At 71.4% G+C, this 115,343-nt stretch carries 98 protein-coding genes, 1 tRNA gene and 1 pseudogene (2 of these 100 only partly in view); 48 read left to right on the forward strand and 52 right to left on the reverse strand.

The genetic code is table 11. The annotated features are described in order from the left end of the window. Nucleotides 1-1,142: the 5' portion of a glycosyltransferase family 4 protein gene (locus tag OHT01_RS27110; protein WP_328555719.1), read on the reverse strand. 10 nt of this gene lie to the left of the window's left edge; the window shows 1,142 of its 1,152 coding nt (coding positions 1-1,142); its start codon is at nt 1,140-1,142; the stop codon falls past the left edge of the window. A gap of 270 nt (nt 1,143-1,412) precedes the next feature. Continuing rightward, nucleotides 1,413-2,390 carry a DUF3068 domain-containing protein gene (locus OHT01_RS27115; RefSeq protein WP_328555720.1) on the reverse strand — a complete coding sequence of 326 codons (978 nt, stop codon included), beginning with the start codon at nt 2,388-2,390 and terminating at the stop codon, nt 1,413-1,415. Nucleotides 2,391-2,659: 269 nt separating this feature from the next. Between OHT01_RS27115 and OHT01_RS27120 the strand changes: the two genes are divergently transcribed. The 9 genes from OHT01_RS27120 to arfA all read left to right on the forward strand — a co-directional run bounded on the left by OHT01_RS27120 (nt 2,660) and on the right by arfA (nt 12,150). Continuing rightward, nucleotides 2,660-2,812 (forward strand): hypothetical protein, encoded by a 153-nt coding sequence (locus tag OHT01_RS27120; protein ID WP_328555721.1) that lies wholly within the window; start codon nt 2,660-2,662, stop codon nt 2,810-2,812. Nucleotides 2,813-3,087: 275 nt separating this feature from the next. Then, on the forward strand, nt 3,088-4,248 hold the full coding sequence (locus OHT01_RS27125; RefSeq protein WP_328558281.1) for a helix-turn-helix domain-containing protein: 1,161 nt from the start codon (nt 3,088-3,090) through the stop codon (nt 4,246-4,248). 249 nt (nt 4,249-4,497) lie between these two features. Beyond that, nucleotides 4,498-5,271: an IclR family transcriptional regulator gene (locus OHT01_RS27130; protein ID WP_328555722.1), complete on the forward strand. Its 774-nt coding sequence runs from the start codon at nt 4,498-4,500 to the stop codon at nt 5,269-5,271. Then, the gene (locus tag OHT01_RS27135) at nt 5,268-6,158 is read left to right on the forward strand and encodes an SMP-30/gluconolactonase/LRE family protein (protein WP_328555723.1); all 891 of its coding nucleotides are present in this window, start codon (nt 5,268-5,270) and stop codon (nt 6,156-6,158) included. The genes OHT01_RS27130 and OHT01_RS27135 overlap by 4 nt, the downstream gene beginning before the upstream one ends. A 185-nt stretch (nt 6,159-6,343) precedes the next feature. After that, nucleotides 6,344-7,702, forward strand: coding sequence for an extracellular solute-binding protein (locus OHT01_RS27140; protein ID WP_328555724.1), 1,359 nt, complete (start codon nt 6,344-6,346; stop codon nt 7,700-7,702). Beyond that, nucleotides 7,699-8,640 carry a carbohydrate ABC transporter permease gene (locus tag OHT01_RS27145; RefSeq protein ID WP_328555725.1) on the forward strand — a complete coding sequence of 314 codons (942 nt, stop codon included), beginning with the start codon at nt 7,699-7,701 and terminating at the stop codon, nt 8,638-8,640. The genes OHT01_RS27140 and OHT01_RS27145 overlap by 4 nt, the downstream gene beginning before the upstream one ends. Continuing rightward, nucleotides 8,637-9,515: a carbohydrate ABC transporter permease gene (locus OHT01_RS27150; protein ID WP_328555726.1), complete on the forward strand. Its 879-nt coding sequence runs from the start codon at nt 8,637-8,639 to the stop codon at nt 9,513-9,515. Before OHT01_RS27145 ends, OHT01_RS27150 begins: the two co-directional genes overlap by 4 nt. 18 nt (nt 9,516-9,533) lie before the next feature. Further along, complete coding sequence (locus OHT01_RS27155; RefSeq protein ID WP_328555727.1) at nt 9,534-10,502, forward strand: arabinan endo-1,5-alpha-L-arabinosidase; 969 nt, start codon at nt 9,534-9,536, stop codon at nt 10,500-10,502. 145 nt (nt 10,503-10,647) lie between these two features. After that, nucleotides 10,648-12,150 (forward strand): arabinosylfuranosidase ArfA, encoded by a 1,503-nt coding sequence (gene arfA, locus OHT01_RS27160; RefSeq protein WP_328555728.1) that lies wholly within the window; start codon nt 10,648-10,650, stop codon nt 12,148-12,150. On the opposite strand, the gene OHT01_RS27165 is transcribed toward arfA, so the two are convergent. From OHT01_RS27165 to OHT01_RS27210, 10 genes are all read right to left on the reverse strand, one after another. Beyond that, entirely contained in the window at nt 12,147-15,134 is a 2,988-nt protein-coding gene (locus OHT01_RS27165) for a beta-galactosidase (RefSeq protein ID WP_328555729.1), read from the reverse strand. The genes arfA and OHT01_RS27165 overlap by 4 nt on opposite strands. 206 nt (nt 15,135-15,340) lie before the next feature. Next, the gene (locus OHT01_RS27170) at nt 15,341-16,105 is read right to left on the reverse strand and encodes an intradiol ring-cleavage dioxygenase (protein ID WP_328555730.1); all 765 of its coding nucleotides are present in this window, start codon (nt 16,103-16,105) and stop codon (nt 15,341-15,343) included. A gap of 562 nt (nt 16,106-16,667) precedes the next feature. Continuing rightward, entirely contained in the window at nt 16,668-18,368 is a 1,701-nt protein-coding gene (locus OHT01_RS27175; protein WP_328555731.1) for a pyridoxal phosphate-dependent aminotransferase, read from the reverse strand. Nucleotides 18,369-18,598: 230 nt separating this feature from the next. Then, entirely contained in the window at nt 18,599-19,744 is a 1,146-nt protein-coding gene (locus tag OHT01_RS27180; protein ID WP_328555732.1) for an aldose epimerase family protein, read from the reverse strand. 52 nt (nt 19,745-19,796) lie between these two features. Next, the gene (gene mmsB, locus OHT01_RS27185) at nt 19,797-21,041 is read right to left on the reverse strand and encodes a multiple monosaccharide ABC transporter permease (protein ID WP_328555733.1); all 1,245 of its coding nucleotides are present in this window, start codon (nt 21,039-21,041) and stop codon (nt 19,797-19,799) included. Further along, nucleotides 21,038-22,588, reverse strand: coding sequence for a multiple monosaccharide ABC transporter ATP-binding protein (gene mmsA, locus OHT01_RS27190; RefSeq protein WP_328555734.1), 1,551 nt, complete (start codon nt 22,586-22,588; stop codon nt 21,038-21,040). Before mmsA ends, mmsB begins: the two co-directional genes overlap by 4 nt. Before the next feature lie 32 nt (nt 22,589-22,620). Next, nucleotides 22,621-23,733: a multiple monosaccharide ABC transporter substrate-binding protein gene (chvE, locus tag OHT01_RS27195; protein ID WP_443043444.1), complete on the reverse strand. Its 1,113-nt coding sequence runs from the start codon at nt 23,731-23,733 to the stop codon at nt 22,621-22,623. Nucleotides 23,734-23,874: 141 nt separating this feature from the next. Next, nucleotides 23,875-24,843, reverse strand: a complete 969-nt coding sequence (locus OHT01_RS27200; protein ID WP_328555735.1) for a hypothetical protein — start codon at nt 24,841-24,843, stop codon at nt 23,875-23,877. Nucleotides 24,844-24,961: 118 nt separating this feature from the next. Further along, nucleotides 24,962-25,966 (reverse strand): zinc-dependent alcohol dehydrogenase, encoded by a 1,005-nt coding sequence (locus OHT01_RS27205; RefSeq protein ID WP_328555736.1) that lies wholly within the window; start codon nt 25,964-25,966, stop codon nt 24,962-24,964. After that, nucleotides 25,963-27,120 (reverse strand): mandelate racemase/muconate lactonizing enzyme family protein, encoded by a 1,158-nt coding sequence (locus OHT01_RS27210; RefSeq protein ID WP_328555737.1) that lies wholly within the window; start codon nt 27,118-27,120, stop codon nt 25,963-25,965. The genes OHT01_RS27205 and OHT01_RS27210 overlap by 4 nt, the downstream gene beginning before the upstream one ends. Before the next feature lie 267 nt (nt 27,121-27,387). Here OHT01_RS27210 and OHT01_RS27215 point away from each other — a divergent pair, with 267 nt between their 5' ends. Beyond that, on the forward strand, nt 27,388-28,113 hold the full coding sequence (locus OHT01_RS27215) for an SCO2400 family protein (RefSeq protein ID WP_328555738.1): 726 nt from the start codon (nt 27,388-27,390) through the stop codon (nt 28,111-28,113). A gap of 334 nt (nt 28,114-28,447) precedes the next feature. Here OHT01_RS27215 and OHT01_RS27220 read toward each other — a convergent pair whose 3' ends face one another. Next, complete coding sequence (locus OHT01_RS27220; RefSeq protein ID WP_328555739.1) at nt 28,448-28,900, reverse strand: MarR family winged helix-turn-helix transcriptional regulator; 453 nt, start codon at nt 28,898-28,900, stop codon at nt 28,448-28,450. 110 nt (nt 28,901-29,010) lie between these two features. Between OHT01_RS27220 and OHT01_RS27225 the strand changes: the two genes are divergently transcribed. Continuing rightward, nucleotides 29,011-30,033: an NADP-dependent oxidoreductase gene (locus OHT01_RS27225; RefSeq protein WP_328555740.1), complete on the forward strand. Its 1,023-nt coding sequence runs from the start codon at nt 29,011-29,013 to the stop codon at nt 30,031-30,033. Between the two features lie 102 nt (nt 30,034-30,135). Here the strand turns inward: OHT01_RS27225 and OHT01_RS27230 are convergent, their stop codons facing one another. After that, the gene (locus OHT01_RS27230; RefSeq protein ID WP_328555741.1) at nt 30,136-32,820 is read right to left on the reverse strand and encodes a M14 family zinc carboxypeptidase; all 2,685 of its coding nucleotides are present in this window, start codon (nt 32,818-32,820) and stop codon (nt 30,136-30,138) included. Nucleotides 32,821-33,131: 311 nt separating this feature from the next. On the opposite strand from OHT01_RS27230, the gene OHT01_RS27235 reads away from it, so the two are divergent. Continuing rightward, nucleotides 33,132-33,995, forward strand: coding sequence for a hypothetical protein (locus OHT01_RS27235; RefSeq protein WP_328555742.1), 864 nt, complete (start codon nt 33,132-33,134; stop codon nt 33,993-33,995). A gap of 160 nt (nt 33,996-34,155) precedes the next feature. Then, nucleotides 34,156-34,974, forward strand: a complete 819-nt coding sequence (locus tag OHT01_RS27240; protein ID WP_328555743.1) for an EI24 domain-containing protein — start codon at nt 34,156-34,158, stop codon at nt 34,972-34,974. Between the two features lie 57 nt (nt 34,975-35,031). Here the strand turns inward: OHT01_RS27240 and OHT01_RS27245 are convergent, their stop codons facing one another. Both OHT01_RS27245 and OHT01_RS27250 read right to left on the reverse strand, forming a co-directional pair. Further along, nucleotides 35,032-36,381 (reverse strand): pyroglutamyl peptidase, encoded by a 1,350-nt coding sequence (locus tag OHT01_RS27245; RefSeq protein ID WP_328555744.1) that lies wholly within the window; start codon nt 36,379-36,381, stop codon nt 35,032-35,034. Between the two features lie 136 nt (nt 36,382-36,517). Continuing rightward, nucleotides 36,518-37,096 (reverse strand): TetR/AcrR family transcriptional regulator, encoded by a 579-nt coding sequence (locus tag OHT01_RS27250; RefSeq protein WP_328555745.1) that lies wholly within the window; start codon nt 37,094-37,096, stop codon nt 36,518-36,520. Between the two features lie 103 nt (nt 37,097-37,199). On the opposite strand from OHT01_RS27250, the gene OHT01_RS27255 reads away from it, so the two are divergent. Continuing rightward, nucleotides 37,200-39,680 (forward strand): glycoside hydrolase family 3 protein, encoded by a 2,481-nt coding sequence (locus tag OHT01_RS27255; protein WP_328555746.1) that lies wholly within the window; start codon nt 37,200-37,202, stop codon nt 39,678-39,680. A 67-nt stretch (nt 39,681-39,747) separates the two neighbouring features. On the opposite strand, the gene OHT01_RS27260 is transcribed toward OHT01_RS27255, so the two are convergent. After that, the gene (locus OHT01_RS27260; protein ID WP_328555747.1) at nt 39,748-40,722 is read right to left on the reverse strand and encodes an aldose epimerase family protein; all 975 of its coding nucleotides are present in this window, start codon (nt 40,720-40,722) and stop codon (nt 39,748-39,750) included. Nucleotides 40,723-40,732: 10 nt separating this feature from the next. Beyond that, a complete protein-coding gene (locus OHT01_RS27265) occupies nt 40,733-41,632 on the reverse strand; it encodes an SGNH/GDSL hydrolase family protein (RefSeq protein ID WP_328555748.1) in 900 nt (299 codons plus the stop codon). 308 nt (nt 41,633-41,940) lie between these two features. On the opposite strand from OHT01_RS27265, the gene OHT01_RS27270 reads away from it, so the two are divergent. Next, a complete protein-coding gene (locus OHT01_RS27270; protein WP_328555749.1) occupies nt 41,941-42,435 on the forward strand; it encodes a DUF3145 domain-containing protein in 495 nt (164 codons plus the stop codon). Nucleotides 42,436-42,557: 122 nt separating this feature from the next. Here OHT01_RS27270 and fabF read toward each other — a convergent pair whose 3' ends face one another. The 5 genes from fabF to OHT01_RS27295 form a co-directional block, all read right to left on the reverse strand. Beyond that, nucleotides 42,558-43,829 (reverse strand): beta-ketoacyl-ACP synthase II, encoded by a 1,272-nt coding sequence (gene fabF, locus OHT01_RS27275; RefSeq protein WP_328555750.1) that lies wholly within the window; start codon nt 43,827-43,829, stop codon nt 42,558-42,560. A gap of 127 nt (nt 43,830-43,956) precedes the next feature. Beyond that, a complete protein-coding gene (locus OHT01_RS27280) occupies nt 43,957-44,205 on the reverse strand; it encodes an acyl carrier protein (protein WP_261702511.1) in 249 nt (82 codons plus the stop codon). A gap of 75 nt (nt 44,206-44,280) precedes the next feature. Beyond that, complete coding sequence (locus tag OHT01_RS27285; RefSeq protein ID WP_328555751.1) at nt 44,281-45,312, reverse strand: ketoacyl-ACP synthase III; 1,032 nt, start codon at nt 45,310-45,312, stop codon at nt 44,281-44,283. A gap of 14 nt (nt 45,313-45,326) precedes the next feature. Continuing rightward, the gene (locus OHT01_RS27290; protein WP_328555752.1) at nt 45,327-46,244 is read right to left on the reverse strand and encodes an ACP S-malonyltransferase; all 918 of its coding nucleotides are present in this window, start codon (nt 46,242-46,244) and stop codon (nt 45,327-45,329) included. Between the two features lie 89 nt (nt 46,245-46,333). Next, entirely contained in the window at nt 46,334-47,539 is a 1,206-nt protein-coding gene (locus OHT01_RS27295; protein ID WP_328555753.1) for a PucR family transcriptional regulator, read from the reverse strand. Between the two features lie 94 nt (nt 47,540-47,633). On the opposite strand from OHT01_RS27295, the gene OHT01_RS27300 reads away from it, so the two are divergent. After that, nucleotides 47,634-48,290, forward strand: coding sequence for a pirin family protein (locus OHT01_RS27300; protein WP_328558283.1), 657 nt, complete (start codon nt 47,634-47,636; stop codon nt 48,288-48,290). 28 nt (nt 48,291-48,318) lie between these two features. On the opposite strand, the gene OHT01_RS27305 is transcribed toward OHT01_RS27300, so the two are convergent. Next, nucleotides 48,319-48,912, reverse strand: coding sequence for a TetR/AcrR family transcriptional regulator (locus OHT01_RS27305; RefSeq protein WP_405917225.1), 594 nt, complete (start codon nt 48,910-48,912; stop codon nt 48,319-48,321). A gap of 97 nt (nt 48,913-49,009) precedes the next feature. On the opposite strand from OHT01_RS27305, the gene OHT01_RS27310 reads away from it, so the two are divergent. Continuing rightward, nucleotides 49,010-49,831, forward strand: coding sequence for an NAD(P)H-binding protein (locus OHT01_RS27310; protein WP_328555754.1), 822 nt, complete (start codon nt 49,010-49,012; stop codon nt 49,829-49,831). Nucleotides 49,832-49,917: 86 nt separating this feature from the next. On the opposite strand, the gene OHT01_RS27315 is transcribed toward OHT01_RS27310, so the two are convergent. Beyond that, nucleotides 49,918-50,739: a serine hydrolase domain-containing protein gene (locus tag OHT01_RS27315; protein ID WP_328555755.1), complete on the reverse strand. Its 822-nt coding sequence runs from the start codon at nt 50,737-50,739 to the stop codon at nt 49,918-49,920. A 184-nt stretch (nt 50,740-50,923) separates the two neighbouring features. Here OHT01_RS27315 and OHT01_RS27320 point away from each other — a divergent pair, with 184 nt between their 5' ends. Continuing rightward, nucleotides 50,924-51,403 (forward strand): MerR family transcriptional regulator, encoded by a 480-nt coding sequence (locus OHT01_RS27320; protein WP_328555756.1) that lies wholly within the window; start codon nt 50,924-50,926, stop codon nt 51,401-51,403. 77 nt (nt 51,404-51,480) lie between these two features. On the opposite strand, the gene OHT01_RS27325 is transcribed toward OHT01_RS27320, so the two are convergent. The 3 genes from OHT01_RS27325 to OHT01_RS27335 all read right to left on the reverse strand — a co-directional run bounded on the left by OHT01_RS27325 (nt 51,481) and on the right by OHT01_RS27335 (nt 54,663). Beyond that, the gene (locus OHT01_RS27325) at nt 51,481-52,344 is read right to left on the reverse strand and encodes a DUF4429 domain-containing protein (RefSeq protein WP_328558285.1); all 864 of its coding nucleotides are present in this window, start codon (nt 52,342-52,344) and stop codon (nt 51,481-51,483) included. A 66-nt stretch (nt 52,345-52,410) separates the two neighbouring features. Further along, nucleotides 52,411-53,619, reverse strand: a complete 1,209-nt coding sequence (locus OHT01_RS27330) for an alpha/beta hydrolase (RefSeq protein WP_328555757.1) — start codon at nt 53,617-53,619, stop codon at nt 52,411-52,413. A 354-nt stretch (nt 53,620-53,973) separates the two neighbouring features. Further along, the gene (locus OHT01_RS27335) at nt 53,974-54,663 is read right to left on the reverse strand and encodes a TetR family transcriptional regulator (protein ID WP_328555758.1); all 690 of its coding nucleotides are present in this window, start codon (nt 54,661-54,663) and stop codon (nt 53,974-53,976) included. Nucleotides 54,664-54,784: 121 nt separating this feature from the next. Between OHT01_RS27335 and OHT01_RS27340 the strand changes: the two genes are divergently transcribed. Then, nucleotides 54,785-56,407, forward strand: a complete 1,623-nt coding sequence (locus OHT01_RS27340) for an MFS transporter (RefSeq protein WP_328555759.1) — start codon at nt 54,785-54,787, stop codon at nt 56,405-56,407. Between the two features lie 97 nt (nt 56,408-56,504). Then, on the forward strand, nt 56,505-56,807 hold the full coding sequence (locus OHT01_RS27345; protein WP_328558286.1) for a small hydrophobic protein: 303 nt from the start codon (nt 56,505-56,507) through the stop codon (nt 56,805-56,807). Between the two features lie 167 nt (nt 56,808-56,974). On the opposite strand, the gene OHT01_RS27350 is transcribed toward OHT01_RS27345, so the two are convergent. Together OHT01_RS27350 and aceE are read right to left on the reverse strand one after the other, a co-directional pair. Then, nucleotides 56,975-57,754, reverse strand: coding sequence for a potassium channel family protein (locus OHT01_RS27350; RefSeq protein ID WP_328555760.1), 780 nt, complete (start codon nt 57,752-57,754; stop codon nt 56,975-56,977). A gap of 77 nt (nt 57,755-57,831) precedes the next feature. Further along, nucleotides 57,832-60,579: a pyruvate dehydrogenase (acetyl-transferring), homodimeric type gene (gene aceE / locus OHT01_RS27355; protein ID WP_328555761.1), complete on the reverse strand. Its 2,748-nt coding sequence runs from the start codon at nt 60,577-60,579 to the stop codon at nt 57,832-57,834. A gap of 466 nt (nt 60,580-61,045) precedes the next feature. Here aceE and OHT01_RS27360 point away from each other — a divergent pair, with 466 nt between their 5' ends. From OHT01_RS27360 to OHT01_RS27385, 6 genes are all read left to right on the forward strand, one after another. Continuing rightward, on the forward strand, nt 61,046-61,474 hold the full coding sequence (locus tag OHT01_RS27360; RefSeq protein ID WP_037623441.1) for a DUF3052 domain-containing protein: 429 nt from the start codon (nt 61,046-61,048) through the stop codon (nt 61,472-61,474). A gap of 183 nt (nt 61,475-61,657) precedes the next feature. After that, entirely contained in the window at nt 61,658-62,116 is a 459-nt protein-coding gene (locus OHT01_RS27365) for a peroxiredoxin (protein ID WP_328555762.1), read from the forward strand. Between the two features lie 113 nt (nt 62,117-62,229). Further along, entirely contained in the window at nt 62,230-62,805 is a 576-nt protein-coding gene (locus tag OHT01_RS27370; protein WP_328555763.1) for a TerD family protein, read from the forward strand. A 103-nt stretch (nt 62,806-62,908) separates the two neighbouring features. Further along, complete coding sequence (locus OHT01_RS27375) at nt 62,909-63,484, forward strand: TerD family protein (protein WP_328555764.1); 576 nt, start codon at nt 62,909-62,911, stop codon at nt 63,482-63,484. Between the two features lie 135 nt (nt 63,485-63,619). Further along, nucleotides 63,620-64,768 carry a DUF475 domain-containing protein gene (locus tag OHT01_RS27380; RefSeq protein WP_328555765.1) on the forward strand — a complete coding sequence of 383 codons (1,149 nt, stop codon included), beginning with the start codon at nt 63,620-63,622 and terminating at the stop codon, nt 64,766-64,768. 96 nt (nt 64,769-64,864) lie between these two features. Beyond that, nucleotides 64,865-65,602, forward strand: coding sequence for a TerD family protein (locus OHT01_RS27385; protein WP_328555766.1), 738 nt, complete (start codon nt 64,865-64,867; stop codon nt 65,600-65,602). Nucleotides 65,603-65,666: 64 nt separating this feature from the next. On the opposite strand, the gene OHT01_RS27390 is transcribed toward OHT01_RS27385, so the two are convergent. Continuing rightward, nucleotides 65,667-66,578 (reverse strand): TerD family protein, encoded by a 912-nt coding sequence (locus OHT01_RS27390; protein ID WP_328555767.1) that lies wholly within the window; start codon nt 66,576-66,578, stop codon nt 65,667-65,669. A gap of 180 nt (nt 66,579-66,758) precedes the next feature. On the opposite strand from OHT01_RS27390, the gene OHT01_RS27395 reads away from it, so the two are divergent. From OHT01_RS27395 to OHT01_RS27405, 3 genes are read left to right on the forward strand one after another with little or no spacing between them, the layout of a single operon-like run. Further along, nucleotides 66,759-67,928 (forward strand): HpcH/HpaI aldolase/citrate lyase family protein, encoded by a 1,170-nt coding sequence (locus tag OHT01_RS27395; protein WP_328555768.1) that lies wholly within the window; start codon nt 66,759-66,761, stop codon nt 67,926-67,928. 44 nt (nt 67,929-67,972) lie between these two features. Then, nucleotides 67,973-70,474, forward strand: a complete 2,502-nt coding sequence (locus OHT01_RS27400) for a phosphoribosyltransferase (protein ID WP_328555769.1) — start codon at nt 67,973-67,975, stop codon at nt 70,472-70,474. Next, nucleotides 70,474-71,301, forward strand: a complete 828-nt coding sequence (locus tag OHT01_RS27405; protein ID WP_328555770.1) for an HAD family hydrolase — start codon at nt 70,474-70,476, stop codon at nt 71,299-71,301. Before OHT01_RS27400 ends, OHT01_RS27405 begins: the two co-directional genes overlap by 1 nt. 248 nt (nt 71,302-71,549) lie before the next feature. On the opposite strand, the gene OHT01_RS27410 is transcribed toward OHT01_RS27405, so the two are convergent. Beyond that, a complete protein-coding gene (locus tag OHT01_RS27410) occupies nt 71,550-71,777 on the reverse strand; it encodes an FmdB family zinc ribbon protein (protein WP_328555771.1) in 228 nt (75 codons plus the stop codon). 369 nt (nt 71,778-72,146) lie between these two features. Here OHT01_RS27410 and OHT01_RS27415 point away from each other — a divergent pair, with 369 nt between their 5' ends. The 3 genes from OHT01_RS27415 to OHT01_RS27425 all read left to right on the forward strand — a co-directional run bounded on the left by OHT01_RS27415 (nt 72,147) and on the right by OHT01_RS27425 (nt 76,886). Further along, nucleotides 72,147-74,180: a transglycosylase domain-containing protein gene (locus OHT01_RS27415; RefSeq protein ID WP_405917230.1), complete on the forward strand. Its 2,034-nt coding sequence runs from the start codon at nt 72,147-72,149 to the stop codon at nt 74,178-74,180. Between the two features lie 93 nt (nt 74,181-74,273). Continuing rightward, entirely contained in the window at nt 74,274-75,572 is a 1,299-nt protein-coding gene (locus tag OHT01_RS27420; protein ID WP_443043445.1) for a hypothetical protein, read from the forward strand. A 207-nt stretch (nt 75,573-75,779) separates the two neighbouring features. After that, nucleotides 75,780-76,886 carry an amidase domain-containing protein gene (locus tag OHT01_RS27425; protein ID WP_328555772.1) on the forward strand — a complete coding sequence of 369 codons (1,107 nt, stop codon included), beginning with the start codon at nt 75,780-75,782 and terminating at the stop codon, nt 76,884-76,886. A 200-nt stretch (nt 76,887-77,086) separates the two neighbouring features. Here OHT01_RS27425 and OHT01_RS27430 read toward each other — a convergent pair whose 3' ends face one another. Continuing rightward, nucleotides 77,087-78,583 carry a hypothetical protein gene (locus OHT01_RS27430; RefSeq protein WP_443043446.1) on the reverse strand — a complete coding sequence of 499 codons (1,497 nt, stop codon included), beginning with the start codon at nt 78,581-78,583 and terminating at the stop codon, nt 77,087-77,089. Nucleotides 78,584-78,658: 75 nt separating this feature from the next. After that, complete coding sequence (locus OHT01_RS27435; RefSeq protein WP_328555774.1) at nt 78,659-79,468, reverse strand: DUF4097 family beta strand repeat-containing protein; 810 nt, start codon at nt 79,466-79,468, stop codon at nt 78,659-78,661. A gap of 418 nt (nt 79,469-79,886) precedes the next feature. On the opposite strand from OHT01_RS27435, the gene OHT01_RS27440 reads away from it, so the two are divergent. The 3 genes from OHT01_RS27440 (at nt 79,887) to OHT01_RS27450 (ending at nt 81,482) form a co-directional block, all read left to right on the forward strand. Continuing rightward, a tRNA-Val gene (locus OHT01_RS27440) sits at nt 79,887-79,961 on the forward strand. Nucleotides 79,962-80,160: 199 nt separating this feature from the next. Continuing rightward, nucleotides 80,161-80,451, forward strand: coding sequence for a LysE family translocator (locus OHT01_RS27445; protein ID WP_328555775.1), 291 nt, complete (start codon nt 80,161-80,163; stop codon nt 80,449-80,451). Nucleotides 80,452-81,152: 701 nt separating this feature from the next. Beyond that, nucleotides 81,153-81,482, forward strand: coding sequence for a hypothetical protein (locus tag OHT01_RS27450; RefSeq protein ID WP_328555776.1), 330 nt, complete (start codon nt 81,153-81,155; stop codon nt 81,480-81,482). Between the two features lie 340 nt (nt 81,483-81,822). On the opposite strand, the gene OHT01_RS27455 is transcribed toward OHT01_RS27450, so the two are convergent. Beyond that, complete coding sequence (locus OHT01_RS27455; RefSeq protein WP_328555777.1) at nt 81,823-82,149, reverse strand: hypothetical protein; 327 nt, start codon at nt 82,147-82,149, stop codon at nt 81,823-81,825. A 450-nt stretch (nt 82,150-82,599) separates the two neighbouring features. On the opposite strand from OHT01_RS27455, the gene OHT01_RS27460 reads away from it, so the two are divergent. Genes OHT01_RS27460 through OHT01_RS27475 form a run of 4 tightly spaced genes read left to right on the forward strand, consistent with a single transcriptional unit; the run spans nt 82,600 to nt 86,043 of the window. Further along, the gene (locus OHT01_RS27460) at nt 82,600-83,064 is read left to right on the forward strand and encodes a MarR family winged helix-turn-helix transcriptional regulator (protein WP_328555778.1); all 465 of its coding nucleotides are present in this window, start codon (nt 82,600-82,602) and stop codon (nt 83,062-83,064) included. Then, the gene (locus OHT01_RS27465; protein ID WP_405917241.1) at nt 83,061-84,503 is read left to right on the forward strand and encodes an MFS transporter; all 1,443 of its coding nucleotides are present in this window, start codon (nt 83,061-83,063) and stop codon (nt 84,501-84,503) included. The genes OHT01_RS27460 and OHT01_RS27465 overlap by 4 nt, the downstream gene beginning before the upstream one ends. A 2-nt stretch (nt 84,504-84,505) precedes the next feature. Further along, nucleotides 84,506-85,093 carry a hydrolase gene (locus OHT01_RS27470; protein ID WP_328555779.1) on the forward strand — a complete coding sequence of 196 codons (588 nt, stop codon included), beginning with the start codon at nt 84,506-84,508 and terminating at the stop codon, nt 85,091-85,093. 38 nt (nt 85,094-85,131) lie between these two features. Further along, nucleotides 85,132-86,043 (forward strand): LysR family transcriptional regulator, encoded by a 912-nt coding sequence (locus OHT01_RS27475; RefSeq protein WP_328555780.1) that lies wholly within the window; start codon nt 85,132-85,134, stop codon nt 86,041-86,043. Between the two features lie 199 nt (nt 86,044-86,242). On the opposite strand, the gene OHT01_RS27480 is transcribed toward OHT01_RS27475, so the two are convergent. Together OHT01_RS27480 and OHT01_RS27485 are read right to left on the reverse strand one after the other, a co-directional pair. Further along, complete coding sequence (locus OHT01_RS27480; RefSeq protein ID WP_328555781.1) at nt 86,243-87,157, reverse strand: ketopantoate reductase family protein; 915 nt, start codon at nt 87,155-87,157, stop codon at nt 86,243-86,245. 143 nt (nt 87,158-87,300) lie between these two features. Beyond that, nucleotides 87,301-88,074 (reverse strand): MBL fold metallo-hydrolase, encoded by a 774-nt coding sequence (locus tag OHT01_RS27485; RefSeq protein ID WP_328555782.1) that lies wholly within the window; start codon nt 88,072-88,074, stop codon nt 87,301-87,303. 101 nt (nt 88,075-88,175) lie between these two features. Between OHT01_RS27485 and OHT01_RS27490 the strand changes: the two genes are divergently transcribed. Next, entirely contained in the window at nt 88,176-88,406 is a 231-nt protein-coding gene (locus OHT01_RS27490; RefSeq protein WP_328555783.1) for a DUF2277 domain-containing protein, read from the forward strand. A gap of 207 nt (nt 88,407-88,613) precedes the next feature. Here OHT01_RS27490 and OHT01_RS27495 read toward each other — a convergent pair whose 3' ends face one another. The 4 genes from OHT01_RS27495 to OHT01_RS27510 all read right to left on the reverse strand — a co-directional run bounded on the left by OHT01_RS27495 (nt 88,614) and on the right by OHT01_RS27510 (nt 92,794). Then, nucleotides 88,614-89,246, reverse strand: a complete 633-nt coding sequence (locus OHT01_RS27495; protein ID WP_328555784.1) for a DedA family protein — start codon at nt 89,244-89,246, stop codon at nt 88,614-88,616. A 328-nt stretch (nt 89,247-89,574) separates the two neighbouring features. After that, nucleotides 89,575-90,030 (reverse strand): DoxX family protein, encoded by a 456-nt coding sequence (locus tag OHT01_RS27500; protein ID WP_328555785.1) that lies wholly within the window; start codon nt 90,028-90,030, stop codon nt 89,575-89,577. Between the two features lie 303 nt (nt 90,031-90,333). Continuing rightward, complete coding sequence (locus OHT01_RS27505) at nt 90,334-92,004, reverse strand: alkaline phosphatase D family protein (RefSeq protein WP_328555786.1); 1,671 nt, start codon at nt 92,002-92,004, stop codon at nt 90,334-90,336. A gap of 145 nt (nt 92,005-92,149) precedes the next feature. Continuing rightward, on the reverse strand, nt 92,150-92,794 hold the full coding sequence (locus OHT01_RS27510; RefSeq protein WP_328555787.1) for an HNH endonuclease family protein: 645 nt from the start codon (nt 92,792-92,794) through the stop codon (nt 92,150-92,152). A gap of 570 nt (nt 92,795-93,364) precedes the next feature. Between OHT01_RS27510 and OHT01_RS27515 the strand changes: the two genes are divergently transcribed. Both OHT01_RS27515 and OHT01_RS27520 read left to right on the forward strand, forming a co-directional pair. After that, the gene (locus OHT01_RS27515; protein ID WP_328555788.1) at nt 93,365-93,946 is read left to right on the forward strand and encodes a TMEM165/GDT1 family protein; all 582 of its coding nucleotides are present in this window, start codon (nt 93,365-93,367) and stop codon (nt 93,944-93,946) included. Between the two features lie 701 nt (nt 93,947-94,647). Next, nucleotides 94,648-95,316: an HAD-IA family hydrolase gene (locus OHT01_RS27520; RefSeq protein ID WP_405917247.1), complete on the forward strand. Its 669-nt coding sequence runs from the start codon at nt 94,648-94,650 to the stop codon at nt 95,314-95,316. 292 nt (nt 95,317-95,608) lie between these two features. Here the strand turns inward: OHT01_RS27520 and OHT01_RS27525 are convergent, their stop codons facing one another. Next, nucleotides 95,609-96,937, reverse strand: a complete 1,329-nt coding sequence (locus OHT01_RS27525) for a peptidoglycan-binding protein (protein WP_328555790.1) — start codon at nt 96,935-96,937, stop codon at nt 95,609-95,611. 167 nt (nt 96,938-97,104) lie between these two features. Here OHT01_RS27525 and OHT01_RS27530 point away from each other — a divergent pair, with 167 nt between their 5' ends. Continuing rightward, nucleotides 97,105-99,279, forward strand: a complete 2,175-nt coding sequence (locus OHT01_RS27530) for an MDR family MFS transporter (protein ID WP_328555791.1) — start codon at nt 97,105-97,107, stop codon at nt 99,277-99,279. 3 nt (nt 99,280-99,282) lie between these two features. Here OHT01_RS27530 and OHT01_RS27535 read toward each other — a convergent pair whose 3' ends face one another. Continuing rightward, nucleotides 99,283-99,813, reverse strand: a complete 531-nt coding sequence (locus OHT01_RS27535) for a GNAT family N-acetyltransferase (RefSeq protein ID WP_405917249.1) — start codon at nt 99,811-99,813, stop codon at nt 99,283-99,285. Nucleotides 99,814-100,049: 236 nt separating this feature from the next. On the opposite strand from OHT01_RS27535, the pseudogene OHT01_RS27540 reads away from it, so the two are divergent. Together OHT01_RS27540 and OHT01_RS27545 are read left to right on the forward strand one after the other, a co-directional pair. Further along, nucleotides 100,050-100,616, forward strand: a pseudogene (locus tag OHT01_RS27540) (hypothetical protein); the annotation flags it as partial. Between the two features lie 335 nt (nt 100,617-100,951). Next, on the forward strand, nt 100,952-101,746 hold the full coding sequence (locus tag OHT01_RS27545) for a hypothetical protein (protein ID WP_328555793.1): 795 nt from the start codon (nt 100,952-100,954) through the stop codon (nt 101,744-101,746). Nucleotides 101,747-101,995: 249 nt separating this feature from the next. Here OHT01_RS27545 and OHT01_RS27550 read toward each other — a convergent pair whose 3' ends face one another. Further along, nucleotides 101,996-102,451 carry a J-domain-containing protein gene (locus OHT01_RS27550; RefSeq protein WP_328555794.1) on the reverse strand — a complete coding sequence of 152 codons (456 nt, stop codon included), beginning with the start codon at nt 102,449-102,451 and terminating at the stop codon, nt 101,996-101,998. 119 nt (nt 102,452-102,570) lie between these two features. On the opposite strand from OHT01_RS27550, the gene OHT01_RS27555 reads away from it, so the two are divergent. Continuing rightward, nucleotides 102,571-102,966 carry a hypothetical protein gene (locus tag OHT01_RS27555; RefSeq protein ID WP_328555795.1) on the forward strand — a complete coding sequence of 132 codons (396 nt, stop codon included), beginning with the start codon at nt 102,571-102,573 and terminating at the stop codon, nt 102,964-102,966. Nucleotides 102,967-103,082: 116 nt separating this feature from the next. On the opposite strand, the gene OHT01_RS27560 is transcribed toward OHT01_RS27555, so the two are convergent. Then, a complete protein-coding gene (locus OHT01_RS27560) occupies nt 103,083-103,754 on the reverse strand; it encodes an O-methyltransferase (protein WP_328555796.1) in 672 nt (223 codons plus the stop codon). Nucleotides 103,755-103,913: 159 nt separating this feature from the next. Then, the gene (gene proP / locus OHT01_RS27565) at nt 103,914-105,290 is read right to left on the reverse strand and encodes a glycine betaine/L-proline transporter ProP (protein WP_405918522.1); all 1,377 of its coding nucleotides are present in this window, start codon (nt 105,288-105,290) and stop codon (nt 103,914-103,916) included. A 486-nt stretch (nt 105,291-105,776) separates the two neighbouring features. Here proP and OHT01_RS27570 point away from each other — a divergent pair, with 486 nt between their 5' ends. Further along, a complete protein-coding gene (locus OHT01_RS27570) occupies nt 105,777-107,825 on the forward strand; it encodes a bifunctional glycosyltransferase 87/phosphatase PAP2 family protein (protein ID WP_328555797.1) in 2,049 nt (682 codons plus the stop codon). 100 nt (nt 107,826-107,925) lie between these two features. Here OHT01_RS27570 and OHT01_RS27575 read toward each other — a convergent pair whose 3' ends face one another. Next, nucleotides 107,926-109,170 carry a cytochrome P450 gene (locus OHT01_RS27575; protein ID WP_328555798.1) on the reverse strand — a complete coding sequence of 415 codons (1,245 nt, stop codon included), beginning with the start codon at nt 109,168-109,170 and terminating at the stop codon, nt 107,926-107,928. 341 nt (nt 109,171-109,511) lie between these two features. Between OHT01_RS27575 and OHT01_RS27580 the strand changes: the two genes are divergently transcribed. After that, complete coding sequence (locus OHT01_RS27580; RefSeq protein WP_328555799.1) at nt 109,512-110,681, forward strand: steroid 3-ketoacyl-CoA thiolase; 1,170 nt, start codon at nt 109,512-109,514, stop codon at nt 110,679-110,681. A 135-nt stretch (nt 110,682-110,816) separates the two neighbouring features. Here OHT01_RS27580 and OHT01_RS27585 read toward each other — a convergent pair whose 3' ends face one another. From OHT01_RS27585 to OHT01_RS27605, 5 genes are all read right to left on the reverse strand, one after another. Beyond that, nucleotides 110,817-111,503: a YoaK family protein gene (locus OHT01_RS27585; protein ID WP_328555800.1), complete on the reverse strand. Its 687-nt coding sequence runs from the start codon at nt 111,501-111,503 to the stop codon at nt 110,817-110,819. A 130-nt stretch (nt 111,504-111,633) separates the two neighbouring features. Then, complete coding sequence (locus tag OHT01_RS27590) at nt 111,634-112,053, reverse strand: transglycosylase SLT domain-containing protein (RefSeq protein ID WP_328555801.1); 420 nt, start codon at nt 112,051-112,053, stop codon at nt 111,634-111,636. Between the two features lie 378 nt (nt 112,054-112,431). Then, on the reverse strand, nt 112,432-113,280 hold the full coding sequence (locus tag OHT01_RS27595) for an ECF transporter S component (protein ID WP_328555802.1): 849 nt from the start codon (nt 113,278-113,280) through the stop codon (nt 112,432-112,434). Further along, nucleotides 113,277-115,109, reverse strand: a complete 1,833-nt coding sequence (locus tag OHT01_RS27600; RefSeq protein ID WP_328555803.1) for an ABC transporter ATP-binding protein — start codon at nt 115,107-115,109, stop codon at nt 113,277-113,279. The genes OHT01_RS27595 and OHT01_RS27600 overlap by 4 nt, the downstream gene beginning before the upstream one ends. Then, nucleotides 115,106-115,343, reverse strand: partial view of an energy-coupling factor transporter transmembrane component T gene (locus OHT01_RS27605; RefSeq protein ID WP_328555804.1) — the 3' end only. The gene runs 1,082 nt beyond the window's last position; 238 of the gene's 1,320 nt are visible here — the last part of the coding sequence; the start codon falls outside the window, past its right edge; its stop codon occupies nt 115,106-115,108. The genes OHT01_RS27600 and OHT01_RS27605 overlap by 4 nt, the downstream gene beginning before the upstream one ends.

Raw genomic sequence — 115,343 nt, forward strand, 5'->3', positions numbered from 1 at the left:
CAGTCCCTCACCGCCTCCACGGCCACCGCTTCGAACCGGCGGACCGTGTGGTTCCAGCGGTAGCGGGCCGCGTGGTCGCGGGCGGCCCGGCCCATCAGGGCGCGGTGCTGGCCGGACAGGGCCAGGGTGCACCAGGCCGCCGCGAAGGAGGACTCGCCACGGGCGAGCACCCCCGTCTCGCCGTCCACGACGGAGTCCCGCAGGCCGGGTACGTCGAAGGCGACGGCCGGGGTCTCGCGCGCGGCCGCCTCGGTGACCACGAGGCCCCAGCCCTCGACGGCGGACGGGTGCACCAGCAGCCAGGCGGCGCACAGCAGCCGGTGCTTCTCGGCCTCGGAGACATGGCCGGTGAACTCGACCCCGGAACCCGCGAGTTGTGCCAGGCGCTCACGCTCGGGACCGTCGCCGATGATGACCAGCCGGCCGCCGGTGACCGGGCGGACCCGCTCCCACAGCCGCAGCAGCAGATCGATCCGCTTGTACTCCACGAGCCGTCCCATCGCCACGAACAGGGGCTCGGGCGAGCGCGCGGACCGCGGCCCCGGCTCCTCGACCCCGTTGTGCACGACCCGGATGCGGTCCCGCTCGACCCCGATCGTGTGCAGGGCGTGCGCGGTCGACGGCGAGACGGCGACGAGCAGGTTCCCGCGCTGCGCACCGGCCAGCGCCCAGTGTTCGAGTCTTCGGCCGATCCGGGCGGCGGGCGCCAGCGGCCCGCCGAACCGCATCGGCCAGAGATCCGTGTGCACGTGGTTGACCAGGCAGAGCGTGGGACCGCGGTGCCACAGGGGTGCCAGATAGGGCAGCCCGTTGCAGACCTCGACGAGCAGGTCGCAGTCGCCGACGCGGCGGTGCAGGGCCGGCCGGGCGCGCAGGAAGTGGCCCAGGTCGCCGCCCGCCGAGACGACCCGGTAGTCGCGGAAGGACGCGGGGCCACCGCACAGCAGGGTGACCTGGTGGCCCCGGCGGGTCAGCCCCTCGGCCAGCCGGTCGACCAGGAGTTCGGAGCCGCCCGCCGCGGGATTGCCGAGATCGCGGCGGGCGAGGAAGACGATGCGGCGCGGGTGTGGGGGGAACGCCGGAGGGTACTGCGCGGGGCGCGGGGACGCGGTGCGCAGCGGGGACGGCACGTGCTGGGGCATGGGTGCTCCAACTCGTCTCGGGGTGCGGAACTCGATGTGGGGGGTGGGACGGGGCGCGGATCGGCGGTGATCGTGCGGCCCCGGGTGCTGTCGGGTGGGTGGAGCCGGGGGGACGCCCGGCGGTCGGGGTGCGGGTACTTGCCGGCGCGGGGCTGTGGGTGGGTTGTGGACGGGCTGTGTTCGGGTGGGGCTGGACAGTTTTCGCCGAGCCGTTCGCGTCGGCTACTCACCGGCGTGACAATTTCGGGGCTTTGTGGAGCTGACGGCACATCACATCGTGAAGGAAGTGGGGGACGATCCGGACGAACCGGGATCACGCCGCCCACGCACCATCAGAACGGCGCCGACCGCGACCAGGACGAACCCCGCCACAGCGGCACCGATCGGCAACGTCCGCCCCAGCAGACGTAGTTGGCCGCTCTCGGACTTCGCCTGTGCGACCTGGTCCCGCTGAGTCGCGGCCGTGAAGGCCAGCTTCGGACTGTCCAGCAGCACCGCCGCGTCCTTCTCGCCGCCCGGGGCGCGCAGCGTCCGGCGCGGGCCGACCTGCGCGTAGATCACCCGCCCGGTGCGCTGGTCCACGACGAGCTCGATGAGGTGGTTGGCGTACCACTCCTCGGCGAGCACCTGGGCGCGCTGCGGCTCCCCGACGATCGCGCCCGGCACCAGCCGGGTCCCGGTCCGGGTGGCGGGGACGGTTCCGGTGAACCGGTAGCCCTCGTATCCGCGGATCTTCCGGGTGCCCTCGTAGCGCAGGGTGACGGGCGCGCCCAGCGAGTCGTCCCACCAGCGGTACGCGCGTTTGCGCACGTCGAAGGGGAACTTCAGGTAGGCCTCGCCCTCGAAGTACGGGTGCTCCTGGCAGCAGTGCACCGGCTCGTTCGACCTGCGGTCGGTGACCCAGCGGCCCGGTGTGAACTCCAGGGCGTCGTGGGGGTCGGCCGCGGGCAGCGACCGGTCCGTGTCGACCGTCGTCGTCACGTCCCAGACGGCCTTCCCGCTGCGCTCGCTGTCGGCGACGTCACCGCGTACGACCTGGGTGACCGTGATGTTCTGGCCGGGCACGGTCTCGACCCGGCCGGCGTCGAAGACACTGCCGGTGCCGGTGTAGACGGCGGTCGTGTCGATGTCGATCGGGTTCACGGCGGCACGCGGCTCCACGTACCAGACGAGCATCGGGGCCAGCACGAGGAGAAACGTGCCGAGGCCTATGAGGATCAGGGAGAGGGGTGAGAACTTCCGGCGCATCCGGGCACTCCAGGGGCGTGAGAAGGCTCGACGCGCGGGTGGTATCCGGTGGTTCGAGGAGATACGGATGCGTCGACACCGAGGGAGAAAGTGCACGTGCGGTATGGGCCGGGAACCGTAGGCGCACTCTTGACGGAGTGTCAATGCATTGTCGAGACTGGGCACTTGCCGGGCGGGGTCGGTGTGGGCGGTGTCCGTGGGACCACTCGGCCGTGGCCGCGCGGGCTCCCGGGGTGGGGACGACCTCCGACAGAGAGGCTGACCCTGCGATGTCCAGACTGCTCGCCACCGCGCTCACCGTCGTCGTCGCCGCCGTACTCGCCGTGGGTGCCGCCCTCGGTATCGTGGCGGTGCTCGACGCGACCCCGGACCAGCCGAACACGCCGTTGATCACGTACCGGAACGCCGGTCAGGAGCGCTGACCGTGCCGAGCCGCAGAGGCGTACGGCCGACGCTGCCGGACGGGGGCGAGGCTTCCTCCCGGCCGGGCCGGGCCGGGCTCCCGGGGGCGCGCGGGGACCCCGGCGCGGCGGATTCCGGGCGAGCACGCCCTTCGGAGACGGGCCGCGGTCGCCCACCCGGTACCGGCCCGGGCGTCCCGGACCCCGACCGGACGGCACCGGGCCGCCCGGCGGCCGCCACCGCCCGCTCGGCCTGGCACGACGTACCCCGCCTCCAGGTACGGCAGTTCGCGACGATCGCCATGGCCGAGGCGCCGGTTCTCGCCGAGGAGATCCTGCGCGAGATCCGCCGCGAGTACCCCCACCTGCCCCTGGTCCTCGACGAGTCAGGCGAGCCCATGGCCCTGGTCGGCATCCGCCGCGCCATCGAGGTCTTCGTCCAGCACCTGGAGACGCCGGAGGGCCGCCCGCGCGTCCACCCCGAGGTCTTCCAGGAATTCGGCCGCGGCGAGGGCGTGCACGGCCGCACCCTCGACGCGCTCCAGGCGATCTACCGGCTGGGGGTCAGACTCGCCTGGCGGCGGCTCGCGGAGATCGGGCAGCGCGTCGACATCCCGCCCCCCGCGATGTACGAGCTCGTCGACGCGGGATACGAGTACCTGGACGGTCTCGTGGACCAGTCCGTACGCGGCTACGCCGAGGCCGCCGCCCGGCAGGCCGGGGAGCGGCTGCGTCTCCAGCGGCGCCTGATGGAACTGCTGCTCTCCGAGCAGCACTCCCGGGGCGACACCGAGGGGCTCGTCGAACGGGCCGCCCGGATCGGCTGGCCGCTGCCCGACCGGCTGGCCGTCGGAGTCCTGCTGCGCCCGGCCCGGGAAGCCGTCGCCCCCGCCGTCGCGCCGGGCGTGCTGCTCGACATGGAGTACGAGCGGCCGCGCATGGTCGTGCCCGAGCCGGCCGCCGCGGGCCGCCCCGAGCTGCTGCACCGGGCGCTGACCGGGTGGGCCGGGGCGATCGGGCCGCCGGTGCCGACGGCCGAAGCGGTGAAGTCGCTGCGCTGGGCGGAGGCCGCCGTAGCCCTCATGGAGCGGGGGCTGCTCCCCGCCGGGGAGGTCCTGCACTGCACCGAGCACACCGAGGCGCTGGTGCTGCTCCAGCCGGAGGAGCTGATCGACGATCTCGCCCTGCGCTGTCTGGAACCGCTCGCCCACTGCGGGCCCACCCACGGCCGGCGGCTCGCGACGACGCTGCTGGCCTGGCTGGAGACCCGGGGAGGCGCGCCCGAGGTCGCGGCCCGTCTCGGTGTCCACCCGCAGACCGTCCGTTACCGTCTCCGGCAGATCAGGGAACTGTGGGGCGACGAGATCGACGATCCCGACCGCCGGTTCGAGCTGGAGCTGGTGCTCCGCGCGCAACGCCTGCGCGGTGAACTCGGCGACCCCCGTCCCCGCCGCTGACCGGCCGCAGGCCTCGCCGCCGATCCCGCCCGTCCGGCCGTCGTGCCGGGTGCGAGGATCCAACCCGGAGGTCCCTCCCGCGGGCGGCTGTGGGGTCGGTCGCGGGTGCGCCGTGGGGTCCGTCACGGGACTTCCGGGCAGGGGCCACCCCCAAACCATTGCCCGCCCGAGGCCACTATGACTAGCCTGGCCTGCGTTCGTCATCCCGATCGTCTGTTGAAATTTCGAACAAAAGATAGGGGGCCGGTTGTGGGACGCCTCGTACCTGCCGTGACCCGAGCTCTGGACATACTGGAGCTCTTTCTCGACGGGGACGGCACTCTCTCCGCCCCCGACATCGTGCGCAGACTCCAGCTGCCGCGCACCACCGTGCACGAACTGGTCACCACGCTCGCCGCCCGCTCGTACATCGTGCAGGTGCCCGGTCAGCCGGGACGGTACCGGCTCGGGGTGCGCCCGTACCAGCTCGGCAGCCGCTACGCCGAGCAGCTCGACCTCGCGGCCGAGGGCCAGCAGGTCGCCCGCTCCGTCGCCGAGACCTGCGACGAGACCGTGCACGTGGCGATCCTCGAAGGCACGGACGTCATCTACATCGCGAAGGTCGACTCCACGCACGCGGTGCGCATGGTCTCGGCCGCCGGCCGCCGTCTTCCCGCGCACTGCACCTCCGTCGGCAAGATGCTGCTCGCCTCCCTCTCCGAACCGGAGCTGACCTCGCGCGTCCCCGACGACGCCGACCTCGTCGCGATGACTCCCAACAGCATCACCGAGCCGGACGCGCTGCGCGAGGCCCTCGCCGAGATCCGCAGCCGCGGGATCGCCGTCGAGAGCCGCGAGTCCAACCCGGACGTGAGCTGCGTCGCCGCCCCGGTGCGCGACCGGGCGGGACAGGTGGTCGCCGCGCTCTCCATCTCCGTACCGATGATCCGCTGGAGCGACGACCGCCGCGTCGAGCTGGAGCAGCTCGCGGCCAAGGGCGCCGCGGACCTGTCCGAGCGGCTCGGCCACCGGAACGTGCGATGACCGCCGTCGAGGTCGCCGTCCGGTCGGACGCGGCGCTCGGCGAGGGCCCGACCTGGGACACCCGGGCCCGGCGGCTCATCTGGGTCGACATCCTCCGTTCCCGGATCCACACCTACGACCCCGCCTCCGGCCGCCGTACGGTGATGACCACCGAGCAGCACGTCGGCGCGGCCAAGCCCCGCGCGGGCGGCGGCCTGGTGGTCAACCTCCGTGACGGCGTGGGCCTCTACGGGCCGGCGGGGTCCGGCGGATCCGCCGCCGGTGCGGCCGGAGCCGAGGGTTCCGCCGGGGCGTTCCGCTGGCTGCACCGGGAGCCCGTGCCCGGCCGACGGGCCAACGACGCGGCCGTGGCCCCCGACGGCTCCCTGTGGTGCGGCACCATGCGGTACGACGAGGCGCCGGGCGGGGGCACGCTCTCGCGGATCACCCCCGACGGCACGGTCCGCCCGGTCCTCGACGACGTGAGCGTCAGCAACGGCACCGGCTGGAGCCCCGACGGCCGCCGCGTCTACTACATCGACTCGCCGACCCGCCGCATCGACGTGTTCGACATCGGCGACGATCGACTCCCGGTCAACCGGCGCCCGTTCGCCACCGTGGAGGACGGCTTCCCCGACGGTCTGACGGTGGACGCCGACGGCTGCGTCTGGGTGGCCCTCTGGGACGGCGGAGCGGTCCGCCGCTACACGCCGGACGGCGCCCTCGACCGGGTCCTCGACCTGCCGGTCCGCCGCCCCACCGCCTGCGCGTTCGGCGGCGCCGACCTCACCGACCTCTACATCACCACGGCACGTACGGGCCTCACGGCACCGCACCCGATGTCCGGCTCCCTGCTCGTCGTCCCGGGCGCGGGCAAGGGCCTGCCCCAGCCGGCCTTCGCCGGGTAGCCCACACCCGCCGGTCCCGTCGCCGGTCACGCCACGAGTCCCCGTCAGGTGCCGGTCACCGGGCGGGGACTCGCGTTTCCACGCCACCGTTTTTGCGCAAACCATTGACGGGTAAGCGCTTCCTATCTACGGTCCCGTTCGAAGTTGCGATCGTCTGACGAAATTTCGAACAGTGGGGGCAAGGTATGGCACGACCTGGCCTGAACCGCAGGCAACTCCTCTCCGCGGTGGGCGGGCTGACGGTCGCGGGCAGTCTCGGCTTCGCCGCGCTCGGCACCGGCGCGGACGCACTCGCCTCCGGCGCGAGCACCCGGGTCCGTTACTGGAACCTGTTCACCGGAGGCGACGGGGCCAACATGGTCGCGATGGTGGACGCCTTCCGGAAGGAACATCCCGGCGTCGCGGTCAAGGACTCCACCCTCACCTGGGGCGACCCGTACTACACGAAGCTCGCGATGGCCGCCGCGGGCAACCGCGCGCCGGACCTCAGCGTGATGCACCAGGGCCGTGTCCCCGGCTTCGCGCCCGGCCGCCTCCTGGACCCCTGGGACATGGGCCTGCTCACCAAGTACGGCGTCCGGGAAGCCGACTTCAACCCCGTGCTCTGGAAACGCGGCATCGTCGACGGCAAGCTCTACGCCCTGCCCCTCGACATCCACGTCCAGCTCAGCTTCTACCGCAAGGACGTCTGCCGGAAGGCCGGCCTGCTCGACGCGGACGGGAGGCTGCCGACCGCGACCTCCACCGACGACTGGTTCGCCCTCCTCAAGGCGGCCAGGAAGCAGCTCAAGGACGGCCAGCAGACCCTCGGCCTGCACGCCTTCGACCAGAACTTCTCCTGGTGGTTCTTCGTCGCCTTCTACCAGCAGCTCGGCGGCGGCTACTTCGACGACGACCGCACCGACGTCACCTTCGACACCGACAAGGCCACCCAGGTCCTGGAATTCCTCCACCAGCACGTCGCCGACGGGTACACGGTCGTCGGCCAGACCGACGCCGAGGCGTTCCTCGCCGGATCACCGTTCGTCTGGGAGGGGAACTGGTCCGTTCCGTACTTCAGCGGCGAGAAGGTCGACTACGGAGCCCAGCCGCTGCCCCCGGTCTTCGGCACCCCGGCCACCCACGCCGAGTCGCACTCCTTCGTCCTGCCGCACCAGGCCGACCGCGGCGGAGCCGCCAACGAGGGCGCGCACCTGCTGGCCGCCTACATGGTCAAGCACGCCACCGCCTGGGCGGGCGGCGGTCATGTCCCCGCCTATCTGCCGACCTTCCAGGACCCGGCCTACCTCAAGCTGACCCCGCAGAACGAGTACTCCCGCCCGGCCATGGAACACCCGGCCACCGAACCGCGCATCTGGTTCGCCGGCTCCACCGGCACCCTCGCCAAGCGGATCGGCCCGGTCGTCGCCTCCTCCAACGTCGGCTCCGCGAAACCGGCCGCCGCCGCCCACCGGATGAAGTCCGTGCTGGAGGAACTGCTGGCCACGCGGAATCCGATGGACGGCCGCACCGCCGCCCAGGAGCTGAAGGGAACCGCGGCATGACCACCACCCTCGCCCCCGCCACCGGCCTGCGGCCCCGCACGGCCACCGCGACGGAGTCCGCCCGCGCCCGCTGGGGCCGCCGGTTCCAGCACGGCGGCTGGTTCGTCACCCCGTTCTTCGTGCTGTACGGGCTGTTCGTCGTCGTGCCCGTCGTCCGCGGCCTCTACCTCAGCCTCACCGACGCCAACATCTCCGGCGACCACACCCGCTTCATCGGCCTCGACAACTACCGTGAGGCGTTCCGCGACCACCTGGTGTGGAACTCGCTGTGGCACAGCGTCCAGTTCACCCTCTACGTCGTCCCGTGCATCGTCGTCGTGGCCCTGCTCATGGCACTGATCGCCCACCACATCACCCACCTCAAGTGGCTGTGGCGGCTGTGCTTCTTCGCGCCGTTCCTGCTCCCGTCGGCCGTGGTCGGCAACCTGTGGTGGTGGCTGTTCCAGCCCACCAACGGCATGGTCAACCACGTCCTGGGCATCGACACCCCCTGGCTCACCCAGAAGTCCACCGCCATGATCGCGGTCGTCGTCGCCACCCTCTGGTGGACGGTCGGCTTCTCCTTCCTGCTCTACCTGGCCGCGCTCCAGAACATCCCGCACCACCTCTACGAGGCGGCCGAACTGGACGGGGCGAACGCTCTCCAGCGGGTGCTGCACATCACCGTGCCGAACCTGCGCACCATCACGGGCCTGGTGCTCGCCCTCCAGGTCCTCGCCTCGCTCCAGGTCTTCGACCAGGCCGTCGTCATGTACCAGTTCGGCCCGGGGCCCGAGGAATCGACCCGGACCTTCGTCCAGTACACGCTCGAACAGGGCTTCACCAGCTACCGCGTGGGCTACGCCTCCGCGATCTCCTTCATCCTGTTCCTCATCATCGCGGCCGTCGCCCTCGGGCGGATGTGGCTGCTGCGGCTCCGCGAGGAGGACGCCCGATGACCACCGCCGCCCCGACGACCGCAGACCCGACTCCCGTACCGCGCAAGGCCCGCAGCACCTGGACGCCGGGACAGATCGCGCTGACCGCGGTCGCCGCCGCCCTGTCCCTCGTGTGGATGGCCCCGCTCGGCTGGGCGCTGTCGACCTCGCTGAAGACCCCCACCGAATCGGTGACCTCACCGCACTGGATCCCGCAGCACCTCACGGCGGCGTCCTGGAAGAGCGTCATCGAGGCCGGCAACATCCCCAACTGGTTCGTGAACTCCCTGGTGGTGTCGGTCTGCGTCACCTTCGTCGTGCTGCTCGTCGCGTCCCTCGCCGGATACGGCTTCGCCCGCACCGAGTTCCGCGGCAAGTCCGCCCTGATGGCCCTGACGATGGCGGGCCTGATGTTCTCCCCGGCCATCCTCGGCGTCCCCCTCTTCGCGACCGTCCAGTCGCTCGGCATGGTCGACACCTACTGGGGGATGATCCTGCCGCAGTGCGCCCCGGCGGCCATGGTCTACATCCTCTACAAGTTCTTCCAGTCGCTGCCCCGCGAGCTGGAGGAGGCCGCGTTCATCGACGGCGCGGGCCGCTGGCGGATCTTCTTCACCATCGTCCTCCCGCTCTCCAAGCCGTCCCTGTCCGCGGTCGGGATCTTCACCTTCATCGCCTCGTGGAACAACTTCCTGTGGCCGTACATGGTGACCAACAATCCCGACCTGATGACCATGCCGAACGGCATCGCCACCGTGCAGAACTCCTTCGGCATCATCTGGCCGCAGCTCATGGCGGGCGGCCTGATCGCGGGCCTCCCGCTGATCGTCGTGTTCGTCTTCTTCCAGAGCCAGATCGTGCGGGGTGTCGCCCACACCGGTCTGGCCGGCCAGTGACCGGACGAGGAGCCCCAGTTGACCGCACCCAGACTCGCCGCCCTGCTCGCCGCTGCGGTCGTCGCCCTGCTGCCGAGCACCGCACGGGCCGACGTCGGCTACCCCGACCCGCAGCCGATCACCGGACAGCAGATCATCCATGACCCCACCGTCATCCACCTCAAGTCCGGTGGATACGTGGCCTATTCGACCGGCGGGGTGATCGGCGCACGCCTCTCCCGTGACCGGGTCCAGTGGGACGACGCGGGCAACGCCTTCGCCTCTCCACCGAGTTGGTGGTACGAGTACAACTCCACCGGCGACGCCTGGGCCCCGGACATCTCCTACCGCGCCGGCCGCTACTGGCTCTACTACGCGGTCTCCTCCTGGGGCACCAACCACTCCGCGATCGGCTTCGCCACCTCCCCGAGCGGGCTGCCCGGCACCTGGACCGACCACGGCAAGGCCTTCACCTCGGACACCGCCGACACCTGGAACGCCATCGACCCGGCCGTGACCCGGGCCGACGGCAGACTCTGGATGACGTTCGGCTCGTACTGGACGGGCATCCGCATGGTCGAGCTGGACCCGTGGACCGGCAAGGCCCTGCCGGACGCCCCCGTCCACCACCTGGCGACCCGCCCGGACGCGCCGTACGCGGTGGAGGGTCCCTACGTGGTCCGGCACGGCCGCTACTACTACCTGTTCGCCTCGTACGACACGTGTTGCGCGGGCGTGAACTCCACGTACAAGATCAGGGTGGGCCGGTCGACGTCGGTGACCGGCCCGTACACGGACAGCACCGGAACGCCGATGCTCGACGGCGGCGGCGATCTCCTGCTGGCCGGACACGGCCGCTACATCGGCCCCGGCGGCGAGTCGGTCTTCAAGGACCGCGGCCAGGACTGGCTGGCGTACCACTACTACGACGCGGACGACAACGGCACGCCCAAGCTGGGCCTGAACAGGCTGAGTTGGAAGAGGGGCGGCTGGCCCGTCGTCACCTGACGCACCCGCGCGCGCCCCACGAACCCCGAACCGGCCCCCGGCAGGGCCGGCCGCCCCGAGCCCCGGCCCCCGAGCCACCCGGGCTCCCGAGCCGCCCCGCCCCGCAAGCCACCCCCCAGCCCCAAGGCGCCCCCGAAAGGACACCATGCGCACCGCCCGCTTCGCCCTCGACCCCGCCTTCACCATCGGCGAGGTCAACCCCCGTCTCTTCGGCTCCTTCGTCGAGCACCTCGGCCGCTGCGTCTACACCGGCATCTTCGAACCGGACCATCCCGCCGCGGACGCCGAGGGCCTGCGCACGGACGTGCTGGAGCTGGTCCGCGAGCTCGGCGTCACGGCCGTCCGCTACCCCGGCGGCAACTTCGTCTCCGGCTACAACTGGGAGGACTCGGTGGGCCCCGCCGAGGAGCGGCCGCGCCGTCTCGACCTCGCCTGGCGCTCCACCGAGTCCAACCGGTTCGGGCTCGGCGAGTACATCGGCTTCCTGAAGAAGATCGGCCCGGAGGCCGAGCCGATGATGGCCGTCAACCTCGGCACGCGCGGGGTCGCCGAGGCCCTGGAGCTCCAGGAGTACGCCAACCACCCCTCGGGGACGGCCCGTTCCGACCTGCGGATCGCGCACGGCGACAAGGACCCGTTCGGCATCAGGCTCTGGTGCCTCGGCAACGAGATGGACGGCCCCTGGCAGACCGGCCACAAGACCGCCGAGGAATACGGCCGGCTCGCCGCCGAGACCGCCCGCGCGATGCGGCAGATCGAGCCGGACCTCGAACTCGTCGCCTGCGGTTCCTCCGGACAGGGGATGCCGACCTTCGCCGCATGGGAGGCGACCGTCCTCGCCGAGACGTACGACCTCGTCGACCACATCTCCCTGCACGCCTACTACGAGGAGACCGACGGCGACCGGGACTCCTTCCTCGCGTCCGCCGTCGACACCGAGTCGTTCATCGAGAACGTGGTGGCCACCTGCGACCACGTGGGCGCCCGCCTGAAGTCCACGAAGCGGATCAACCTCTCCTTCGACGAGTGGAACGTCTGGTACCAGAGCCGGCCCAACCCGCACCCCGTCGAGGACTGGCAGGAGGCCCCGCGCCTGCTGGAGGACGTCTACACCGTCACGGACGCGGTCGTGTTCGGCTCGCTGCTCATCGCGCTGCTGCGGCACGCGGACCGGGTGACCGTCGCCTGCCTGGCCCAGCTCGTCAACGTCATCGCGCCGATCATGACCGAACCGGGCGGTCCGGCCTGGCGGCAGACGACGTTCCACCCGTTCGCGCAGGCCTCGGCGCACGGGCGCGGGCAGGTCCTCGACGTCCGGGTGGACTCGCCGACGTACGCCACGCGCAAGTACGGCGAGGCGGACCTGCTGCACGCCACCGCGGTGCGCGCCGAGGACGGCTCGGTGACCGTCTTCGCCGTCAACCGCAGCCGGACCGAGCCGCTGCCGCTCGAAGTCGCGCTGAACCGGCTGGGGTTGACGACGGTCGCCGAGCACAGCGCGCTCGCCGACGCCGACCCGGACGCCGCCAACACCCTGCACGACCAGGAGCGGGTGACCCCGCACCCGGTCGAGGGGACCACGCTCCGGGACGGCACGCTGAACGCCGTCCTGGAGCCGCTGTCCTGGAACATGATCCGGCTGGTCTAGGGCGTGACGGTCGTGGGGCCGGGGGAGGCCACCGGGCTCACCGGTACTCCTCCGGCCGCGCTGCCCAGCAGCGTCAGTTCCACCCGCCCGGGGCCGGCGGACGTGGTCCCGTCGGACAGCACCGCCAGGGCGAGTGTGTTGGGCCCCCGTGTGCGCAGCACCCCGTTGGGGAGGACGAAGGTGTGCTGGGGTCCTACGTCGTTGATGTACTGGCCCATGTTCCAGCCGTTCAGGAAGATCTGGACGCGATAGGCGCGCGCCGGATCGTCGGTGAGGGTGAGCCCGATCGACGCGTCCACACCGGTGTCGACGGCGAGCCGGAAGCCCGTGCGGTACCAGGTGACCCCCTGCCGCCGCTCGGCGCGCGGGAGGCCGACGGTCCTCCAGCCGGTGTCCGCGAACCCGGGCAGATGCCAGCCGTGCCGTTCCCCGTGCAGACCGCCGGTGTTGAGCGGTCCGCGCACCGGATCGGGGGCCGCCGTGCCCTGGATGCGCCACCGGACCGCCGGAGCGGCCCCGGCGAAGGCGGCGGCCGTCAGCCCCCGGGCCGCCTTGTGCGTGTCGTCGGCCCTGCCGTCCTCGTCGTGCTGCATCCGCCGGACCAGGACGGACAGCACGTGCGAGGGCCCGCCGCGCGGCCGGACGGGAAAGGTGGCGGTGGCCGCCCAGGTCCCCTGCCGCACGGTCTTCTTGTCCGGCACCGGCATCCGGTGGGTGCCCAGCGGCACACCGTCCAGCCAGGCCATCAACAGCCCCTGGGCGCCCGCCGTATAGGACAGGGACACGGACTCGGCGGCGCCCGCGTCCGCGAAGTGGCCCCGGTACCAGACGTCGCCGTAGTGGAAGCCGTAGTCGTCGGCGAACAGCACGGGCTGCCCGGCGGGTACGGGAGTGATGCTGGACGAGGACGTCCTGTCGGTGACCCGCCAGGCCCTGTCGTCGTAGTCGGCCGCCGACTCGGGATTCCCCTCGGCCCGGCGCCAGGCGGTCAGCGCGGGCAGCCGCACCTGGTCCACACCGGCCAGCGGCCGTTCGGCCCGCAGGCTGCCGGAGGGGGTCCCGTGGGCCTTCAGCCTCTTCTCGTTCCAGACCAGTTCGCTCACCCCGCGCGGTCCCCACACCTCCAGGTCCGCCGCCCGTACCGTGTCGCCGGTGAGCCGGACGCTCGTGCCGTGCACGGCGGCCGTGCGCAGCAGCGCCGGACCGAGCACCAGCACCGGACCCGACGGGGTGTCGTGGCGCCACAGCAGGCGGGAGCTCTCGTCGTCGGCGAACAGCAGCAGGAGGGGAGCGGCGACACCGCCGCCGTCCACCCGGACCCGGGTGACGCCGTCCAGCACGGCGTCGATCCGCAGCACCCCGTCCCCGTAGCCGTGTGCGGCGTCGCCCTCCAGCACGGTGACCGTCGGCTCGCCCGCCGACTCCACGCAGGTGCGGGTCGACTCGCCGGCCCGGCCGGTGAACACCGCGATGTCCTGCCGCCCGGCGGTCAGGCACAGCATCGGCTGGGCGGTGGACCAGCTCAGCCTCCGGCGTCCCAGGGCGATGCCGGCGGCGAGCAGCCGGGCGTCGAGGCCGGGCACCGGCACCGCGACGGTCGTCCCGGCGAGCGCGACGGAGGCGACGGTCTCGGTGGGCGAGTCGTTGCGCAGCACCTGGAAGCGCGCCTTCGTGTCCGGATTGACCAGGTGGTACGCCGTGATGCCGGGACCTGGCACCGGGGTGCCGTCGGGGTCGGCCTCGACGGGGTCGAGTTTCGCCATGTCGGGTACGGAGTGCAGCAGTTGGCCGATCTGGTGCATCGGGACGAGCTTGTCGGTCGGCTGCCGCGCCTCGTCGAAGGCGGCCCCGTAGTCGTACGACGTGTAGACGATCGGCGCGGGCAGCCAGCCCCAGGAGGTGCCGCCGAAGGTCATGTAGACGTTGTGGACCGTGATGCCGTTGGCGAGGTTGGTGAGGTAGAAGCGCCGTTCGTAGGCCGCGTTCCTGGTGCGGCGGGACTCCGCGTATCCCAGGCCGTCGAACTCGGCCCCGCCCCAGGGGTCGAACCAGCCGCCGCCGAACTCGGGGATGAATCCGGGGGTGTCCGGACTGGCGGTCGAGCCGCCCTTCATGCCGCCGGGGCCGAAGTGCCCCCAGTCCGGTGGTGTCCTGAAGGGGGAGGGGTAGCCGTCGAAGCCGTAGAGGTAACGCCCTCGCTCGCCGCCGGTGTCGAAGGTGCCGGGGGCCCAATGCCCGTTCCTGCCCTTGTCGTTGTGGAACAGCGGCACGTCGATGCCGTCGGCCCGCACCTTGGCGTACAGGTGCGCCATGTAGGCGCGGCCGGTGGGCTCGGCCACGTGGTTGTCGTACTCGTTCTCCAACTGGTAGAGGACGATCGTGCCGCCGCCGTCGGTGTAGAGGTGGCGGGCGGCGATGCGGTGGACGGCGGTCAGCCACTCGTCGGCGTACTTCAGATAGTCCGGGTCGGAGGTGCGGGCCACCCCCGGGGTGACGGTCAGCCAGCCGGGGAAACCGCCCGCGTCGACCTCGGCGTTGATGTACGGGCCGGGGCGCAGGATGACGTACAGGCCGGTCTCGGCGGCGGTCCGCAGGAAGAGGTCGAGGTCGCGGACCCCGGTGAAGTCGTACTGACCGGGGGCGGGCGAGTGGTAGTTCCAGGCGACGTAGATGCTGACGGCGTTGTAGCCGTGCGCGCGCAGTTTCTGCAGGATGTCCCGCCACAGGGACGGGCTCGGCAGCCGGAACGGGTGGATCTCCCCGGACCAGATCACCAGGCGCCTGCCGTCGATCAGCATCGAGTAGCGGTCGAAGCCGACCGTGTGCGGCCTGCCGTCGGCGGTGGGGGGCGCGGGCGCGGGTCCGGTGGGTGCGAGGGGCGTCCTTCCGGCCGCGGTCGCCTCGTCGCCCCCGCTGCCGCTCAGTGAGAGGCCGAGCGCGGCGGTTCCGGCGAATGCGCTGAAGGTACGTCTGCTCAACACCATACGGGTCCTCCCGGGGACGGCGATGGGGTTCCCCCGCTCGGTCCGAGCCCGAGAACCCGGGGGAGGTGCGGCCATTGTCCACAGGGGCAGGTCATTTAATGGTGATATGACGATCTCGGCGCGGGAGATTACGCGGTATGGGCGCGGCCGGGGGCGGCCCGCGCGGTCGCGGGCCGCCCCCGGCCTCCGTGGGGGGAAAGTACGGGTCAGTCGCTCTGGACGCCGAGCGTCAGGGTGCCGGTGTATCCGGCGGAGGTGGTGCTGCCGAGGGCCGTCAGCGTGAGGAGGCCGGAGGAGGCCCCTCCGCCGTCGTAGACGGAGTCCTGGGTCAGGGTGGTGCGGGTGACCTTGTTGGTCGAGTACGGGGACACCTTGGCCATGGCCGTGGTGATCGTCTCGCTGAAGAAGAGCTGACCGGTGTGGAGTTCCGTGCCGCCGGTGAAGGAGCCGTCGGAGGTGAGGGTGACGCCGGTGTGCACCTTGACGTGGATGTGCACACAGCGGCCCCGGTACCAGCCGGGGTAGATCGTGGTGAGGTTCGCGACGCCGGAGGAGTTCGTGAGGACGCCGCCGCGCAGGAACGTGCCGTCGTCCGCCTCGCTGTGGCCGTTGTTGCCGACGAAGCCGGAGTACTCGCCGAGGGAGTCGCAGTGCCAGATCTCCACGAGGGCGTTGCCGATCGCCGCGCAGGTGGAGTCGTCGACGACGGTGAGGGCCAGCTTGAGCGGGGCGCCCGCCTTGCCTTCGGTGACGTCGGCGCGGACGAGTTGTCCGTCGAGGTAGTAGGGGCCTTCGGTCATCTCCTTGGTGAGGGTGCAGACGGCCGCCGCGGCGGCCGGGGCCGCGTCCGTCACGTCGGTGACGGGGGCGGGGGCGGAGCCGGCGGGTGCCGCGGCGCCCACGGCCAGGGCCGCGGCGGTGACGCCCGTGGCGACCAGTACGGTTCGGCGTCCGAGAGGTGCCTCTGACATGTCTTTCGAGGGGGAAGCTGTCATGAACACGGCACCGTAGGAGCGCATGCTGTCGGTCGGCTGTCAGTTCCGCAAAGTGACAGCCCGTCAAGCTCGTTGTTGGACACCTTGCCCGGCCCCGTTCCGGAGCGGGGCACGCACCGGTTTCCGGCCGCACAGGGGTGTGACGGCAGAAGGGTGCGGGCGAAGGACGAGCGGGTCGGTGCCCTGGCTCCGCGGGCACCGCGCCGTGGTGTCCGGCGCCGGGTTCGCGGCGCCGGACACAGGGGTCCCGCGGCGCCGGGCGGGCGTCCTTCTGCCCTGCCCGCGCCGCAGGTCATGGGCGGCTCCCGGCGGCGGGCCCGTGGCCCGGCCGCGCGGAGGTCCGCCCGGAGAGATGAGTGGCCTAGGGCGTGTTTCGAAAGTCCCGTCTGGCTCGCGACGCCTGGCACGGCGCCTCGCCGCGTTGTCGGGATCGCCCGAGTACGCCCAGTACGCGGACGACCCTCCGCCTTGCGATGCACCGCACCAGACGCCGCGAGCCCCGCCCTCCGGGCGGACGACGCTACTTTCGAAACACGCCCTAGCCGGCCTGGTTGTACAGCATCGCGCCGACGGCTCCCCAGCCGCCGTCCGCTGGGGGAGGCGGTGGTTCCGGCTGCGTCCTGCCCCGGACCTGGGCCGCCGTCAGACCGCCCTGCGCGCCCATGGAGGCGGGGTTGGCCATGCCTGGCATTCCGGTCTGGGCGGCGGGCTGGAGACCGGCCGACTGGGCCGGGCCGGCCATCGCCGCGGGCGGCGTCTGGGCCGGCATCGCGCCCGGCCCCTGGGCCGCGGCCGGCCAGTTGGTGGGCTGCGGACCGGGGTAGCCGGGGGCCGCCATCGGCTGCTGCGGGGCGGGATAGGCGGCCGCGGCCACGGGCTGCTGGACGGGCTGCTGGACCGGATAGGGCGAGGCGGGCCGTACGGGCGGGCCGGGCGGGAGGCTGGGCTGCGGGGCCGCCGCGGCGACCTGCTGGGGCGCGGGCGCGGGCTGTCCGGGCCAGGCGTTCGCCTGCGCGGCCAGCCCCTGCATTCCCGCTCCGTTGGTCGAGCCGACGAGACGGTCCACCATGGCCGTACCCGAGCTGTAGCCGGTCCCGTTGCTCAGCTCGGGTACGGCGGTTTCCTTCCTGGACCCGAACAGCACCTGTTCCAGGCCCGACACCAGGCGGCGTACATCCGTCTGCGGACGTACCACGAGTCTCAGGAAGCGGCTGGACGAACCGACCTTGTTGCCGCACTCGCGGACCAGGATGCGGTGCTCGGTGAGCAGCCGGTCCCGGACCACCGTGCCCTCGGCGCCGACGGGAAGGCGTACGAACAGGAAGTTGCCCTGCGAGGGGTAGATCGTCAGGCCGGGCAGCGCGGAGAGCTGGCGGGCCATGTCCAGCCGGTCGCGGCGGACCATGTGCAGGCTCTCCATGTACTCCTTGCCGTGGTTCTTGAGCATGAACACCACGGTCTCCGCGAAGGAGTTGAGGTTCCACTTCGGCAGCATCGAGCGGACCTTGCCCGCCAGCGAGGGGTTGGCGACCATGTAGCCGAAGCGGATGCCGTGCAGGCCGAAGTTCTTGCCGAGACTGCGCAGCACGATGACGTTGGGCCGCATGACCGCGTCCTCGACCACGCTGGGCTCCGACTCGGCGTCGGCGAACTCCAGGAACGACTCGTCGATGACGACCAGGTCCAGGTCGGCCATCGCGTCCATGAACTGGATGACCGACTGGCGCGGCAGGAAGCCGCCGTCGGGGTTGTTCGGGTTGCAGATCACGGCGACCTTGGTGCCGCGCGCGCGGATGAACTTGGCGTACGCGGCGAGGTCGAGCGCGAAACCGGTGGACTCCTGGAGCGGGAACATGTCGACCCGCTTGCCGGTCTCCATCGGCTGGTCGGTCCAGCGGCCGAACGTGGGGACGGGTATCGCGAGGGACTCACGGACCAGCAAGTGATCGATCCATGTGATGAGTTCGGTCGAACCGTTGCCCATCGCGACGCACTGCGGCGGAAGTTGGAGCAGCGAGCACAGCTCACTGGTGATCGTGTCGGCGCTGCTCGGGTAGTAGGTGATGATCTCCCGCAACCGGCTCGCGAGTTCGTCGAACATCGCGGGCGTGGGGAAGTACGGGTTGCAGGGAATGCAGAAGTCCACCGGGCCGGCTCCGTCGCCCTCCCGCGTCAGTGCGGCCATCGACGGGCTGTGCGCCGCGGTGCCGCGAAAGAGCGAGGTGACATTGCCGGCCATGGAACCTCCGTGTGGGGCGAGCCCGCTGGGGAGGACGGGCCCTCCGTCTTTGGGTGGCCCGCGCGGGGGAGCGCGGGCCGCCCTTCCATACGGACACGGATGTGGCGCTGTTCAATCACTGCGCAATCGTGCGGACTTTGTGAACCGACTGTGAGGTCCGGTCACACGACGAACGCATTTACGTGCGGGGTCCGGTCACCCACCGGACGCGTGCACCGGTGCGGTCCGGGTCACGCGCCGAACGAGTGCACCGTGGAGGTCCGGTAGGTCTGCCCCGGCCGCAGTACCGTCGAGGGGAACGACGGGTGGTTCGGGGAGTCCGGGAAGTGCTGGGTCTCCAGGCACATGCCGTCGCCCTGCCGGTAGGTGCGACCGGAGGGGCCGACCAGGGTGCCGTCCAGGAAGTTGCCCGAGTAGAACTGCACGCCCGGCTGGTCCGTCGCGATCTTCAGGGTGCGGCCGGACCTCGGGTCGCGCAGGGTCGCGATGTGCTCGGGCCGGGTGGTGACGCCCTTGTCGAGGACCCAGTTGTGGTCGAAGCCCTTGGCGGTGACCAGCTGCGGGTGGCCGACGCGGATGTCCCGGCCGATCGGCTTGGCCGTGCGGAAGTCGAAGGGGGTGCCGGCGACCTTCGCCAGCTCACCGGTGGGGATGAGTCCCGAGTCGGTGGGTGTGAAGCGGCCCGCGGCCAGGTGCAGCTCGTGGTCGTAGATGCCGCCGCTGCCCTCACCGGCGAGGTTGTAGTACGTGTGGTTGGTGAGGTTGACGACCGTGGCTCTGTCGGTGGTGGCCCGGTAGTCGATGCGCCAGTCGCCGTGCGCGGTGAGGGTGTACGTCACCCTCACCTTCAGCGTGCCCGGGTAGCCCATCTCGCCGTCGACGCTGGTGTAGTACAGGTGCAGGCCGACGTCGGAGCCCGAGGTGAAGCCCTCGATGTCCCACACCTTGGTGTTGAAGCCCTTGGCGCCACCGTGCAGGCTGTTCACGCCGTCGTTGACGGAGAGCTGGTAGCTCTTGCCGTCCAGGGTGAACTGCCCCTTGGCGATGCGGTTGCCGTAGCGGCCGATCGTCGCCCCGAAGAACGTGGTCCCGGCGACGTACGACGCCAGGTTGTCGTACCCGAGGGAGACGTTGGCGTAGTGACCGTGCCGGTCGGGGATCTCCAGCGACTGGACGATGCCGCCGTAGGAGATGACCTTCAGACGCGTGCCGCCGTTCGCCAGCGACCAGCGGTAGATCTTGGTCCCGTCGGCGAGCCTGCCGAAGAGTTCCTTCTCGGGCTTCCCGCCACCCGAGGCGTGCGCCGTGCCGATGGTGGCCGCGGTTAATCCCGCTGCCGCCGCCGCTGCTATGACCGTACGTCTGCTCGTTTCCATGCGGCTCCTGCCCAAATGGAGGGGCCCCGCCTTTCGGCGGGGCCCGGCTGACTTACGAACCGACCTTGCGCTTGTTCCACACGTCGAACCCGACCGCGGCCAGGAGCACCAGGCCCTTGATGACCTGCTGCCAGTCGCTGCCGATGCCGACGAGGTTCATACCGTTGTTCAGCACGCCCAGGACGAGACCACCGATGATCGCGCCGAGGACCGTGCCCACGCCGCCACTCATCGACGCACCGCCGATGAACGAGGCCGCGATGGCTTCGAGTTCGAAGTTCAGACCGGCCTTCGGGGAGGCCGCGTTGAAGCGGGCCGCGAAGACCAGGCCCGCGAGTGCGGCGAGCATGCCCATGTTGAGGAAGACCAAGAAGGTGACCTTCTTGTCCTTCACACCCGACAGCTTGGCCGCCGGAAGGTTGCCGCCGATCGCGTAGATGTGCCGGCCGATGACCGCGTTGCGCATCAGGTAGCCGAAGCCGGCGACCAGGACGCCCAGGATCAGCAGGACCACCGGAGCACCCTTGTAGCTGGCGAGCAGCATGGTGACGGTGAGCACCGCGGCGATCAGCGCGACGAGCTTGAGAAGGAAGAGGTTCTTCGGCAGGACGTCGAGCGAGAACTCCTGCTGCCGCTTGCGGTCGCGGACCTCCTGGATCACCACGAACGCGATCAGGCCGATGCCGAGCAGCAGCGTGAGGTTGTGGTAGTTCGTGGTGGGTCCGACCTCGGGCAGGAAGCTGTTGGCGACCTTCTGCAGACCCTCGGGGAACGGGCCGATCGTCTGGCCCTTGAGGAAGATCTCGGTCAGACCGCGGAAGGTCAGCATGCCCGCCAGGGTCACGATGAACGACGGTATGCCGCCGTACGCGATGAGGAAGCCCTGTGCGGCGCCCGCCGCGGCGCCCATGGCCAGACACAGCACCACGGCTATCGGCCAGGGGATGTTGTGGTCGACCATCAGCACGGCGCCCACCGCGCCGACGAAGGCCGTCAGCGAGCCGACCGACAGGTCGATGTGGCCCGCGATGATGACCAGCATCATGCCGATCGCGAGGATCAGGATGTAGCTGTTCTGCAGCACCAGGTTGGAGACGTTGCGCGGCAGCAGCAGGTCTCCGCCGGTCCACACGGCGAACAGCACCACGATCAGACCGAGGGCGAACAGCATGCCGTACTGCCGCATGTTGCGGCGCATGCCGTGCAGCATCAGCTGGAGCAGGTTCTCTCCGGCGTCCGAGCCGCTCTTGCCGGCCGGCGCCGGGGCCGGCGTCTTGGCGGTCACATCCGTGCTCATCGGGTTACCTCTTTGTCCTTCGTCATCTGGCGCATCAGCGTTTCCTGCGAGGCCTCCGCCCGCGAGAACTCACCCGTCAGCCGCCCCGCGGCCATCGTGTAGATGCGGTCGCACATTCCGAGCAGCTCCGGCAGCTCGGAGGAGATGAAGACGACCGCCTTGCCCTCGGCCGCCAGCTTGTCGATGACCGTGTAGATCTCGAACTTGGCACCCACGTCGATCCCGCGGGTCGGCTCGTCGAGGATCAGCACCTCGGGACCCGCGAAGATCCATTTGCTGAGGACGACCTTCTGCTGGTTGCCGCCGGACAGCTTGCCCACCGGCTCGAAGACGGTCGGCGCCTTGATGTTCATCGAGGTGCGGAAGCCCTCGGAGACCTGCCGCTCCGCGTGCTCGTCGACCATCCCGCGCTTGGCGACCTTGCCCAGGGCGCTCAGCGTGATGTTGCGGTTGATGGTGTCGATGAGGTTGAGCCCGTAGTGCTTGCGGTCCTCGGTGACGTACGCGATGCCGTGCCCGACCGCTTCGGACACGGTCTTCGTACGGATCTCCGCGCCGTCCCTGACCACCGTGCCGCCCGCGTACCGGCCGTAGGAGCGCCCGAAGACGCTCATCGCCAGTTCGGTGCGGCCGGCGCCCATGAGTCCCGCGATGCCGACGATCTCGCCGCGCCGCACGGAGATCGACACGTCGTCGACCACCTTGCGCTGCTGGTCGATCGGGTGGAACACGGTCCAGTCGCGGATCTCCAGCGCGGGCGCCGCACCCGCCTCCGGCTCGTGCGGCGTCCGCTCCGGGAAGCGGTGTTCGAGGTCGCGGCCGACCATGCCGCTGATGATCCGGTCCTCGGTGGTCTCCGCGGCCTTCACGTCGAGCGTCTCGATCGTCCGCCCGTCGCGCAGGATGGTCACCGAGTCCGCGACCCGCTCGATCTCGTTCAGCTTGTGCGAGATGATGATCGCGGTGATGCCCTGGGTCTTCAACTCCAGGATGAGATCCAGGAGTTTGCCGCTGTCCTCGTCGTTCAGGGCGGCCGTCGGCTCATCCAGGATGAGCAGCTTCACCTTCTTCGACAGCGCCTTCGCGATCTCGACGAGCTGCTGCTTTCCCACGCCGATGTCGGCGACGCGGGTCTGCGGGTTCTCGTCGAGGCCGACCCGCCGCAGCAGCTCGGAAGCGTGCCGCAGCGTCTCGGTCCAGCTGATGAGCCCGCGCGTGGCGTGCTCGTTGCCGAGGAAGATGTTCTCCGCGATGGAGAGATAGGGCACCAGGGCCAGTTCCTGATGGATGATCACGATGCCGTGCTGCTCACTGGCCCTGATGTCCTTGAAGGAGCAGACCTCCCCCTCGAAGAGGATGTCCCCTTCGTAACTGCCGCTCGGGTGGACGCCGGAGAGGACCTTCATCAAGGTCGACTTGCCGGCGCCGTTCTCACCGCAGATGGCGTGGACCTCGCCCTGTTGGACGGTCAGGTTGACGTCCGACAGCGCCTTGACGCCGGGAAAGGTCTTGACGATCGAGCGCATTTCCAGGACGGGTCCCGCCATGGTCGTGCCTTCCAATCACTAGGGGGTGGCGGTTACTTGAGGTCGCTGTCCTTGTAGTAGCCCGTGCCCACGAGCTCCTTCTCGTAGTTGGTCTTGTCGACGCCGACCGGCTGGAGCAGGTAGGCGGGGACGACCTTGGTGCCGTTGTTGTACGTCGTGGTGTCGTTGAGCTCGGGCTTCTTGCCCTTGAGCGCGGCGTCGACCATGCCCGAGGCCACCGTCGCGAGCTTGCGGGTGTCCTTGTAGACGGTCATCGTCTGCTCGCCCGCGATGATCGACTTCACGGAGGCCAGCTCGGCGTCCTGGCCGGTGACGATCGGCAGCGGCTTGCCCTTGGAGCCGTAGTCGTCCGACTTCAGCGAGGAGAGGATGCCGATGGAGATGCCGTCGTAGGGCGAGAGCACGGCGTCGACCCGGGCGCTCTTGTACGAGGAGGTCAGGATGTCGTCCATGCGCTTCTGGGCGGTGCCGCCGTCCCAGCGCAGGGTGGTGACCTGGTTCAGCGCGGTCTGGCCGGACTTGACCACGAGCTGCTTCTTGTCGATGTACGGCTGCAGGACCTTCATCGCGCCGCCGAAGAAGTACTTCGTGTTGTTGTCGTCGTTCGAGCCGGCGAAGAGCTCGATGTTGAACGGGCCCTTCTTCGAGCCGTCCGCGAGACCGAGCTTCTGCAGGATGTAGTTGCCCTGGAGCTCGCCGACCTTCGAGTTGTCGAAGGAGGCGTAGTAGTCGACGTTCTTGGTGCCGAGGATCAGGCGGTCGTAGGAGATGACCGGGATCTTCGCGTCGGCGGCCTGCTGGAGCACGTTGTTCATCGACTTGTTGTCGATGGCCGCGATGATCAGGGCCTTCACACCCTGCGTGATCATGTTCTCGATCTGCGAGACCTGCTGGTCCGGGTCGTCCTCACCGAACGCGAGCTTGGTCTTGTACCCCTTGGCCTCGAGGTCCTTGACCACGTTGTTGCCGTCGCCGATCCAGCGCTCGGAGGACTTCGTCGGCATCGAGATGCCGATCGTGGCGCCCTTCGTGTCTCCGGACTTGTCCTTGCTGCCGCCGTCGCTGTTCTGGCCGCAGGCGGTCAGGGCGAGGGCGAGGGAGGCGGCCCCGGCTATGGCGGTGAGGGCGGCTCTGCGGTTACGCATGATCATCATCCTTGATGTCTTGGACCGGGCTCGGTCTCGCGGAACTCGGATGCTCCGGGAGCTTTGAGACTGGAAGGCCGAGAGGGTGTGTTGGATTGTGCGCGACTGTGTCGGCTTGTGTGAAGGGGGTTTGTGCGAACGTTATGAGGGAGTGTCGAACCGCGTGAGCGTGCCGGGCAGCCGGGTGCCGAGCGGCGCCATGTCGTCGCCCGCTCCGTGCCGCGCGAGCAGGTCAAGGGCGAGACGGCCGCGCCGCACCCGCTCCCGGGCCGTGCTCAGGGTCAGGTCCCGCAGATGGTGTCCGTACGGGTAGATCCCGGGGGACTTGGACAGCCCGAACTTCAGATACAGCGGTGCGCCGCGGCGGATCAGCTCGGCGACCTCGTACATCCGTATGTACCCGCCGAGATCGTCGGGGGCCTCGATGTACATGTCCATGGGGGCGGCGGAGACCCGCCGGATCTGCGTGAGGTGATCGAGCGTCAGGTCGCTCGGCACGTTCAGCGAGTCGGCGCCGAGGTGCTCGTACACGGCGTACGCGGCCGGGTTGACCGGACCGATCAGCGCCGAGACCTTCAAGGTGGTGTCGGCCGGGATGAGCCCGGCGACCCGTGCCCGGTGCAGTGTCCACAGCACGCCCTCGTCGGCGACGAGCAGGCATTTGACGCCCAGTTCCGTCGCCCGGACGGCGTCCTCGACGCAGCCGGCCACGGCGTCGTGGCCACGGGCGCGCAGTCCGCCGCCGCGCGAGTCGGAACGGACCGAGGCGCCGATGTCCCAGATGCCGCGCGGGCCGGTGAACAGACACAGTTCGATGTCGCGTTCACCGGTGGCCTCGACCATCTCGGTGATCTCGGCGTCGGTCAGCATCCAGACGCCGCTGCCCTGGCTGATCCGGTGGATCGGCACATCGAGCCGGGAGGACTCCTTGAGGACCACGGCGAGCGCCTCCGGCCCCTCGACGGAGGGAACCTCGGTGCGCCAGCGGCCGCCTCCGGGGAAGGTGTGCGGCGAGGCGTCGGCGGGGGAGAGGGCGGGCGCGCCCAGGCCGAGCGCGGCGAGCGCGCTCTCACCGGGTCGACGGGCTGCCGTAGGGGAGGCGTCGGTCACGAGCTGTCCTTCATGTTCGGTATTTCGGGCGGGGTTCGCGGCTAAGGGTGTGCGGGGGCCTGGTGTACGCCGGTACGGAGCCGTCAGGAGTCTCCGTACCGGCGTACGGCTCGGGTGGTCACGGCTTCAGCAGGACCTTGCCGACCTTGGGATCACCGGACCCCACCAGCTCGATGGCCTCCGGGAACGCGGCGAGCGGCAGCTCGTGCGTCACCAGCGGCGACGGGTTCAGCAGACCGGCGCCGAACACCCGCACCGTGTGCGCCCAGGCCTCCGGCGGTGCCCCGAACACGGTGTGCACCTCCAGTTGCCGTACGACGAGATCGGTCGGGTCGAGCCCTTCGGCACCCGGCGCGGGGATCCCCGTGAGGACCAGGCGTCCGCCGCGCCGCAGCAGGGAGGCGGCGGTGCGCGCGGCGGACGCGGACCCGGCGGTCTCGATCACGACGTCGAAGTCGTCCGGGAGTTCCTGGTCCCTGGTACGGAAGTCGGTGGCGCCGAAGTCCTTCGACAGCGCCGCCCGGTCCGGGCGGGTGCCCACCACGAGCAGCTCGGCCGGAGATCCCGCCTTCAGGAACTGCACGGCGAACATCCCGAGCGTTCCGGTGCCCACCACGGCGACGCGCTCACCGGGACGGGCGTTCGCCTTGAGCGCGGCGGCCGCGATGCAGGCGGCCGGCTCCAGCAGGGCGGCGGCGGTCAGATCGGCGTCGTCGGGCAGGACGTGGAGCAGCCGGGCCGGCAGCGTCAGCGTGCCCGCCATCGCGCCGGGCTGGGTGAACCCGGTCTCCTCGTACCCGGCCGTGCACAACGTTGTCTCGCCCGCGTGGCAACGGTCGCAGACCTGGCAGTTGCGGAAGCCCTCACCGACGACCTTGCGGCCGACGAGTGCCGCGGGGACACCGGCGCCGACCTCCTCGACGGTCCCGGACCACTCGTGACCCGGGGTCAGGGGGTAGCGGACGTATCCCTCGGGCCGGTTGCCCTGGTAGACCTCGCGGTCGCTGCCGCAGATGCCGACCGCGTGCACCCGTACGAGCGCCTCGCCCGCCGACGGCCGGACCGGCTCGTGCGGGGCCATCCGGTGCTCGCCGGGACCCTCGACGACGACCGCGGTGCTCACTTCGCCCCCTTGGGCTTGCGCTGCTCCCAGCCGTCGGCCCACAGGTCGAACCGGGCCTGCTGCTGAGGGAACTCGGCCGCCGCGTCGACGTCCAGCTCGACGCCCAGACCGGGTTCGTGGGACAGCTCGAAGTAGCCGTCGACGACCTGCGGGGCGCCCTTGACGACCTTCTTGATCTCCGCGTCGGCGAAGTCGTTGAAGTGTTCGAGGATCTTGAAGTTCGGCGAGGTGAAGCCGACCTGGAGGGAGGCGGCGGTCAGCACCGGGCCGCCGACGTTGTGCGGCGCGACCAGGACGTAGTGCGCCTCGGCGGTGGCGGCGAGCTTGCGGGTCTCCCAGATGCCGCCGATGTGGCCGACGTCGGGCTGGATGATGTCCACGGCCTGGCTCTCGAAGAGCTCGCGGAACTCGACGCGGTCGTGGATGCGTTCACCCGTGGCGAGGGGGATGTCGACCTTGGCGGCCACCTTCTCCAGCGCCTTGAGGTTCTCCGGCGGCACCGGCTCCTCCAGCCACGCGGGCTTGAAGGGCGCGAGTTCGTGGGCCAGCCGCACGGCCGTGGACGGCGAGAAGCGGCCGTGCATCTCCAGCATCAGCTCGGTCTCGGGCCCGATCGCGTCGCGCACCGCCTCGATGAGCGACACCGAGTACAGCGTCGCCGCGTGGTCGAGCTCGAAGTGGCCGGTACCGAAGGGGTCGATCTTCAGGGCCTTGTAGCCCCGCGCGACGACCTCCTGAGCGGCCTTGTGGTAGGCCTCCGGGGTCCGTTCGGTGGTGTACCAGCCGTTGGCGTACGCCTTGACCCTGTCGGTGACCTTGCCGCCGAGGAGCTGCCAGACCGGTACTCCGAGCGCCTTGCCCTTGATGTCCCAGCAGGCCATCTCGATGACCGCGATGCCGGACATCACGATCTCGCCGGCGCGTCCGTAGTCGCCGTACTTCATCCGGCGGACCAGGTCTTCGACGGCGAACGGATCGGAACCGAGAATATGGTTGGCCTGCGCCTCGTGCAGGTAGCCGAGCAGCGCGTCGGTGTGGCCCAGCATGCGGGTCTCGCCGACTCCGGTGATGCCCTCGTCGGTGTGCACCTGGACGTACGTCAGGTTCCGCCAGGGTGTCCCGACCACGTGTGTGCTGATTCCCGTGATGCGCACGGCAGATGCCCCCTGTGCTTGAGCGTTGTTCGAAATTTCGTCACACGTTCGAAATGCTGGCGTGACAGTAAGGACGCGGCCCGGGGAGTGTCAATGGGTCGCGCACATAACGGTTTCGCCGCGATGGGCGCAGGATGGCGGGGAACGTTCGGTGGTGTCGGGGTCTGACGGACCGGAATACTTGATTCCGCACAGAACCTTCACAACTGCGCCTATGAACGTTACCGGCGGTGACCCTAGTCTTCCCGCGTCATGGACTATTGCCACGTGTGCCGAAGGCACCTCAACGGCGCCCTCGCCTGTCCCGGGTGCGGTACCCCGGTCGACGAACTCGGCGCGGATTCCGAGGAGGCCGACGCGCGCCCGGAATCGGGTGCCGACGCCGACGCGTACTACGGCGAGGACACCGACGGGCGCTCGTCGCGGGCCGTACGGCGGCGCGGCGGCGCGGGGGGCCCGGACGGCCCGCCGGTCCGGGGCGCCCAGACCGGCACCAGCCGGCGCGACCGCAAGGCCGCCGCGCACCGCCGTCGGCGCCGTCGCACCCTCTTCGTCGCGGTGGGCTTCGTCCTGGCGGCCGCCGGTCTGAGTCTCGCCGAACTCGGCGTCGACGCGCCCGGGCTGGGTCCGAGTCCCGCCGCGGCCGGAGGGGAGTCGGCCGACGGCTCGGCCTCGTCGGCGGCGAGCGCGCGTCCGAAGAACTCTCCGTCGAGCAGCGCCGCCGCGGCCACCCGCAAGCCCGGTTCCTCGGCCTCGCCGTCCGGTTCCGCCTCCGCGTCCCCTTCCGCGTCGCCCACGTCCACGAGCGGCGGGACCGCGGGGGGCGGGTCGTCCGCCGGGACCCGTCCGGTCCGGTCCGCCTCGGCCCCGGCGACCGGCACTTCGACCCCGCGGACCTCGGCACCCGCCACCGCGGCGCCCACGACCTCGGCCCCCGCGCCGAACCCCTCGCCCTCGAACACGTGCAACCGCGTCCTGTGGTGGTGCACGTAGCGCCTGCCGGCGCGTGACCGGGCCCGCGACGACCGCGACACGCCGGTCCCAACACCCGCCGCGGAGTGGCCCCTCAGTGGGGCATCTGGGGCGATTCCGTCCGCCCGGCCCCTGAGGGACCCGGCGAGTTCCAGCGGGTCCCGGCCGGCCCCGGGGCGCCGCGTCCGTACCGTGGCCCCTGACGGCTGACGGCTGACGGCTGACGTGGCGCGGAGTGTTCCGGGTCCGCCGGTGCCGTGCGTGGGCGGACCGGAACGCCGTCGTGGCTGCGGCGCCCGAGTCCCCCGCTCGCCACCGGCGCCGGAGTCCTCGGCCTCTGTCGGCGGTGGAGTCCTCAGCCGCTGTCGGCGGTGGACTCGCCCAGCATGCGGCGGAGCAGGTCGCGCAGCGTCAGCCGTTCCTCGTCCGAGAGCTCCGCCAGGGGTTCGCGGGCGAAGTCCAGTGAGTCGCGCAGCCCGCCGGCGATCCTGCGTCCCTCGTCCGTCGCCGCGGCCAGCTTCACCCGGCGGTCCCCCGGGTCGGGGCGCCGTTCCACCAGCCCCCGCGTCTCCAGCCGGTCCACGATCCCCGTGACGTTCGACGGCTCGCACTTCAGCTTCTGCGCCAGGCGCCGCATCGGCAGCGGCTCCAGCGAGAGCAGGCTCAGCAGCCGCGCCTGCGCGCCGGTGAGGGCGTGCTCGGCCGCCGCGTCCTCGTACTCCTCGTGGTAGCGGGCCACGACCGTGCCGATCAGCTCGACGACCTCCATCGTCAGCGGGTCGATCCGTGGTCTCTTGTGGGTGGCCATGCCTCCGAGCCTACCGCGTTACTTGACATCATGAAATATTCAGGCGCATGGTTGTTTCAGGTACTGAAGTATTAGAACCGTCCGCCGGTCACCGTGAAAGGCGCCATCTCATGTCCGAGACCCCCCAGCTCCCCTCCGTCGGCCGCGCATGGCACCTGGTCGGCCGTCCCGTCGGCTGGCCCGAGCCCGCGGACTTCGCCCTGGTCGAGGAAGAGGTCCGGCAGCCGGGTCCGGGCGAGGTCCTGGTACGCAACGTCCACGTCTCCGTCGACCCGTACATGCGGGGCCGGATGAGCGCCGCCAAGTCCTACGTCGCCCCCTTCGAGCTCGGGAAGACCATGCAGGGCGGCGCGGTCGGCGAGGTGATCGCCTCGAACGCCGAGGGCATCGCCGTCGGCGACCACGTCCTGCACTTCCTCGGCTGGCGCGAGTACGCCGTCGTGGACGCCAAGCAGGCCGTCAAGGTGGACCCGGAGGCCGCGCCCCTGTCGACGTACCTCGGCGTCCTCGGCATGACCGGCCTCACCGCCTACGCCGGACTGCTGCGCACCGCCTCCTTCAAGGAGGGCGACTCGGTCTTCGTGTCCGGCGCCGCCGGTGCCGTCGGCAGCCAGGTGGGCCAGATCGCCCGGCTCAAGGGCGCCTCGCGCGTCATCGGCTCCGCCGGGTCCGACGAGAAGGTCAAGCTGCTGGTCGAGGAGTACGGCTTCGACGCGGCCTTCAACTACAAGAGCGGCCCGGTCTCCCAGCAACTGCGCGAGGCCGCGCCCGACGGCGTCGACGTCTACTTCGACAACGTGGGCGGTGACCACCTGGAGGCCGCCATCGGCTCGCTGAACCGGGACGGGCGTATCGCGGTCTGCGGCATGATCTCCGTCTACAACAGCACCGAGCCCGCCCCCGGCCCGAGGAACCTGGCCCGGCTGATCCAGACCCGCGGCCGTATCCAGGGTTTCCTCGTCGGCGACCACTACGACCTCCAGCCGGAGTTCGTCCAGGAGGTCGGCGGCTGGATCCGCTCCGGCGAGCTGAAGTACGCCGAGACGGTCGTCGAGGGCATCGAGAACAACCTGGAGGCCTTCCTCGGCGTCCTGCGCGGCGACAACGTCGGAAAGATGATCGTCACGTACTGACCCGCGGCCGTGTCCGCCGGACGACTGTCCGACGGCTCTCACCGCACTCCGCGCAGGCCGCGCCCCACATCCTGGGGCGCGGCCTGCGCATCGCCATCGGCCCTACGGGGTCCGCGAAACCGCCAGCAGCGCCCTCGCCACCTGAGGAAACTCCCCCTTGGGGTGATCGCGGAAGAGCGGTTCGGTGCCGAACAGCACGGTGTGCGGCCCCGACACCACCGAGGCCCGGCCGCCGGCCTCCCCGGGCCCTCCCGAGCCGTCGTCCAGCGGGCGCCAGTGCCCCGACAGCAGCGGATCACCGGTCGCGTACGACTGGTCGACGCGGACCCCGGGTCCCAGGTCGGTGAACCAGAGCGGCGCGTAGACGAAACTGTGGCCGGGGGCGCCCGCCGTCACCCAGCCGCCGCCGGATTCGACGGAGCCGCCCGCTCTCGCGGAGCCGTCCGAATTCACCACTCCCACCACGCCGTTGGCGTCCGGGTTGCCCTCCACCGGGGTCACCGCGAGCAGTTTGGCGGCCGTGCCGAGCGCCGCGCCCACGGCGCCGCGTCCCACGAAGCCGTGGCTGCCCAGGAACCTGTCGAGCGCCGCCCGCGCGGCCGGTGCGAGGGCCGCGCGGTCCAGTCCCGAGGACACGAACAGCACATCCGCCGCCGACCGGTCGAAGCCCGCGTCGAGGGTGGCCGTCGACACCGGGATCACGTCGAAGTTCATCTCACGGAGCGCGAAGAGCTCCCCGGGGGTGACGGCGGCGGCGACGCGGACCCGCCGCAGAACGGCGCCCCCTGACGCCGTCGCCCGGTCGAACGCGACGTCGTACACCCGGGCCGCCTCGACGGCCCGCGCGCGGGCCGACGCCGGCGCGATCACCCCGCCGTCACCGTCCCGCCGTACCCGGACCCCCTGCTTCAGAAGGGAGTTGAGAGCGGCGACCTCCTGCGGTGTGTCCAGCCGGAGCCGCAGATCACCGTCCGGGGCGACCCGCCCGATGCGCGACGCGGCGCCGATCGCGCGCAGCGGGAGGCCCGACAGGGAGCCGCTCTCCACCCGCTCGACGGTCGCACCCCACAACAGGCCGAGACTCCAGGCCGAGATGTCGTACATCGCCGACACCTTGTCGCTGATGTCCCGCCCGTCCGCGAGCATGACATTGGCCAGGCCGCGCTTGGGCTGCCGCAGGTCGACGACGTACGAGCCCTTGGCGTACGCGCGTCCCGCGAGCCGGAAACCGCGCGTCGCGCGGCTCACGCGCACGTCGTCGGCGATCAGGTGGTCCACCAGACGCGCGGCGGCGGTACCCGAACGCTGGGCGGCGCCCGCCGGAAGGACGTACGCGCGCGGGAAGTCGGTCGTGTAGACGTCCTCGGGGCCGATGCCCGGGACGCCGGGGACGGTCGCGGCGGAGACCGGTACCTGCGGGGCGCCCGCCGCGCCGCGCCGGAAGACCTCGATCTGGTCGGCGATCAGCGAGGTCCGGCGGGTGCGGGCGAAGTCGAGCGTGGCGCGCAGGGCGGCGACCGCGACCGCGACGTCGATCGCCGAACGACGCCTCAGCTCGGCCACCGGCAGGGTGTCGTACTCCGCGCCGTTCACCTTCAGGGGGATCTCCACCGTGTGCGCGGCGACCGCGCCGTGGAAGGCCGCGTACTGCGGGGTGAACATCGGCGGCCAGTCGTCCCAGCCCTCGCGCCGGTCGCGGAACGGGATCTGGGCGGGCTCCACACCGTCGGCCGCCGGGGTGTACCCGAGGCCGTCGACGGCGGCCTCCATGCCGAGGGCGTTGGCGTAGGTGTTCTTGAGGAAGAGGTCGTACTCGTAGTTCTCGCCGTGCGGCGGGGTCGTCGGCTCGATGAGCGTGCCGTTGACGTAGCCGTGCAGATCGAGCATGACGGCCGGCTGCTTGTCGATCATGATCTGGCGCAGCGCGCGCGTCTCGGGCTGCGAGGCGGTGATGAGGTCCCGGTTCAGGTCGAAGCCGTTCGCGTTGGCGCGGGTCCCCGCGATCCGGCCGTCCGGGTTCGCGGTGATGTCGAAGTAGAGCCTGCTGTGGGCGAGCAGGTCCTCGGTCTTCGCGTCCGTGGCCGTCGCGAGGCGCGCGATGAGCGAGAGGGCGGCGTCCGTCCCCTCCCGTTCGTCGCCGTGGATGTTGCTGTCGAGGAACACCGGTGTCTTGTAGTCGCGCTTGACCGCCGGGTCCTCGGCGGCGGCACCGGGCGCGTTCTCGATGAGTTCGCGCATCCGCTCCTGGGCGCGGGCCGTGGCGGCGGACTCCGGGGCGGTGACGGTGACGAGGAACAGCCGGTGCCCGCCGGCGGACCGCCCCGCGACCTCGACACTCACCCGGTCGCCCAGGCGCTGCAAGGCGTTCAGCCTCGGGGCGATGGCGTGGTACGGGACGAGGCCGAGCTTGATGGACCTGTCGGCGGGGTTCTCCGGGTCGGGGGTGAGGACCTGCTCGCGGGGGTAACCGCGGGTGCTCGCCGGGAGGCCGGTGACGGGCGCGGTGAGCGCGGCACGGGCGGCGCTCGCGGGCGCCAGGGCCGCGCTCGCGGGCGACCCCGCCGCGCCTTCCCCGCCGTCGGAGCCCTCGCGGAGCGGGCCCCGGTCCGCGTGCCCGGCCGCGTCCCCGGCCGGGCCCGGCACCGGGGGACTGCGGTCCGCGCCGACGCCGGCCGGGGCGATCACCAGTGAGCCGGCCAGAACGGCGGCGACGGCCGCCGCGGCCGTGACGGCCCGGGACGGTGCGGGTCTTCTCGGCAGAGTGCGGCGAGGCTTCGGCGAGCGCATGCGGCGTACCTCCGGGCAGGGGTTCTCGACGGACGCGCGAGCGGCTTCCCCGGGGCGTTCCCGGAGCGGGTCCGGGAACGGACCCGCTCCGGATCGGACCGGCTCGGGCGGTACGGCGCGGTGTGTCCTTGCGACTCTCGCGCAACAGCGGTGTCCTCCCGTCACGACAGCCCTCAAGTGCGTCCTGACGGCCGCCTCCGATGCCCCGGACGGCGCATCACAAGGGGGTCGGAGCGGGCATGCTGAGGTCGGCACCCGGCCCGAATCCGCCGGACAGGTCCCGGCGGCGACGCGTGTGGCGAGGAGAGCCCATGTCCCCGATTCCGTCGCTCCCCAGCAGGGCGGACGTGCTGCGCCTGGTGCGCGGCACGACCGACATCACCGGCCAACTCCTCGACACGGCGGGGAACATCACCAGAATCGCCGTCAACACCCTCGACCCCCGGGACGGCTCCGGGACGGAGGCGTTGCGTGTGCTGCGCGAGACGACGGCAGAGCTGGCCGCGGCGAGCGCCTCCCCGCAGGCGCAGGAGGCGTTCTACCGGATCGTCGACACCCTGACCCGGCTCGGCACCAGCGGGGCGCCGCTCGCCCTCCACCCCGCGAGTGAACCCGCCCAGGCGCTGCTCGCCGCGCTCGGCGACAGCCTGCTCCCCGTCCTCGACGCCATGGAACCCGCCGTTCAGGAGGCCGTCGTCGTGCTCGGCGAACTCATCGAGGCCACCTCGCCGCTGCTGCCCGCGGCGGCCGGTGCCGCGGCGGGCTCCCTGCTGGCGATCACCCCGGTGATCCGGGCCGCGGCGGGCGTGCTGCGCGACTCCTCGCCCGAACTGCGGCGCGTGGCCGACGCGTTGACGGCCGCGCTGGCTCCGCTGCTGCCGCTCCAGGTGGCCCTGGCCGAGCGGGTGGCCGCGGCGGGGGCCGGAGCCGTCCGGGCCGGACTTCCGCCGCTCGCCGATCTCACGGAGGCCGCGGCCGCGGCCGTGACGGCGGCACGCCCGCTGCTCGTCGCGGGCGAGGAACTCCTCGTCTCCGGTCTCGAACAGCTCCAGCCCGTGATGACGGGCTCCGCCCGGCGGGCCGGCCGGGTCGCCCGCGCCGCGGCGGTCCGCGTCTCGGCCGCGATGGCGCCCGCCGCGGACCAGGGGGTGGTGGTCGCCGTGACGGTCGCGTAGGAGCCGTCCCGAGGCCGTCCCGAGGCCGTCCCGAGGGCCGTCCGCGACCCGCACGCGGTCCGTCACCCCGGGCGGCGGCGAAGCCGGTCCCGTCCTGCGGTGCCGAGAACGTGACCGTCACGCGCTGGGGTCCGTCCCGGCACCCCGATAAAGTTGCCCCATGCGCGATCTTGGGGTGGGTTTCGGCTATCTGCTGCGCGGCCAGCGGTGGGTGGTCCGGCACGGGAAGAGTTACGGGTTCGGGCTGCTGCCGGGAGTCGTCACGCTCGTGCTCTACGCGGCGGCGCTGGTCGCCCTCGGCGTGTACGGGGAGGGCTTCGTCACCTGGGCGACACCGTTCGCGGACGGCTGGACCAGTCCCTGGTCGGGCCTCTTCCGCGGCTTCCTCACCGCCGTGCTCTTCGCTCTCGCCCTCCTCCTCGCCGTCCTCACCTTCACCGCGGTCACCCTCCTCATAGGCCAGCCCTTCTACGAGAACCTCTCCGAGAAGGTCGACCGCGACGTCTCCCCGGACGGCACCGCCCCCGAGTCGGGGCTGCCGCTCTGGCGGGAACTGTGGATCTCCGCGCGCGACAGCCTGCGCATCCTCGTGCGGGCACTCGTCTGGGCCGTGCTGCTCTTCGCGCTCGGCTTCGTTCCGTTCGTCGGCCAGACCGTCGTCCCGGTGCTCGGCTTCTTCGTCACCGGCTTCTTCCTCACCGAGGAACTCGTCGCCGTCGCCCTTCAGCGCCGCGGCGTCGACCTCCGGGCGAGGCTCGCCCTGCTGCGCTCCCGCAAGACACTGGTCTGGGGCTTCGGCACCCCGCTGGGTCTCGCCTTCCTCGTCCCGTTCGTAGCGGTCTTCCTGATGCCGGGCGCCGTCGCGGGCGCCACCCTGATGGCCAGGGACCTGCTGGGCGAGGAGATCGAGGAGAACGGCGCGCGCGACGCCGACGGGCAGCCGGAAGGGGCCTCCGAGGAGCAGGGCGCCACCTCGTGACCGGCTCGGACGCACCCTCGTGACCGGTTCCGGGCCTCGCCCGCGTCGGACTCGGTGTCACCGCCGCGTTCGCTCCGGCCCGCCGGGGGCCGTGCCGGACGCGTCCAGCGCCACCACCAGGATCGCCCGCACCTGCGCGATGATGTCGAGCCGGTTGCGCACGAACTCGGGGTCCGTCACCGTCCCGGCCGACGGGTCCGTGTTGTCCGGGCCGAACTGCAGGACGGGCGTGTGGACATGGCCGCCGGGCAGGCTCGCGCCCAGACCGAGGCGGTCCCGCAGCAGCGTCGCCCGGTAGGCGATCTCGTTCGACAGGTAGTCCCCGCCGCCGCCCGCGCGGGCCTGTGACCCCGGGGTCGGTCCGTCGGGCCGCACGACCGCTTCGGCCGCCCCCGCCGGGATCTCCGTCACCGAGGTGTGGTCGTAGACCGGGAAGCGGCCGGTGTGCGCGGCGACGATCCGCGTGTACGGGAGGGTCGTCGTCGTCCACTGGGGCTGCGAGGCCGGGTCGGCCACCGGAACGGGGCCGGTCACCGAGACATTGTCGTTGTCCGGATAGCCGCCCCGCCAGGCCCCGTTGGTCCGCTCCACGTCGAACCGGCCGACGCGGCCCTGGCTGACCGTCGCGAACAGGTCCACCCGCGGGAGGTACGGCCGCAGGGTCCGCTCCACCGTCCCTTCCGCCGCCCCCTCCCCGGAGCCGGACACCGGGGAGGCGCCCCCGGTGAAGTCCTGCCAGCGGACCGGGAACACGACGGTCTCCACCCGTGCCGGACCGTCGGCGGTCCGGATCGTCGTGCCGTCCAGGGCGAGTGCGGTCGCCCCGGACGGGTTGGAGATCCGGATGTCGCTGTCGAGCGTGAACGGGTCGAACCCGGTGACCAGGACGCGCCTCACGCCTGCGCGGGCTCCCGTGCGCGGCGGGTAGCGCACCGCGTTCTGGCCCCGCGAGTTCCGCTCCAGGTCGTCCAGCAGACGCGCGCGTCGGCCTGCCGGCAGCCCGAACTCCGGCTCCCATGCGCGTATTTCGCGGGTCATGCCGAGCCGCGCCCAGTACAGCGGCCGGTCGTCGTCCCGGCTCAGGTCCCCGCCCGCCGGTCCCCGGCCCTGTGCCCGGTCGACCGCCCGGCGCCACAGCCGCGCACCCTGCCGCACCACGATCCGCTCGGCCTGCGCGTACGACCCGGCCCGGCGCAGCGCCCGGACGAACTCCGGTGCCACCGTGTCGAATCCGGAGCGCCGCAGGATCTCCTGGGGCACGGCCGCGTCGAGCCGCCGCTCCTCGACGGTGGGGGTCGTCCCGGCCGTGGTGGTCCCGGCCGCCGTCGCCGACGAGGCGGGCACCGCGGTGAGTCCCGCCAGCAGCGCCAGCCCGAGGATGCCGATGCGAACACGTAAATGGTTCAAGGGAGTTGTGACCTTTCGCCACCTGGGGGTGCTGCCGGACGGCGGCAGTATCCCGTGACGACGGGGGCGTCCACCATGGCGCGGGGCGGAAGTGGCCGAAGAGCACGGGTCGTTGTGCGGCGGCCCCGAGGACGTGTCAGTCCTCGCCCAGCAGCGTGAGGAAGTCACGGAACGCGGCGGGCATGTCCACCGACTCCGGGTCCAGCAGCCACTGGTACTGCAGTCCGTCCATCACGGCGACGAGCAGGGGCGCCGCCCGTTCCGGGGTGAGGCCGCTCGGCAGCCGCTCCCCGTACTCGGCGCGCAGCACCGAGGCCATGCTCGCGCGCACGTCGGTGTAGCGCCGGGTGAAGAACTCGCGCGCCGGGTGCCCCTCCGTGACGCTCTCGCCGAGCAGCGCCGAGAAGGTCTGGATGATCCCGGGCCGCATGGCGTTGTACTCGACCAGCGAGACAAGCAGATCGGCCCGCCAGGTGGTGTCCGGCAGGGCGTCCCACTGGTCCCGCTCCTTGAGCACGGCGACGAGCAGGGCCTCCTTCGTCGGGAAGTGGTGCAGCAGGCCCTGCTGGGTGAGGCCGACGCGCTCGGCGACCGAGGCGAGGCTCGCGCCCCGGTAACCGCGCTCGGCGATCACCTCCAGCGCCGCGCGCACGATCTCCGCGCGCCGCTCCTCACTCCGGGTGGTCCTGGCCGCCATGGCGTCACCGTACGGCATCCGATCACCCCAATCGTAACGGCCAGGTCTCGAAACCTACCGCTCTACAGGTGACGGATGCAGGATGGGGGAGACCGACGGCTTTCAACGAGGAGGTGCCGCCATGGCGGAGACTGCGGTGGAGACGGCGAAGGGCCACAGGACGGCGAAGGGCCGGAAGGACGCGGAGGCGGACGAGGCCCGCGAGGCCGTCGTCGAGGCGGCCCTCGCCCGGCTCGGCCTGGACGCGAAGGCCCGGCTGCTGTCCGGCCGGAACATGTGGACACTGCCCGCGCTCCCCGAGATCGGCCTGAAGTCCCTCGTGATGTCGGACGGTCCGATCGGCGTCCGCGGCGTCCACTGGACCGCCGACGACCCCTCCGTCGCACTCCCCTCGCCCACCGCGCTCGCCGCCACCTGGGACCCGGACCTGGCCCGCCGCGCCGGCACGCTCCTCGCGCAGGAGGCCCGCCGCAAGGGCGTCCACGTCCTGCTCGCCCCCACCGTCAACCTGCACCGCTCACCGCTCGGCGGCCGCCACTTCGAGGCCTACAGCGAAGACCCGCTGCTGACCGGCGCGATCGGCGGCGGCTACGTCCGGGGTGTGCAGTCCGGCGGCGTCGGCACGACCGTCAAGCACTTCGTCGCCAACGACGCCGAGACCGACCGCTTCACGGTCAACAACCTCGTCTCCGAACGCGCCCTGCGCGAGCTGTACCTGGCGCCCTTCGAGGCCATCGTCGAGAACGCCCACCCGTGGGGGATCATGACGGCCTACAACTCGGTCAACGGCACGACGATGAGCGAGCACCGGTACCTCGTGAACGACGTCCTGCGCGGTGAATGGGGCTTCGACGGCTTCAACGTCTCCGACTGGATGGCCGCCCGCTCCACCACCGCCGCGATCGAGGGCGGCCTCGACGTCGCCATGCCCGGTCCCGCGACCGTCTACGGTCCGCCGCTCGCCGCCGCCGTACGCGCCGGGGAGGTGGCCGAGGCCACCGTCGACGCGGCCGTCCGCAACGTGCTCCGCCTCGCCGCCCGCGTCGGCATCCTGGAGGGCGCCGAGCCCGTCGTGAGCGAGCCGCCCGAGGCCGTGGACGGGGAGGCGCTGGCCCGCGAGATCGCCCGCCGCGGCTTCGTCCTCGTCCGCAACGAGGGCGCTCTGCCGCTGGTGGAGGGCCACCGCGTGGCGCTGATCGGCGCCGCCGCCCGCGACGCCCGCGTCCTCGGCGGCGGCTCCGCCACCGTCTTCCCCGCCCGGATCGTCTCGCCCCTCGACGGCCTCACCGCCGCCCTTCCCGAGGGCGGCCTGACGTACGCCGTCGGCGCCGACCCGACCGTCGAACTCCCCATCGCCCACAAGGGGTTCGAGCTGCGCGCGGTCTGCCGCGACGCCGTGGGCGGGATCATCGCCACCGCCTCCGCCCCGAACGGCCAGATCCAGTGGATGGGCGACGACCTGCCCGAGAACGTCACACACGACAACCTCCACACCGTCGAACTCACCGGCACCTTCACCCCGCGCGACAGCGGCGCGCACACCTTCGGCATCAAGGGCCTCGGCGCGTTCACCCTCACCGTCGACGGCACGACGTACTTCGACGACGTCCAGGGCGCCGCCAAGGACGACCCCTTCGTGACGTTCTTCGGCGCCCCGGTCCCGCGCGGGCAGGCCGAACTCACCGCGGGCGAACCGGTCGAGGTCTCCCTCACCCATGTGGTCGCACTCCCCGCGGACCTCCCGATGAAGGTCGTCGGCTTCTCGCTCGCCCACCAGGAGCCCGTGCGCGACGCGGACGAGCTGATCGCCGAGGCCGTCGAGGCGGCCCGCGCCGCCGACACCGCCGTCGTCGTGGTCGCCACCACCGACCGCGTCGAGTCCGAGGGCTTCGACCGGGCCGACCTCAGGCTCCCCGGCCGCCAGGACGAGCTGGTGCACGCCGTCGCCGCCGCCAACCCGAACACCGTCGTGATCGTCAACTCCGGCTCCCCGGTGGAACTCCCCTGGCGCGACGAGGTCGCCGCCGTGCTCCTGAGCTGGTTCCCGGGCCAGGAGGGCGGCGCCGCCCTCGCCGACGTCCTCACCGGCGCCCACGAGCCGGGCGGCCGCCTCCCCACCACCTGGGGCTCCCTCGCCGACGCCCCGGTCACCCAGGTACGCCCGGCCGACGGCGAACTCCCGTACACCGAGGACGTCTTCATCGGCTACCGCGCCTGGGAGAAGGAGGGGAGGACCCCCTCGTACCCCTTCGGCCACGGCCTCGGCTACACCGAGTGGACGTACGAGTCCATCGAGGCCGAGGGCACGACCGTCACCGTCCGGGTCCGCAACTCCGGTGAGCGCGCCGGGCGCGAGGTCGTCCAGGTCTACCTCGCCCCGGTGGAACCGGGCACCGAGCGGCCGGCCCGGGTCCTCGCCGGTTTCGCGGTGGTCGAGGCCGCGCCCGGCGAGAGCGTCGAGGCCGTCGTGGAACTCCCGCGCCGCGCTTTCGAGATCTGGGACACCGCCACGAACATGTGGGCGTTTGTGAAGGGTTCGTACGAGATTCAGGCAGGCCGTTCCCTCGGGGACCGCCGTCTGAGCACGATGACCGAGGCGTAACCAGCGCGCGCCCCTTCGGCGAGCCCCGTTCCGGAACCTGACCTCCGGATCGGGGCTCGCGGTCTTCCTAGGACCGCACGGAGAACCCGTACACCGTCTGCGACCGGTACACGTCGCCCGGCCGCAGCACCGTGCTCGGGAAGTCCGGCCGGTTCGGGGAGTCGGGGAAGTGCTGGGTCTCCAGCGCGATGCCGTCGTTGGGTGCGAACGGCTCACCCAGATGGTCGGCGGTGTAGAACTGGAGACCGGGTTCCGTGGTCGCGACCGTCAGCACCCGCCCGGACGCCGGATCGTGCAGCTCGGCGACCTCCACGGGGGCGCCGGTGAGCCCCTTGTCGAGCACGTAGTTGTGGTCGTATCCCGCACCGGTCTTGCGGGGCTCCCGGAAGTCGAAGCGGCTGCCCTCGACCGGGTCGAGTTCCCCGGTCGGGATGAGGCCCGCGTCCACCCGCGTCAGCCGCGACGCGTCGAGCCGGAGTTCGTGCCCGAGCGCGCTGCCGGAGCCGCTCAGGTTCCAGTAGGTGTGGTTCGTCAGGTTCACCACGGTCGGCGCGTCGGTGACCGCCTCGTACGCGATCCGCAGCGCGCCCCGCTCGTCCAGCGTGTACGTCGCCGAGACCTCCAGACGACCCGGGAAGCCCTCCTCGCCGTCCGGGCTGACCCGGGAGAGCCGCACCCCGTGTTCGAGCGGCTCCGCGTCCCAGACGCGCTTGTCGAAGCCGCCGTCGCCGCCGTGGAGCGAGTTGGGCCCGTTGTTCGGGTCCAGGCCGTACGTCGCTCCGTCCAGCGCGAAGCGGGCGCCGCCGATCCGGTTCGCGTACCGGCCGACCAGCGCCCCCAGGTACGGCTCCGGGTGCGCCACGTAGCCCGCCAGATCGGGGAAGCCGAGCGTCACGTCCACGGTCCGCCCGTCGCGGTCCGGCACCTCCGCCGACTGCACGATCCCGCCGTACGTGAGCACACGCACCCGGACCCCGGCGCGCTCCAGCGTCCAGCGGTGGACCGGGGTGCCGTCGGAAAGTGTGCCGAAAAGTTCACTCATGAGGGAAACCCTAGGTCACGGGCTCGCGTGCTGTGACAGTCCGGTAGGCGATCTCCGCGAGTCGGGCCTGTCCGTCCCTGCTCGGGTGGAACCAGTCCCAGTGACTCAACTGGTCCGTGCCGAAGCGGTAGTCGAACACCGCGTCCCCGTCGAAGCGGCAGCGCCGGTCCTTGGCGCACACCTCCCGCAGCACCTGGTTGTACGCCTTCACCCGGTCCTGCACCTGCCCGCGCCGCAGGGTCGCCGCCGAGTCCAGCGCGTCCGCGTCGCCGAGCATCGAGGGGCAGATGCCCAGTTTCCAGACCTGCTTGCCCAGCGGATTGCCGCGCCCCTGGGACCACAGGCGCTTCAGATCCGGCACGCTCGACACATACACCTGGCTCTTGGGCAGCGCCCGGCGCAGGGTGCTCATCGCGTCCTGGAACTCGGTCCGGAAGTCGGCGACCGGCGTCATCGCCGAGGCGGAGGAGCGGCAGGCGTCGTTGGCGCCCGCCATCACCGTGACCAGCTCCGGCCCGCGGGTCACCGCCTGCGCCATCTGGCCCGGGAGATCGGCCATCCGCGCCCCGGTCACCGCGTAGTTCCAGCTCCGCTCGGCCGCCCCGGTCGCGCCGAGCAGCCGTACGGCGAGACTGTCCACCCGCGGATCGCTGCCGGTCGCCCACGACACCTCGGGGCAGTCGGACAGCACGCTGCACGCGTCGAACCCGCGCGTGATGGAGTCGCCGACCGCGGCCATGGAGTCCGGGCTGCGGTCCCAGAGGGGCGTGGGCTTCGGGGACGGCCGGGCTCCCGTCCCGCCGGTCGCGGAGGAGTTGCCACCGGTGGCGTCGCACGCGGCGACGCCCAGGAGCGCCGCCGCCGCGGCGGCGGCGAGGACGGCCCGCGAACGGTGGCTGCGATTCCGCATCCCCTGGTCTCCTCGTTCGTTGTACAGGGTTGGTCGGCACCCGTTCCGCGCGGTCGGTCGCACCACGTCGTACACGGTCGGCCGCCCCGCGTTCCCACGGGCGGCCGTCCTCACCCGGGAGACGACCCCGGACCCCCCGCCAGGGAAGTCCGGACACGTCCCGCCGGGTGAAACCTCGGAGTTCACGGCGCTTGGACCGACGGTACGTCACACTCCTCGCGCCGCCGCAGGGTAGCCTCGCCACGTGGCCGCCCTGCCACTGCCGTTCCGCTAAGTTACAAGATGTCTCGCTCTGTCCGGAGGCCCCAGTGACGACACGTGGAGTTCTCTACGTGCACTCCGCGCCCCGCGCGTTGTGCCCGCACGTCGAGTGGGCGGTCGCGGGGGTGCTCGGCACGCGCGTCAACCTCGACTGGATCCGGCAGCCGGCCGCGCCGGGCACCTGGAGATCCGAGTTCTCCTGGAAGGGCGAGGTCGGCACCGCCTCCAAGCTCGCCTCCGCGCTGCGCGGCTGGCACCTGCTGCGCTTCGAGGTCACCGCCGAACCCTGCCCCACCGCCGAGGGCGAGCGCTACAGCTGCACCCCCGAGCTCGGCATCTTCCACGCGGTCACCGGCATCCACGGCGACATCCTCATCCCCGAGGACCGGCTGCGCGCCGCGCTCCTGCGCTCCCAGCGCGGTGAGACCGACCTGGAGGCCGACCTCGCCAAGCTGCTCGGCAAGCCCTGGGACGACGAGCTGGAGCCCTTCCGCTACGCGGGCGAGGGCGCCCCGGTCCGCTGGCTGCACCAGGTGGTGTGACGGCCGTGGCGTGACGCCCCGTCAAGGGCGCCCGGCGGCGACCGAGGAACGAACGGCGTGTGGCCCGTACCCCTGGTTCAAGGGGTACGGGCCACACGCCGTTCAGAACAGGGCGACCGGCGTCAGACGCTGCGGAACGCCAGCACCACGTTGTGCCCACCGAAGCCGAACGAGTCGTTCAGCGCGGCGATGCGACCCTCGACGGGCAGCTTGCGCGCCTCGCCGCGGACGATGTCGGCGGCGGCCTCGGCCTCGGGGTCGAGGTTCTCCACGTTGATGGTCGGCGGCGCGATCCGGTGGTACAGGGCGAGCACGGTCGCGACCGACTCGACGCCACCGGCGCCACCGAGGAGGTGACCGGTCATCGACTTGGTCGCCGAGACGGCGAAGTGGTCGGCCTCGTCGCCGAACACCTTGCGCAGCGCCTTCAGCTCGGCCACGTCACCGGCCGGCGTCGAGGTGGCGTGCGCGTTCACGTGCACGATCTCGGCCGGGTCCAGGTCCGTGTTGTCGAGCAGGCTCTGGAGGGCGTGCGCGATGCCGCGGCCCTCCGGCTCCGGCTGCACGATGTCGTGGCTGTCGGCCGAGATGCCCTGGCCGACCGCCTCGGCGTACACCCGGGCGCCGCGCTTGGCGGCGTGCTCGGCGGACTCCAGGACGAGAACGCCGGCGCCCTCGCCGAGGACGAAGCCGTCACGGGCGACGTCGTAGGGGCGCGAGGCACCCTCGGGGTCGTCGTTGTTCTTGGACATCGCCATCATGTTGCCGAACGCGGCGATGGGAAGCGGGTGGATGGCCGCCTCGGTGCCACCGGCGACGACGACGTCGGCGCGGCCCGTGCGGATCATCTCGATGGCGTAGCCGATGGCCTCGGCGCCGGAGGCGCAGGCGGAGACCGGGGTGTGCACACCGGCGCGGGCGCCCACGGCGAGCCCCACGTTGGCGGACGGACCGTTCGGCATCAGCATCGGAACGGTGTGCGGGGAGACACGGCGTACGCCCTTCTCCTTCAGCACGTCGTACTGGTCGAGCAGGGTCGTCACGCCACCGATGCCGGAGGCGATGACCGTGCCCAGCCGGTCGGGGTCGACGCTCGGGTCATCGCCCGCCCTGTCGGTGAAACCGGCGTTCGCCCAGGCCTCCTTGGCCGCGATCAGCGCGAACTGCGCCGAGCGGTCCAGGCGGCGGGCCTGCGGGCGGGGAATGACCTCGCCCGGCTCCACGGCGATCTGCGCCGCGATACGGACGGCCTGGTCGGCGGCCCACTCCTGCTCCAGGGGGCGGACGCCGGAACGTCCGGCGATCAGGCCCTCCCAGGTAGAGGCTGCGTCGCCACCCAGCGGTGTGGTTGCGCCGATACCGGTGACGACCACGGTGCGATTGGTCGGGCTCACGGGAATTCTTTCTCCAACGGATACGAGGATTCAGCGGCGCCACCGCCGGGTGGCGGGGCATCAGCCCAGGGCGACCAGGGCGCTAGGCCCCGGTGGACCCGGACGGTCGGCCCAGGTGATCGGAAGATCAGGCCTGGTTCTTGAGGATGTAGTTCGTCGCGTCGCCGACGGTCTTGAGGTTCTTGACGTCGTCGTCCGGGATCTTGACGTCGAAGCGCTCTTCGGCGGCGACGACGACCTCGACCATGGACAGCGAGTCGACGTCCAGGTCGTCGGTGAAGGACTTGTCCAGCTGGACGTCCTCGGTGGGGATCCCGGCGATCTCGTTGACGATCTCGGCGAGACCTTCGACGATCTCTTCCTGAGTGGCGGCCATGTCAGGCGCTCCTTCGGTGTGTTTCCAGAGGGGTGGCGGTTTTCCGTACGGACCGGATGATCCGGTACGGAGTGCCTAGGGGAGGGTAACGACCGTCGCGGCGTACACGAGACCCGCCCCGAAGCCGATGACGAGCGCGGTGTCGCCGCTCTTCGCCGCACCGGTCGCCAGGAGCCGCTCCATCGCGAGCGGAATCGAGGCGGCCGAGGTGTTGCCGGTGGTACGCACATCACGCGCGACCGTGACGTGTCCCGGCAGTTTCAGCGTCTTCACCATCGAGTCGATGATCCGCTCGTTGGCCTGGTGGGGAATGAAGACATCCAGGTCGTCCGAGGTGATCCCGGCCGCGTCCAGCGCCTGCTGGGCGACCTTCGCCATCTCGAACACGGCCCAGCGGAACACCGCCTGGCCCTCCTGCGTGATGGCAGGGAACTTGATCTCGCCCTTGGAGTCGAGCGGGAGCTCTGAGACGTCGCCGATCCTGAAGCGGTCCCACGGCACGGTCTGCTTGATCGTGCCGGCCTTGTCGCCCTCGCTGCCCCAGACGGTGGGGCCGATGTGCGGCTCCTCGGAGGGACCCACGACGATCGCGCCCGCGCCGTCGCCGAACAGGAACGCCGTCGCGCGGTCCTCCAGGTCGGTGAGGTCGGACAGCCGCTCCACGCCGATGACGAGGACGTACTCCGCCGAACCCTCGACGATCATGCCCTTGGCGAGGGTCAGGCCGTAGCCGAAGCCCGCGCAGCCGGCCGAGATGTCGAAGGCCGCGGCCTTGTTCGTGCCGAGCTTGTCGGCGATCTCGGTGGCGATGGCCGGGGTCTGGCTGAAGTGCGACACGGTGGCGACCACCACGGCGCCGATCTGGTCGGCGTTGATCCCGGCGTCGGCGATGGCCTTGCCGGACGCCTCGATCGACATCGCGGCGACGGTCTCCTCGTCGGACGCCCAGTGCCGGGTCTCGATGCCGGAGCGCGAGCGGATCCATTCGTCGGACGAGTCGATCGTCTCCAGGATCACCTCGTTGGGCACCACCCGGACGGGACGGTAACCGCCGACGCCGAGGATGCGCGCGAACGGAGCGCCCTTGGGTGCCTTGATCTTCGACATGCTCTCGGGCTCCTTTAGGCCGCGCTGTGCTCGGCGATGAGCTCGCGAGCCGCGTCGAGGTCGTCGGGTGTCTTCAGGGCCAGCGTCTTGACGCCGGGGAGCGCGCGCTTGGCCAGACCGGTCAGCGTGCCGCCGGGGCACACCTCGATCAGCGCGGTCGCGCCGAGTTCCTTGAAGGTCTCCATGCACAGGTCCCAGCGGACCGGGTTGGCGACCTGGCCGACCAGGCGCGAGACGACCTCGGTACCGGAGGTGACGGCCTGGCCGTCCCGGTTCGACACGTAGACGGTGCGCGGGTCGGCCGGGCTCAGTTCCTCGGCGGCCTTCGCCAGCGCCTCGACCGCGGGGGCCATGTGGTGGGTGTGGAACGCGCCCGCCACCGTCAGGGCCACCACGCGCCGTACGCCCTCGGGCTTGTCCGCCTCCAGGGCGGCGAGCTGCTCCAGGGTGCCGGCGGCCACGATCTGGCCCGCGCCGTTCACGTTCGCCGGAGTCAGCCCCAGCTTCTCCAGGTGCGCGACCGTCGTGTCGGGGTCTCCGCCGAGCAGCGCCGACATACCGGTCCGCGTGATGGCGGCGGCGTCGGCCATCGCGAGCCCGCGCTTGCGTACGAGGGTCAGCGCGGCGGTGTCGTCGAGCACTCCCGCGAACGTGGCCGCGGTGATCTCGCCGACGCTGTGGCCGGCGACGGCACCGGGGTTCACGTCGCCGAGGGCGGCGGCGGACAGCAGGCCGGCGGCGACCAGGAGCGGCTGTGCGACGGCCGTGTCACGGATCGCGTCCGCGTCGGCCTGCGTGCCGTAGTGGGCAAGGTCGAGCCCGATGGCGTCCGACCACGCGGCGAGGCGTTCGGCGGCGCCGGGGAGGTCGAGCCAAGGAGTCAGGAAGCCGGGCGTCTGAGCGCCCTGGCCGGGAGCGACGAGTACGAGCACTCTCACACTCTCTCTTGTGGACGGCCACGGCCGCCCGTGGGGACAGGGACGAAGAACACGAGAGGGAATTGTAGGTCCCCGACAAAAGGCTAGGTCTGGGGATCTCCATCGGCCAGACGCCCCAGGATCAGCGCGATCCGCAGCGTGAACGCGGATCGTACATCCGAGGGTGACCAGCCGGTGACGTCAGTCACACGTCGGAGCCGGTAGCGCACGGTGTTGGGGTGGACGAAGAGCATCCGGGCGGCGCCTTCGAGACTGCTGGCCTGCTCCAGATAGACGCTGAGCGTCTCCAGCAGCGCGGAGCCTGCCTCCTCCAGCGGTCTGTAGATCTCCTCCACCAACTGCTCGCGGGCGGACGGGTCTCCGGCGATCGCGCGTTCGGGCAGCAGATCGTCCGCCAGTACCGGGCGCGGGGCGTCCTGCCAGGCAAAACACGCCTTCAGACCGGCCGCCGCGGCCTGCGCGGACCGGGTCGCGGCGAGCAGGTCGGGCACGATCGGCCCGGCGACGACGGAGCCGGCGGCGTACGGACCGATGAGTGACTTGGCGACCGCGAGCGGGTTGTCGCTGCCGCCCGCGATGACGACCAGCCGGTCCCCGAGCACTCCCGTCAGCACCTGAAGCTTGGCGTGCCGGGCGGCCCGCCGGATCGCCTCGACCGTCAGCTCGCTGTCACCGTCGGGTGCCGTGCCCAGCACCACGCAGACATGGTCGGGCGAGTTCCAGCCGAGCGCGGCGGCCCGGGAGACGGCGCCCTCGTCGGCCTCGCCGGAGAGCACGGCGTTCACGACGAGCGATTCCAGCCGGGCGTCCCAGGCGCCGCGTGCCTCCGCGGCCTGCGCGTACACCTGGGCGGTGGCGAAGGCGATCTCGCGGGCGTACACCAGGAGCGCCTCGCGCAGCACGCCCTCGTCGCCCGGGGCGGCGACCTCGTCGATCGCGCTCTCCATGACCTCGATCGTGGTCCGCACCATCTCCACCGTCTGGCGCAGGGTGATGGCCCTGGTCAGCTCGCGCGGCGCGGTCCCGAAGACGTCGGTGGAGATGGCCTGCGGCGCGTCCGGGTGCCGGAACCACTCGGTGAAGGCGGCGATACCGGCCTGGGCGACCAGCCCGATCCAGGAGCGGTTCTCCGGGGGCATGGCCCGGTACCACGGCAGCGTCTCGTCCATCCGCGTGATGGCCTGGGCGGCGAGACTGCCGGCCGACTTCTCCAGCCGCTTGAGGGTCGCGGTGTGCATCTGGACGTCATGCGCTGGGCGCTCGGTCTTGCTGGCTTCGGGTTCGGGCACGGGACAAGACTGCCTTATCCGGACGGAGCTGTGCGGCGGCGGGTCGCAAGTAAGCGCGGGGCGGTCGCCGGGCCGGGGCTACGGTGGGGGAGTGATGGACGTCCGCCGCGCCGACGAGCGCTACCGCGGAGGGGACCCGGCGGCCGGGATCTCCTCGCTCCACGCCTTTTCCTTCGGCCCGCACTACGACCCCGACAACCTCCGCTTCGGCGCGGTGATCGCCTGCAACGAGGAGTGGCTCGCCCCCGGCGCCGGCTTCGACGAGCACCCGCACAGCCACACCGAGATCGTCACCTGGGTGGTGGAAGGGGAGCTGACCCATCGTGACTCGGCGGGCCACGAGACGGTGCTGCGTCACGGCGACGTCCAGCGGCTGAGTTCCGCGGGCGGCGTCCGCCATGTCGAGCGCAACGACGGCGAGCTGCCGCTGGTCTTCGTGCAGATGTGGCTGGCTCCGCTGGAACCGGGCGGCGACCCCGCCTACGAGACCGTCCGGGGCATCGCGGACTCCACCCCGTACGCCGTCCCCGAGGCGGGCGCCATGCTCCATGTGCGCCGGCTGACGGCGGGCGAGCGCACGGCCGTCCCCGACGCGCCCTTCGTCTACGTCCATGTCGTGCGCGGTGAGGTCCGGCTGGACGGCGTGGAGCTGGGGGAGGGTGACGCGGCCCGCGTCACGGACGCCAAGGACATGGAACTGGTCGCGGGTGTCCCCGCCGAGCTGCTGCTGTGGGAGATGGCGGTCGGCTGACACCGGGGCCGGCGCCCGTACGGCCGCCCTACGCCGTCGCGTCGAGCTCGCGGATCAGCCGGTCTCCCTCGCGGGTCATGATCTCCGGGTCGCGCAGGGCGTTGGAGAGCAGGGACATGCCCTGGTAGGCGCCGACGAGCGTGAGCGCGCGGCCCGCCGGGTCGGTGGCGCCGATCTCCCCGTACTGCCGTTCGACCCAGTCCAGCAGTCGACGGACGACCTGTCCCGCCAGGAGGTCGAGTCCGCCCTCCTCCCGCTTGTCGAGCTCGGCGGCGAGGGTGCCGGTGGGGCATCCGTAACGCGCCGCGGTGTCCCGCGCGGAGACCCACGCCGTGATGAGCCCCTTGAGGCGGGACCGCGGATCGGGGAGCCGGTCGAGCTCGTCGGTGAGCTCCCGGAGACGGTCGGCGTGCTCGGTGAGCGCGGCCTCGACCAGCTCGTCCTTGGTCTTGAAGTAGTAGTACACGTTGCCCGCCGGGACCTCGGCGGCGCGGGCGATGTCGGCGATCGTCGTGCGCTCCACGCCCTGCTCGTGCAGCACCCGGGCCGCCGCCGCCGTCAGCTTCCGCCGCTTGCCGGCCGCCTTGGCCCGCGGCCCCCGCGGCATCTCTGAGTCAGTCACCCGACTGACTATAGACAGCCCGCCTCCGCCTTGCTAGCGTCCCGTCCATCGAGTTAGTCAGTCGACTAACTAATCAGCTTGTGCCGAGGAGATCGACATGTACGTGGTGACGGGTGCGACCGGGAACGTCGGAGGCGCGCTGGTGCGGACGCTCGCCGGGGCCGGACTGCCGGTGACGGCCGTGGCCCGGAGGATCGCCGGGGCCGATGTGCCCGAGGGGGTCCGCGCGGTCGCCGCCGACCTGGCCGAACCGGCCGGGCTCGGACCGGCGTTCGAGGGCGCCGCGGCGCTGTTCCTGCTGGTGGCGGGGGAGGACCCGTACGGCGTCCTGGGCGCGGCGAAGACCGCCGGAATCCGCCGCGTGGTGCTGCTGTCCTCGCAGGGCGCGGGGACGCGCCCGCAGGCCTACGCGCACCCGGCCCGCTTCGAGAAGGCCCTGTGGGAGTCCGGCCTCGACGGGACGGTCCTGCGGTCGGGCGGGATGGACACCAACGCCCTCGCGTGGGCCGGGTCGATCCGCGCCCGGCGGGAGGCCGCGGCGCCGTTCGGCGACATCGGCCTGCCCTTCGTCGACCCCGAGGACGTCGCGGCCGTCGCGGCGGCCGCCCTGCGCGAGGGCGCCCACGCCGGGGCCACCTACACCCTGACCGGCCCCGCGCCGACCACCCCACGCGAACGGGCCGCCGCGATCGGCGCCGCCCTGGGCGAGCCGGTGCGCTTCACCGAGCAGACCCGGGAGGAGGCGTACGCCGTGATGGCGGCCTTCATGCCGCCGCCCGTGGTCGAGGGCACCCTGGCCGTCCTGGGTGAACCGACCGAGGAGGAGCGGCGGGTCGGCCCCGACGTGGAGCGCGTCCTCGGCCGCGCCCCGGGCACCTTCGCGGCCTGGGCGCGGCGCAACGCGGCGGCGTTCCGCTGACGGCCCCGGGACCCGTCGCCGCACGGCGACGGGAGGTTCCGCGGCAGGAGGGCCCGCGGCAGGATGTCCGCGTCAGGCTGTCCGTGTCAGGAGGCGAGGTCGGCCAGCACCGCGTCCGTGAACGGGGTCCACGCCTCGACGGCCCAGGGCCCGAAGGTCCGGTCGGTCAGCGCGACGCAGGCGGCGCCCACGGCCGGGTCCACCCACAGGAACGTACCGGCCTGACCGAAGTGGCCGAAGGTCCGCGGCGAGGACGAACTGCCCGTCCAGTGGGGCGACTTGGAGTCCCGGATCTCGAAGCCGAGGCCCCAGTCGTTCGGGCTCTGATGGCCGTAGCCCGGCAGGACCCCCTTGGTCCCGGGGTACTGGACCGTCATCGCCTCCGCGACCGTGCGCGGGTCCAGCAGCCGGGGCGCCTGGAGCTCGGCGGCGAACCGGACGAGGTCGTCCACCGTCGAGACACCGTCCTTCGCGGGCGAACCGTCCAGCGTCGTCGCGGTCATGCCGAGCGGTTCGAGGACCGCCTGGCGCAGATACTCCGCGAAGGGCATGTCCGCCGCCTTGGCGATGTGGTCCCCGAGCACCTCGAACCCGGCGTTGGAGTACAGCCGCCGCTCGCCGGGCGCGAAGGTCGCCCGGTGCTCGTCGAAGGCCAGACCGGAGGTGTGCGCGAGCAGATGGCGGACCGTCGAACCGGTGGGCCCGGCCGGTTCGTCGAGCTCGATCGCCCCCTCCTCGTACGCGACGAGCGCGGCGTACGCGGCGAGCGGCTTGGTGACGGAGGCCAGCGCGAAACGGTGCCCGCCGGGACCGTGGGAGCCGGCCACCGTACCGTCCGCGCGGACGACCGCGGCGGCGGCGGTGGGAACGGGCCAGTTCGAGATCAGCGCCAGGCTCTGCAAGGACATGCCCACGAGCCTAAGCGGCTCTCGCGTCCGGCCGCACCGAGGGTCCGGCGAGGGTGAGGACCACGAGGACCGCGCCGGAGTCCTCGGGTGATCCGCCCGCGAGCCACCGCTTCCCGGCCACGTCCTGGCATTTTCGGCGGATTCGGCTTGCTTGGAGTGCACTCCAGGGTTTTAGCGTGGGGCCATGACGGTGATGGAGACCACAGCCGAGGCCACCGGGACCGGCACCGGGACGGACATCTGTGCCGGTCCTCCCGAGCGGGAGCGGCGCCCGGACGGCCAGGACAACTACACGATCAGCGAGGTCGTCGCCTTCACCGGCCTCAGCGCGCACACCCTGCGCTGGTACGAGCGCATCGGGCTGATGCCGCACATCGACCGCTCGCACACCGGCCAGCGCCGCTACAGCAACCGCGACCTGGACTGGCTCGGTCTCGTCGGCAAGCTCCGGCTCACCGGGATGTCGGTCGCCGACATGGTCCGCTACGCGGAGATGGTGCGCGCGGGCGACCACACCTACCTGGAGCGCTACGAACTCCTGGAGGCGACCCGGCGGGACGTCCAGGCCCGGATCGCGGAGCTCCAGGACACCCTCGCCGTGCTCGACCGGAAGATCAGTTTCTACGGCGACGCGGGCCGGGCCCTCGCCTCCGAGAGGGCCTGACAGCATCCGACGCGATTCCCGGCCGGGCGGGGGCGGCACGCGCCACCGCCCGGCCGAGGCCTGGCCCGCCCCGCCCACTAAAGCTGGGCGAGCAGCTCCGCCTTCTTGACCGAGAACTCCTCGTCCGTGACGAGACCCGCCTCGTGCAGCTCCCCGAGATGCCGGATCCGGTCGGCGATGTCGGCCGGATCCCGGTGCGGCACGGAGGAGGCGGCCACCGGCGCCGGGCTCGCGGAGCGCGTGGCGGCGAGCACGGCCGCCGCGAACGGCAGCGACTCGTGCACCGGCCCGTACCCGAGCCCGAAGACGACCGCCGCCGGGTCCTGGTCCGCCTGGGCGGGCTGGGCCGCGGCGGGCTCCCGCCGCAGCAGACGCAGATGGCCCTCGAACACCTCAGGGGAGCGCCATTCCACGCCGCACAGGGCGGAGACCGGGAAGGTCTGGTCGCCGGCCTTCCACTTCGCCGAGGACGCGCCCGTCCAGAACCACCGGAAGGACACCGCCTTCCCGTCGAAGGAGGCCTTCCCGTCGTAGGCCTTGAAGTGCAGCGGACCCTCGGGCGGCCGCACGAGATAGCGCTCGGCGGGCTCGTCGTCCGTGGTGAGCTGTTCACGCAGCTCGTCCGCGTAGTACTCGGCGAGCGTCTCGCGCTCCGCGGGCAGCACCAGGCGATAGGGGTCGCACCCCTCCTTGAGCTGTCCCGCGGCCGCCTCCATCAGCGGATCGGCGCCCGGTCTCGGCACCGCACGCAGAACGACCGTGCCTCGCTTCCCGGGCGTCAGCGTCACCGCCGCGATCGCCTCCAGGGGGATACGGCGTTCGCCGAGCGCCTGGAAGAGCTTCGGCGTGCGGATCCCCCGTTCGAAGCGGATGAGCACGGAGTCGGACTCGAACTCCCAGGCGGCATGAAATCCGGCCAGTACGTCACCCATGCGGGCCATCGTATGCGGCACGCAAGCCTCCGTCGCCTCTCTGGGCGGACCGCAGTTTTTCGTCCTCTACGCGCGTCAGGCCGATACACCGGCGGACAAACCCGTCCGGCATACGTCATCATCGTGCGCACATCGGACCGCGCGGTACGCGCCGATCCCGATCTCCGCGAAGTTGCGGAGACTCTCCGTACCCGGCTCGAAGTAACCGGCGTGCCCCTTCGCCCCGTCCGCGGACAGCAGGCGCGCCCCGAACCCCTTCGACACCGGGTCCGCGCCGTGCCCGAGGCCTCCGACCTCCAGGTGCGGCACGTCCTGGATCCAGTCGTCGGCGTCGCGCATCGCCCAGACCCGGGCGGCGGTGTGCAGGTTCGCGGCCTTCGACGCCCGCATGCCGGGGCTGCCCGCGACCGCTATGTCCGACACCCGGGAGGGCAGCGAGGAGGCGGCCACCCCGCACAGCACCGAGCCGTAGCTGTGGCAGTACAGCGCCACCTCCGCACTCCCCGGCAGTGCCCGCACCAGCGCGTTCAGCCGTACCGCGCCTTCCTCGGCGCGCATGGCGGTGGCCGCGTCGATGCCGAGCCCGTTGGGCGCCGTGTAGTCGGCCCACGCGATCACGGCCGTACGCGTGGCCGGGTCCGCCGCGCGCTCCGCCCGGTACAGCGAGCCCGCCATGCCGACCGGCGCCGAGTACTGCTTGTACGTGCGCTGGAAGGTGAGCAGGTCGGTGTCGACACCGGGCACCACGACCGAGACGCGGCGGGCCTTGTCGAGGTCACCGAAGACCTCGGCGACCCGTCCCGAACCGTTCGGGTCGAAGGCGAGGATCTTGCGGCCCTTGTGCAGCAGCGCCTCGTAGCGGTGCATCCGGCGGCCCGCGTCCTGCTGGCCGAGCGAGGACAGCTGGCTGTCGTGCATGCGCTTGTGCTCGACCACGCGCTCGTGCTTCAGCGCGAGACGGTTCGCCGCGTAGCGCAGGGTGACGGGCGCCCCGTTCATGTTGCCGACCGCGAGCGGGTAGCGGTGGGCGAGCCCGGAACGCTGCTGGGCGTCGAGCGTGGTGAAGAACCGGGCCAGCTCGTCCGCGGCGGAGTCCGGGTCCGGCAGTCCGTGCCCGGCGATGCTGCCGTGCTCCCACGCGGAGCGGGACGCCTGGAGCGGAGAGGCTGCCCGGTGGCTGTGGAGCGCGGTCCAGCCACTGGTGGCCAGCATCACGAACACCACGGCCAGTGCGAGCAGTGCGCGCCAGACGCTGAGTTGGGGGGGTGTGTCGAAGGAAGTCACTGAGAGGACACCCTAGGAGAAGTGAGGAGCCTCCCGTTAAACGAGTGACTGGGATCACGTTTCTGATGGGGTGATTGGGGCAAACCGGGTTCAGTTTGAGATAAATAGTGACACTCTGTACGTACATCTCTGCGATGCGTGTGCGATATGTGACGCTCCGCGTCGGGGTGTTGCGATTCCGCGGGGCTCTCGCGGGAGCACTCGCGGGGGTGTCACCCGTACAACGAGCGCGTGCCCGTGCGGGGTTCCGTATACGGACCGGCGCCGGGATTTCGCGCGGCGGGCTTCACGGGGCGTCACGCCGGAACTCCCCGGGGTGACGGCACGCGGCGTCGGGCTGTCGTCACCGGAACGTCACCGCGGCGCGGTGCCCCACTTCTCCGCCAACGCGGGCCCCAGATGGTCGAGATAGGCGGCCGTCAGCTCACGGATCGCCTCGACGCTGGTGTCCTCGCCCGCCCCCCACAGCCGGCCCGTCACCCGCATCACCCCGCCGAACACCGCGACCGCGATGCGGGGGCGCGGGTCCGTGTCCACGTCGAGGCCCTCACGCTCCGCGATCAGCCGTGCGATCTCCTCCTCGATCTCCTCCGACCGGCGCAGGTGGACGGCGAGCAGCGCGGGTGTCGACTCGATCAACTGATAGGTCCGCATGTGCAGTTCGATCGGCACGACGGCCTCGATCGCCTCGCCGATGGTGTCCCAGCTCTCCAGGACCGCCCGGCGCAGCGCCTCCAACGGGGCCTCGTGGAGCGGCCGTTCACGCACCGCGGCGATGAAGTGCGACTCGGTGAGCCGCTGCAGGAACAGGGCGGCGTCCTCCTTGCCGGCGAAGTAGCGGAAGAAGGTGCGCTGGGAGACGTCGACGGCCTCGGCGATCTCGTCGACGGTCGTCCGCTCGTAACCCTGGGTGGTGAACAGTTCGAGGGCGGCCCGCAGCAGCGCGTCCCGGGTGCGCTGCTTCTTGCGCTCCCGCAGCCCGGGGCGTGGCGCCGCCGGGTCCGCCGCGCCGTCCGTCTCCGCCGTGTCGACCGTGTCCGTCATGGTGTCGCGATCTCTCCTGTCCGAACTGTTCGCCCTGTTCAGCCTATCTGTGAGTGACGTGACAGTTACCGACTTGTGAATCGGTTTGTCAATTGTCAGCGGCTGTCACTAGCCTCGAAAAATGACTAGTCAGACCACCATCGACAAGACGGGCCCGGGGGACAAGACTCCGGTCTCCCCGTTGGACCGGGCTCCGTCCACGGGCCTGCGCGGCCATCCGTGGTTCACCCTCATCACCGTGGCCGTCGGGGTCATGATGGTGGCCCTGGACGGCACCATCGTGGCCATCGCCAACCCCGCCATCCAGAAGGACCTCGGCGCGACCTTCGCCGACGTCCAGTGGATCACCAACGGCTACTTCCTCGCCCTGGCGGTCTCCCTCATCACCGCGGGCAAGCTCGGGGACCGCTTCGGCCACCGGCAGACCTTCCTGATCGGCGTGACCGGCTTCGCCGCCGCGTCCGGCGCCATCGGCCTGTCGCACAGCATCGCCTTCGTGGTCACCTTCCGCGTCTTCCAGGGCCTGTTCGGCGCGCTGCTCATGCCGGCCGCGCTCGGCCTGCTCCGCGCGACCTTCCCGGCCGAGAAGCTGAACATGGCGATCGGCATCTGGGGCATGGTCATCGGCGCCTCCACCGCGGGCGGCCCGATCCTCGGCGGTCTGCTCGTCCAGCACGTGAGCTGGCAGTCGGTGTTCTTCATCAACGTGCCGGTCGGCCTGATCGCCCTCGTGCTGGGCCTGCTGATCCTGCTCGACCACCGCGCCGAGAACGCCCCGCGCTCCTTCGACATCCTCGGCATCGTGCTGCTGTCCGGCGCGATGTTCTGCCTGGTCTGGGCGCTCATCAAGGCCCCGGCCTGGGGCTGGGGCGACGGCAAGACCTGGATCTTCCTGGGGCTGTCGGTCCTGGGCTTCGCGCTGTTCTCCTTCTGGGAGACGCGCGTGAAGGAACCGCTGATCCCGCTCGCCCTCTTCCGCTCCGTCCCGCTCTCGGCGGGCGTGGTGCTGATGGTGCTCATGGCCATCGCGTTCATGGGCGGCCTGTTCTTCGTGACGTTCTACCTCCAGAACGTGCACGGCATGAGCCCGGTCGACGCGGGCCTGCACCTGCTGCCGCTCACCGGCATGATGATCGTCGGCTCCCCGCTCGCGGGTCTGGCCATCACCAAGCTCGGCCCGCGCATCCCGCTCGCGAGCGGCATGGCGGCCACCGCGATCGCCATGTACGGCATGTCGACGCTGGAGGCCGACACCTCCAGCGGCCTGATGTCCATCTGGTTCGCCCTGCTCGGCTTCGGCCTCGCGCCGGTCATGGTCGGAGCCACCGAGGTCATCGTGGGCAACGCCCCGATGGAGCTCTCCGGTGTCGCCGGCGGTCTCCAGCAGGCCGCGATGCAGGTCGGCGGAAGCCTCGGCACGGCCGTCCTGGGCGCCGTGATGGCCTCCAAGGTCGACAGCGACCTCCCGGGCAACTGGACGGACGCCAAGCTGCCGCCGCTCACCCCGGCCCAGCTCGACCAGGCCTCCGAGGCGGTCAGGGTCGGCGTCGCGCCGGTCACCAAGGACACTCCGGCCGCCATCGCGGCGCAGATCACCGATGTCGCCCACGAGACCTTCATCTCCGGGATGAGCCTCGCGTGCCTCGTCGCCGCCGTAGTCGCCGTGGTGGCCGTCTTCGTCGCGCTGCTCACCAAGCGCGGCGAGAACGCGGAGGCCGCGGGAGCGGGCGCCGGACACATCTGACGGACGGGCCGCGCACCGGCAGGCCTGGTCGCGTGGAACGGGGGTACCCGACTCATCGACCCGAACCGACCGCGAGGTCACGGGAGTTCAGGAGATGATGATGGCGGGCTTCGGAAACGGTACGCGCAGGTACCCCCGTTCACGTGGCCGCACAGGATCACGGACCGGGCCGGACAGCGCGACCCTGGGGATCATCGGCACCGTGTGCGCGGTGGCCGGGTTCTTCACGCTGGGGATCGTCCTCGGGCCGGCCGCGATGGTCTGCGGCTGGCTCGCGATGGGCCGCCGCTGGACCGGCTCGGGGCCGGTGCCGGCGCTGATAGCCCTGGTGCTGGGAGCGATCGACACACTCCTGGCGGTCATCTGGCTGGCCGGCGGAACAGGCCCCGGCCTGCTCTGACCCCGGCCGGCCACGGACACCCGTGCCGGGAGCCCACGCGACACAGGGTTCCCGGCACTCGGGTCCGTCCCATCCCGCCGTCCCGGGCTGGAACGGCTCGGCTCGGCGCCCACGAGGTGCCGCCGTGCCCGCCCGTGCCACCCCGGGCGGCACGCATGCCCGCAGCTTCAGGTGGGGGAGTGCTCCTCCGACCCGGCGGACAGGGGACGCGGCAGGACTCCCGGGCCGCCGGTCAGCGCGGCGACCTCCGCCCGCAGCGCCCGTACCTCCGCCGTGAGCGCCTCGATCGCCGCGGTCTGCCGCCGCTCCTCCACGTCGTCCTTCTCGAACCGGGAGATGAACCAGGCGGCGATGTTCGCGGTGACCACGCCGAGAAGGGCGATCCCGGAGAGCATCAGCCCGACCGCGAGGACCCGGCCCATCCCCGTCGTCGGGGCGTGATCGCCGTACCCGACGGTCGTCATCGTCGTGAACGACCACCACACCGCGTCACCCAGCGTCTTGATGTTCCCGTTCGGCGAGTCCCGCTCCACCGACAGCACGGCGAGCGAACCGAACATCAGCAGGCCGATGACCGCGCCCCCGACGTACGTCGTCAGCCGGATCTGCGAGGCCATCCGGGCGCGCCGCCCCACCAGCGTCAGCGTGGCGACGAGCCGCAGCAGCCGCAGCGGCTGCAGGATCGGCAGGATGACGGCACACAGGTCCAGCCAGTGGTCGCGGACGAAGGCCCGCCGCCGCCGGGCGAGCGCGAGCCGCACGAGATAGTCCGTGGCGAACGCCCCCCAGACCACCCACTCCACCACCGTGCAGGTGAACGTCACCGAAGGGCCGGCATCGCTGTCCACGATCGGCACGGCGTACCCGAGGGCGAACGCCACCGCGAGGACGAGCAGGGGCCGCTGGGTGTGCAGCTCCCAACGGGCCTGTGCCGATTCTTCCCTCATGTCCCGCATCGTAGAAAGAAAAAGAGGGAGGGGCGGCGGGCCCACGGCCCGCCGCCCCCGCTCCGCCGTAAGGACGGCTACGCGTCGCCGCCCGCCGCGCCCGGGTCGGCCGCCGTCACGTCGAGCAGCTGATAGCGGTCGACCGCCTGCTTCAGCACCGACCGGTCCACCTTGCCCTCACGGGCCAGCTCGGTCAGCACGGCGACCACGATCGACTGCGCGTCGATGTGGAAGAAGCGCCGCGCCGCGCCGCGCGTGTCCGCGAAGCCGAAGCCGTCAGCGCCGAGGGACTGGTAGGTGCCCGGCACCCACCGCGCGATCTGGTCGGGAACCGATCGCATCCAGTCGGAGACGGCCACGAAGGGACCCTGGGCGGCGGACAGTTTCCGCGTCACATAGGGGACGCGCTGCTCCTCCTCGGGGTGCAGCAGATTGTGCCGCTCCACGTCGACGGCCTCGCGCCGCAGCTCGTTCCAGGACGTCGCCGACCAGACGTCGGCCCTGACGTTCCACTCCTCGGAGAGGATCCGCTGGGCTTCCAGCGCCCACGGGACCGCGACTCCGGAGGCCATGATCTGCGCGGGGATGCTGCCCGAGGTGCCCTCGCTGAAGCGGTGGAGGCCCTTGAGGATGCCCTCGGCGTCCACGTTCTCCGGCTCGGACGGGTGCTGGAGCGGCTCGTTGTAGACGGTGAGGTAGTAGAAGACGTCCTCGCCGTGCGGGTGTTCCTCGGACGAGCCGTACATGCGGCGCAGACCGTCCTGGACGATGTGCGCGATCTCGAAGCCGAACGCCGGGTCGTAGGCCACACAGCCCGGGTTCGTCGAGGCGAGCAGCTGCGAGTGGCCGTCCGCGTGCTGGAGCCCCTCACCGGTCAGCGTCGTACGTCCGGCGGTCGCGCCCAGGACGAAACCGCGCGCAAGCTGGTCCGCCATCTGCCAGAACTGGTCACCCGTGCGCTGGAAACCGAACATCGAGTAGAAGACGTAGACCGGGATGAGCGGCTCGCCGTGTGTGGCGTACGCCGAACCCGCGGCGATCAGCGAGGCGGTGCAGCCGGCCTCCGAGATGCCGTCGTGCAGCATCTGGCCGGTCGGCGACTCCTTGTAGGCGAGCAGCAGTTCGCGGTCCACCGACTCGTACTGCTGGCCGAGCGGGTTGTAGATCTTCGCACTCGGGAAGAACGAGTCCATGCCGAAGGTGCGGTACTCGTCGGGCGCGATCAGCACGAACCGCTTGCCGATCTCCTTGTCCCGCATGAGGTCCTTGAGCAGTCGCACAAAGGCCATGGTCGTCGCGATGGACTGCTGGCCCGAGCCCTTCTTCACGCTCGCGTACGTCTTGTCCTCGGGCAGGACCAGCGGCTTCGACCGCACGACGCGCGTCGGGACGTACCCGCCGAGCGACTTGCGGCGGTCGTGCATGTACTGGATCTCCTCCGAGTTCCGGCCCGGGTGGTAGTACGGCGGCGCGCCGTCCTCCAGTTCCCGGTCGGAGATCGGCAGGTGCAGCCGGTCGCGGAAGCCCTTGAGGTCGGCGACCGTCAGCTTCTTCATCTGGTGCGTGGCGTTGCGGCCCTCGAAGTTCGGGCCGAGCGTCCAGCCCTTGACCGTCTGCGCCAGGATCACCGTCGGCTGGCCCTTGTGCTCCTTGGCCGCCGAGAACGCCGCGTAGATCTTCTTGTGGTCGTGACCGCCGCGCCCCAGGTGCAGGATCTGGTCGTCGCTCATGCCCTCGACCATCGCGCGCAGCCGGTGGTCGTCGCCGAAGAAGTGCTGGCGGATGTAGGCGCCCGTCTCCGTGGCGTACGTCTGGAACTGGCCGTCCGGCGTGGTGTTCAGCCGGTTGACCAGTACGCCGTCGCGGTCCTGGGCGAGCAGCGGGTCCCAGGTGCGGTCCCAGACCAGCTTGATGACGTTCCAGCCGGCGCCCCGGAACTGCGACTCCAGCTCCTGGATGATCTTGCCGTTGCCGCGTACCGGGCCGTCGAGCCGCTGGAGGTTGCAGTTCACGACGAAGGTCAGGTTGTCCAGGCCCTCGCGCGCGGCGATCGACAACTGGCCGAGCGACTCCGGCTCGTCCATCTCGCCGTCGCCGAGGAACGCCCAGACGTGTGACTTGGAGGTGTCCGCGATGTCGCGCGCCTGCATGTAGCGGTTCATCCGCGCCTGGAAGATCGCGCCGAGCGGGCCGAGGCCCATCGACACGGTCGGGAACTCCCAGAAGTCCGGCATCAGCCGCGGGTGCGGGTACGAGGACAGGCCGTGGGGCGCCTTCGACTTCTCCTGGCGGAACGCGTCGAGCTGCTGCTCGGAGAGCCGGTCGAGGAGGAACGCGCGGGCGTAGATGCCCGGCGAGGCGTGCCCCTGGAAGAAGATCTGGTCGCCGCCGTCGCCCTCGTCCTTGCCGCGGAAGAAGTGGTTGAAGCCGACGTCGTACAGGGAGGCGGAGGAGGCGAAGGTCGCGATGTGGCCGCCCACGCCGATGCCGGGGCGCTGCGCCCTGGAGACCATCACGGCGGCGTTCCAGCGGGTCGCGTTGAGGACCTTGCGCTCGATCTCCTCGTTGCCGGGGAAGAACGGCTCGTCCCTGGTCGCGATCGTGTTCACGTAGTCAGTGCTGCGCATCTCGGGCACGGCCACGCGCTTCTCGCGCGCCCGCTCGATGAGCCGAAGCATCAGATAGCGGGCCCGCTCGCGGCCGCGCTGGTCGACGGCGGCGTCGAGGGAGTCGAGCCACTCCTGAGTCTCCTCAGGGTCGAAGTCCGGGACCTGGCTGGGAAGGCCGCCAATGATGATCGGGTTGCGATCGGATCCGGAAGCCACGCTGTTCCTTCGCTGTCGGAGGGCTGTCTACGGTGGGTTTTCCCTGCATCTGCACCGATGCCCATCGTGTACCTCGGGAACGCGTACGTCATCTCTACCAGGGGGTAACCGAGACGTCCGTGCAGACCGTTGGGACGGGCCCGACCAAAACGTAACGATACGCTCAGGGCGTGACGCGTTCCGCAAAGCCGTTCGGCTCTCGTACGCTCCAAGGGTTCCGAAGGGAACAAATGGGGCAGAAAGGTGTGGTGCCCGTCACGTGGCGTCACGATGGCCCGCCGGGAGTTGCGTCGGCACTGCCAGGATCGTCACCGTTTCGGCGGTCTCGACGGCCGGGTACTTGCGCGATCCGCTCCGCCCGTGTGGACTACGGCCAACGCTTCGCGCACGCGCGTGGCTGAGACTCCCCCGACTCTGGACGAGCGGGGGGAGACCCCAATTCCGAAACATGATCAGGAGGCAAGCCGTGAGCGCGACCGCGGACCACGCGGAGGAGCGGACCAACCCGGCCGCCAGGCTGGGGTTCGAGCCCGGACAGGTGGTCCAGGAGATCGGCTTCGACGACGACGTTGACCACGAGCTCCGTGAAGGCATCGAATCGCTGATCGGCCAGGATCTGGTCGACGAGGACTACGACGACGTCGCTGACGTGGTGCTGTTGTGGTTCCGGGACGAGGACGGCGATCTCACGGACGCACTGGTGGACGTCATCGGTTTCCTCGAGGACGGCGGCAACATCTGGCTGCTGACCCCGAAGACCGGCAGGGACGGTTACGTCGAGCCCAGCGACATCAGTGATGCCGCACAGACAGCCGGCCTCTCCCAGACGAAGAGCATCTCCGTCGGCAAGGAATGGTCTGGCACCCGCCTGGCCACCCCCAAGTCGAAGCGCTGAGCTGCAGGCCCGTCTGCAAGCAGAGCATCCGTGAGGCCCCCGCCGAGCCACCTCGGCGGGGGCCTCACGCATGCCCGCGAACCGGCCCGGGAGACCCGGCGGGGGTCGCGCCGCGGCCGGGAGTCGATCACTGCGTACGCTGGTCGTCACCCGAACAGACCTTTGGAAGGGAAGCGAGTGACTATGGCCATCGAGGTCGGCACCAAGGCCCCGGACTTCGAACTGAAGGACAACCACGGCGCGACCGTGCGACTGTCCGACTTCCGTGGCGAGAAGAACGTGGTCCTGCTCTTCTACCCCTTCGCTTTCACCGGCGTGTGCACCGGCGAGCTGTGCTCCCTGCGCGACAACCTGCCGCAGTTCGCCGACCGTGACACCCAGCTCCTCGCGGTCTCCAACGACTCCATCCACACCCTGCGCGTCTTCGCCGAGCAGGAGGGCCTGGAGTACCCGCTGCTCTCCGACTTCTGGCCGCACGGCAACATTTCGCGCGCCTACGGCGTCTTCGACGAGGACAAGGGCTGCGCCGTGCGCGGCACGTTCATCATCGACAAGGAGGGCGTCGTCCGCTGGACCGTCGTCAACGCGCTGCCGGACGCGCGTGACCTGAACGAGTACGTCAAGGCCCTCGACACCCTGTGATTCTTCGGTTCCGGCCCTGCGGGGCACGGGAACCCGTCACTAGGATCGAACCGTTGATCCGATACCAACGCACCTACGGGGCTCCCCGCCCCTGAACACCATTGGGAGGACTCGTGGGAGTCAGCCTCAGCAAGGGCGGCAACGTATCGCTGTCGAAGGAGGCCCCGGGACTGACCGCGGTCATCGTCGGCCTGGGATGGGACGCCCGGACCACCACCGGCGTGGACTTCGACCTCGACGCCAGCGCCATCCTCACGAACACGGACGGCAAGGTCAGCACCGACCAGAACTTCGTGTTCTTCAACAACCTGAAGAGCCCGGACGGCTCGGTGGAGCACACCGGTGACAACACCACGGGCGAGGGCGAGGGCGACGACGAGCAGATCAAGGTCAACCTCGCCACCGTTCCGGCCGACATCCAGAAGATCGTGTTCCCGGTCTCGATCTACGACGCCGAGAACCGCCAGCAGTCCTTCGGCCAGGTCCGCAACGCCTACATCCGCGTGGTGAACCAGGCCGGCGAGGCGGAGATCGCGCGCTACGACCTCTCCGAGGACGCCTCGACGGAGACCGCGATGGTCTTCGGCGAGCTCTACCGCAACGGCGCCGAGTGGAAGTTCCGCGCCATCGGCCAGGGCTACGCCTCGGGCCTGCGCGGCATCGCGCAGGACTTCGGCGTCAACGTCTGAGCCACAGGGCCCTCGGGCATTTTGGTCCGGTGCCGCACCGCCTCGGTGCGGCACCGGATCCGCCGTACCAAGTGAAGATCGAACCTCGGGGAGGACCAGCATCATGGGCGTCACGCTCGCCAAGGGGGGCAATGTCTCCCTCTCGAAGGCCGCACCGAACCTCACACAGGTGATGATCGGGCTCGGCTGGGACGCGCGCTCCACCACCGGAGCCGACTTCGACCTCGACGCCAGCGCCCTGCTGTGCAGCGGCGGCCGGGTGCTCGGGGACGAGTGGTTCATCTTCTACAACCAGCTCAAGAGCCCGGACGGCTCGGTCGAACACACCGGCGACAACCTCACGGGTGAGGGCGAGGGTGACGACGAGTCGATCCTGATCGACCTCGCCAAGGTCCCGGCCAACGTCGACAAGATCGTCTTCCCGGTCTCCATCCATGACGCGGACAATCGCGGCCAGACCTTCGGCCAGGTCAGCAACGCCTTCATCCGGGTCGTCAACCAGGCCGACGGCCAGGAACTCGCCCGCTACGACCTCTCGGAGGACGCCTCCACCGAGACGGCGATGATCTTCGGAGAGGTCTACCGCTACAACAGCGAGTGGAAGTTCCGCGCGGTCGGTCAGGGGTACGCGTCGGGACTGCGGGGCATCGCGCTCGACTTCGGCGTCAACGTTTCCTAGGCCCACCTGCGTCAGCCGAAGGCGGCCCCTTAGACTTCGTGGTCAACAGTAGGTAAAGCCGAGTACGGCGCGGGGGCGGCCCTCCCCCAAGCCAACGCTTGGGGGTGCCCCCACCACACGATGATTGGGTAGCCAGTGCTTCTGAAAACCTTCGGCTGGTCGTTCGCGATTACCGCGCTCGGCCTGGTCGCAGCGGCCGTCTACGGGGGGTGGACCGCCTTCGGCATCGTGGCGATCCTGGCCGTCCTGGAGATCTCGCTGTCCTTCGACAACGCGGTGGTCAACGCCGGAATCCTGAAGAAGATGAACGCCTTCTGGCAGAAGATCTTCCTCACGGTCGGTGTCCTGATCGCCGTCTTCGGCATGCGCCTGGTCTTCCCCGTCGTGATCGTCGCCATCAGCGCCAAGATCGGCCCGATCGACGCGGTCGACCTGGCGCTGAACGACAAGGACAAGTACCAGCAGCTGGTGACCGACGCCCACCCGTCGATCGCGGCCTTCGGCGGCATGTTCCTGCTGATGATCTTCCTCGACTTCATCTTCGAGGACCGGGACATCCAGTGGCTGCGCTGGATCGAGCGCCCGCTGGCCAAGCTCGGCAAGGTCGACATGCTGTCGGTCTGCATCGCCCTGATCGTCCTGCTGATCAGCTCCATGACCTTCGCGGTCCACGCCCACCAGCACGGCGGCGGACACGTCGACAAGGCGCAGACGGTGCTGGTCTCCGGCATCGCGGGCCTGATCACGTACATGATCGTCGGCGGGCTCTCCGGCTACTTCGAGGACAAGCTCGAAGAGGACGAGGAGCGCGAACACGAGGCCGAGGAGGAGGCCGAGCGGAGCGGGAAGAAGAAGCCCGCCGTCGTCCTCGCCGGCCAGGCCGCGTTCTTCATGTTCCTCTACCTGGAAGTGCTGGACGCCTCGTTCTCCTTCGACGGCGTCATCGGCGCCTTCGCCATCACCAACGACATCGTGCTGATGGCGCTCGGTCTCGGCATCGGCGCCATGTACGTCCGCTCGCTCACGGTCTACCTGGTCCGCCAGGGCACCCTCGACGACTACGTCTACCTGGAGCACGGCGCGCACTACGCGATCGGCGCTCTGGCCATGATCCTCCTCGTGACCATCCAGTACGAGATCAACGAGGTCATCACCGGCCTGGTCGGCGTCGTCCTGATCGCCCTGTCCTTCTGGTCCTCCGTGCGCCGCAACAAGGCCATCGCCGAGGCCGAGGGAAAAGGCCCGACCTCGGACGAGAAGGCTGAGGTCTCGTCCGGGGTGTGACACCCCTTCGGCGGAGGAACGCTCTGAGCGGGGCGGCCTTCGAGGACGAGTCCTCGAAGGCCGCCCCGCCGCATACCGAGAGACGTGGGGGGCGGAATGGGCATCTGGCAGGACCTGTGGCGCGGGCGCTCGGCGGACTTCGATTCCGGCAGCGCGGCGTCCAACTCCATCGAACTGACCAAGCGCAACCACACGGTCTCGCTCACCAAACAGGGCGCGGCCACCGGCAATCTGCGCATCAACCTGTCCTGGCGGATGCGCACCTCCGACATCGGCGGGCCGCAGCGGGGCAGCCTGCTGCGCCATCCGTTCCGCACCTTCAAGCCCGAAGTGGTCCAGGCGCACACCCAGAGCATGGTCAACGTCGACCTCGACCTCGGCGTCATGTACGAGCTGGCCGACGGCTCCAAGGGCGTCGTCCAGCCGCTCGGCAGCTTCTTCGGCGAACTCAACGCGCCGCCGTACGTCAAGCTCAGCGGCGACGACCGTTTCGGTTCGGGCTCGGGCGAGACGGCCTTCGTCAACCTCGACCACCGCGACGACATCAAGCGGCTGCTGGTCTTCGTCTACATCTACGACCAGACCCCGGCCTTCGACCGTACGCACGCGATCATCACGCTGTACCCGAGCAACGGCCCGCGCATCGAGATCGGCCTGGAGGAACGCCATCCGCAGGCCCGCTCCTGCGCCGTCGTCATGATCGAGTTCAACAAGGGCGTGGTGACCGTACGCCGCGAGGTGAGGTTCGTGTACGGCTTCCAGGCCGAACTCGACCGCCTCTACGGCTGGGGGCTCCAGTGGGGCCGCGGGTACAAGTCGAAGGTCGACCGTTGACGCCGGGACGGGCCCGGCGGCCGACCCGCACTTGGCCTCAGTCGCCTCAGCTACATCGGCCGCCTCAGCGGCCGATGAACTGCGGCCCCTGCGGCGGAAGCCTGAAGTCGGGGTCCGGCCCCGCGCCGACCGCCTGCGGGAAGCCGTACGCGGGCTGGGTGGCCGGCGCTGTCTGGGGCTGCGGATAGCCGTAGGCGGACGGGTCGGCCTGGGGACCGGCCGGCTGGGGATAGCCGTACGCCGGCGCGGTCGAGCCCGCCGCGGCGGGCTGTGGATAGCCGTACGCGGGCTGCTGCGGGACCGGGGCCGGCTGCTGCGGAGCCGGGGCGGAATGCTCGGGCGGCAGCGGCAGCGAGGTCTCCGGAGCCGTGGCGGGTGCCGCCCAGGCACTCGGCTCCGGCGCGGATCCAGCCGCGGGCATCGCGGCGGCCTCGGCCTCGTCCACCGAGATCCCGAAGTCGGTCGCGAGCCCCACCAGACCGTTGGAGTAGCCCTCGCCGAGCGCCCGGAACTTCCATCCCTCACCGCGCCGGTACAGTTCGCCGCAGATCAGCGCGGTCTCCGCACCCGTCTCCGGCTTGATGTCGAAGTACGCCAGCGGTTCACCGTCCGCGAGGGCCGCGTCGTACAGCAGAATGCGCAGATCACGTACGCGATCGAAGGTGACGTCATCCGCCGATGCGACCAGCAGAATCTGTCCGACACCGGACTCGACACCCGTCAGATCTGTCTGGATGGTGTCGGTGAGGCCCTCGGCGCCCCGCTTCTTGCCGAGCCGCCACACCTTGCCGGACGGATGGCGGGGCTGGTTGTAGAAGACGAAGTCCTCGTCGGATCGCACACGACCGTCGGGGCCGAGGAGCAGCGCGGAGGCATCGACATCGGGGACACCCTGACCGGGCGTCCAGCGCAGGACGGCGCGCACCGCTGTGGCGTCCAGCGGGACGTTCGACCCTTTCAGCATCGCGTGCGTCATGCGGTCATCCTGCCCTGTCGGTCCTGGTCACGACAATGTGGGGTCGTTCCGCAACCGGTCGGTGTTGGACATGGCGGAGTTACCTGAACTTCACGCCCGGTGGGAATCTCTGACACGGAACCGTACGTACTATTACCGGCCACATCACATTTGGCCATCTAGCCGCCGCGGGGGAGTCCCATGCGTCATTTCGGTCACGTCACCCCGGAAGAGCGGCAACGCCTCTTCCACCGGGAGCCGGGCGTCTTCACGTCCGACTCTCCGGCCAGAATCCTCGCCGCGGCCCTCGGGGCGACGCTCTACAGTCCGGCGACCCGCCCGACACTGGCCGACGACATCGTCAAGCAGACTACGCGCGGCGTGGTCTCGATGGTGCTGTGTCTCGAGGATTCGATCGACGACTCCGAGGTCGTGGGCGCCGAGGAGAACCTGGTCCGCCAGTTCACCGACCTCGCGGCCCGCCCGGACACCGGTGAGCTGCCCCTGCTGTTCGTGCGGGTCCGCTTCCCCGAGCAGATCCCCGACCTCGTGCGGCGCCTCGGCCCCGCCGTCCGGCTGCTGTCCGGATTCGTGATGCCCAAGTTCACCGAGGAGCGAGGTACCCCGTTCCTGGAGGCCCTCGCGGTCGCCGAGGCGGCGAGCGGCCGACGGCTCTTCGCGATGCCGGTCCTGGAGTCGCCCGAGCTGCTCTACCGCGAGTCACGCGTGGAGACCCTGGAGGGCATCTCCCGCGCCGTCGACAAGTACCGCGACCGGGTGCTCGCGCTGCGCCTCGGCGTGACGGACTTCTGCTCCTCGTACGCGCTGCGCCGGGCCCCCGACATGACGGCCTACGACGTCCAGGTGGTCGCCTCCGTGATCGCCGACGTGGTGAACATGCTGGGACGCGCCGACGGCACCGGCTTCACCGTCACCGGGCCGGTCTGGGAGTACTTCCGGGTCCAGGAGCGCATGTTCAAGCCGCAGCTGCGCCGCAGCCCCTTCCTGGAAGGACAGGCGGAGGAACTGCGCGAGACGCTGATCGAGCACGCCATGGACGGGCTGCTGCGCGAGATCACCCTCGACCAGGCCAACGGTCTGATGGGCAAGACCTGCATCCACCCCTCGCACGTACTGCCCGTGCACGCACTGTCCGTGGTCAGCCACGAGGAATTCAGTGACGCCCAGGACATCCTCAGGCCGGAGCGCGGCGGCGGGGGTGTACTGAGATCGGCGTACACGAACAAAATGAACGAGGTGAAGCCGCATCGCGCCTGGGCCGAGCGCACCCTGCTGCGCGCCGAGGTCTTCGGGGTCGCCCACGAGGACATCGGCTTCGTCGAGCTGCTCACCGCCGGACTCCCGGCGTGAGCCGGTCCGGCCGAGCGACGCGCAACCCCGACAGCAAGGAACCGATGAACAACCCAGCGCACGACCCGAACCACCCCGACGACGTGAAGGACCCGGACACCGCGGATGACGCGGTGTGGTCCGGGACCTGGGTCGCCGAGCGGCTCGGTGTCGAGCTCGTCGGCGACGACGGGCTCAGCGGCCTGCTGGGGCTCGCGCTGCGGCGCAACCCCAAGCGGGCCCACCTGCTCGTCTCGAACGTCCTGGGCAAGCACGTGCCGCAGTCCCCGGCCGTCGTCCACGGGTACGGCGTCGAGCTCGGCCGGCGGGTGCGCGAGCTGCTGGGCACCGACGAGGCCCGCGCGGCCGTGGTCCTCGGCTACGCCGAGACGGCCACCGGGCTCGGCCACTCGGTCGCGGACGGGGTCGGCGTCGCGCCCTACCTCCATTCCACCCGCCGCCCGGTCCGAGGGGTCCGGCCGGCGGGCGGCTTCGAGGAGTCCCACTCGCACGCCACCTCGCATCTCCTGCTCCCCGAGGACCCGGGGCTGCTGGCGGGCTCCGGCCCGCTGATCCTCGTCGACGACGAGTTCTCCACCGGCAACACCGTCCTGAACACGATCCGCGACCTGCACGGGCGCTACCCGCGCGAGCGGTACGTCGTCGTCGCGCTGGTCGACATGCGGTCGGAGGCCGACCACGCGCGCTTCGAGAAGTTCGCCGGGGAGATCGGCGCCCGCGTGGACCTGGTCGCGGCCGCGTCCGGCACGGTGCGCCTGCCCGAGGACGTCCTGGCGAAGGGGACCGCCCTGGTCGCCCGGCACGAACCGACGGCCCCCGACGCCCCCGCCCAGGCCCCCGCGGACCCGGGCCGGGCCGTCCGCGTCGAGCTCGGCTGGCCCCGCGGTCTCCCGGACGGCGGACGGCACGGGTTCACGCCCGGACACCGAATACGCCTGGAGGGTGCCCTGCCCGCCATGGCGGCGCGGCTCGCCGACGCCCTTCCCGAGGGCGCGCGCCGCGTCCTGGTGCTCGGCTTCGAGGAACTGATGTACGTCCCGCTCCGGCTGGCCCACGAGCTGGAGCAGCGGGTGTCCGCCGAGGTGCGCTTCTCCACGACGACCCGGTCCCCGGTGCTCGCCCTCGACGACCCCGGCTACGCCATCCGCAGCCGTATCGCCTTCCCGGCCCACGACGACCCGGACGACGGCCCCGGCGAGCGCTACGCCTACAACGTCGCGGGAGCCGGCTTCGACGCCGTCGTGGCGGTACTGGACTCAGCCGCGGACACGCCCGAACTGCACGCGCCCGACGGCCTGCTGGCCCGGCTGGCGGCGCACACCCCGCGTGTCCTGCTCGCCGTCGTCCCCTCGTACGTCCCCGCACGGCCGTCCACCGAAAGGCCCTTCATGCTGCCCGAGCCCCTCCGCGGCCCCGCCTTCTCCTCGTACGCCCCCGACGAGGTCGGCTGGCTGCTGCAGGACCTGTCGGACGTGACGCTGGAGGCGCCGACCGAGGAGCGCGAGGAGGCGATCCAGAGCGGCGGCGCCCACTACGCGGAGTCGCTGCCGGTCGAGTACCAGCCGAGCCCCGAGTACCAGCAGCTCTTCCGCGCCGCCCTCGCCACCTCGGCCGCCCGGATCGCCGAAGCCGTCGGCGCCGTCACCGAGCTCGTCCTCGCCGACCGGTCGCCGCGCCCCGTCCTGGTCTCCCTGGCCCGCGCCGGAACCCCCGTCGGCGTCCTGATGCGCCGCTGGGCCCAGCACCAGCACGGCCTCGACCTGCCGCACTACGCCGTCTCCATCGTCCGCGGCCGCGGCATCGACGCCAACGCGCTGCGCTGGCTCGCCGCCCACCACGACCCGGCCGACGTCGTCTTCGTCGACGGCTGGACCGGCAAGGGCGCCATCACCCGTGAACTCGCCGACGCCATCGAGGAGTTCGAGGAAGCCGAAGGCATCACTGGCTTCGACCCGGAGATAGCGGTGCTCGCCGACCCGGGCTCCTGCGTGCGCACGTACGGCACCCGCGAGGACTTCCTCATCCCCTCCGCCTGCCTCAACTCCACCGTATCCGGGCTGATCTCGCGCACGGTCCTGCGCTCCGACCTGGTCGGCGAACACGACTTCCACGGCGCGAAGTTCTACCGCGAGCTGGCCGGCGCCGATGTCTCCGTCGAGTTCCTGGACGCCGTGGCCGCCCACTTCCCCGACGTCGCCGAGTCGGCCCGCGACCGGGCGAAGGAACTCCTCGCCGCCGACCGCACCCCCACCTGGGAGGGCTGGGCGGCCGTCGAGCGGATCAGCGAGGAGTACGGGATCCACGACGTCAACCTGGTCAAGCCGGGCGTCGGCGAGACCACCCGGGTGCTGCTGCGCCGGGTCCCCTGGAAGATCCTCGCGCGCGCCGGAGCGGGCGCCGACCTCGACCACGTCCGGCTGCTCGCCGAACAGCGCGGGGTACCCGTCGAGGAGGTCGGGGAACTCCCGTACACCTGCGTGGGGTTGATCCACCCGAAGTACACGCGTGGCGCGACCGGCGCCGACGGCAAGGCGGTGGCGCTCTGATGTCCACGCCCAAGGTGCTCGTCGCCAGCGACCTCGACCGCACGCTCATCTACTCCTCGGCCGCGCTCGCGCTGACCATGCCGGACGCGCGGGCGCCCCGGCTGCTCTGCGTCGAGGTGCATGAGGCCAAGCCGCTGTCCTATCTGACGGAGACGGCCGCCGGGCTGCTCACCGAACTCGGCGACATCGCGTACTTCGTGCCCACCACGACCCGTACCCGCAAGCAGTACCAGCGCATCAACCTGCCCGGTCCGGCCCCCGAGTACGCGATCTGCGCCAACGGCGGGCACCTGCTGGTCGACGGCGTCTCCGACCCCGACTGGCACACCGGCGTGAAGGAGCGGCTCGCCTCCGAGTGCGCGCCGCTCGACGAGGTGCGCGAGCACCTGGAGGCCACCGCGGACCCGCACTGGGTGCGCAAACACCGGGTCGCCGAGGACCTGTTCGCCTATCTGGTGGTGGAGCGGGAACTGCTTCCCGAGCAGTGGGTCAAGGACCTGGCCGTGTGGGCGGAGAACCGCGGCTGGACGGTCTCGCTACAGGGCCGCAAGATCTACGCCGTGCCCAAGCCGCTCACCAAGAGCGCCGCCGTGCGCGAGGTCGCCCGCCGCACCGGAGCCGTCCTCACGCTCGCCGCCGGGGACTCGCTGCTCGACGCCGACCTGTTGCTCGCCGCCGACCGGGGCTGGCGTCCGGGCCACGGCGAACTCGCCGAGGCCGACTGGACGGCGCCGGCGATCACCGCGCTGCCGGAGCGGGGTGTCGCGGCGGGGGAGCGGATCCTGCGCGAGTTCCTGGGCGCGTGCGCCGGCGCGGGACCGGTCTGAGCGACACGCTGAACCGTCCTACGCCCACTGCGAAGTTGGGTGACCGGTAGGCCGAACGCGACTTCGCGGCGGCCTTGTCGGCGGACAACCGGCCCTGCGCCCATGATGCGCCCGGATCGGGAGTGTCTGAGGTTTATGCGGAACTCGGTCCCGGTATCGCCCTGTTGGGGGCGACCGGGACCGTTCTGCCGCGAAACGCCGCAGCCGCTTCCGGCACGGCTGAAGAGTTGGTAAGAAACCGCCCGGGATCAGCCGCAGCAGCCGCCGCCGCAGCATCCCCCTCCGCCGCCGCCCGAACGAGGTGCGGGCGCCGGCGCGGACGCCGGACCGCCCCTGCCGACGGCGACCGTCGACAGGAGTTTGACGGTGTCGTCGTGCCCGGCCGGGCAGGCCGCGGGAGCCGCGGATTCGGCCATGGGACGGCTCAATTCGAAGGTGTCACCGCAGGTCCGGCAGCGGTACTCGTAGCGAGGCATGCGCACAGGTTAGCCGGATCGAGCCGTCGCCCGTGGGGGCGCCGGGGCGTGCGTCGTGCGTGGCGGATCGAGTTCCCCGGGACGCGAATGAGGGCTGGTCGAAGGGGTGAACCGGTGAACTCCGTTGCCCCTTGAGCTTTTTTGTCTCGTTGCTGATCGAAGGGATCCCATTGGTCGCTGATAATTTAATAGGGCCGCGACGAGCCGCAAGGTCGGGGAGGGGGGCTCGCAGCCGCGAAAGCGGCCGCTGCAACTACCCGCGCGCGCAATGCCGAAGTGCGGAGGGAGACGCAGTCGTGACCAGGACATGGCATCGCAACGATGCTCCGAATCCCCTGTCTCTGGGCCACCCGGGCGCAGGAGTTCGCCGTGGCTGACATACCCGGACCGCAGCGCGGTCGCGGCAGCCGCCGCAAACCCTCGCAGCCCGGCCGGCTGTCCGGGCTGGCCGCGCGCCTCGCGCCGTACGCCCGGCGCCTCAGGCCCGCCTATCCGCGCCCCGGACGGGCCGGCTGGCGCCGCTGGCTGCCCTCCTGGCGGCAGTGGCTCGGTGGCATCGCGCTGTCCATCGGTCTGAGCGGCTCGCTGCTCGTCATCGCCTACGCAGCAACGGACATACCCCAGAACCTGAACACATATGCCACCCAGCAGGACAACGTCTACTTCTGGTCGGACGGCACGCCGATGGCCCGTACCGGCTGGGTGCGACGCCAGGCCATGCCGCTCAAGGACATACCCGTGGACGTGCGTTCGGCCGTCCTCGCGGCGGAGAACGAGAGCTTCTACAGCGACCCCGGCATCTCCGCCAGGGGCCTGGCCCGCGCCCTCGTGAAGACGGTCGGCGAGGGGGACACCCAGGGCGGCTCCACCATCACGCAGCAGTACGTCAAGAACGTCTACCTGACCCAGAACCGCTCGGTGACCCGCAAGTTCACCGAGGCCATGATCGCCCTCAAGCTCGACAACAGGATGAGCAAGGACAAGATCCTCGAGGGCTATCTCAACACCAGCTGGTTCGGGCGCGGTACCTACGGCCTCCAGCGCGCCTCGCAGGCCTACTACGGCAAGGACGTGAGCAAACTCAACGCCAGCGAGGGCGCCTTCCTCGCCTCGCTCCTCAAGGGCGCGGGCCTCTACGACCCCACCCTGAGCAAGGCCAACCACAAACGCGCCGTGGAACGCTGGTCCTGGATCCTCGACCGCATGGTCAAGACCGGCAAGCTCTCGGCCACCGAGCGGGCCACGTACACGAAGTTCCCCGAGCCGCTCAAGCAGGCCGGGGGCTACGACACCGGTAAGCAGAGCGACTACCTGGTCGAACTGGCGACCCAGTACGCCAAGAAGGCCGGGCACATCTCCGCCAGGGACTTCGACCTCGGCGGCTACCAGATCTACACGACCTTCGACCGCAAGCGCGAGAGCGCGCTCACCGACGCCGTGACCAAGGCCCGCAAGCAGGCGCGGAAGGACCACCCGGACGAGGCGAAGAGCGCCCACTACGGCGCCGCCTCGATCGCCACCGACGGACGGGTGCTCGCCGTCTACGGCGGCCCCGACCACCGCCGGCAGGGCTACAACGAGTCCAACGCGACCACCGTCCCCGCCGGTTCGGCCTTCCTCCCCTTCGTCTACGCCGCCGCCCTGGAGCACGGAGTCCACAAGACCCGTGACAGCGCGGCCACCCCGGTCACCCCCGAGTCGCTCTACAACGGCGACAACGGCGTCCCCGTCAGCACGCCCGAAGGCCCCTACTGGGACCGCGGCGGCAAGAAGGTCGCCGCCCGCAACGAGGGCAACAGGAACTACGGCCAGATCACGCTGCGTTCGGCGCTCGCCGCGAACGTGAACACACCGTTCATGCAGCTCGGCATGGACGCCGGCCTGGACAAGGTGCGTGAGACCGCCGAGGCCTCGGGCCTGCTCTCCTCCAGCATCGGCCCACAGGTGCCCGGAATGTCCCTCGGCACCGCGACCCCCAGCGCGATCCGCATGGCCAGTTCCTACGCCACCTTCGCCGCCGGCGGAACGCACTACGAGCCGTACTCCGTGCGCCGCATCACCCGCAACGGCGCCGCCGTCCGGCTGGACATGCCCGCACCCCATCGCGCCATGCGCGCGGCGGTGGCCGAGGAGGTCACCCAGGCCCTCTCCGACTCCTTCCGCACCGGGCACCCCGGCGCGGCCCCCCTCTCGGCGCAGGTCGCCGGCAAGCGGGGCGCCACGCTGGACGACAAGGCCGCCTGGTACGTGGGCTCGAACCGTTCCGTGTCGACGGCGGTGGTCCTGTACCGCATCGATCTGTCCAAGAGCCTCGAACCCCTGCCGCTCAAGGGGATCGCCGGGGCACCCGTCGCCGAGGTGCCGTACGGCATCTGGTCCGGTGCCATGAGCCCGCTTCGCTGACCCCGTAGGCCGGCCGCCCGGCTCGGCCCCCTCCGACGGCCACCCGGTGGCCGCGCCACGCTCCCTCCGCCTCCCTCGCAGAATGTGCCCCGTATGAACTCGAAGCACAGCCGGCGCCGTCGCCGTGAACCCGATCCCGGTTCTGCCGCCACCTCCGCGCGCCAGGGCTTCGCGGCCATGACGGCCTTCCTCGTCGTCACCTCCATGGCCGCCACCTACCTGGCACTCAACACGGACCACACCGCACCGGCCGCGTCCGCCCGCGCGCACGGCTCCGAAGCCGCCAAGGTGAAGAAGGAACCGGTGTGGGACGGGAAGACCCATGTGCTGGGCGACGGCTCCACGTCCTACACCGGCCCGCAGAAGGACGAGTTGAAGGCCGTACCGCTCAAGCCCGGGGAGAAGCCGCCCCAGTTCGTCGTCTTCTCCTGGGACGGCGCCCTCCAGGGCGACGACCAGCTCTTCTCGCACTACCGGGAGCTGGCCCAGCAGTACAACGCCCACATGACGTTCTTCCTGACCGGCATCTACCTGCTGCCCAAGGACAAGAAGACGCTCTACGAACCGCCCATGCACGCCCCGGGTTCGGCGGCCATCAGCTACGCCACCGACGAGCACATACGCAGCACGCTGGCGGAGCTCACCAAGGCGTGGAACGAGGGCAACGAGATCGGCACCCACTTCAACGGTCACTTCTGCGGCGACAAGGGCGGCGGGGACTGGAGCGTGACGGAGTGGGAGAGCGAGATCAACCAGTTCTTCTCCTTCGTGGAGAAGTGGAAGACCAACACCGGCTACACCGACCTGCCGCCGCTGCCCTTCGACCCGGCCCGCGCCGTCAGCGGCGGGCGCGCGCCCTGCCTGGAGGGCCAGAAGAACCTGCTCAAGGCCATGAAGGCCACGGCCAAGAAGTACGACTGGCGCTACGACGCCAGCTCCGCGGGCGACTTCCAGATATGGCCCAAGAAGAAGGAGGGCGTCTGGGACTTCCCGCTCCAGATGCTCCCCTACGAGGACGGCAAGTACCAAGGCCTGTCCATGGACTTCAACTTCCTCTACAACCAGTCCGACGGTGAGACCGAGGGCGACCCCGCCAAGTACCCGCAGTGGGAGCAGGAGACCGTCAAGTCGTACATGGCCGGTTTCGACCGCGTCTACTACGGGAGCCGGGCACCGCTGTTCATCGGCAACCACTTCGAGGACTGGAACGGCGGCATCTACATGAAGTCCATCGACCAGGTCATCAAGAGCGTGTGCACGAAGCAGGGCGTTCGCTGTGTGTCCTTCCGTGAACTGACCAACTGGCTCGACGTGCAGAAGCCCGAGACCCTGGAGCGCCTGCGCGGCCTGGACCCCGCCCAGTCGCCGGACTGGTCGACCGTGGTGAAGTAGAGGCCGCGGCGGAGCCGTTGGCTCCGCGCAACGCGTTGAACGGCAACTTACCTCCGACATAAGGGACTTGGTTGCAGGCGACGCGAACTCCACCCGGATTCAGCACAGTTGAGTGGGACATGTAAAGATTTCCCTCCCTGGAGTCCGACCGGGGATCAAGGAGAATCGTCAGTGATATCGCAGAAGTTAAGCCGCAGTTGCTCGACCGTGGGGGCGATCACCCTCTCCGCCCTCCTGCTGCCGCTGTCCGCCGCCCACGCGACGGCCACCGCTCCCCGGGTGACCGCGTCGACGGCCGACGCCTTCGGCCGCGTGGCCGACGCCGTGTTCACCGACCGCACGGCCGCCCTGCTGGACGGTGCCCCGACCGCCCGTACGGCCGCTACGGCTCTGAAGGCGACCACGGCGGGCATCCGGGTGTCCGACACCCTCGCGCGCACCGAGAGCGCCGCCCGCTCCTCGCTGCACGGCACCCGGTCCCGCCTCGCGGCCCTCGGGGAGGCCTACAGCGCCGCCGACACCCGGGTCGCCGTGAACCGAACCCGGGTGACGGGGCAGCGGGCCACCGCCTGGGTCACCGAGACGACCACCCTCACGTACCGGAGGATCCGCGGCGACGAGCCCCCCACCACCGGCTTCCGCGCACACCACGTACTGACGTTCGCCGCGCGGCCGGACGGCACCTGGAAGCTGACCGGCGAGCACTCCACGGACAAGGGCCCCCGGCAGGTCAACGAACCCGTCCCGACGACGCCCCGCAGGACCACGACGGCCGCTGTCGACGCCCCCCGGGCAGCGACCACGTACCCCGCGCCCGCCGCCGCCAAGACGCTCACCGGAGGCCCGTACGACTACGCGGCCATGGCGACGTACGCCGAGACGTACTGGAAGAACTACAACCCCGCCTACCGCAGCTTCAACTCCGTCGGCGGCGACTGCACCAACTACGTCAGCCAGTCCCTCAAGGCGGGCGGCTGGACGCCGGTCACCGACTCGGACGAGGACTACGGCACCTGGAACTACGGCCCGACCACGCAGACCGACACCTGGGTCGGCGTCAACGAGTGGTCCTGGTTCACCCAGACCGCCCGGCGCTCCACGGCCCTGGCGAACGTCTACCAGATGGACGTCGGTGACGTGATGCAGATGGACTTCGACAAGGACGGCTCCAAGGACCACTCCATGATCACGTCCTACCGGAGCGCGGGCGGGGTGCCGTACGTGACCTACCACGACACCGACACCTACCGCCGCTCGGTGTCGAGCCTCATCGCGTCGTACCCGAACGCGGCGTACTACGCGTACCGCACCTGATCAGAGCACCGGCAGGGCCCCGCGCCGCGAACGACGACCGCGTCGCGGGGCCCGCTGCCCCGGGCCCGTGACGGCCGGTTCGCGCGGGCGCCGTCATCGGGTTGCGGACGGAGTCTGCGGGCTGGAGTCTGCGCCCGGAGTCTGTGGGCTGCGGCCTGGAGTCTGCGCCCGGAGCCCGTGGACCCGGTTCCCCGCTGGCCTCAGGCGCCGCCGCGTTGCCCGCGGATCTCCGCGACGACGCGCGCCACCGTCTGCCGCACCGCCTCCGTCTCGGTCAGGAAGTGCCAGTAGTCCGGGTGCCGGCCCTCCAGCGTGGCGACAGCCCGGTCGAGCCGGGTGACCGAGTCGTCGAGCGGGCGGGCCTGCCTGGGGTCGGGAGTCGTACGGCCCGCCATGGCCAGCCGCTGCGCGTCCCGGATCGCGAACCGGGTGCGGTCGATCTCCTGCTGGGGATCCTTCTGCACGGCGTTCAGCCGGCGCAGCCGGTCACCGGCCGCCGACACGGCCTCGTCGGTGCTGTTCAGCAGCGCGCGCACCGTCGCCAGCAGCGAGGTCGCGTCCGGCCAGCGCTGCGCCTCGCGGGCGGCCCGCGCCTCCTTCAGCTTCGTCTCGGCCTGCCGCACGTTCTCCGCGGCCTGCTCCGGCACGTGCTGGAGGTCCTGCCAGCACGCCGCCGAGAACCGGCGCCGCAACTCGCTCAGCACCGGCTCCACCTGCCCGGCGCGGGTCGTCAGCGCCTGCGCGCGGGTACGCAGCGAGACGAGCCGGTGGTCGATCTCGGCGGCGTGCTCCGGCAGCCGCTCCGCCTCCGAGCGCACCGCGGCGGCCTCCCGCGAGACCCGCTCGGCACGCTCCAGCGTCTCCGGTACGCCGTGCTGCCCGGCGCCCCGGTTGAGCTTGGTCAGCTCCGGCCCGAGCGCGGCGAGCCGGGCGGCGAGATCGTCGGCCTTCAGCCCCGACTGCCGTACGGAGTCGAGGGCGTTCGACGCGCCCAGCAGCGCCTGACGGGCGCGCTCGACGGCCGGGGCCAGCCGGGCGAGCTGGGTCTCCGCCTTGCCGAGGAGCGGTCCGAGACTCTGCTCGAACCGGTCCAGATCGGCCTTCACACGGACCAGTTCGTCCTTCGCGGCGACGAGCTCGCCGCGGGCCCGCGCCGCGACCGACGCCTCCAGCTCGTCCCGGTCCAGATCGTGGGCGTCGACGGCGGTGATGTACTTCTGACTGGCCTCGTCGATCCGCCGCCCCAGCGCCTCGAAGTCGGACACCACCCGCCGGGCGGCCGGGGAGTCGTCCACGGCCGTGATGGTCTCGATGGAGATCCGCAGATCGCGCTGCGCGGTGTCGAGTTCGTAGAACGCCGCCGCGGCGGCGTCCTTGGCGGCCTGCGCCTCGGCCCGCTGGCCCTCGGACCGCCCGCCGAACCAGCGCCGGGTGCCGCCCCCGGCGAAGGCAGAGGGCAGCGCGAGCGCGGCGAGCAGGGGCAGCGCGACGAGCGTGAGCACGTCACGGCCGGCCTGCGAGCGAGGCCGACGCTCGGGCCGCTCGGGCTCGGGCTCGGGCTCGGGCCGCTCCGGCCGGTCCCGTCGCGGGGATCGCTCGGGTCGCGCCGGCCAGAGGCCCCGCCGGGCGTTCGGAGGGTCTGCGGGCCGTGCGTGTCCCGCGAACGGCGAATACGGCCGCGAAGGTGTCGCCGTCACATCCCTCTCCCGTGCTGTCATCCGCCTTGCCCGGCTGTCATTCTCCCACCGGTTGAAGACGAACACACGGGCCGGTCAGTTCGCTGTTCGTACCGTGATCTTTCCGTCGTCGGTGTGCGCGGAGACACGGTGGGTGCTGGAGTCGTCCCGGGGCACGTCCACCTGGACCGAGCCGTCGCCGGTCCCGGTCGTCACCCGGTAGGTGGCCCGCGGCAGCACGATCGAGACGGAACCGTCGTTGGTGCGGGAGTCCACCAGGTCGGGAACGGAGCCGAGTTCGAGCCGCACCGAGCCGTCCTCGGTCCGCGCCCGCACGCTGCGGGCGTCCACGCCGACGGCCCGTATCGAGCCGTCGCCGCTGCGCAGATCCAGCGCTCCCGAGGAGTCGCTGACGCGCACCGAACCGTCCGCCGTACGAATGCTGAGCGCTTCCTCGAAGCCCCGCGCGCTCACCCGTCCGTCCCCGTCCTCCACCTTGACGGCCACCCCGCGCGGCACGACGATCCGGTGCCGGGCCGAGCAGTCGGCGATGACGCCCGAGCACTTCACCCGCAGGACCAGCCGGTCGCCGCCCTCCATCGCCCAGGTGACCCTGGGGTCCCCGCCGAGAGTGACATGTCCCTGGAACCACCGGGTGACCCGGACCTCACCGGCCTTCGCGGAATCCGAAACGACCAGATCGAGCGCGGAGTCGTCCGAGTCGACGGTCAGGGTCCGGCCACGCAGCCCGAACGACCGCTGCTCGGGATCCTTGTCGTCCCCGGCGGACGCGCCGCACGCGGTGGCGCCCCCGACGAGCGCGAGCACGACTACGCCGAGGACGGCGGCGCGCAAGGCGTTGTGAGTACGGTTCCGGGTGCCGCTACGAGTGCGCGTGCGAGCCATGACGATCTCCCCCTGGGACGGTCTACGAGCCCCTTCGCTTCCGGGACTCGGGATCTCCGGGTCTCCGGGTCTCCGGGTCTCCGGGTCTCGGGGTCTCGGGGTCTCGGGGACCCCGGGCCCCGGGACTCGGAACCTCTGGAACCCCGGGACTCGGGATCTCCGGGACTCGGGACCTCTGGATCTCCGGGACTCCGGGACTTGGAACTCGGAGCTTCGGCACTTCGACGCCGTGACCGGAGCCGCTCCGCGGAGTGGTTCCGCGGAACATCTCCGACGGTAGGCATCCACGGAGCCCGGGACGATCCGGGCCGCTCCCGGATCGGAGGTGGGGATAACCCCCGGGCCACCCCGCCACCCACTCGCCGGATACGGGTTTGCGGGGCATGCCCCCGGGCGATGTAGGCTGTCGACTCGTCCTGGGCGCGTAGCTCAGTGGTAGAGCGCCGCCCTTACAAGGCGGATGTCGGCGGTTCGAAACCGTCCGCGCCCACCAGTCTCAGGACACGAACAAGGCCCAGGTCAGCCGGTAGGAATCCGGCGGCGTGGGCCTTGATCCTTTTTTCGGCTGTTCGGTGCCGCCGTGCCAGTCACGTGCCAGATGGGTCGCGGGGAGGCCGCTTCACCTTCTTGATCTGGCCGTCCACGTAGTCGGCGAGCGCGCGGAGCCGGATCCGCCGGAAGTTGCTCCGCCGATGGGCACCACCGCGGGTGCCGACGAAGAAACGGTCACCGGTGGCTGGCGGCAGGGAACACTCACCAACCTCCTCAACCCGAAGATGGGCGCCTTCTACGTCGCCGTCCTGCCCCAGTTCATCCCTCCGGGCGCGGACCACTTCACCACGGGCCTCCTGCTCACCACGGTGCACGTCCTCATCGGCTTCGCTCGCATCCTGCACGGTTGGCTCCGCAAGCCCCAGGCGCGCCGCGTACTCGACCGGATCACCGGCACGGTCATCGGCATCAGGCTGGCGCTCAGTAACTGACCATCCGACGACCGTCATGTCCGCGGTCACGCGCGATCTCCGCGAGCACTTCGGCAACGACTCCTGAACCCTCCCGCCTCCGTCGGGCCGTCCGAGGCCAACGGAGGCCAGGGATATGGCCACTTGGGCTCTCCGTGCTGATTCAGTCGCGACTGTTCGGCAGCGGAGTGCGGCAACCACCGCGACCGTGGTCGACTGGTATCGGTCCCGGACGCGCAAGTGGCCAGCTCGGCAGCCTTCAACGACCGGCCGCCCACAGTTCGCGTCGAGAGGGTCAGATCGTTCGTCCGCAATTCGCAGGCCTGGTGGGGTAATTGGGACTCCGTCGGTCCGGTTTTGCGATTTCGCTTCCGGGTGGACGTCGGCGTCGGCGCTCGTCGGATCCTCAAGTGCTGCTCAGGAAATCGGTCATGTGATGGGCGCGTGCGTGATCTCTGCCTAGTGTCCGAGTGCTCGATCGTCACGGGGGCGGTCCACCGGAAAGGTGTCACATGGGCATCGGTTCAAGGCGCGTCATGACGGGCGCTGCCACTGCGGGACACAAGGTCTCGAATGCCCGGGCCTGGCTTGCCGCGTGCGCCGTGGTGGCGTCGGCATCCTTGCTCGCCTCGTGCACGTCCGACAGCGGTGAGGGGAAGGCCGTCAGTTCTCCGCCGTCGCGGTCCGGGCCGGGCGAGTCCACGACCGCAACTGCGTCGTCCGTGGAGAAGCTCACCGAGCAGGCCCAGGCGGCCCTGGCCGCTGTCCACAGCGGGAAAATGGTCGAGGCCGGAGTCGAGCGGGTGCACGACGGAATCCACACCGAGCCCACCCTGAGCGAGGGCAGGACCTACAGGCTCGACCTGGTCTGCTTCGGGAGCGGCAGCGTCCAGTTGACATTCGTACCGGCGAGCGCCGGCACGGAGGCCAGGGTGCCGTGTGATCAGTCCGTGGTCCAGCAGCGGATCACGTGGCACAAGCCGGTACACATCGATGTCGACGGGGCCAAGGGGTCAGCCGGCATGATCGCCTGGCAGATAGACGCAAGCTGATCCAGGACGATGCGCCGCCCAGCATCCCTGCTGGGCGGCGGCGTTCAGTCCCTACGGCAGTGAATTGCGGCAACCCCGGCAACCTCGGCAGCCAGCTCCAACCGGTGGTGTCGGGGGTGTCCTTATCGGCGGCCGTGGTCGTGGGCCTGGTCCTGGCCCTGGCCGTGGTTATGGGCCGTATCCGTCGTTCGCGCCTTGGGTGTCGCCGGCGTGGTCGTCGCGGCCGACGATCGTCCATGGGCGCATCACGTCGCCGTCCTCGTGTTCCAGGCGGTGGCAGTCGTCCGGTTCGAGGACGAGCGCGGCGGGCGCATTGCGCTGGGGCGGGCCGGGACAGCCCTCAGGTGTCGCGCGTGTGCTTCAGGCGCATCCGTGCGTCGACCTTGTCCGGCGAGGCGACCTCCGACCAGAAGCGGTGGCCGGAGACGAACACGGTGAGCTCGAACTCGCGTCGGCGGAGCTTCTCGACCTCGGCCTGTTCGTCCGCGGTCCAGCCGGGGGAGGCGGGGCGCTCCACCTTGCGCCAGCCGCCGGTGTCACTGAAGCCGTCCAGCGGTTCCACCGACCAGGGGAGCCGTTTCAGCAGGGCCAGTAGCTCGGCCCGGACCTGATGCAGCTCCTCCTGACCGGCGAGGAGGTCACTCGGAAAGTCGTAGGTCACAGCCACACGGCAATGCTACGCCTGTTCGATTTTGCGATGCGAGCTCCTTCTGGGACTTCACGCGAACGGGTGTTCCGAACGGGCGTTCGTGTGGCGTGTGGCCTGCGGGAATGGCCTATCCCCTGAGTTCCGCCCTGGGTTGCGCTCGCCCCGTCGGGCGTCGCGGCTCCCCGCCTCCGGCCGTGACGGCCCCTCGCGCCCGGCCGTCACGGCCCCCCCACGCCAGGGTGCCGGGGCCCCCACGCCAGGGTGCCGGGGCTCCCGGCGTCAGGCCGTCACGCTCGCTCGCGCCAGGGCGTCGCGGCTCCCCGCGCCCGGCCGTCACGGCCCCCCGTGTCCAGCCGTCACGGCCCCCCGTTCCAGGCGAGCGTGCCTCTCCGCGTCCGGACAAGTTGCCCAGGTGAAACTGCACAGTCTCAACTGGACAGTTTCGGCTGAGCGATCTACGGTGGCCCTATGGATCAGAGCGGCAACCGACGGAGCGATGCGGGCGTCTCGGATTCCGCGGCGCGTGCCGCGCAGGATCTGCGGGTCGCGTTCAGCCTGCTCCGGCGGCGGATCCGCGAGGTCTCCGAGGCGCAGGACCTCACACCCTCCCAGATCTCCGCGCTCACCCTGGTGAGCAAGAGCGGGGCCGCGACGGCCAGTGCGCTGGCGGCTGTCGAGGGAGTGCGACCGCAGTCGATGGCCGCCACGCTCGCGGCCCTCGACCAGTACGGGCTCATTCAGCGCAACCCGGACCCCGGGGACGGCCGGCGCCAGTTGGTCACCCTCACGGACGCCGGGCGCGAGCGCGTCGAAGGCACCCGGCAGGCCCGCTCCGAGTGGCTCGCCCGGGCCTTCGAGGAGCGGTGCACGGAGGACGAGCGGCAGACGATCATCGAGGCGATGACCCTCCTGGAACGGCTCACCCGGTCGTGATACCCACGCTCCGGGACTGGTTCCAGCAGCGCCTCACCCCCGCCCGCCACCGCCCGCCCGACCGCTTCGACCGCCGGCTGATCGCCCCGATGGTCCTCGGGTCCGTGCTGAACCCGGTCAACTCCTCCATGATCGCGGTGGCGTTGGTGCCGATCGGCAGAGCGCTGGGAGCGTCGCCCGCGGAGACCGCGTGGCTGGTCTCCGGGCTCTACCTCGCCACCGCGGTGGGACAGCCCGTCATCGGACGGCTCGTCGACCTGTACGGCCCCCGACGCCTCTACCTCGCCGGTACGGCCATGGTGGGCGTCGCCGGACTCCTCGGCGCCCTCTCCCCGAACCTCGGCGCACTGGTCGCCGCCCGGGTACTGCTCGGATTCGGCACCTCCGCCGCGTACCCCGCCGCGATGCACCTCACCCGCAGCGAGGCCGAACGCACCGGACGGAACAGCCCGGCCGGTGTGCTGACCGCGCTCGCCGTCTCCGCCCAGACCGTCGCCGTGGTCGGCCCAACCCTGGGCGGCCTGCTCATCGGCGCGGGCGGCTGGCGCACCATCTTCCTCGTCAACGTGCCCCTGTCCCTGGCCTGCCTGGTCCTCGGATCGCTACGGCTGCCCAAGGTCACGAAGCCGACGGCGGACCCGGCGACGCGGGACCGCCCGCACCCGTCCGCCGCGCGGAGCGTCGACCTGGTCGGCATGGCACTGTTCACCGCCCTGCTCGTCTCGCTGATGCTGTTCCTGATGAGACCGCGGGCCGCCGACTGGTATCTGCCGGTACTCGCGTTCGCCGCCGGGTGCGGCTTCGCCCGGCGGGAACTCCGGATTCCGGAACCGTTCATCGACCTGCGGGTGCTCGGTGGCAACGGGCCCATGCTGGCCACCTTCCTGCGCCAGTTCCTCAGCTACACCACCGCCTACGCCTTCCTCTACGGGTTCACCCAGTGGATGGAGGAGGGGCACGGGCTGCACGCGGCCGGCGCCGGGCTCGTCCTGCTGCCCCTGTCGCTGAGCGGACTCCTCGTCTCCGGGCTCACGGGGCGACGGGAAGCCGTCCGCGGCAAGCTGGTGGTCGGGAGTCTGGTCCAGATCGCCGGATGCGTGGTGCTGCTGACCCTGAACGCGGACAGCGCGATCTGGCTGCTGGCCGGCGTCGGCGCCCTCATGGGTGTTCCGCAGGGTCTCAATGGCCTGGCCAATCAGAATGCCCTGTACCGGCAGGCCGACGCCGCCCGGATGGGCTCCGCGGCCGGACTGCTGCGCACCTTCACCTACCTCGGCGCGATGGCCGCCTCCGCGGCCGACGCCGCCTTCTTCACGCACGGCGCCGACACCGGCGGCCTGCACCATCTGGCCCTGTTCATGCTCGCCGGAGCAGTGCTGCTCCTGGCGGCGACCCTCGTCGACCGATCCCTTCGCGATCTCGCACCCCGAAAGGCCTGACCATGGCAGTCACCACGCTCGACCCCCGTACCGCGCTCGTCCTGATCGACCTCCAGCACGGCATCGTCGGCAACCCGGGCCTCGCCCCGAACGCCGCCGCCGACGTCGTGGAGCGGTCCGTCCGGCTCGCGGACGCCTTCCGCGGCCACGATCTCCCGGTCGTCCTCGTACGGGTCACCGCCGCCGCCGACGGCGCGGACGCCCTGCGCGGCCGCATCGACGGCCCGAGCCGCGGCGGCGCCTTCCCCGAGGGCTGGGACGTCATCGTCGACGAACTGGCCGGGCACCCCGGGGACATCACGGTGACCAAGCGGAACTGGGGCGCCTTCTACGGCACCGACCTCGACCTGCAGCTGCGCCGCCGCGGGATCACCCAGATCGTGCTGGCCGGCATCGCCACCAGCATCGGCGTGGAGTCCTCCGCCCGCGCCGCCCACGAGCACGGCTACCACGTCACCCTCGCCACCGACGCCATGTCCGACCTCGACCCCGAGACGCACCGCAACAGCGTCGAGCGGATCTTCCCCCGCCTCGGCGAGAGCGGCACGACCGACGAGATCGTCGAGCTGCTCGACAAGACCCGGGCCTGAGCGGCCGACTCCCGAGGGCCGGCGCTACCTTGGGGTCCGTGACCCTGGATGATCTTCGTGTGTTCGTCGCCGTCTGCCGGGCCGGGAGCCTGAGCGCCGTGGCCCGGGAGCTGGGCTGTACGCAGTCGGCGGTGAGCCAGCACGTGCGCCGGCTGGAACGAGAGGTCGGGGTCGGGCTCGTCGAGCGGCAGTCCCGCGGGGTGGTGCCCACCCGCGCGGGGCGGGTCCTCGAACGGGCCGCCGCCGACGGGATCGCCGGCCTCGACCTCGCGCTGCGCCGGCTCGACGAGTTGGCGCGCGGGGGCGGCGGGACAGTGCGGATCGCCACCGGCGGAACCACCGTGCGGCACTTCATGGCCGAGGCCGTGGTCGCGTTCCGGAGGCAATACCCCAAGGTGAGCCTGGAGTTCCAGACCGAGAACTCCAGTCGGGGCTGTTTCGACGCGCTCGCCGACCACGGCCTCGACCTCGCCTGGATCACCCTCGGGCCGCCCGTGCGCGGAGTCGAGCAACGGGCTGTCGCCGAACTCCCCTGGGTGCTCGCCGTACGCGCCGACGACGAACTCGCCGGGCGGGAGCGGATCGAGGCGGAGGAGCTGGCCGGCCTGCGGATCGTCGGACTGCCGGAGAACTCCACCTCGCGCGCCCATCTCGACTCCGCCTACCGGGAGTTGGGAATACCCCTGGGCGCCTCCGACACCAGCGTCGCCGACTGGGACACCGCGATCCTGCTCGCCGAACTCGGCCTCGGCCACGCTGTCGTGCCCGCCCTGCCGGGCCTGCGCGGGCCCGGACGCCCAGACCTCCGTTTCCTTCCCGTGCCGGCGCTGCCGCCGCTCACGGTCGGCTGGGCGGTACGGCGATGGGACGCCCTGTCACCCGTCGCCCACGCCTTCGCCGACACGGTGACCCGGTACTGCGCGGGCGCCGGAACAACGGCAGAGGACTGATGCCCGCAGTCGCCCCGGCCACCCCCGCAGCCCCGCTCACCGCACCCGCTCTGCTTCACCGCACGGGCCGAGCTTGCCGCCCCGGACGCGATCGGGCGCCCTCTCCGCCTCGCGGTCCCGGATGTCACCAGGGCGCAACTCCGGTTCCATAGGCCTCGGATGCCATCGGACACCGTCTCGCCGTCGTGTCGTCTCGCCGTCAGTGGTCCGTGCCGGTGGCCGGTGTCAGCTCGCGCACCAGTCGGCCGGCCACCGGTACCGGCACCCCGGTCCGCTCCGCCGCTCGCAGCAACGCGCCGCCGATCGCGTCGAGTTCGAGGGTGCGGCCCGCCTCGGCGTCACGTTGCATGGAGGACTTGGTCGCTGCCGGGAAGGCGTCGTAGCGGGCGAGGGCGGCCGCCGCATCGACCGGTGCGCCGCAGGCGCGGCCGACCGCCGCCGTTTCCTCGACCAGGGCGGCCAACTCCCCACGGTGCAGCGTTCGTACGTCGCCCACCGGCACCCCGTACCGCGTCGTCAGCAGTGCGAACGGCGCGAGGAACGCCATCTTCGCCCAGAGGGCCGCCGCCTCGTCGTCCTGGACCCGGACGCCTACCCCGGCCCACTCCAGGGCTCCGGTGAGCGCGTCGACCCGCGCTCGGGGCGCCGTGTCGGCGGTCAGGTCGACCTCGGCGAACGGGCTGCCGTGCTCGATCACTCCGGGAGCGATCCGCGTCGATTCCACCCGGATCACCGCGGGGGCCACCTGCTCGGGGCGGTAGCGCTCGCGCAGCAGTGCCGGGTGCTCGACACCGTTCAGGAACGGGACGACCAGCCCCTCCTCGCCCAGGGCCTTCGCCGGGACGCGCTGCAGGGCGGAGTCCAGGGCCGTCGCCTTCACCGCGACCAGACACACGTCGACCGGCTCACGCAGCTCGGTGTCCGCCTCCACCCGGGCCGTGAAGTCGCCGAAGCGGCCGCTGCGCACCTCGATGCCGTCCGCCGCCAGCGTCCGCGCGGTCTCGTCCCCGGCGAGACAGATCACCCGGTGGCCGGCGCGGGAAAGAAGCGCGGCCAGCAGCCCGCCGACCCCGCCCGGACCCAGCACAGCCACCGTCAGCCCGTCGTTCGCCATAGGTCCTCGCTCCTCCGCCCAGGGCCCCGAGCGGGGCCCCGGCGATGATCACAAGAGGCGGTCACCCGAGTCAATCCTCGGAGAACCTTGCCCAAATCCAAGGATTTGCTTGGATGTTGCGGTGAGCTAGAGGCGGGGCGCGGCTACGGAACCCGTACCGAGGCCCCGGGCTCCAGCAGTCGCAACCGGTCCGTGAGCCCGGCCTCCGCGAACGCCTTCGTCAGGGTCGAACCGTCCTGTGTGAAGTGGCCCCAGTGCTCGAAGTGCAGCGGCACGACCCGGGCCGCGCCCAGGATCTCCGCCGCCCGCGCCGCGTCCTCGCTGGTCAGGGTCAGCGGGGCGTCCGGCACCAGCGGGGTGCGGGCCGCCCCCGCGAACAGCACGGCCACGTCGAAGGGGCCCTCCCGGTCCGCGATCTCCCGTACGACGTCCAGGGACGCGTTGTCCCCGCTCACGTACACCTTGGGCAGTCCCTCCCCGGACAGCACGAAGCCGGTCACCTCTCCCACGAGGGGCAGCGAGCCGTCGGGCCCGTGCTGCGCCGGGACGGCCGTCACACGCAGCGCTCCGCCGTCCGGACGTGCCAGCTCGACGGACTCCCAGGGGCGCAGGGCCCGTACGGGCGCGCCGATCCGCTCGTACGCCGACGCCGTCGACAGGGTCACCGGGGCGCCCTGGAGATACCCGCGCCCTGCCGTGTCCAGGTTGTCCGGGTGCTGGTCGTGGGAGAGCAGGACGGCGTCGACGGAGCCGACCTTCTCGGCCGGCAGCGCGGGCCCGGCGGTCTTCACCAGCTTCCGTGCGCCGACGGGGTACTCGCCGGGAGCGTCGAAGGTCGGGTCGGTGAGAAGCCGCAGGCCGCCGATCGCGATGACGGCGGTCGGACCGCCGACGTAGGTGATCTCCATTGAGGTCATGCTCCGCTCAATCAGAGGAACGGGCGGCGGTATTCCCGGCCGTCGGGCCACTCTTCCGCGACCGGTGACCCTGACGGCGCCGGACGCGCGAGACTGGAGTCATGTGCCGCAGCATCAAGACCCTTCGCCCGCCCGCGATCCCCGAGGAGGCGACCGAGGAGGAGATCCGCGCAGCCGCCCTGCAGTACGTCCGCAAGGTCTCCGGGTTCCGCGCCCCGGCCGCCCACAACCGTGAGGCCTTCGACCGTGCCGTCGAGGCGGTCGCGGCGGCCACCGCCGAGTTGCTGGACAGCCTGGAGGTCCGGGGGGCCACGGCCCAGCGCGCCGGCTAGCCCGGCGCGCGGCACGGGGTCCCGGACACCGTCCGCGCGGCCCCAGGCCCGCGCCCCGCACCTGCCACGCGGGCGCCCGCGTGGCCCGCGATCCGTGCGGCGCGGGACGTCGGCCCGGCGTCCCGCGCCCCGGCCCCGGGCTCCGCATCCGCAGTCACGCGGCCCGTACGTCCGTGTGGTCCGCGGCACGTCCCCGCGGGCCGCGGCTCAGGCGCTGGTGGCCGGTTCCCGTGTCGCGGGTCGGCGTACGAGGTAGGCCGCGCCCGCTCCCGCGACGAACAGTGCCCCGAACGAGACGCCCGTCGCGAGCCAGGTGGCGCCCAGCCACTGGCCGCCGAAGTAGCCGAGGGCCACGCTGTAACCGGCCCAGGCCAGTCCGGCGAGGACGGACCAGGGCAGGAACTCGCGGACCCGGCGGTGCGCGGCGCCCGCGCCGAGCGAGACGACCGAGCGGCCCGCCGGGGCGAAACGGGCGACGACGACGAGCACGCCGCGGGCCCCGCCGCCACGGGCCAGGACCTCGCCGAGACGTTCCTGCGCCTTGGTCAGGCGGCGGGAGCGGGCGATGGCGCGATCCAGGCGGTCGCCGCCGCGCCAGGCGAGGCGGTACGCCACCAGGTCGCCGAGGACCGAGGCCGTGGCCGCGCAGAGGGTGAGCGCCGCGATGTCGGGCACGGCGTGCGGAACGGCACCGGTGGCGGAGCCGGCCGCGGCCGTCGCGGCCGTGATGACCAGGACGCCGCTCGGCAGTACCGGCAGGAACACATCAAGAAGGACGGACACGGCCACCGCCGCGTAGATCCATGGGCTGCCCGTCAGCGCCCCCACACTCTCCAGCACCCGAAACTCTCCCCTGAATCCCCCGTGAGCACGACCGAGCCGCGACTCCCGGGGGAGGGGCGGGGGACGGCCTGTGACAGCCATACAGCGTACGCCGCGGATGGGACAGAAGATCCTCGGGGGGCGCATGTGTCGGTCACGTCACGTTCCCGCGCCCGCACGCTCCGGTACCCGGCGGGGCGTCGATTTCCGCTGTGTGCGCCTATGTCCACCGTCCGCCATGGGCTCGGGCGGTGATCCGCGTGCCCGGCCCCGCCGTCGGGACGAGCGGCCCGGACGCGACGGCGCCCGCCTCCGTGGGGCGGGGGCGGGCGCTTTCGTGCGGGGGTCAGGCGGTGACGGGCCGCGCGGCCCGTTCCTCCTCGGAGGCGGGGGAGGTGCGGGCGAAGAGCCGCCGGTCGAGGGCGAGCGCGCCGGAGCCGGTGAAGACCAGCAGGAGCATGGTCCAGCAGAACAGCGCGGAGAGCTCGCCGCCGTTCTGGATCGGCCAGAGGGCCGCCGACTGGTGGACATCGAAGTAGGCGTACGCCATCGAGCCCGAGGCTATGAACGCGGCGGCGCGGGTGCCCAGGCCGAGGAGCACGAGCGCCCCGGCGACGAGCTGGATGACGGCCGCGTACCAGCCGGGCCAGGTGCCCGCGTCGATGGTGCCGCCGGCGGTGCCCATCGCGCCGCCGAGCACGCCGAAGAGCGAGGCGGCGCCGTGCGCGGCGAAGAGCAGGCCGACGACGATCCGGAACAGGGCGATGGCGTACGGCTGGGCGCTGTCGAGGCGTCCGGTCATGTGGGGGAACTCCTTCGGTCTGGTTCGGTCCGGGCGGGCCGGACCGTGGGACGGAACCGAGTGAGTCACCAAGGTTAGGTGCGCCTAATCTGTGCTTGCAAGTTCAACATTCAGCCATGGCCGGACTTCCGTTTCCGGTTCCGCTTCGGTCGTCGTCGCACGTGGAACGGCTCGCGCCACGGCGTCGGCGCTCGAAAGCGTGACCGAATGTCCTCGTCGGCCGGGCGATCGGTCCGTCGGCGGTCCGTCGCACTTCCGATTCCGGTAGCCGGACAGGCCTGGCCTGCCGGACCTCCGGCGGCTCTATTCCGGGGTGATCACGGAATCCCGCACCGTTGTCAGACGGGCGCCGCCCCTCGCGAGGTCACCGCCGCTGCTCCGGGTCTCCCGGGCCTGTTCAAGGCGCAGGGAGGCCGAACGGCCGCGCAGCGTCAGGGTCATCAGCTGATTGCCGAACCAGGGGCCGCCGGTCTTCCGCCAGTCGACCGCCGGGCGCCCGTAGCGGCCGTGCCGGGCGAAGAGGCCGCCGAGCAGCCGGGCCGGACGGCTCCAGCCGAAGCGGAAGCCGAGCCGTATCGCACGCGGGATGGAGTTGTGGACGGGGGAGCAGGTCAGCTGGAGAACCCGGGCGGTGGGCTGCTGGGCGGGGTCGGCCCAGACCGGATCGGCGACATAGGCGTGGTGCACGTCCCCCGACAGCACGCACACCGTCGCCGGCGCGTGTTCGCCCGTGCCGGCCTCGGCGATCAGCTCCGCCAGGTCCTCGAAGGACTCCGGGAACGCCGCCCAGTGCTCCAGATCGGCCCTGCGGCGCAACCGCTCGCCGAACCGCGCCCAGCGCTCTCCCCGTTCACCCCGGCACAGCGCGGCGTTCCAGGTCTCCGCGTGGTGGATCAGCGGGGGCAGCAGCCAGGGCAGGGACGTGCCGATCAGGAGATGGTCCCGGGCATCCGGCGCCTGCAGGGCCTGCTCGCGCAGCCAGGCCGCTTCCCCGGGGTCGAGCATCGCGCGGTGCTTCTCGTCCAGGACGCGGGCCGCGCGGGTGTCGAGCATCAGGACGCGGGTCCGGCCGAAGTCGCGGCGGTAGCTCCAGCGGACCGTGGCCGGGTCCGCGTCGGCCCGGGCCGCGAAGGCGCGCAGCACGTCCGTTCCGTCGGGGGTCTCGCGTACGGCGGCGTACAGGAGGTCCTCGGAGAGCTCGCCGGGGGAGAGGTTGCCCAGGTGCTGGTGGACCCAGTACGACATCAGCCCGCTCAGGATCCGCTCGCGCCACCACGGGGTCGCGCGGATGTCCTTGAGCCAGGCGGCGCTGGTGTTCCAGTCGTCGATGACGTCGTGGTCGTCGAAGATCATGCAACTGGGCACGGTGGACAGCAGCCAGCGGATCTCGGGGTCGAGCCAGGATTCGTAATAGAGCCGGGTGTACTCCTCGTAGTCCGCGACCTGGTGGCCCGGGGGATCGACCAGGCCGCGACGGGCGGCGATCCACGCGCGGGTCGTCCCGGAGACCTCGTCGGCGTACACCTGGTCGCCCAACAGCAGCAGCACGTCCGGGCGTTCGCCGTCCGGGGCGGAGGCGAGCCGGGCGGCGAGGGTGTCCAGGGCGTCGGGTCCGACCGGGTCCCTCTCGTCCGCGGGCGGTGCCGCCCAGCGGCAGGAACCGAAGGTGACGCGGACGGTGGCGTCGTCGCTCCCGGGCGTGCGGACGACCGAGGGGGGAAAGGGCGAGTCCGGCGGCGGCCACACGGCCGATCCGTCCAGCAGGATCTCGTACGCGGTGGCCGTGCCCGGTGTCAGCCCGCTCACCGGCACCAGCGCGTAGTGGTGGCCCGCGATCTGGAACGTACGGCCCGTTCCGCGGGCGCCGTCCGCGCAGCGCACCTCGGCGGTGCACGGGCGGCTCGCCTCGACCCAGAAGGTCGCCGACGAGCCGTCCACGTACCTCAGCAGCGGTCCCAGGCGCAGCTCCGCCATGATGATCCCCCTCCTCCGTCGCCCCGTACGGTACGGAACGACGGAGGCCGGTGGGGAGGTTCCGGAGACCGCGGGAACGCGGTGGGGGGAGCGGCTTCCGGAACTCTGGGGACCGGCGGTCGCCGGCCGGCGGCGCGGATGCGGTTCAGCAGCCGCTCAGGACCGAGCTCAGCTTGGACTTCTCCGCGGAGTCGACCTTGAGGTTGTAGTAGTACTTCACCTGGACCCAGGCTCGGACGTAGGTGCAGGCGTACGAGCTGAGCGAGGGCATCCACTCGGCCGGGTCCTTGTCGCCCTTGGACTGGTTCACGTTGTCCGTGACGGCGAGGAGCTGCGGCCGCGTCACGTCGTTGGCGAAGGCCTGGCGCTGGGCCGTGGTCCAGGCGCTGGCTCCGGAGTCCCAGGCCTCGGCGAGCGGTACGAGGTGGTCGATGTCGACGTCGGAGGCGGCGGTCCAGGTGGCGCCGTCGTAGACGGAGTACCAGCTTCCGCTGGTGGCCGCGCAGGCGGAGTCGGTGACGACGTTCGAGCCGTCCCGCTTGAGTATGTACTCACGGGTGTTGCAGGTACCGCTGATCGTGATCCAGGTGGGGAACAGGTCACGGGCGTAGCCGGTGCGGTTCTCCGTCGCGACGGTGAGGGAGGCCAGGTAGGTACGGGCGGTGGCCGCGCTGACCGGGGTGGGGAGGGCGGCGGAGGCGGTCGGGCCGTTGAAAACGCCGGCCATGGCTATCAGACCCGTGATGGCTGCGAGTATGCTCAGCCGTCGACGCGCGTAGACCTTTGGCATGCGAACTCCCTTGGGGTGTGGGGGCGTTGGAGCGAGCGAACGAATGCTCGCGGCGTCGTGTTGCCGGGAGGTAAGTGCGCGGTTAGAAGCTAGTGACGCGTACATGACATGACAAGGTTTATTGCAGAACTTTCGGCGCGGCGGGATTTTCCGGCGGGGCCGTCGGTGCGATGGGCCGTTTCGCGGGTCCCGTACGGTCCTCGGGGTCCACGCCCTCGCGGGGTCGTCTCGCGGCGCCCGTACCGCCTCGGGACCTTCGCCCCTGTGGGGCCGTCTCGCGGGTCGCGTACTATGAACGGCGCAGAAGGGGAGTAGCTCTTCGCCGGACCGTCGACATACTGCTCAGCTCGTCTGAGCCGGCGCCCGGAGGCAGACCTCGTTCACGAGGCCGGCCAGCGAGACCTTCGGCAAGCAGTGCACTTGCCCGTGCCGGGCTGTTCCGGCGTGGGTGCTTCTGCCCGCGCCTCCCGGTGTGGGCGCCGCTGTGTGCTGCCGTGCCGAGGTGTCGCGCAGTCACAGCACGCGCAGTCGCAACACTCTCGGCGGGGCAGCCCGACCGATTGAGGAATTTTGATCAGCTTCAGCGTGATGGCGCTCGTCTTCGGTGTCGTCTTCCTTGCCGAACTGCCCGACAAGACCGCCCTCGCCGGCCTCGTCCTCGGCACGCGCTACCGCGCCTCGTACGTCTTCGCCGGTGTCGCCGCCGCGTTCGCCGTCCATGTGGCGCTCGCCGTCGCGGCGGGCAGCGTGCTGACGCTGCTGCCGCAGCAGATCGTGCACGCGGTCACCGGTGTCCTGTTCCTCGGCGGGGCCGCGGTGCTGCTGATGAACAAGGGCGAGGACGAGGAGGAGATCCGCAAGCCGGAGAACCAGACCTTCTGGAAGGTCTCCGGGGCGGGCTTCATGCTCATTCTTGTCGCCGAGTTCGGCGACCTCACCCAGATCATGACGGCGAACCTCGCCGCGCGGTACGACGATCCCCTGTCGGTGGGGCTCGGTGCGGTGCTGGCGCTGTGGGCTGTCGCCGGGCTGGGGATCGTGGGCGGCAAGGCGCTGATGAAGCGGGTGCCGCTGGCGCTGATCACCAAGGTGGCGGCGGTTCTGATGCTGGGGTTGGGGGTCTGGAGCCTGTACGAGGCTGTGGCGGGCTGAGCGGGGGCGCTGCGCTCGCGGGGCCGGTGTGGCTTGTTTCCGCGGGTGCGTAGCCCTCCGGGCGTTCGGCGGGGGTGGTGCTTGGTGCGGGGTACGTGGCTGGCGCCTGGCGGCCGGCGCTTGGTGCCTGGTGCCAGGCACCTGGTGCGTGGCTGATGCGTTGTGGGTCGGGGCCGCGCCGGTACATCCGCCCGCATCCGAACGGATCCCACCGGCGTTTCGAGGTGGGCGTGGGTTCTGATCCGTCCGGCCTGCGGGCATTTGATGTACCGGCACGGCCCCTTCTGTACGTCGTCGTCTGCGGGCTGCGCTCGGGTGCGGGACGGCAGGGCGTTGCTGCGGGCTCGCGTGGCCGTTCGCTCGCTGGGGTGCTGGGGTGCTGGGGTGCTGGGGTGCTGGGGTGCTGGGGTGCGGCGCCGGGTCCGCCGGGCCGCTGTGGCGCTGTGTGGGCGTTGTGCCGGTGTGGGTGTGTCGCTGTACGGGTGGGGGGGCTGGTGTGGCGTTGCTGTGGGTGTTCGGTGGTGTGGTCCTCGGGATTCTCTTGTTGTGGGGAGGGGCAGGTCAGGGGCGGTGGCGCTGAGGGGGGATTGTTTTGTATTGTGTGGGAACAAAGTGGTTCCCGTTCGCACTCCCTGACCGGCGGGCGGGGCCGCCTTGTTTCTTGGAGAGGTTGTCGAACCTCCCTGCCTGCGCCTTGGAGCATGCCGATGACGACGGCCCCCACCGTTCTGACCGCCCGCGCCTTCCTTCTCGACATGGACGGCACCCTCGTCAACTCGGACGTCGTCGTCGAACGCTGCTGGCGCGGCTGGGCCGACCGGCACGGGCTGGACGGGGACGAGGTCATGAAGGTCGTCCACGGCAGGCAGGGCTACGCCTCGATGGCGGTGCTGCTGCCGGACCGGCCCATGGCGCAGAACCACGCGGACAACGCGCTGATGCTGGCCGAGGAGACCGCCGACATGGACGGTGTCGTAGCGATTCCGGGAGCGCCGGAGTTCCTCGCCTCCCTCGCCGGAGTGCCGCACGCGCTCGTCACCTCGGCGGACGTGGCGCTGTCCAGCGGGCGGATGGCCGCCGCCGGGCTCGGACTTCCCGATGTACGTGTCACCGCCGAGTCCGTCGGCGCCAGCAAGCCCGATCCCGAAGGATTCCTCAAGGGTGCTGCCGAGCTGGGGATCGCGCCCGAGGACTGTGTCGTCTTCGAGGACTCCGGGGCCGGGATCGCGGCGGGCCGGGCCGCCGGCATGAGGGTCGTCGGGGTCGGTCCTCGCGCGGGGTTCCACCGGCCGGACGCGCTCGTACGTGATCTGACCGAGGTGCGGGTCGAGGTTGTCGGGGACGGGACGGTTCGCCTTCACATCGGCTGAAGCCCGGCACCGGTCCCTCAGGGGAGGGTGAGGGGCGAGGGGGAGGCAAACGCCGGAGGGGCTGAGATTGAGCCCCCGGCCGGTGTCGAAGTGTGGACGGGTCGCCACGACGCACCCGCAGTCGGCCGCGCGCGGGAGGGGCCGTGCCGGTACATCAAATGCCCGCAGGCCGGACGGATCAGCACCCACGCCCACCTCGAAACGCCGGTGGGATCCGTTCGGATGCGGGCGGATGTACCGGCGGGGCCCCGACCCACCCACCGGACCCCACCCGCGAAACGCCAGGGGCGAGCTACGGCTCCGACGTCTCCGCTTCCAGGCTCTTCCGCGTGGCGGGGCCGTACACCCCGGCGGGGTCCCCCGTGATGCCCCGCGCCCACTGGTACCAGCGCACGGCGTCTTCGAGGTGACGGTCGAACTGGCCGTCGGCGTTGCGCATGTACATCCGTAGCTGGCTCAGCCGTAGCTGGAGCTCCGTCACCTCGGCCCCGCTGTCGCCGCGCTGCAGGGTGGGCCCGGTCGCCACGGCGGGGCCGCCGCCCGCGGAGTCCACGGATCCCGTGGCGGTCGTCGTCGGACTCGGCCGGGCGGCAGTCGGCGACGCCGTGGCGGACGAGGACGGGCTCGCCGACGTGTCCGATTCGGACGCCGAGGGCGACGGGCTCGTGCTCGGTGAGGAGGACGCGGACGCCGAGGTCGACGCCGTCGAGGACGCGCTCGCCGACGGGACCGCGGAGGCCGTGTCGGACAGCACGTCCGGCACGCTCGCCCTGACGTCCTTCGGCTGGGCGCCGTCCCGTGAGGGAGGGTCGTAGGAGAGCAGTCCGCTCGCGACCCCCGCCGCGGCCACCATCGTCACGACGACGCCGGTGACGGCGAGGACTCCGGTGCGCCGGCGACGGCGGGGCCGGTCGGAGGACGAGTCCACCCGTCCGGGCTCCTGGGAGCGCGAGCCCTCGTGGAAGAGGCGGACGTCGGTGGCGCGCGCGTCCGAGGGGAGCGCCTTCAGCTGCATGGTCGCGTCGGCCGGCAGCGGCGCCGACGGCATGGGCACTTCCGGTGGCAGGGGCATCGACCGCGGGGTCGGGGCCGCCGGTACGGGGGCGAGCCGCATGGTCGCGTCCGCCGGGATCGCGGCCAGCTGCATGGTGGAGGCGGCCGCGTCCTCTCCGGGTGCGGGGGGCATCGGCACTGCGCCGTCCGGCGGAACGCCGTCCATGGCGCCGGCCGCCACGCCGCCGGCCGGGTGCGCTCCATGGCCGTGGGCGCTCGGGGGAGCCGAGGCGCCCTCCGGTGCCCAGCCGCCCGCTTCGGGGGCCGCCCAGGGTTCTCCGGCCGTCGGGGCGGTGTGCCAGGGTCCCGCGGCCGTTCCGGCGGGGCCGTGGCCGTCGGCGCTCACGCCCGGCCCCCAGCCGCCTCCGGGATGCCCGGATTGCTCCGTACCCAGTTCCACGTAGGGCCGTATGCGCAGCGGCTCGAAGTCCTCCGCCGCCGCGGCCTGCGCCGTGCGCTGGTCGCGCAGGGCGTCGGACGCCCTGCGGGTGCAGGCGCAGGACGGGGTGCCGTCCTGCGCCCGGTGTGCGGCGCACTCGGGGCAGACATGCCCGGTCGGTTCAGTCACGAGTGGGTCCCTCCCCCCTGAAAACTCCAGTGATTATCCGGACGACCTTCATACAACCTTCAAGCAGCCCCCCGGAATCGCGGATTCCGGTCGCCTCGACAGGCCATAACCGGACACACCGCTCAGGATGGAGGTTGACCGGGACCCTCGGGGCTCAAGGAGGCCGCATGACCGGGGACGCGCACGGGTCGGACACGCCGTCGGGCCGGGGGCCGGAAGGGGCGGACGAGCCGACCGGTGGCGGCTCGGACGGGCCGTCCGGACCGCACGAGTCCGTGGAGACGAGCGAGTCCGCGGTACGGCGCCGCACCGCGGCGGCGACCGACGCCCGCGACTCGGTGCACGGCAGCGTGTTCGTGTCCATCGGCGCGCTGCTGCTCGGCATGCTGCTCGCCGCGCTGGACCAGACGATCGTGTCGACCGCGCTGCCGACCATCGTGAGCGACCTGGGCGGTCTGGAGCATCTGTCCTGGGTGGTCACGGCGTACCTGCTCGCCTCGACGGCGGCGACCCCGCTGTGGGGCAAACTCGGCGACCAGTACGGCCGCAAGAGGCTCTTCCAGACGGCGATCGTGATCTTCCTGATCGGATCGGCCCTGTGCGGCATGTCGCAGAACATGGGCGAGCTGATCGGCTTCCGGGCGTTGCAGGGACTCGGCGGCGGCGGGCTGATGGTGCTGTCGATGGCGATCGTCGGCGACCTCGTTCCGCCGCGTGAACGGGGCAAGTACCAGGGCCTGTTCGGCGCGGTGTTCGGCGCGACGAGTGTGCTCGGGCCGCTGCTCGGCGGACTGTTCACGGAGCATCTCAGCTGGCGCTGGGTCTTCTACATCAACCTTCCCGTCGGTGTCGTCGCGCTCGTGGTGATCGCGGCGGTCCTGCACATCCCGAGGAAGTCGGCCCGGCACGTCATCGACTATCTCGGTACGTTCCTGATCGCCGCGGTCGCCACCTGCCTGGTCCTGGTGGCCTCGCTCGGCGGCACCACCTGGGACTGGAACTCGCCGCAGATCATCGGCCTCGCGATCGTCGGCGTGGTCCTCGGTCTCACGTTCGTCGTGGTGGAGCGGCGCGCGGCCGAACCCGTCCTGCCGCTCAAGCTCTTCCGCGTCCACACCTTCACGCTGTCCGCGATCATCAGTTTCATCGTGGGCTTCGCGATGTTCGGCGCGATGACCTATCTGCCGACGTTCCTCCAGGTCGTGCAGGGTGTGTCGCCCACGATGTCCGGTGTGCACATGCTGCCGATGGTGTTCGGCCTGCTGCTGTCGTCCACGGTCTCCGGGCAGATCGTCAGCCGTACCGGCCGCTGGAAGGTGTTCCCGATCGCGGGCACCGGGATCACCGCCATCGGCCTGCTCCTGCTGCACCAACTGGACGAGAACAGCAGCACGGGCGAGATGAGCGTGTACTTCTTCGTCTTCGGCCTGGGTCTCGGCCTGGTCATGCAGGTCCTGGTCCTGATCGTGCAGAACGCGGTGTCGTACGAGGATCTGGGCGTCGCCACCTCCGGGGCCACCTTCTTCCGGTCCATCGGCGCCTCGTTCGGCGTCGCGATCTTCGGCACGGTCTTCGCGAGCCGCCTCGGCGACAACCTGACGAAGGCCCTGGGCGGGCAGCAACTGCCTTCGGGCATCACCACGGACTCGCTGAAGGCCGACCCGAAGGGGATCGGCCAACTGCCGGCCGATCTGCGGCCGCCCGTCCTGCACGCGTTCGCGACCTCGATCACCGACGTCTTCCTGTACGCCGCCCCGGTCGCCCTGCTGGGTTTCGTGCTGGCCTGGTTCCTGCGCGAGGACAAACTGCGCGGCTCGGTCACGGCCCCCGACGTCACGGAGACCCTGGCCAGCAACCCGGTCGAACGGTCCTCGTACGACGAGGTGTGCCGGGCGCTGTCCGTGCTCGGCACCCGGGAGGGGCGCCGGGAGATCTACGAGACGATCACCGCGCGCGCGGGCTACGACCTGCTGCCCGCGGCGAGCTGGCTGCTGCTGCGGATCAAGAAGTACGGGTGGGCGGAGCCGGCTCTCCTCGCCGAGGGCAGCGCCGTGCCCCTGCACATCGTCCTGGCGGCGGCCCGTCAGCTGGAGGAACGCCGGCTGGTCCGCCGCGAGGGCGTGGACCTGGTCCTGACCGACGAGGGCCGCGAGGCGGCCGGACACCTGTCCGGGGCCCGCGAGGAGTCCCTCGCCGAACTCCTCGGCGACTGGTGGACACCGGACCGGCCGACGAACCTCACCCAACTGGTCGAAGAGCTGAACGAGGAGATGTGCGGCTCCGACGCGGAACGCCCCCACGAGCGCACGCTGCTCGGCCGGCCCGAGGGAGAGATGGGCTGAGCGTCAGCCGGTCAGCTCCTTGCGGAACCAGTGCTCGGCGTAGGGCTCGGAATTGTGCGCCGAGGTCTCCTCGTAGCCGTGCCCGGCGTACAGCGCCCGCGCCTCGACGAGGTCGGCGCGGGTGTCGAGGACCAGCCACCGGGCTCCCAGCCGGCGAGCGGCCTCCTCGGCCGCCGCCAGCAGGAGGGAGGCGCCGCCCGTGCCCCGCAGATCCCCGCGGACGAAGACCCGGCTCAGTTCACCCGTCGTGGCGTCGAGCATCCGCACCCCGGCCGTGCCGGCCGGCTCGCCGCCGTACCGCGCGACGAGCAGCGCACCCGTCGGCGGCGCGAACTCGCGGCCCGTTCCCGCGGCGACCTCCCGCTCCAGTTCGCCGGGCTCCGTCGTACGCCCCTCGTGCAGCAGGTACCACCGGTCGCTGACCTCCGTGTAGTACGCCCGCCAGAGCGCGGCGGCGGCAGGGGAGTCGAAGGGTTCGGGAGCCACGCTCCAGGAAGCCGGCGTGCCGGAAGTCGATCGGTTCACGCCGGTCATTGTCGTGCGGTGCCGCCCCGGGCGCGCAACCGGATCAGGGCGGCGGAACGAGCCGCCGAACGGCTCGACGAGGAGCGGGCGTTGCCGGTCCTCGGGGCGCGCGGGGGACGGGGTGCCGGCGGGCGGGCGGCTCCCGGGTCGGGACGGTCGCGCCGCCGGGGGCCGTTTGAGGAGCGGCTTCCGGGCAACCCGGTCCAGGAACCGGCCCGTTGGGTCGAGAACCCCGGAAGGCACCCATGTCCACAGGCGTGATCATCGCTCTGATCGTCATTGTGGCGGCCGTTGCCGTTGTCGCGGCCGCCCTGACCCTCTTCGCCCGAAGGCCGCCGGGCGGGCGCACTCTGCGGCGGCGCTTCGGACCGGAGTACGACCGGACCGTCGCCCGGCACGACGGCGACACCCAGGCCGCCGAACGCGAGCTCACCGAACGGGTGAAGCGGCACGGCGAATTGCGCGAGCAGCCGCTCGAACCCGCGGCCAGGGAACGGTACTCGGCCGGCTGGACGGCCGCCCAGGAACACTTCGTCGACTCGCCCCAGGAAGCGGTGGCCGAGGCGGACCGACTGCTCGGCGAACTCGCCGGAGCCCGCGGGTTCCCCGACGAGGGCCGTTACGAGGAGCAGGTCTCCGCGCTCTCCGTCCACCACGGACACCACGTCCACGGCTACCGGCAGGTGCACCGCGCCGCGCTGGCCCGTACCGGCGGAGGCCAGAACGGCGGCGTCGACACCGAGCAGATGCGCGAGGCCATGCTGGAGGCCCGCGCCCTCTTCGACGACCTGCTGACCCCGACCCGCCAGGACAGCTCGCCCGGCCACGTGCGCGACACGGACGACGTGAGCGAGCCCCCGGTGGCCCGCCCGGAGCGCGCCAGGCGGTTCGGCATGACCAAGGACGCCCGGCGCACCGAGCCCGCGGAGACGGCAGCGGCGACGCGGACGGCGGACACGACGGACACGGCGGACACGACGGACGGCGTCGAGCGCGCACGGCTCGCACAGAGCACCGAGAGCGGCGGGCGCACCCAGCGCGTCGAGAACACCGAGAATTCCGAGAACTCCACCCCCGACACTCGCTCCCACTCGCCCTGGTCCTTCACCAGGCGCCAGGCGAAGGGGAGTTGAAGAAGGTGAGTGCCATGAAGTCAGACCAGGATCCTGAGCGCGACCCGTCCCGCGAGGCCGCGTCCCGCGAGGCCGCCGGCGTGAAAGGCCGTGTGACCCCGGTACCCGCCGAGCGCTCCCCGGACGACCGGGCGAGCGGGAACCGGGAGGAGACCGAGGAAGTGTCGCGCCGCGAGGCCCTGAAGGGCCAGGTCGATCCCGCGTCCGCCGAGCCCGCCCCGGGCGACCGGGCCGGGAACAGCGACGGCACGGCGGTCCGGCCCGCAGCCCCGGCCGTCACGACGGGCCTCGGAACGAAGGGTGTTGACGCCGACGAGGGCCCGGCCAGGGATGCCGCGCGCGGCGACCGTACGGGGCGTACCGGCGTCGGCGCCGCACCCCGCACGTCCGACGACCCCGGGCCGCGTCCCGTGCCCCGTCACACCGGAGGAGCGCCCGCCAAGAGCGATCCGACGGACGGCGAGCGCCGCGCGAACACGAACACGGGTACTGGTACTGGTACGGGTACCGAAGATACTGCCGGGCGGGACGGGTTGCTGCCGCTGGACGCGTACGACAAGTTCTCGCTGCGGATGCGGCACGCGGTCGGCGGGTTCGTCGACGGTCCGCAGGCCGCGGTGGAGGAGGCCGACCAGGTACTGGAAGAGCTCGCGGGCCGGTTCACGGAAGCCGTGACCCGTCGGCGGCGCGATCTGCGTACGTCCTGGCAGTCCGGTGGTGAGGGCAAGGCGAAGGACTCCGACACGGAGCAGCTCCGGCTCGCCCTGCGGGACTACCGCGAGATGACCGAGCGGCTCCTGCGGATCTGAGCCCGCTCGGACACCTCCCGAACGAGGTGATCGGACACCTTCCGTATGAGGTGAGGCCGCGTCCCGGACCATGCCCCGGGACGCGGCCTCACGGCGTGCGTGCGGCCTCACGCGCTTCGAGTCGCCGCACGGGCTTGTCGCGGGCTCCACACGGTGTCGTACGGGCCGTCGAGTCCGTGCGCGGTCGCGCGGTTCGTGCCGCGGAATCGGGCCGGACTCCGTCCGGCGTTCCCGTGGTTCCCCGCGGCCTCACGCGGCTCCGTTGCCTGTCTGCCCCTCGGGATGACCGCCGCCGACCCCCCGGGCCTCGCGCGCGGCGTGCCAGTCCCGCACGATCTTCTCCACGTCGTACGGCTTGAGCCCGAGGGGAGGCCCCGGCGGTGGCTTGAACATCATTTCGCGGATCTTGGCGTTGATGTCCTCGACGATCCGCCGCACCGTCCGCTCCGAGGGGGCCGCGGAGGCGGCCGCGAGGGCGTCCTCCGCCTCCTTGCGCAGGGCGAGCGAGGGCGGCAGGACCGACAGCCCCTCACGGGCCATCTTCCGTTTGATCCACCAGAGTTCGTCGTACGGGGTGTCGGTGATCTCCGGCAGCGGCTTGCCCGCCCCGGGGAGCTCCGTGAACTCGCCGCGGGCCTCCGCGTCGTGGATCTGTCTGTCGACCCAGGACTCGAAGCTGACGCCGGGTGGCTTGCGCTCGGTCATGCGTCCATTGTGCCGGACGTCACACAGCGAGGGGAAAGGTCGAATTATCATGCGGCGTCGGCGGGGCAACCACGTTCCCCGCCAGGACAATTGGACCAGCACCTCACGAAGGAGCGCGCGTGCTCGAACTCACCATGGCCTCGGTGTCCGGAGCGGACGCCGGTGCGACGGCCGGGATGCACATGGCCGACGCGCCGAGCGACCCCGGGGCCATGCTGCGGGTGGGCAGGGACCGGGCCGTGTGCCGTCTCTCGACCCCCGACGACTGGCTGTTCGTGTCCCGCGTCCACCTGGAGTTCCTGTGCGGCCCGGACGGCTCCTGGCAGGTCACCTGGCTTCGGGGCTCCCACGCGGAGCCGTCCTCCGAGGTCGTGCTCATCCTCGCGGGGCTGCCGTCCCAGCCGTTTCCGTACGGTGGGACGGCCAAGCTCCCGTCGGGAGGCTCCGGCGAGATCGTCATCCAGGACCGCACCGGCCCCCGCACCGTGAACGTGGGCTTCTATCACGAGGCCTAGACGTTTCGCCCCGTGAGGCCGGAGGCGGGGCAGGCGGGAGCCATGGGCCGACGGGCGCCGAGTCACCGGCGGCCGCACGACCGGGCGGCCGCCCGACCGGCGGGCGGGGCGGGTGATCAGGCCCGCACGCGTGCCAGCGCGAACCCGTCGTATCCCTTGCTGCCCACCGTCTGCACCGCCGTGCCTTCCAACTTCGGGTGCGAGGCGATCAGTTCGAGTGCCGCCCGGGTGCCCCGCACGCCCGGGTCGGTGCTCGCCCCGTCGGCGACCGCTCCGCCGCGGACGACGTTGTCGAGCACGATCACGCTGCCGGGCCGGGTGAGCCGGACCGCCCACTCGATGTAGTGGGCGTTGTTCACCTTGTCCGCGTCGACGAAGACGAAGTCGAACGGCTCGGGCCGCTCGTCGGCCAGCTTCGACAGCGACTCCAGGGCGGGGCCCACCCGCACCTCGGCGACCTTGTCGAGGCCGGCCCGTGCGAGGTTGGCGCGTGCTACCTCGGCGTGCCGGGGGTCGTACTCCAGGGTGATCAGCCGCCCGTCCGCGGGCAGGGCGCGGCCCAGCCAGATCGTGCTGTAGCCGCCGAGCGTGCCGATCTCCAGGATGCGGCGGGCGCCCTGGATCTCGGCGAGCAGCCGGAGCAGCTTGCCCTGGTTCGGCGCCACGTTGATCCGCGGCAGTCCGGCCGCGTCGCTGTCGCGCAGCGCGGCGGTCAGGATCTCGTCGGCGGGGGCCAGGAGGTTGGTGAAGTGGTCGTCGACGTCGTTCCAGAGCTGCGACTCGCTCATGCACCGGGCCTTTCATATGCCTAGTTAGATGCGCTAAGGACTTCCGGGGACGAACCTATCCGCCGACGCCCGCGCGTGCCAGCGCGATGCGCGCCGCGCGGGTCCGCGCCGGACCTGGCTTCCGGGCGGACCGCGCCAGGGCGCGGGGAACGCGCGACGTCAGCGGCGCGCGGGTTCCACGGCGGGCGCGGAACCCGGGAGCGGCCGGCCGGCGGACTCCGTCATGAACCAGACGGCCACGCCACCGATGACGGCCGCGGCCATCATGTAGTAGGCGGGCATCATCATGTTCCCGGTCGCGCCGACGAGGGCCGTGACCACCAGGGGGGTCGTGCCGCCGAAGAGCGAGACGGAGACGTTGAAGCCGATGGAGAGCGAGCCGTAGCGGACCCGCGTCGGGAAGAGGGCCGGGAGCGCGGCGGGCATCGCGGCGGTGAAGCAGACCAGCAGCAGGCCGAGGGCGCCCATGCCGAGCGCGACGGCGAGCAGACCGCCCTGGCGGATCAGCAGCAGCGCCGGGACGGACAGGGCGAGGAAGCCCGCGCAGCCCGCGGCGATGACCGGGCGGCGGCCGATCCGGTCGCTCAGGGCGCCCGCGAAGGGCTGCACGACCATCATCAGCGCCATCACGCCGAGGACCACGAGCAGACCGTGCGTCTCGTCGTACTTGAGCTCACTGGTCAGATAGCTCGGCATGTAGGACAGCAGCATGTAGTCGGTGACGTTGAAGACCAGCACCAGGCCCATGCACAGCAGCAGGGTGCGCCACTGGCCGGCGATCATCTCGCGCAGCGGCACCTTGGGGCGGTCGGCCTCCGCCTTCTCCAGCTCCGCGGCGAACGCCGGGGTCTCCTCCAGGCGCATCCGCAGGTAGAGGCCGATGATGCCCATCGGACCGGCGATCAGGAACGGGACGCGCCAGCCCCAGGAGAGCAGGTCGTCCGTGGAGAGCAGGGCGGTCATGAGGGTCACCAGACCCGCGCCGCCGATGTATCCGGCCAGCGTGCCGAACTCCAGCCAGCTCCCGAAGAAGCCGCGCCGCTTGTCCGGCGCGTACTCGGCGATGAAGGTCGAGGCCCCCGCGTACTCGCCGCCGGTGGAGAAGCCCTGCACCAGCCGGGCCGCGAGCAGCAGGATCGGAGCGCCGACCCCGATCGTGGCGTACGACGGGATCAGGCCGATCGCGAAGGTGCCCGCCGCCATCATGATCATGGTGATCGCGAGGACCTTCTGGCGGCCGATCCGGTCGCCGAGCGGGCCGAAGACCATGCCGCCGAGCGGGCGGACGAGGAAGGCCGCGGCGAAGGCGCCGAAGGTCGAGAGCAGTTGGGCGGTCGGATTGCCCGAGGGGAAGAAGACCTTCCCCAGGGTCACCGCGATGTAGCTGTAGACACCGAAGTCGAACCATTCCATCGCGTTGCCGAGCGCCGCCGCCTTCACGGCGCGCCGGACGAGCGCGGGGTCGATGACGGTGGCCTCCTGCGGGGCCGCCGGGCGGGCGGGGGCCGGGACGGGTGCGGCCGGGGCTGTCGGGATCGCGGTCGGGGTCGGGGTCGGCAAGGGCCTTCCTCTCGTCGGGGACAGGGACGGGTCCGCCCGGAAGCGGACCGGTGGCCCGCCCGGAGGCGGACCTGGCTCGCCCGGAGGCGGACCTGGCTCGCCCGGAGGCGGACCTGGCTCGCCGGGGCGGGCCGAAAAGCGACCTTAGGACGGTTCGTCCCCGTCACGTGTGGTGTGCGGGCGGCGGCACAGCGCACATAAAGGCGGCGTACGCAGGCGTGACGGAGTGGCCCGGACCCTCGTTCCGGAGGGGTGTCTGTGATCCATGTCGCGAGGCCGGAAGGGAACCGGACCCTTCCCGGACTATCGTCATTCGGACAAAACGGAGGCGGACGTCAGGTGAAGCGGGGGTTTCCCGCGTCCCTCGACGGGGTGGTGTGCGCCCCATAGGGTCCTGATATGGACTGACGTATGGGATGTACGGAACACACAAGGATCAATGGGGCGGGAGGCCGACAGGGCGTGACGAACGTGGAGCACGGCGGACGAGCGGGTAACGCTTTCGTGGGGGCGGCGCAGACCACGAGAGCACGGCTGGGCGCACTCCGTATCGGGCTCTGGGCGATCGCCGCGATACTCGCCGTACGCCAGGTGGCCGCCGTCCTCAGTACGCCCAAGGCGGACCGGCTGACGGATCTGGAGACCTGGGTCGGCCCCAACGGCGTACTGCATGTGAAGGGCTCGCTGTACGACTCGACGCGGTTCACCGGCACCCCGTTCGGCGGACTCGTCCTCAAACCCCTCACCCGGGCGGCCGAACAGGCCCTCGGCTGGGGCTGGACCTTCGGCACCCTGCTGCTGGTCGTCGCCCTCGGCCTGATCGCGGCCCGCGCCCTGCCGCCCCCCGTCAGTCGGCGTACGTCGCTGCTCGCGGCGCCCGTCGCCATCAGCCTGCTGATGCTGTCGCTCCCCGTGCGCAACGCCCTCTACCTCGGTCAGACCAGTATCATCCCGGTCCTGCTGGTCCTGCTCGGCTGTTTCACCGTCCGTGGGGAGCGTGCCTGCGGGGTCCTCATCGGGTTCGCGGCGGCGCTCCAGCCGACGGTGCTGCTCTTCGCGCCGCTGCTCTGGTTCACCGGGCGCCGCCGTGCCGCCGCGTCCACCGTGACCGCCTTCGCGGCCCTCGCCGGGCTGGCCTGGGCCGTGATGCCGCACGACTCGAACACCTACTGGGTGCACCATCTGGCGGGTGTCGGCCTCGGCAAGGACGCCGACGACCTCGCCAACCAGTCGCTGCACGGCGCGCTGCTTCGGTTCGGCCTCAGCGGGCCGCTGGAGATCGGCCTCTTCCTGGCGCTCGGCGCGGCCGTCGCCTTCGTGGGACTCCGGCGTGCGGTGCGCTACGCGCGTGACGGGCAACTGCTCCTCGCCGTGGCGATGACGGGCTGCGTCGCCGTCGTCGTCTCGCCCACCAGTTGGCAGCACCAACTGCTGTGGGTGCTGCTCGCGGTCGTCGGCCGGGTCGGCCGGAAGACCGCGGACCGCCGCGTGTGGCCCGTCGCCGTCCTCCTCGTCGTGACGTTGCCGGCCAAGATGCTGCTGCCGGACATGCCGGCGCTCCACCCGCTGCGCGACAACGCGGCGCTGATCGCGGCGCTGGCCGCCGCCACCGCCGTCCCGTTCCTGTCGCGCACCTCCGAGTTCTACCGGGCCCCGATCCCCACCGCCTACGCGGCGCCGGTCCCCACCCGGTGGAACCGGTTGCCGCTGCTCCCCTTCCCCGGCCGGGTCCTCACCCGTCCGAACCTGCTGCTGGAACTTCTCCTGATCCGTGTCGGCTACTCCGCCTACCAGCAGGTCAGGCTCGCAGCGACGGGAGGCACGAACGCGGGCGGCCGGGCCACCGCCGAGCACCACGGCACCCAGGTCCTCGCCATCGAGAGGTTCCTGCGCCTCGACATCGAGCACTGGGTCAACCACGCGGTGGTCGGGGTTCCCTTCCTGCGGGACTTCCTCGACTTCTACTACGAGTCCTTCCACTTCGGCGTGCCGCTCACCATCCTCGGCGTGCTCTACGTCCGCCGCCCCGCCGACTACCGCTGGGCCCGTTCCGCCCTCGGCTTCGCCACGCTGTTCGCCCTCGTCGGCTTCTGGCTCTACCCGCTCGCCCCGCCCCGGCTGATGCCGGGCCTCGGTGTCATCGACACGGTGCACGGCGTGCAGGACTTCTCCAAGCCGGACTACGGCACCCTGACCGAGCTCACCAACCAGTACGCGGCGATGCCCTCGCTGCACTTCGGCTGGTCCCTGTGGTGCGGGGTCGTCATCGTGATCCTGGCGCCCAGGTGGTGGATGAAGGCGCTGGGCCTGCTGCACCCGTTCTTCACGGTCTCCGCGATCGTGGCGACCGGCAACCACTGGGTCCTGGACGTGGCCGGCGGCGCGGCGGTGGTCGCCGCGGGCTTCGGCGTGACCTGTCTCCTCCAGGGCCCGCGGCCCCGGACCCTCATGGAACCGGTCGAGGCCGGCGCGAACGAGCCGGTCCCGGTGGCGGGCCGTACGCCGGGCTGATCTTCGGGGGAGGCAGGGGTGAGCGCGGGGGGATCGCCCCTGCCTCCCTCGGGACGGGCCGACGGCGCCGGGAGGCCGTCGGCCCGAGCGTGCCGCGCCGTCAGAGGTGGCTGACCTGGAGTTCCTTGACGCCGTTCAGCCAGGCGGAGCGGAGGCGGCGCGGGTCGCCGGTGAGCCGCAGGTTCGGCATCGCGTCGGCGATGGCGTTGAAGATCAGGTCGATCTCCAGGGTGGCCAGGGATTTGCCGAGGCAGAAGTGCGGGCCCCCGCCGCCGAAGCCGAGGTGCGGGTTGGGGTCACGGGTGATGTCGAAGACCTCGGGGCTCTCGAAGACCTCGGGGTCGTTGTTGGCGGAGGAGTAGAAGATGCCGACGCGGTCGCCCTTCCTGATCCGCTTCCCGCCCAGTTCGGTGTCCTGGGTCGCGGTGCGCTGGAAGGCGACGACGGGGGTCGCCCAGCGGACGATCTCCTCGGCGGTGGTCTTCGGCCGCTCCCGCTTGTAGAGGTCCCACTGGCCGGGGTGGGTGAGCAGGGCGTGCATGCCGTGTGTGATGGCGTTGCGGGTCGTCTCGTTGCCGGCGACCGCCAACAGCAGGACGAAGAAGCCGAATTCGTCGGAGGCGAGGTTCCCCTCGTCCTCCGCCGCCACCAGCGTGCTGACGATGTCCTTCGCCGGGCACTGCTTGCGGTCGGCGGCCATGTTCATCGCGTACGAGATGAGTTCGGTGGCCGAGTCGGCGCCGATCTCCTCGGTGATCGCGTACTCCGGATCGTCGTACGCCACCATCTTGTTGGACCAGTCGAAGATCTTGACGCGGTCCTCCTGCGGGACGCCGATGAGCTCGGCTATGGCCTGCAGCGGCAGTTCGCAGGCGACCTGGGTGACGAAGTCGAAGCCGCCGTCGGGGCCGGCCTGCGCGAGCGCGTTCGCGACGATCGAACCGGCCCGGGAGCGCAGCGCGTCCTCCAGGGAGCGGATGGCGCGCGGGGTGAAGCCGCGCTGCACGATCTGGCGGACCCGGGTGTGCTCGGGCGGGTCCATGTTGAGCATGATGAGCCGCTGGACCTCGATCTGCTCGCGCTGGATGTGCTCGTTGAAGCGGATGACGGCCGTGTTGAGGAACGAGGAGAACAGTTCGGGGTGCGTCGAGACGTACTTGACGTCCGCGTGCCGGGTGACGGCCCAGTAGCCGTCGTCCTCGAAGCCCGCGACACCGGGCTGTTGCGGGATCCAGTGGACCGGTTCGGCCCGGCGCAGCTCGGCGAACTCCGGGAGGGGCACGCGGTGGTGCAGCACATCGGGGTCGGTGAAATCGAACCCGTCGGGCAGCGCTGGACAGGGCATCGGCAACTCCAGGTCTCGCGCCTACGGTGGTGCCTGCGGTGGTGAGGGCCCGTTCCCGCGAACGTGTCTGACGGTCCATCAGGAACAGGGAATCGCGGAGAAGGTAGTAACGGGTTCTACAAGTGGCAAGAGGTGCGGCCCCCTCAATTCCGTGCGGGATTGGTGCAGATCACGACTTCGGGAGCTGCAGGACCCTTGCGGCGCGGGGGGTTCGCTCAGCAAACTGCACGCAGAACTGGTACGCGTTCTAGTTCTGCGCGGTGGGTGGGCCGGGACGCCCCGCGCTGCGCGGGTCAGCTGGGCCTGGCCGCCGGGCAGGCCTGAGGAGAGGACGAGCCCCCATGGCCGCGGAACCCGTGATCGTCGAAGCCGTACGGACCCCCATCGGCAAGCGCGGTGGCGCGCTCGCCAATCTGCATCCCGCCTATCTCCTGGGCGAGACCTACCGTGAACTCCTCGGCCGCACCGGCATCCCCGCCGACTGCGTCGAGCAGATCGTCGGCGGCACGGTGACCCATGCCGGCGAGCAGTCGATGAACCCCGCGCGCACGGCCTGGCTGACGATGGGGCTGCCCTACGAGACGGCGGCGACGACGGTCGACTGTCAGTGCGGGTCCTCGCAGCAGGCCTCGCACATGGCCGCGAACATGATCGCGGCGGGTGTCATCGACGTCGGGATCAGCTGCGGCATCGAGGCGATGTCGCGGGTGCCGCTGGGTTCGGGGTCCAAGCACGGTCCGGGCAAGCCGTTCCCCGACGAGTGGAACGTCGATCTGCCGAACCAGTTCGAGGCGGCCGAGCGCATCGCGCGCCACCGAGGCCTGACGCGGGAGAACGTCGACTCCCTCGGGCTCATCTCGCAGGAACGGGCGGCCATCGCCTGGTCCGAGGAGCGCTTCAAGCGCGAGACGTTCTCCGTGCAGGTGCCCACCACCGAGGACGAGCAGCGGGCCGGTCAGGGCATGTGGCGGCTCGTCGACCGGGACGAGGGGCTGCGCGACACGTCCATGGAGGCGCTGGCGAGGCTGAAGCCCGTGATGCCGACGGCCGTTCACACGGCCGGCAACTCCTCCCAGATCTCCGACGGCGCGGCCGCCATCCTGTGGGCGTCCAAGCGGATGGCGCGGGCGCTGAAACTGCGGCCCCGGGCGCGGATCGTGGCCCAGGCGCTGGTGGGTTCCGATCCCCACTTCCACCTGGACGGTCCGATCGACGCCACCCGGGCCGTGCTCGGCAAGGCCGGCATGTCCCTGAAGGACATCGACCTCGTCGAGATCAACGAGGCTTTCGCGTCGGTGGTGTTGAGCTGGTCCCAGGTCTTCGAACAGGACCTGGAGAAGGTCAACGTCAACGGGGGCGGGATCGCGCTCGGGCATCCGGTCGGCGCCACAGGGGCCCGGCTCATCACCACGGCGCTGCACGAACTGGAGCGCACGGACAAGGAGTTCGCGCTGATCACGATGTGCGCGGGCGGAGGGCTGGCGACCGGGACGATCATCCAGCGGTTGTAGGCGCCGTTCGACGGCCGCGAAGTGGGTGCGGGGTGCGGGTGTAGGTGTAGGCACATCCGCGTCTCGTGCGTCTCGTGCGTCCTGTGCGTGCCCCGCGTGCCCTGCGTGCCGTGCTTCCGGTGCTCCGGAGGGGTGTCACTCCAGGCCGGAGGCCGTCACCGCGAGAGTCGCCGGGCCGAGTGCGGCGATCAGCAGCGGGATGGCGAGGCCGTGGTGCAGGACCAGCCACGCGCCGAGCAGGGCGCCCGCCAGCATGGCGAGCACGGAGCCGGTGCGGCGCGGGGAGTTGTGGCCCGCGCCGCCGCCGAGGCGGGAGTCGGCGGCCAGGCCGGTCAGCGTCATCGTCAGGACCGTGGTGGTCAGGTCGGCCACGCCGAGCCTGCGGACGGTCGCGTTGCGCAGGCCCATCGCGAAGGCGGTGACCGCGATCAGGGTGTACGCCGTGGCGGTGGCGCCCGGAGCGGCGAAGGCGACGGCAGCGCAGGCGGCCGTCAGTACCGCCTCGGCGGCGAACGTGCCCCGGGCCCAGTTGCGGCGCGAGCCGTCGCCGAACCGCACCGCGATCCGTCCGCCGGTCACCGCGCCCGCCAGGAAGCAGCACAGGGAGGTCAGGGTGTGCGGCACGGAGAAGCCGGGGGCTCCGGCGGCGGCGAAGCCGAGCACCACGACATTGCCGGTCATGTTCGCCGTGAAGACGTGGCCGAGGCCCAGGTAGCTCACCGCGTCGATGAGCCCGCTGACCACGGTCAGCGACAACAGCGCGGGGGTGAGGCGCAGTCCTCGTGACTCAGGGTCGCGTGGTGTGCCGGTCTGCGTGGTCATGGAGGCCAGTCCACCACGGGTTCGGCGGCGCTCGCGCTCACCGGCGTTCGTGCTCGTGTCCGGGTACGACGAAGGCGGCAGCCCCGGGGTGCGGGGTGCCGCCTTGTGTGTGCTGTGGGGCTCGGGCTGATCAGTACCAGCCGTTGGCCTGCCAGAAGTTCCAGGCGCCGGCCGGGCTGCCGTAGCGGGAGTTCATGTAGTCCAGGCCCCACTTGATCTGGGTCTTGGGGTTGGTCTTCCAGTCGGAGCCGGCGGAGGCCATCTTCGAACCGGGCAGGGCCTGGACCAGGCCGTACGCGCCGGACGAGGAGTTCGTGGCGCTGATGTTCCAGCCGCTCTCGTGATCGACGATCTTGCTGAAGGCGTTGAACTGCGAGGCGTCCGGGATCATCGCGTGGGCGATCGACTTCGCGGAGGAGGCGGCGGTGGGCGTGGCGGCCTGGGCGGGCGCCGCGACCAGGACCATACCGGCGGTGGCGGCGGCCACGGCGGTGGTGGCGAGGGCCTTCTTCGGGGAGGAGACGATGCGGCGGATGACGGAGACGGACACGGAGAACCTGTTTCTTCGGGGACATGGAGTCGCTCGTGCGCCGTGACCACGTGGTGTGTGGAAGGAGCGGCGTACGTCGGCGCCGCGGCCCGTGAGGGCTCGTGGCGCCTGGCGACTGCTCCAGACAAACAGGATCGGAGCCCGTCCGCAATGACCCCATTTACTAGTGGTGGTCGCATCCAGGGGGAAAGTCCGTCATGTGATGCGGCTCTCAAACCCCAGGTCAGAGGGCATGACGACGCGTCCATGCCATGGCATTCGCTCTACGAAGCCGGTTCGTATGTGAGCTGGGTCCTGTGGGCCGGTTCACCCCGCGCCTGACGGACGGTGCGGGGGTGGCCACGGAGTGCCGCCGGCCGGTGTGACGCGGGCCGCGGCTCAGCCGGGGCCGAACGTGACCGGGCTCTCGAAAGCGGCCCGGCGCGTGGCCCGTCGCAGTGCCTTGAGGAGGGTCGGGCCGATCGTCACGGTCAGCACGACGGTGACCACCGCCCGGCCCAGGTCCCAGCCGAGGGAGGTGGTCAGGCAGTACGCGAGGAAGCGGGCGAGGTTGGCGGGGACGGTGGCGTGCGGGTCGAAGGCGATGTTGGAGGCCAGCGCGTCCATGAAGGGCCAGCCGGCCAGATTCATGACCGTGCCGTACGCGAACGCGGCGAGGAAGCCGTATCCGGCGAGCATCAGCAGTTCCCAGCGGCCGCGCAGCCGGTCAGGGCCGGGCAGCAGCCCGGCGCCCATGGTGAACCAGCCCATGGCCAGCATCTGGAAGGGCATCCATGGCCCCACCCCGCCGGTCAGCAGCGCCGACGCGAACATGGTCACGGACCCGAGCACGTACCCGAAGCCGGGCCCCAGCACCCGTCCGCTCAGGACCATCAGGAAGAACATCGGCTCGATGCCCGCGGTCCCGGCCCCGATCGGGCGCAGCGCGGCGCCGGTCGCGGCCAGCACGCCGAGCATGGCGACCGCCTTCGGGCCGAGCCCCGACTCGGAGATCGTCGCCGCGACCACCGCGACCAGCAGGACGAGAAGTCCCGCGAACAGCCATGGAGCGTCCTGGGCGTGCGCGCTGACCTGCGAGCCGGTCCCCGCGAAGAGCGGCCAGCCGAATCCGGCCGCCCCGGTCGCGCTGACCAGGCCCAGCGCGGCGACGGAACGCGGGCCGAGGCGGACGGCCCTGGCCTGTGGCTGCGACGGGGGACGGCGGACGGAGGCGTCGGCGGCACTCATGCGAGGGCCCTTCTGACCTGGGCCACGGTGAGCCACGGCTCGGGGGCCAGGATCTTGGCGACCTGCGGGGCGAAGGACGGGGACGCGACGACCACCTCGGCGGTGGGGCCGTCGGCGACGATCTCACCGTCCGCGAGGATCACCACACGGTGGGCGAGCTCGGCGGCGAGCTCCACGTCGTGCGTGGCCAGCACGATGGTGTGCCCCTCGGCGGCCAGCCCGCGCAGCACGGTCACCAGCCGGGCCTTCGCCGCGTAGTCGAGGCCGCGGGTCGGCTCGTCGAGGAGCAGCAGCGGGGGGCGGGCCGTCAGGACGACGGCCAGCGCCAGCGCCAGCCGCTGTCCCTCCGACAGATCGCGTGGGTGCGTGTCGTCCGCGATGTCCGGCAGCAGCTCGGACACCAGCGCCCGGCAGGTCCCGGCGGCGGCCCCGGCGTCCTCGTCGGCCGCCGCGCACTCGGCGGCCACCGTGTCCGCGTACAGCAGATCCCGGGGTTCCTGCGGTACGAGTCCCACCCGGCGTACGAGGTCACGCGGCGCCGTGCGGTGCGGTACCGCCCCGCCGACCCGTACGGACCCGGAGGTCGGCTCGACCAGCCCGACCAGCGCCCCGAGCAGCGTCGACTTCCCGGCGCCGTTGCGGCCCATCAGCGCGATGGTCTCGCCGGGCCCCGCGGTGAGGCCGACCCGGCGGAGCGCCTCCACCCGACCGCGCCGGACGGCCAGCGAATCGACGACGGCCACCTCGGCCGGGGCCGGGCCGGGGCCGGGGGTGCGCCTGCCGGGGAGGCGGAAGAAGCGGGAGCAGCGGGAAGGGGAGGGGACGGAGGAGGCCGTGGGAGGGGTGGGGTGCGCCTGCGCCGAAGGCAGGGGGAGGGCGGCGGGCCGTGTTCCCGCGGTGCTCTCGGTGCCTTCGGCCGGTGCGGTGCCGTCGCCGAGTCCGGTCGGCGGGGCGTCCTCGGCGGGGGCCGCGGGTCCGGGGTCCGCGGTGACCGCGGCCGATACCGACGGCGCGGCGGAAAGCCGCTCGCGCAGGGGGGCCGCCCGGCGCCGGGCGTCGCGCACCGTCAGCGGGAGCGGGGACCAGCCGGCCAGCCGGCCCAGTTCCACCACCGGCGGGCAGACCGGGGAGACGGCCATGATCTCGGACGGGGTGCCGATCCTCAGCGGCGCTCCCGGGGCGGGCAGGAGGGCGAGCCGGTCGGCGTACTGGACGACGCGTTCCAGGCGGTGCTCCGCCATCAGGACCGTGGTGCCGAGGTCGTGGACCAGGCGCTGCAGGACGGCGAGGACCTCCTCGGCGGCGGCGGGGTCCAGGGCAGAGGTGGGCTCGTCGAGGACCAGGACCTCGGGGTGCGGGGTGAGCACCGAACCGATGGCGACCCGCTGCTGCTGGCCGCCGGACAGCGTGGCGATCGGGCGGTCGCGCAGGTCGGCCAGGGAGAGCAGGTCGAGGGTCTCCTCCACCCGGCGGCGCATCACCGCCGGGGCCAGCCCCAACGACTCCATGCCGTAGGCGAGTTCGTCCTCCACCGTGTCCGTCACGAAGTGGGACAGCGGGTCCTGGCCGACCGTGCCGACCACGTCCGCCAGTTCACGCGGCTTGTGCGTACGGGTGTCCCGCCCCGCGACGGTGACCCGGCCGCGCAGCGTTCCGCCGGTGAAGTGCGGGACCAGTCCGCTCACCGCGCCCAGCAGCGTCGACTTGCCGACCCCGGACGGGCCGACCAGCAGCACCAGTTCGCCCTCCGGGACCTCGAAGTCAACGCCCCGGACGGTGGGTTCGGCCGCCCCCGCGTACGTGACGGAGACATCCTCGAAGCGGATCACGACGACTCCTCGGGGGCAGGGGTTCGCTGGGGGGCCGGGGCCGGGGCCAGGAAGGCGGGGAGCAGGCCGAGCATGACGACCGCCGTCGGCCAGAGAGGGAGGGCTGGGGTCACCAGGGGGATGACGCCGGGGCTCAGCGCGCCGGGGTCGTAGGACGCGGCGAGGATCATCAGGGTGGCGACCGCCACGCCGGACCCGGCGACCAGCCAGGCCCGGAAGCCCCAGAGGTCCGGC

Origin of the sequence: Streptomyces sp. NBC_00358, from assembly GCF_036099295.1 — a bacterium.
Lineage (GTDB): Bacteria > Actinomycetota > Actinomycetes > Streptomycetales > Streptomycetaceae > Streptomyces.

Bases quoted from the DNA above. Each gene is read 5' to 3' on its own strand.
- OHT01_RS27115 (WP_328555720.1), bottom strand. From the start codon at position 2,390: ATGCGCCGGAAGTTCTCACCCCTCTCCCTGATCCTCATAGGCCTCGGC.
- OHT01_RS27120 (WP_328555721.1), top strand. From the start codon at position 2,660: ATGTCCAGACTGCTCGCCACCGCGCTCACCGTCGTCGTCGCCGCCGTA.
- OHT01_RS27135 (WP_328555723.1), top strand. From the start codon at position 5,268: ATGACCGCCGTCGAGGTCGCCGTCCGGTCGGACGCGGCGCTCGGCGAG.
- OHT01_RS27140 (WP_328555724.1), top strand. From the start codon at position 6,344: ATGGCACGACCTGGCCTGAACCGCAGGCAACTCCTCTCCGCGGTGGGC.
- OHT01_RS27145 (WP_328555725.1), top strand. From the start codon at position 7,699: ATGACCACCACCCTCGCCCCCGCCACCGGCCTGCGGCCCCGCACGGCC.
- OHT01_RS27150 (WP_328555726.1), top strand. From the start codon at position 8,637: ATGACCACCGCCGCCCCGACGACCGCAGACCCGACTCCCGTACCGCGC.
- arfA (WP_328555728.1), top strand. From the start codon at position 10,648: ATGCGCACCGCCCGCTTCGCCCTCGACCCCGCCTTCACCATCGGCGAG.
- OHT01_RS27165 (WP_328555729.1), bottom strand. From the start codon at position 15,134: ATGGTGTTGAGCAGACGTACCTTCAGCGCATTCGCCGGAACCGCCGCG.
- OHT01_RS27170 (WP_328555730.1), bottom strand. From the start codon at position 16,105: ATGTCAGAGGCACCTCTCGGACGCCGAACCGTACTGGTCGCCACGGGC.
- OHT01_RS27175 (WP_328555731.1), bottom strand. From the start codon at position 18,368: ATGGCCGGCAATGTCACCTCGCTCTTTCGCGGCACCGCGGCGCACAGC.
- OHT01_RS27180 (WP_328555732.1), bottom strand. From the start codon at position 19,744: ATGGAAACGAGCAGACGTACGGTCATAGCAGCGGCGGCGGCAGCGGGA.
- mmsB (WP_328555733.1), bottom strand. From the start codon at position 21,041: ATGAGCACGGATGTGACCGCCAAGACGCCGGCCCCGGCGCCGGCCGGC.
- mmsA (WP_328555734.1), bottom strand. From the start codon at position 22,588: ATGGCGGGACCCGTCCTGGAAATGCGCTCGATCGTCAAGACCTTTCCC.
- chvE (WP_443043444.1), bottom strand. From the start codon at position 23,733: ATGCGTAACCGCAGAGCCGCCCTCACCGCCATAGCCGGGGCCGCCTCC.
- OHT01_RS27220 (WP_328555739.1), bottom strand. From the start codon at position 28,900: ATGGCCACCCACAAGAGACCACGGATCGACCCGCTGACGATGGAGGTC.
- OHT01_RS27225 (WP_328555740.1), top strand. From the start codon at position 29,011: ATGTCCGAGACCCCCCAGCTCCCCTCCGTCGGCCGCGCATGGCACCTG.
- OHT01_RS27230 (WP_328555741.1), bottom strand. From the start codon at position 32,820: ATGCGCTCGCCGAAGCCTCGCCGCACTCTGCCGAGAAGACCCGCACCG.
- OHT01_RS27235 (WP_328555742.1), top strand. From the start codon at position 33,132: ATGTCCCCGATTCCGTCGCTCCCCAGCAGGGCGGACGTGCTGCGCCTG.
- OHT01_RS27240 (WP_328555743.1), top strand. From the start codon at position 34,156: ATGCGCGATCTTGGGGTGGGTTTCGGCTATCTGCTGCGCGGCCAGCGG.
- OHT01_RS27250 (WP_328555745.1), bottom strand. From the start codon at position 37,096: ATGCCGTACGGTGACGCCATGGCGGCCAGGACCACCCGGAGTGAGGAG.
- OHT01_RS27255 (WP_328555746.1), top strand. From the start codon at position 37,200: ATGGCGGAGACTGCGGTGGAGACGGCGAAGGGCCACAGGACGGCGAAG.
- OHT01_RS27260 (WP_328555747.1), bottom strand. From the start codon at position 40,722: ATGAGTGAACTTTTCGGCACACTTTCCGACGGCACCCCGGTCCACCGC.
- OHT01_RS27265 (WP_328555748.1), bottom strand. From the start codon at position 41,632: ATGCGGAATCGCAGCCACCGTTCGCGGGCCGTCCTCGCCGCCGCCGCG.
- OHT01_RS27280 (WP_261702511.1), bottom strand. From the start codon at position 44,205: ATGGCCGCCACTCAGGAAGAGATCGTCGAAGGTCTCGCCGAGATCGTC.
- OHT01_RS27285 (WP_328555751.1), bottom strand. From the start codon at position 45,312: ATGTCGAAGATCAAGGCACCCAAGGGCGCTCCGTTCGCGCGCATCCTC.
- OHT01_RS27300 (WP_328558283.1), top strand. From the start codon at position 47,634: ATGGACGTCCGCCGCGCCGACGAGCGCTACCGCGGAGGGGACCCGGCG.
- OHT01_RS27310 (WP_328555754.1), top strand. From the start codon at position 49,010: ATGTACGTGGTGACGGGTGCGACCGGGAACGTCGGAGGCGCGCTGGTG.
- OHT01_RS27315 (WP_328555755.1), bottom strand. From the start codon at position 50,739: ATGTCCTTGCAGAGCCTGGCGCTGATCTCGAACTGGCCCGTTCCCACC.
- OHT01_RS27320 (WP_328555756.1), top strand. From the start codon at position 50,924: ATGACGGTGATGGAGACCACAGCCGAGGCCACCGGGACCGGCACCGGG.
- OHT01_RS27325 (WP_328558285.1), bottom strand. From the start codon at position 52,344: ATGGCCCGCATGGGTGACGTACTGGCCGGATTTCATGCCGCCTGGGAG.
- OHT01_RS27335 (WP_328555758.1), bottom strand. From the start codon at position 54,663: ATGACGGACACGGTCGACACGGCGGAGACGGACGGCGCGGCGGACCCG.
- OHT01_RS27340 (WP_328555759.1), top strand. From the start codon at position 54,785: ATGACTAGTCAGACCACCATCGACAAGACGGGCCCGGGGGACAAGACT.
- OHT01_RS27345 (WP_328558286.1), top strand. From the start codon at position 56,505: ATGATGGCGGGCTTCGGAAACGGTACGCGCAGGTACCCCCGTTCACGT.
- OHT01_RS27350 (WP_328555760.1), bottom strand. From the start codon at position 57,754: ATGAGGGAAGAATCGGCACAGGCCCGTTGGGAGCTGCACACCCAGCGG.
- OHT01_RS27365 (WP_328555762.1), top strand. From the start codon at position 61,658: ATGGCCATCGAGGTCGGCACCAAGGCCCCGGACTTCGAACTGAAGGAC.
- OHT01_RS27375 (WP_328555764.1), top strand. From the start codon at position 62,909: ATGGGCGTCACGCTCGCCAAGGGGGGCAATGTCTCCCTCTCGAAGGCC.
- OHT01_RS27385 (WP_328555766.1), top strand. From the start codon at position 64,865: ATGGGCATCTGGCAGGACCTGTGGCGCGGGCGCTCGGCGGACTTCGAT.
- OHT01_RS27390 (WP_328555767.1), bottom strand. From the start codon at position 66,578: ATGACGCACGCGATGCTGAAAGGGTCGAACGTCCCGCTGGACGCCACA.
- OHT01_RS27395 (WP_328555768.1), top strand. From the start codon at position 66,759: ATGCGTCATTTCGGTCACGTCACCCCGGAAGAGCGGCAACGCCTCTTC.
- OHT01_RS27400 (WP_328555769.1), top strand. From the start codon at position 67,973: ATGAACAACCCAGCGCACGACCCGAACCACCCCGACGACGTGAAGGAC.
- OHT01_RS27405 (WP_328555770.1), top strand. From the start codon at position 70,474: ATGTCCACGCCCAAGGTGCTCGTCGCCAGCGACCTCGACCGCACGCTC.
- OHT01_RS27410 (WP_328555771.1), bottom strand. From the start codon at position 71,777: ATGCCTCGCTACGAGTACCGCTGCCGGACCTGCGGTGACACCTTCGAA.
- OHT01_RS27420 (WP_443043445.1), top strand. From the start codon at position 74,274: ATGAACTCGAAGCACAGCCGGCGCCGTCGCCGTGAACCCGATCCCGGT.
- OHT01_RS27435 (WP_328555774.1), bottom strand. From the start codon at position 79,468: ATGGCTCGCACGCGCACTCGTAGCGGCACCCGGAACCGTACTCACAAC.
- OHT01_RS27445 (WP_328555775.1), top strand. From the start codon at position 80,161: ATGGGCACCACCGCGGGTGCCGACGAAGAAACGGTCACCGGTGGCTGG.
- OHT01_RS27460 (WP_328555778.1), top strand. From the start codon at position 82,600: ATGGATCAGAGCGGCAACCGACGGAGCGATGCGGGCGTCTCGGATTCC.
- OHT01_RS27470 (WP_328555779.1), top strand. From the start codon at position 84,506: ATGGCAGTCACCACGCTCGACCCCCGTACCGCGCTCGTCCTGATCGAC.
- OHT01_RS27480 (WP_328555781.1), bottom strand. From the start codon at position 87,157: ATGGCGAACGACGGGCTGACGGTGGCTGTGCTGGGTCCGGGCGGGGTC.
- OHT01_RS27485 (WP_328555782.1), bottom strand. From the start codon at position 88,074: ATGACCTCAATGGAGATCACCTACGTCGGCGGTCCGACCGCCGTCATC.
- OHT01_RS27490 (WP_328555783.1), top strand. From the start codon at position 88,176: ATGTGCCGCAGCATCAAGACCCTTCGCCCGCCCGCGATCCCCGAGGAG.
- OHT01_RS27500 (WP_328555785.1), bottom strand. From the start codon at position 90,030: ATGACCGGACGCCTCGACAGCGCCCAGCCGTACGCCATCGCCCTGTTC.
- OHT01_RS27505 (WP_328555786.1), bottom strand. From the start codon at position 92,004: ATGGCGGAGCTGCGCCTGGGACCGCTGCTGAGGTACGTGGACGGCTCG.
- OHT01_RS27510 (WP_328555787.1), bottom strand. From the start codon at position 92,794: ATGCCAAAGGTCTACGCGCGTCGACGGCTGAGCATACTCGCAGCCATC.
- OHT01_RS27520 (WP_405917247.1), top strand. From the start codon at position 94,648: ATGCCGATGACGACGGCCCCCACCGTTCTGACCGCCCGCGCCTTCCTT.
- OHT01_RS27530 (WP_328555791.1), top strand. From the start codon at position 97,105: ATGACCGGGGACGCGCACGGGTCGGACACGCCGTCGGGCCGGGGGCCG.
- OHT01_RS27535 (WP_405917249.1), bottom strand. From the start codon at position 99,813: ATGACCGGCGTGAACCGATCGACTTCCGGCACGCCGGCTTCCTGGAGC.
- OHT01_RS27545 (WP_328555793.1), top strand. From the start codon at position 100,952: ATGAAGTCAGACCAGGATCCTGAGCGCGACCCGTCCCGCGAGGCCGCG.
- OHT01_RS27550 (WP_328555794.1), bottom strand. From the start codon at position 102,451: ATGACCGAGCGCAAGCCACCCGGCGTCAGCTTCGAGTCCTGGGTCGAC.
- OHT01_RS27560 (WP_328555796.1), bottom strand. From the start codon at position 103,754: ATGAGCGAGTCGCAGCTCTGGAACGACGTCGACGACCACTTCACCAAC.
- OHT01_RS27575 (WP_328555798.1), bottom strand. From the start codon at position 109,170: ATGCCCTGTCCAGCGCTGCCCGACGGGTTCGATTTCACCGACCCCGAT.
- OHT01_RS27580 (WP_328555799.1), top strand. From the start codon at position 109,512: ATGGCCGCGGAACCCGTGATCGTCGAAGCCGTACGGACCCCCATCGGC.
- OHT01_RS27585 (WP_328555800.1), bottom strand. From the start codon at position 111,503: ATGACCACGCAGACCGGCACACCACGCGACCCTGAGTCACGAGGACTG.
- OHT01_RS27595 (WP_328555802.1), bottom strand. From the start codon at position 113,280: ATGAGTGCCGCCGACGCCTCCGTCCGCCGTCCCCCGTCGCAGCCACAG.